This window comes from Novibacillus thermophilus (genome assembly GCF_002005165.1).
In the GTDB taxonomy this organism is placed as follows: Bacteria; Bacillota; Bacilli; order Thermoactinomycetales; family Novibacillaceae; genus Novibacillus; species Novibacillus thermophilus.
Map to the genome: position 1 here is coordinate 1,267,411 of NZ_CP019699.1, position 115,343 is coordinate 1,382,753.

Here is a 115,343-nt window from a genome sequence, read left to right on the forward strand (position 1 = left end):
ATAGTTGAGGATGAAATCTCACCGCACGGATGGATATTGCTTGAAGCGCAAAAGTGATTTTCGATTTTTAAAAAAGCTGATAAAATAGATAAAAAAGCTGACGGGGAGAGATGGGAGCGATGAAAAAGAACAACAAAGGGATGTGGATCGTCGTTGCACTATTTGTGCTGCTCGTTGCCGGACTCGTGATCAACTTCGTATATGGAAATTAAAAAAAGTTGTCATGACTTGTTTCATGCGCTGCCATTGTTTGTGATAAAATAAAAGTAGGTGTGAAACTAACCTAAAGATCGATCGTATACAAACATAAAAAGGTAGAAGGGGAGGACTGTTTTTCTGCGATGATGGGACTTTTGCTGTTGCTGACGTTTGCCTGCTTTGGGCTCACCATTTGGGCTCAATTTAAGGTCAAGGGAAATTACAACCAATGGTCGAAAGTAGCAGCTTCCTCTGGGTTGACCGGTGCGGAAGTAGCGCGGCAAATTTTGGACCAGAACGGGCTGTACGACGTGGCAGTTGAGCCGGTGCGCGGGGTTTTATCCGATCACTACGATCCGATTAAACGGGTGGTCAGACTCTCGGAAAACAACTACTACGGGAGTTCCATTGCTGCCGTTTCCGTCGCCGCTCACGAGGTCGGGCACGCCATTCAGCACAAGGAGCAGTACAGCATGCTCGTCCTGCGCCACCGCATGTTCCCCGTCGTGAACTTAACGTCCGGGATTGCCCCGTTCTTGCTTTTAGCCGGTCTCTTTTTGGGGTTTTTAGAACTGTTTGGACTTGGCGTACTGTTTTACGCCGGGGCCGTGGCGTTTCAGCTTGTGACACTGCCTGTCGAATTTAATGCCAGCAGTCGAGCGAAAGACATTCTGCTCAAAAACGGCTTTATCCGCAACCAGGAGGAGCGCGGGGTGAACAAAGTGTTGGGCGCTGCCGCCTTCACGTACGTCGCTTCTACACTGTTGGCACTTGTAGAACTGCTTCGGTTTGTGCTCTTGTTCGTCGCTGCCACAAGAGAATAATAGTCGATCGGTTCGTTCGGCTCCCGCTTCGGCGGGAGTTTTTGTGTATAATTCCTCCTTTTTCGCTCACACTATCAGTGTAACCCGTATAAAGGAGGAATTAGCATGCCAATGCGGCAAATCCGATGGCTTCGTTTGGCGATGGTATCCGTACTCGTGATCGCGCTCATGGCAGGGTGTGCGGCCCAAGAGCGGCCGGACGATGACAATCTCAACAACCCCGATCAGACAAGGGCCCCTGGCGACATCGGGAATAATATGGGGGACCGGAATAACGGTTGGATGGGCAACGGCAACCGAGACACGGGGGACAACGGTTTCGCGGACAATGACAGAAACCGAAACATTGGCGGCAACCGATCCGGGATGAATGATAACGGAACTCAGAATAATGCCGGCGGCGGAGTCGAAGGTAACATGCGCCTAGCTGATGACGTTGCAGACAGACTGACGAACATGCGTGAGATTGATGCCGCGACGGTTTTGTTGACGGACGACAATGCGTTTGTAGCCGTAGATCTTCCGGGAGACCAAGAAGGCCGGGTCACAAACGACTTGAAAGAACGCATTTCGGATGAAGTGCGCCATCTCGACCGGGATATTGCGAATGTGTACGTTTCCGCAGATCCAGACTTTTTTGACAGGGTGAACGGATACGCACGGGATATTCGCAACGGACAGCCGGTCGACGGCATGATGGATGAGATCAACGAGACGATTCGGCGTGTTTTCCCGACAGCTCATTGATTTAGGAAAAGCACACCAATACGGGGCTCGAAAGAGCTCCTTTTTTATTTGACTAGACAAAAATACAACCTTGTACGGTATAATAAAGTTTAAAAGGACAAGAGAGGTTAAGGGGGAGAAAATGGAACGATTAACACCACTGGATATATTTAACAAAGATTTTAAATATTCGTTTCGCGGTTACGATGTCGATGAAGTGAACGAGTTTCTGGATTTGGTGATTAAGAATTTTGAATACTTAATTGAAGAAAACCGTGAACTGAAAGAACAGTTAAAAACGTTGCGGGAATCTGTCTCTCAAGAGACCGGGCAAGAAGCGTTACTGCAGGATATGTTGCGCCGTATTGAACGGCTTGAAGAGAAAGTGCGAGGTTAACAGTGGGCTAGGGAGTGTGAACATGTCAGCGTTCAGGCGTTTTTTTACAGGTGTTACAGATACTGGTGAGCATGTAAAAGAAGAGCATTTGCGCACTCGGTATTACCGAGGTGAACAAAAGAAAGTGTGCCAAGAAGTTGTACAGTTTGCCAGGGAAGCGACAGATGTCCAGCTTGTACATGTAAACGAAAACCGCGGCGAAGTGATGATGGAATATCGCGATCCGCTCGGATTGAAACACGACATCGTCGTGACGGTCTACGCCATTACTCCAGTTCAGTCGGCAGTCGATCTGCATGTCGCTTTGCGCAGCCGCTTTGTAGACTTCGGTTTCAATCCGAAACTCGTTGCCCGCGTGTATCACTACTTGGATCGTAAACTGACCCCTTTAGAGCGTGCCTGATGAACAAACTGCGAAAGGGTCAAACCTGTTTTTTGTTCGATGACCATTGACGCGCCTTGTACGAGCGGTATCCAATATATCCGATCATGATGACGATGACGGTAACGATCGTAATCGGACCGAAATAATCGTGAATAAAATCTTGGGCTTGTTCCCCGAGATAGACAATGATGGCAACTTCCAACATAAATCTGGCTCCACGGGATAGGATGGACCACAAGATTACCTGCCTTAATGTGATATTGGCCATACCCGCTGTAATTGTAAACGCTTTGTACGGCAAAGGAGTGAACCCCCCGACCGCGATCGCGGCCCCTCCGTATCTTTCATAGTATTTTTCGACTCTTCTTATTTTGTCTTCAGGGAATAATTTGTAGAGGATCGGTCTGCCAGCTTTGAGGCCGATCCACCAACCAAACATAGCGCCTAGCACTGATGTGCCAGTCGTCAGCATGCCGTACCAAAACGCCAGCTCCGGCCGCGCAATCGCCAGCGGAATGAGCAAGAAATCAGGCGGAACTGGAAAAAAGGAGCTGTCGGCAAAGGAAACAAACATCAATCCCCACATGCCGTGTTCCAAAAAAAATGCCCCTAAGTCGTCCACGAGTTGGCTTAAGGCTTCCATTCGCAAGGCATCCCCTCAAATCCTCAATGTCTCCATGTTAGCACGATGAAACGTCTTGTACAATTATACATGGAAATCACCTTTTCATTCCTTATAACTTCCAATATACATTCGGCTTAAATCCTCCATACTAACGGTATACCTGAAAGGGAGGGTTGTGATGTGGCCGAAGAAAACGGAAAGGATACCCGAGACCGAAAGGTGATTCCGTACGAACAGGCATTCGGGGCGCAAAACAGCGGCCTGACCGAATCGGACGAAGGGAATCGAGTTCAGGACGAGCTTGATGAAAGTGCATATCTCAACGATTCATATCAGGGAGAACTGATGCGTGAAGATCCGGCTGAGGAAGAGGAAATCAGTTCACCATTGGGAGCCGCTGAACCCATCGGAAAAAATGACCGCGACCCGGAAGATATCCGGTCTGAGCGGGAAGACGTAGAGGCGGCTGAGGAAATTGCCGATCCGATGCTGCGTAGCGCTGAAGAACCTGCAGACGAAGGGCGCAGTGCTCAAGGGGATGAAGGGCGTGGATTAGGAATTGCCGGGATTATCCTTTCCTTGGTCAGCATTTTTATTTTGCCTGCCGTTTTAGCTCCGGCAGGGATCATCGTCGGATACCTTGCCTTCCGGCAAGGCTCACGTACGACGGGGATATGGGCGATGGTCATTGGCGCTTTTTCGTTGTTAATGGCCTTGTTGGTCTTACCCGCCTATTTCAGGTAGTCGATATGTACTGTGAAGGCTCCCGTACGCGGGAGCCTTCTGTATATAGCGCGTTTTTTTTATTTTCAGAATAAATCGTCTCGTGTTGGGGGGATTGTAAAGGGAGTGTGTTCTTGCTATAATGCAAGTAGTCCCACGTGCGGATGTAGTTCAATGGTAGAACACAAGCTTCCCAAGCTTGAAACGCGGGTTCGATTCCCGTCATCCGCTCCAATTTTTAATTTTTATCATGAGAAAACTTCGTTAAAAGAGGTCTCGCTCAAGAGATCTCTTTTTCCTTTTGTTTTAAGGCTTGTCATTGCATCCGTTTGCTGTCAATCACAGAAGGATCTAACCGATCCCGAGCTCTGGCCTATCGTTCCACGTCACCCGGCTTTCTTTCGCCTGCACGTACGTTGGCGCTACCGAGATAAACCGTTTGAGCGTGTCAGTACGTGATCGGGTCAATCGAACCCTGTGCTCCATGATTTCATTTTGTTGTATGACCGAGTTGGCGGATGGCTTCTACAGCTTGAGGGTTGTCGAGACTGGTTAGGTCCCCGGCACTTTCGCCGAGGTAGGCGGCGCGGATGGCGCGGCGCACGATTTTGGCATTCCGCGTTTTCGGCAGGTCAGCAACAAAGTGGACGGTTTTCGGACGCAACGCTTTCCCCATACGGTCTGTCACCCACTGGACGAGTTCCTCTCCCAAGTGTTGCGCCGGTTGACAATCTGGCTGTAAGACAACAAAACAGACGGCCACTTCTCCTTTAATGTCGTCTGGAATACCGACAGTAGCCGCTTCCAGTACCGCAGGGTGGTCGACGAGCACCGATTCCATTTCGGCTGGACCGAGGCGTTTGCCGGCGATGTTCAACGTGTCGTCAGAACGCCCGGTGATCACCCAGAAGTCGTTTTCGTCCCGCACGGCCCAATCTCCGTGCACCCACGTCCCTTTCCAGCGACTCCAGTACGTATTTTCGTACCGGGCCGGCTCTTGCCAAAAACCGTTCGTCATCCCCACCCATGGTTGTTTAATCACTAATTCGCCGACTTCTCCTCGCACAGGCTGGCCTTCAGCGTTGAATACATCAGCGTCCATGCCCGGTAAAGGGGCGTTAAAACTCGCGGGGGCAATCGGCTTGACGAGCACATTTCCCAAAATACCGCCTGAAATTTCCGTGCCGCCTGAGTAGTTGATGATCGGTATGCGGTTGTTCCCGACATCACGGAACAGCCAGTGCCACGGTTCGGAATTCCACGGTTCACCTGTCGAGGCGATCGCTTTAAGGGTGGAAAGATCGTGTTTGTGTGCAAGGTCGGCTCCATGAGGCATCAAGGAGCGGATCAGCGTCGGCGAAACGCCGAGATGTGTCAGGCTGTGGTCCGACGCGAGCTTCCATAGGCGATCGGGAGTGGGGAAGTTCGGCGTCCCTTCGTAAATGACCATCGTCGCACCGTTGAATAGAGTCGCAAACACGAGGAAAGGCCCCATCATCCATCCCATGTCGGTCAACCAGCACATGACGTCCCCCGGTTTGACATCCATACCGAATCCGGCATCGAATGCGGACTTGAGGGCGAAGCCGTTATGCGTGTGGACGGCGCCCTTCGGTTTCCCGGTTGTCCCGGATGTGTAAATAATCATAAAGGGGTCGTCGCCCGATGTCACTTCACATGGACAGTCCGGTTGGCCCGATTCGAGTTCGAGCCAATCTGTATCGCGTTCAGGGTGCCAGGGAATGTCAAGTTTCAGGTGGCGTACGACGATTAATTTTTGCACGCTGTCCACTCGGTCACACGCTTTTGACGCCTCCTCTTTCATTCGGACTGGCTTGCCGCGGCGTAGAAAACCGTCTGCCGTCATCAACATGCTCGTTTGGGCATGCTCTAACCGTTTTGCCACAGCGTCGGCGGGAAACCCGGAAAAGCACGGGATGAATATCGCGCCGATTCTGATGATCGCCAGGATGGCAATGACTGTTTCCGGAATCATCGGCATGTACAGAGCGATGCGGTCACCCTTTCGGATGCCGTGCTTTTTCAGTCCGTTTGCCACACGGTTGACGCGTACAGCGATTTCTTCGTACGTGAAGGAACGAACCTTTCCGTCTTCACCTTCCCACACGACAGCTGGGCGTGTGCGGACTCGCGGGTCTTCCAACCACTTGTCGACCGCGTTGTGGGTGACGTTGAGTTTCCCCCGGACGTACCATTTTGGCCACATGTTACCGCGGGAGAGATCGACAACTTTTTCGTACGGCTTGAACCAGCGAATGTCCAGCGCCTTTTCTGCCTCACCCCAAAACCAGGCGATGTTTTGGACCGACGCTTGAAAAAAGTCGTCGTAATCGTCAAAGCCGAGTTGTGTCATCCATCTGTGCAAACGCGTAGACTGTACGAAGGATTCAGTCGGGGTCCATACCGCCTTCACCGTGTACGACACCCTTTCATTCAATCGTAATCGCTTCCAAAAATATTGTACCACACCTCTAGAAAAAAATGGTCCTTTCGCGAACGTGAATTGTGAAAACGCCAAAACTCATGTATAATGGACGTCAGTTAGGAGTAAAGGGGTTGTCTTTTTGTCTACACGTATCGATATATGTGATTATTGTGACGAATTGAAAGAAGTAACCCCTGACGGAATTTCCGGTATTGACGAAAGTGAAGGCACGACCACATTGATTTGTCAAGACTGTCTTGAAAGAAAAATCGAAGAGTACAAAGCGATGCTTAGCGATTTTGACGAGTCTAAGTAAGACTGGTGGCCACTGTCGCGAATGTGGGGGTGTCTGCAGCTGAACTTTCGGCTGGCAGACAGCCCTTTTTTAGTTTTTAGGACTTTTTTCCGTCTGCTGCCGAGATGTGGAACAGCCGATAATAGGAGCAGGTCCTCAACGGTAAAAAAAAGAGGACGGAACGTCGATATCAATACGTAAGAAGGTTTATCGGTTTGCACACACCCGTTTGAGACGGTGAAGGTGGTAGAGCAGATAGGAGGATGGACATGGATTTAACGACATTCGTAGGACTTATTTTAGGCATTCTCGCACTCCTGATAGGGTTTTTGTTGGAAGGTGGACACATTAGTGCCTTGTTTCAAGTGACGGCGTTGTTGATTGTCATAGGCGGGACGTTCGGTGCTGTGATCGCGTCGTATCCGTTCAGCGAACTGAAGCGACTGCCAGCTATGACGATGATGGCTTTTCGCGAACCCGATCTCAATACAAAAGAGACGATTGAACAGCTGGTCGAAATGGCGACAATCGCTCGGCGCGAAGGGGTTCTCGCACTGGAAAGCCACTTGGACAATATGGAGGTCGATCCGATGATGAGAGAGGGATTGCAACTCGTGATAGACGGTAGCGACCCTGAACTCATCAAACAAATGCTGGAAATAGAGTTGGATTTTTTCGAGAAGCAACATGAGACGGGCGCCAAAATATACGAGACGGCTGGAGGATTCTCGCCCACGATGGGAATCATCGGGACGGTGATGGGGTTGGTCCACGTCCTCGGAAACTTGACAGATACCGAGGCGCTCGGTCCCGCCATTGCTGTTGCGTTTATGGCCACGCTGTACGGTGTCGCTTTCGCGAACGTCATTTACTTCCCTCTGGCTAATAAACTGAAGTTTCGCAACGCACAAATGGTCACAGTGCGAGAGATGATGGTAGAAGGTATTTTGTCTATTCAAGCGGGGGAGAACCCCAAAATGTTGGAAAAAAAGCTGCTGGCCTTTTTAACGCCAGAGGAAAAGGAAACGTTGCTCTCCGGAGAAGAGCGGCAGAGAGGAGTCGCCTATGAGGAGACGGCGTAGACGGAGTCATAAGGGAACAGAGAACGTTGACAGGTGGCTTGTCACCTATGCCGATCTGATTACGTTGTTGCTCGCGTTTTTCGTGATGATGTACGCCATCAGTCAAGTGGATGCGGCAAAGTTTGAGTCTATTGCCCGGTCGTTGGCGGTTCAATTCACCTCCGATCCATCGATTATCGAGCTGGGGGAGCGGGCACATATTGCGCCCCACCCTCCTGAAAAAGAGGGATTGGACCTAAGTCAGCTCGACCACAGGGAGTCTGAAGGGGAAAAAGGAGAAGGTGACGGCAGCAGTAAACGAGACGAGGAATTGGACGCCCTGTATGCTAAAATCAAGCGTTACGTGGTGGAGAATCAGCTTGAGTCGGATATTCAAGTGGTCAACGCACGCCGCGGTGTCGAAATTACGTTTGCGGAGCACATTTTATTCGATTTGGGAAGGGCGGAGTTGAAAAAATCGTCCGAACACGTGTTGGAACCGCTAGTCCCACTGTTAAATGAATTGACCAATACGATCAGCATCGAGGGACATACGGATGATTTGCCGATTGTGAGCGGTCGCTTTGAATCTAATTGGGAACTCTCGACAGCGCGTGCTCGCAGCGTATTAAATTTCTTGGAACGTACGGGAATAGATCCTGCCCGGATGGTCATCGTCGGTTACGGAGAGTACCGGCCGGTGAAGCCGAACGATTCGGCCGACAACAGGCAGTTGAACAGACGTGTCAATCTTGTCATCTTGAGATAAGGGAACAGATCTCCGTCGAGGGCTGTTCCCTATTTTTGTGCGGACGACGAGGAGGCGCAAGTTCACTGTGGAGCCACATCTGTCCACGGTAAAGTGGGAACCTGCCAGCCTGTGTGGCTGTCTTGGAGTGAAAGAGCTGTTCAGTTCCCCTGTGACACGATTGTGGGCCGGGACGGGAGGAGTCTCCCGATCCGGATTCCGTAAATTTACCGGTTGGTCCGATTGTGTTATGATAACGTAAGATTTTCCACACGATAAAGCAAAGGACTTTCTGGATATAAAGGGGTAGCTGGCAGTGATTTACTTGGACAACAGTGGAACGACTCAGCCGTTGCCGGAAGTAGTGCGCGTCGTTAGCGACGTCATGCTGAACGTATACGGCAACCCGTCCTCTCTGCACGGAATTGGATTAAAAGGCGAAAGGCTGCTGGAGGAAGCGAGACAGATTGCAGCCGGGCAGCTGGGTGTCGATCCGTCGGAAATTGTCTTTACGTCAGGCGGCACCGAAAGCAACAACCTGGCGATAAAAGGAGCGGCCATGCAGTACCGCGAACGGGGGCGCCACGTAATCACGACCGAAATTGAACACGCCTCCGTGTACCAAGCTTTTGAACAGCTAAGACGTGACGGGTTTGCCGTCACTTTTCTCAAGCCAGACCATTTGGGGCGCGTTTCAGCTGAACAAGTAGAGCACGCTTTGCGGGATGACACGGTTCTCGTTTCGGTTATGTCTGTCAACAATGAAATCGGGACTGTCCAGCCCATCGCCGACATAGCCCGGGTGTTGCACAGGCGGCGGAAAACGCTGTTTCACGTCGACGCCGTTCAAGCGTTCGGAAAAGTCCCTCTGCCCGATGGACTGGAAGGAATCGATATGCTGTCTTTATCCGGCCACAAATTTCACGGTCCAAAAGGAACAGGCGTCCTGTACGTCAGGAACGGAATTCAGTTGCACCCGTTGCTCGCGGGAGGAGGTCAAGAGAGCGGCAGGCGCTCCGGGACGGAAAACGTCCCCGGGATCGCTGGTTTGGCGAAAGCGATGCAAATGAGCCGCAAACGCCTCCACACCCACCGCCGCCAGTGGTCCGAGTGGAAACAGTTCATGTTAGAGCGCTTGGCGGACATACCGGGTGCCAAGCTGAACGGAGACACGACACGGGAAGGCGGCGCACCGCACATTGTCAGCGTGTCTTTTCCGGGATTGAAAGGGGAAGTGCTCCTGCACGCTTTAGAAGAACACGGGGTTTACGTCTCGACGAAGTCAGCTTGTTCATCCAAGCGGAACGTCCCGAGCCGCGTGCTCGCTGCTTGCAATCTTAGCGAGGCAGAAGCGGAAGGGACCTTGCGCATCAGTATGGGACAGAACACTTCCAGGGAAGACATAGAACAAGCCGTTAAAGCTATCGAGCAGACGGTACGACGTCTACGGCGAGAGGTAGGTGAAAACTAGTGAGACCCGATATGTTGCTCGTTCGTTACGGTGAGTTAGCGTTAAAGAAACGGAACCGGCGCATGTTTGAGGAACGGTTACTGCACAACATCCGACAAAAGCTCGACCCGTTTTCAGGTGTTACTGTTCAACAGACGTTCGGTCGGATGTTCGTTCACTTAAACGGCGCCGATGCCGTGTCGATTACCCAGGCGCTTCAACAGGTGTTCGGGATCGTCAGCGTCAGCCCCGTCGTACGGACCGAACTGGACATCGGAGAGGTGAAAGGGGCGGCTTTAGCCTTAATGGAGAAACACGACATGCCAAACGTCACGTTTAAAGTGGAAACGCAGCGGGCCAACAAGCAATTTCCCCTCACTTCCCAGGAGGTCAACCGAGAGGTCGGGGCCCACGTCCTCCGCAATACTCGACACCTCAAAGTCGACGTACACGAACCGGACTACCCGTTAACCGTTGAAATACGTCCGCAAGGGGTTTTCTTGTACACAGAACGCTTCCCGGGCCTGGGAGGGCTCCCGGTGGGCACCAGCGGTAAAGTGATGCTACTTCTGTCAGGAGGGATCGACAGCCCGGTAGCCGGATACTTCACAATGAAACGCGGCGTCGAAATAGAGGCCGTCCACTTTCACAGTTACCCGTACACGAGTGAACGCTCTTTAAAAAAAGTGGAAGATTTGACGCGTCAGCTGGCAGTGTATGGAGGCCCCATTCACTTGCACGTCGTGCCGTTTACAGAGATTCAGACAAACATTCGGGAACAGTGTGAAGAGAGTTTTACGATTACGGTGATGCGGCGATTCATGTTCCGGATCGCCCAGCAGCTGGCGGAAAAACGTGGCGCCCTTGCCCTCTCCACTGGCGAGAGTCTGGGGCAAGTTGCCAGTCAAACGTTGGAAAGCATGCGGGCCATCAACGAGGTTGTTCAACTGCCTGTGTTGCGGCCGCTTATTGGGATGGATAAACAAGAAATTATCGGGGTTTCCAAGGAAATCGGAACGTATGAGACGTCCATTCTCCCTTACGAAGACTGTTGCACTGTCTTTGTTCCTAAATCGCCGCAAACGCGCCCGAACTTGGAGCGGACGAGACAGAACGAAGCGAACTTGGACGTGGAGGAGTTAGTGAACGACGCGGTACAACACACTGAAATGAAGACGTTCACGTTAGACGACAAACGGGAATTTGCCTCTTACTTCGACTGAGCAGGCGTTGCGGGCCTCCCTCGGTCAGAGGGAGGCCTTTTTTATTTTCCTGAAACTGCGTGTGAACTCACCGTATGCATCAAAGAACTTCATTAAATAATAATGAACAGTTCTCGGATGTAAGAGGTGAGACCGCCCATGAACGGAGCGTTGCTGACGACGTGGCGCTTGTGGGACAAAATATACTACCGCTGCACTCGACTGTGTTATGTCGATCAGCAGAACAACAACATTTTTCGCGTCGTCATAAAAAAATATGGGGGGAAACCCTTAAGATCCGAACAAGAAGTCGTGGTCTCTCCCGGGGATTATTACGTTAAACTGCACATTCACAACTGTCAACTGGCCCATCGCCTTGCGGGGATGACAGGCGAAATGCGGCTTGGGTTAGCGGCCCTAAAAGAAGTGAAAACGTCCCTGCCCGCTTTGGCGAAATTCGTGGCGGAGCACCCGAATGCAGACAAAATAACGGGAGTTGTCGGGACGACAATTTTGTACCGCGGCGCTCAACCCCTCGGATTTTTCGTGCGGGATATCGACTCGCCGCTGGTGCGCTGGTACAAAACCTTCTTCTTTAAACTCATCTTGTCCCTTTGCCATCCAGAGGGAGTCGCTCGCATCTACCAGAAATCCGATAAACTGGTGGCAAAAAGGGTGTTTATGTCCAAGAGGGACCTGTTGGAACGGTACCTGGACGATCAGCCACAAACGTGACTGCGACTGAATGAGCGTCAACTGGAATGACGGGCTGACTCCAACGTGTGAACCGTTATTTCAGGGCGGGAACGCAACCGCATGTTGACGCCGGTTTGGCCGAGACCTTCGCTAATGTAAAAAGCTTTCTTGTCATGAAAATGAAGTCCTTTGATTACTTGCCTCTTTGGAAGTTCACTCATTTTGTACAAGTGGTACGCCTTTGGGTAAAGAATCTGTCCACCGTGAAAGTGGCCGGACAACAAGTAGTCGAAAGGGTACGCGTTCATCGTGAGAACGACCGTGGGGTCGTGGGTGAGAACTAAGTTAACTCCGTCTTCAGGCAGGTTGCTGTAAGCTTTGGCGACGTCGCTGTGGCCGCTGTAATAGTCGTCAATTCCAATAATGTTGAGCCGCTTGTTGCCGACTTCAACCGTTCTGTGTTCGTTGATCAGAACGTGGCATCCCCGTTTCTCCATCTCGTTTTTCAATTTCGGAAGAAACGGTTCAATGACATAATCGTGATTGCCAAATACAGCGTAAATGCCGTACTGCGGTTTTAGTTGAACGATGTGATCCAAGTAGGACAAAAACTTGTCCATGCTGTCCACCTGGTCGAGAAAGTCGCCGGTCAATGCGATGAGGTCGATCTGATACGCTCTACACCGTTGTACGAGATCTTCTGCTTTCACAGACAGGCGTTCTACATGCAGATCCGACAAGTGCAGGATGCGCAACCCTCTCTCGTTGAGTGGTTTATCTATATCGAGACGAATCTCGTTCAACACAGCGTGAAATGTGTTACGCCGGGCGACAGCCCAGATGACAACGAAGATGCCAAAGCAAGCAGCTACAATCCACCACATCGTTTTCACCCTTCAAATATCACAAGTACCTATAAGCGTAACGAATCGAAGGGGAAAAGTCTATGCTAAAATGTTGCCAGTCAGAGAGGGAGGTGAGGAGTCTGGAAAAAGGGGAAGTGGCTGGGGAGGCAGGATTCGAACCTACGCGTCACGGAGTCAAAGTCCGTTGCCTTACCGCTTGGCTACTCCCCAGCGCGTGTCACTTTCTACTCTATAGGATGGAATCGAAAGATACATAATATACACCGCTCGACATATTTTGAGTGAATTATTTCAGGCGAAGAAAGCTCCCACTCATTTTCACCGATTGTCACAATTTGAAACTAAAGAACTAGGAGGAATTTATCATTAAATGGAGAATAATAGAAATAAAAGAGTAAAATAGTATGATGAGGGATGCCAGGTGAGTTGGGCCACGTTTGTCCCGAATATGTTGGACGAAGCGGTGGAGGCGCGGGCGAGTGACATTCATATCGAACCGGGGAAAAAACATGTGCGTATTCGCTTTCGCATCGACGGGACATTGCGGTTGTACCGTTTACTGCCGATGGCACGATGCGCCTCTCTCCTATCCCAGTTAAAAATTATGGCCGACATGGATATCGGGGAAAAACGACTTCCGCAGGACGGCGGTTTCAGCCGGGAAAACATCGAGATACGAGCGGCAACAATTCCGACACTTTACGGTGAAAAAATGGTGTTGCGCCTGTTACAGCCGTACAATCCGTTTTCACGTGTGGAGGAACTCGGGATGGACGAAGGGCAGCTCGCACAAGTGCAAAAATGGATTGTACAGCCGAGCGGACTTCTCCTCGTCACAGGTCCTACTGGCTCGGGCAAGACGACGACTTTGTACACGATACTGCGTGAGTTGAACACGACAGAACGCAACATCGTAACCCTGGAAGATCCCGTCGAAATCCGCCTTGACGGAGTCAACCAAGTCCAGATCGACGAGAAGACCGGTTTGACATTCGCCCGCGGGCTGCGATCCATCTTGCGCCTCGATCCCGACGTTGTCATGATCGGGGAGATTAGAGACCGGGAAACAGTGGAAATTGCCGTCAGGACGGCGTTAACCGGGCACCTCGTCATGACGAGCTTGCACACAGCCGATGCTGCCAGCGCCATGACGCGCCTGATGGACATGGGAGTGCCGCCTTACCTAGTCGCTTCATCCGTAACTGGCGTCATTGCCCAGCGTCTGGTACGCAAAATCTGCAGTCACTGTACAGGAGAGGGCGAAGGGTGTCCGCGGTGCGGGGGAAGTGGGTATTACGGGCGGGTTGCAGCGTTTGAAGTGTTGTCAGTGGATGAAGAATTGCAAGAACTGGTTGTACAGTATCCATCCGCGAACCAAATTCGACATCACGTGTTGCAACGGGGGATGGTGCCGTTGCGCGAGCACTTGGTTTCCTTAATGAGCGCCGGTGAGACGTCGCGACTAGAACTGCAGCGGGTCGTGAACATCGATGTTTAACAGGCGAAGGGGGATGCGTGCCATCGAGATCGCCAGCTTTTGCCGACAACTGAACCAATTGTTACAGCAGGGGGTCGGACTGAGGACAGCGCTGTTGCTCGTCCGCGACTCTGGAACGGGGTTGATCGAAGAGGCGATCACGGCTATTGTGAACGAACTCGACCGAGGGATGCCTTTGGGAGAGGCGATGGAACAGAGGGAATTCCCCCCTTTGTTTGTCTCTTTTGTCAAGGCGGGAGAACATCACGGGAGTTTGGTCAGGGCGCTGCAAAAGGGCGAATGGTACTACCGGCGCAAGCACGACATACGGCAAACGCTCCTGAAAGGGCTGATGTATCCCCTCTTCGTCTTACTGTTAATGGCCATGTCGTTCGTCTTGCTGCAGACAACTGTCTTGCCCCGGTTCGCTACACTGTACGAGACCATCGGTCTCGATCTGCCCTGGTACACCGCATGGTTGCTCAGAGCGAATCAGGCAGGCGTTTACCTTGCCATTGCGGCGTTCATTTTGTTCGTTTTGCTCACCATGGTTTACAAGAAAGGCGTGATCCGAGCCCTCATGCGCATCGGTCTTGCGATACCGATGGTTCGGGAGGTCGTGCAATTGCGGGTGACGTCAGTCTTTTGCTGGCAGCTCGGGCTGTTGCTCCAAGCGGGGACGCCGCTTTTAAAAGCGTTTGAAACTGTGTTGGCAGGCTGGCCGTGGAACGGCAGCCGACGCGCGATTTTAAGAGTCCAAGAGCGGTTGAAGAGAGGTTTCAGTTTGCAAGATTCTTTTGTTCCGGAAGCGGACAAGTTTTTTCACCCTTTTTTGCCGAGACAGTTGGCCATTGGAGAGTCGTCGGGAACGGTAGCAGAGACGTTGCTCTACAGCGGGGAAATGGCAGACGAGCAGCTAGAAGAGCGAATTCAGTGGGTACTGCGCGTGTGGGAGCCGTTGCTCATACTCGTCATCGGGATTGCATTAGGCTTGATGGTGTTGGCACTGTTTGTCCCGATTTTGTCACTGGTGGAGGGATTGTAGATTGAAAAGGGGGATTCGCTGAAAATGAGGAAGGATGAGAGGGGCTTTACGCTCATCGAAATGTTGATCGTATTGTTCGTGATTGGGATCATTCTCGCCATTGCACTGCCCAATTTAGCGAAAACGGGAGACGTGGCCGAGAGTCAAGCAGACGAAGCGAACAGAAAAGTCCTGTTGGCCCAAGCGGAAAACTACCGTCTCGCCGAGGGATCGTATCCCGATACAGTACAACAGTTGGTGAACAAGGGCTATCTGGAGGAAGCGCCGAAATGCCCGAATAGTGGGGAGACGTACACATTCAACGTGTCTTCTTCCGGTTCCCTTACAGTGTCCTGCCAGTAGGTGACAAGCGTTGAACAATCGGTGGCTGTGTTCAGGTTTAACGCTGATGGAATTGTTACTTACGTTGTTTGTACTCAGTGTTCTGACGGCCGTCGTCATTCCCGCAGCGGGGAACGTCATTTCCACATGGGAAGCGCGCTCATTCGTGCTGCAACTGGAAGCCGACATCGCGTATGCCCAAAAACGGGCTATGGCGACAGAGCAACCCGTGCGGTTAAACGTCAACAGAGGGGGCCTTTACATGTTGAGTGAACCGGACGGGGTACTGCGGCGAACGATTAAATCGGTCCGCTTTCCCGATTCCCTGTCTGTTGTGAACAACCTGGAAGTGACATTTCAGCCGCATGCGACATTTGCAGGACAGTCCAACGGTGGTACGGTGTACGTCAAGTACAAGGGACAGGACTACGCTGAAATGAGAGTTTCACTCCTCTCGAACCGAACGCGGGTGATCTGGCATTGAATCAGAACAGGCGGGAAGGCGGTTGGACGTACGTCGAGTTGATCGTGGCCCTCTTGATCCTCTCCGTGCTGACAGCGTCGGTGTATCCGCTCATTACCACCTTTCACACATCGGACGTGGAGAGAGAAAGGCAGTTACAGGCGCTGTGGGTCGGACAAATGGCGATAGAGCGGCAACTTGCCATCACATCGACCAACCGGCAAACAGAAGGAAGGGAAACGTTTCGGCTTGACCGCCACGTCTACGATGTCGTCTGGAAAAGGCGGTCCGTCCGAGACGGACTCGATGCAGTGGAAGTGAAAGTAGCATGGAAGGTCCAGGACCAGTCGAGAGAATTGCGTTTAGAGCGCTACGTGACGTTGCAGTGAAGTCCTCTAATGGATTTACGTACATTGAGCTCCTCATCTCGTTCAGTTTGACGGTGTTAATCCTGGCTACCGTTGTACCTGTCATCGGCGCCATCACTCGAGAGGCCGAGCAAAATGTCGACCACGTGGTCCTGCAGCGGGAAGCGAGCGCTCTGCATTTTTTACTGCTGAATGAAATGAAGCAGGGGTATCATTTTCGTGTCATGGGGGGTGATTTATACTTTCAGTTAGACGATGCGCGAACGGTGCAATTGGAGCACAGGCAGGGTCAATTGGGGCGGCGTCTGAGCAAACGGGGGGCACAAGGGCCGTTTGAAGGTTACATCCTCCTCAGTCGCCATATCGACCACATCGACTATCACCTAGACGAAGACGGAAACGGTGTGACCATTCGCGTTTTGTACAAAAAAGGAGATGCTGCCATGACTCTTGAGACGCACTGGCGCAGCCGGATCGAACGGGAAGGGGGGTAAAGCATGTGGGGGTTTGCGCGAGAAGAGCGGGGAGTCGCCTACCTTTCCGTCATCCTGTTGACAACCCTCTTGTTCGCTTGGGTCACGTTCCAGTTGGAGAGAGTGGTGCAGCACCACCAGACAGTGCACGACGATACTGCCATGATACAGGCCCAGTACGCAGCAGAGAGCGGGATTGAATACATGCGCTCCATCCTCCGGGATCAAGGAGATGTCGATCCCCTGACCGTCACGCTTCAAACCGGCGAGGCAGCAGTAGAAGTGGTTCGCCGCGATCCCCTCCGCATCCGGGCTGTCGGTCGAGTCGGTCCCAACGTTCAGCAGACGGTGACCGTAGAACTCGACCCCGACACGTTCGAGGTGGTCAAGTGGATGAGACAGACAGAGTGAGAATAGGAAAAGTTTTTGGCAAAATTGGTTATAAGTGCGTAACGTGGGCCGCTACTCGTCCTGTAGGGAGAAGGAGCAATGACGTATGCATGCGGAACAGTGCGCCGTCATCATACTGGCTTTGAACCCTCCCATTCACTTGATCGATTACGTCAAAACTTTACAGGGTAAAGGGACTGCCCGCATTGTGGTGGTCAATGACGGCAGCAGGGCGGCATGTGGGGACGTATTTAAGGAAATAAGCAGCTATAACGGTTGTACCGTGTTGACGCACCAAACGAACAAGGGGAAAGGAAGGGCGCTCAAAACGGGCTTCGCCTACTGTTTGGAACAGTTCGATGACGTATTAGGTGTCATTACGGCAGACGCTGACGGACAGCACGCGGCAGAAGATGTCGGAAAAGTCACCGAGGCTTTGACAACTCACGACGGCATTGTCCTGGGAGTGAGGGATTTCAGTGAACCTCACGTGCCGGTGAAGAGCTACATCGGAAACAGAATGACCCGTTCCATATTCCAGCTCCTGTCCGGTCAGAAATTAAAGGACACACAGACAGGGTTGAGGGGCATTTCCATCAAGGAACTGCCGTGGATGCTCAAACTGAAAGGCGAGCGGTACGAATACGAAATGAACATGTTAATTCACGCCATCAGGACAAATGTAGAAATCGTTGAAGTTCCGATACAAACACTGTATTTCAACGGTAACAGCGAATCCCACTATAGGGCGGTACGGGACTCTCTCAAGATTTTGAAACAGCTCCTATTCGGATCGGCCAAGTCGGTCCATCTGGGCGATCACGATTGGCCAGGACCGTTTTCCCGCGCTACACGGTTCACATTCCAGACGACATTGAGGGAGAGGGGCCTTTTGTGTACGTTTCCCACCACCAAAATCTCTTTGGCCCTTTTGTCACGTTGCTGTGGTTCCCGTACAGCCTCCATGCATGGGTTCTGCACGTTTTCCTCGATCAAACAACGTGTTATCGACACTACGTCGAGTACACCTTCACGCGAAGGTTCGGCTGGCATAAATCGTGGGCCAAAATGTGGGCTTGGCCGCTGTCGCACGTCGTTTCAAAACTTTTGAACTCCGGAAGGAGTATCCCGGTGTTCAGAGGTTCCCGAAAAATCCAGCACACGTTAGACCTCAGTGTCGCAGCGTTGTGCAGAGGAGAGAGTATCATCATTTTTCCAGATATTGACTACCGCGACAACGCCGCCGACACAAAAGCGATGTACGACGGCTTTCTCTATTTGGAGAAATACTACGACCGAGAGACCGGGCGGCACCTTCGTTTCGTCCCGCTGTTTGCCAGCAAGAAAAAGCGCTTGCTCATCGCCGACCGGCCGGTCACTTTCAGGGACGGAGTACCGTTTCGGACAGAAAGGCGAGTCGTGCGCGACACCATTCACGCCCATCTCAACAAATGGGCCCAGTCGTGCGGAGATGTATGATGTATAGTGTACAATGGCCTTATTTTATCGGATAAAAGTACATCACTCGACCGTTAAACAAATGGAGTTCCGCTTGAAACTGCTTGGCCAAATACTTGCTGAACTCATTTCCTTTAGATTTGTCGCCGTGTTCGGCGTCGTCTGGCAAGACGATTTGAATGTAGTGGATTTCACTGTTCTCTCCACTTGGCGACGCACCGTGCGTGGTGTCGTCACCCGTTGCAGCCGGCTCCCTCCCGATGCCGACAATGAGGCCTTTATACCGGTTGGGGTCTTTACTCTTTAAGTAAAACCACTTCCCTCGCCCTTCCGGGGGTTCTTCAATCGTGTAAGGAAAAGCGGCATCGGTGTAACTCCAGTTCAATTGGCTCCCTGTATACCCCGTCTGTTCGATGTACCGTTCGAATTTCTGTTTGACTTCTTCGAGCGTAATCTCTTTTTGCGTTGAACCTTCGACTAATTTAATGTAGGCACTCTGCGGCAACGGTGTTCACTCCCCCATTTTCTCTAACGCCATATTAGCACGATGAAAAGGGTTTTACAACGGCTAGACGTACGGAAAAAGGAGTGGTAGGATGGGGAAAAAGGGGGAGTTTTCACTTTGACAGTGTTGCAAGTTAAGCAATTGACAGCCCGGGTGGCTGATCACATACAGTTTGTCGATGTCAATTTGTCTGTCGGTGCAGGTGAGATTTACGGGATTCTCGGAGACGCAAAGTCAGGCAAAACAGAATTCATACAGCTGCTGTCTGGCATGCGCACTCCAGACCGCGGATGGGTGAAAGTGGACGACTGCCGCGTACACGACAACATCCGCCGGGCGCAACGACATATCGGCGTCCTGTCCCGGAGACTGGCGTTGTTCCCGATGATGACAGTGGAGAACAATCTGCAGTACTGGGGACGGTTGAGCGAGAGATCGACCCACCGATTAGAATCTGACATAGATCGTGTGTTGCGCTACGTCCACTATCAAAAGAGGAAGGAGGAGGTTGTAGCCGCCCTAGGCGCGCTGGACCGAAAACGGGTTCACCTCGCGGCTGCGCTTTTGCATAAACCGAAAGTGCTGTTGCTGGACCAGCCGACAGAGCCCATGACCGAGAGGGAGAGAGAGGCGTTCCTCCAAATCGTGCAAAAGTTGCAGCGAGACGGGCAGGCGGTAGTGTACGCCACTGATAAAGTCCACGAGATCCAACACATCGCGACTCGTGTGGCGATCATGGATGAGGGAAAGATCCTCGTCGAAGGGACGGTGGAAGAACTGCGCAGTCTACTGGGGGGGCAGTCCCAGATCGTCATTCGCTGTCGTCCACTACACGCGTGGGTGAAACTGGTCGAAGAGACGGCCACAGTGCACACCGTCGACGAGGAAAAGAGGGAATTGCGCCTCTGGACGACAAAGCCGAAGGAACTCTTGTCCCGTATCTTTTCGGACTGGCAGGACAATGGACTCGTGGCCGAGTCCGTCAGAGTGGTCGAGCCGACGCTGGAAGGCGTTTACTTACACTTGACGGGAAAGTCACTCGAAAACGGGTAAACGTCCGGACGTGTTCCAGACGTTTTTGGCTTTACGTGAACGTCCTGAGCGGGCCAATGATCGCTTCCACCCCTTTGGCGTAATGCACGGAATCAGGGCTGCGAGGTAAAGCGATGTCGTACGATTGCAACATCGTATTGACGTCAATCCGGCCCCGCGCTGTTTGCAACGTCCACGGTTCGTGATAAATGTCTCCCCGGTAGATGTGGCGATGCCCGGAAGGCTGGCTGAAAAACGTGTACCGTTCCGTCAACCAGTGTTCGACGGTGCCCTGGGAAGGAGGAAAGCCGCTGGAAACGGTAGTGAACTCGCCGCGAAACCTTTCGACAGGTTCCCGTTTTCTCCTGCGGCTGTGAAACTGAAAGGTGTCTCCCTCGTGTTTAAAGTGGATGTCCGCCTGGTAGTAGGGGAGACGATACCAGCGTTTCGCCACGTGTACCACCCACGGGTCGGCAGCGTCCAGTGTCACAAAAAAAATGGCCGGGTATCCGTTTGCTCTTACGTAAGTGCGCAGATTGATTTCCGAAAAGGAAAAAGGGTACGGCATCGGGATGTACCTCAGTTTAAAGTGGTGCATTTTAAACAGAATAATTCCGATCCACGCCTTACCGCCAAACGTGTCAACCTCCAACGGTTCTGGCACGAGGGGACGTACGACGTCGCGTGGGACCATCCAGTGAAGAAAAAAGAGGTGCTCCCACTTTTGAGTCATCGTCCAGCGGTGTTGCGCTTTCCACTGTTGGATGCGCGCGACCTGTTCGTGCATACGACCCCCTCCCCCTCGTTACGGCTGTTCTGGCGCCCGGTTCGGCTTGATGACGAGCGGAACCTGGGTCACTTTACTCGTCCATTCATCCAACGCCACAAGGTCCTTTGGACCGACCTCTTCCAAAGACGTTTTCCCCAGTGCGCGAATGGCTAATTTCATCTCTTCAGAGTAGGAGACGAGGAAGCGTTCCAAATGTTTGGCGGCTTCTTTCTCGTCAAATTGCTCTTTTTGCGAACCTGAGTAATAAGTAATTTGAGTCGGCGGTTCCCACGGAATGGACTTTGTCACTTGTTCGTGAGTCATCGCCCACAGCAGTGCCGTTCCCATGTAAATCCCGTCTGCCCCGAGGGCCAGTGCCTTCAAGCACTGCCCAGGTTGGGAGTATCCGCCGCCTGACAACAAGGTGATGCGCTCTTTCACTCCGCGCTTTTTCAAATAATGGACAGCCCGGGACAGGGCGAACACGGTCGGCAACCCGAAATCGTCTTCTAAAATGGGAGCTCCACCTTTAGTTCCCGCCTGGCTGCCGTCCAAACTGATAAAATCGACCTTGGCCTTCACCGCCACTTCCAGGTCAGCTTCTAGCTGTGCGCTGGCGCATATTTTCACCCCGATGGGGACACCGCCCGTGATGCGCCGCAATTTGTCGACGAGGAGGGCCAAGTCCTGCTGGCGTTCAATTTCCGCGTGACGGGCAGGTATGATGACCACTTCTTCGTCTTCGACCCCCATCATCTGGCTCGCCCGCCCTTCTATAAACTCTTTCGGAATCATACTGGCTGTGCCCACCGTCGCACCTTGGCCGATGTGAATTTCGACGGCGTCGGCCTGTTTGAGCACCTCCAGGTCGCGTGACCAGTGTCCGGAGCTGTACTGGACGATCACATATTTGGCGTTCTCCCGCTCTTCGGGCAACAACGGCCCTTCCCCTGTATTCGTACACGTGCCGACGGCCGCCGTGCCTTGAGCGATAGCGATTTTCACCTTTTCGCTGACAGCGACGCCGAAACCCATCCCTCCGGCCATGATCGGTATGTCTAAGGTCAGCGGTTTTTTCGCTTTCGGACCGATGGTGATGGAGATGTCGACCTCTTCCTCTTCGTCGCGGGGAAATGTGGCCAACTGCGCCGGCGAGAATACGAGCCCATCGAAATGAAGAGTTTTTCGCGGACTGCCAAAAGGACGTTCGATGACAGCTCCCGACTGGGCGCGCAAGCTGTTTTCAATGGTCGTGATCGGGTCGGTCCGTGTGAGCGCCGTCACCATCTCCCATATGTTGACGGCGTAAAAATCGGACATGAGGCGTTTCATGAAGCGGGCGAGGAGCCACTGGACCAGCTTCCGGAAAGAGGCCATTCCCAGTAAGCCGATGACGACGAGGGCGAGCAGCGCTCCGACGAACGCGCTCGACAACCACAACAACCAGTTGCCGATCATGCGGTTATCATCCTGTTCGCGCCTGTTCTTAAACAGCTTATGTGGTGTACCATCGCGCTATTCTTCCTCTCTTTGGTCTTTAGGATTGACATTTCGTTTCGATGCTTGATCAGGTTGTCGCTTGACGTTTCGGAGCTGCATGATAGCGGGTCGCGTGTACATTTGCCACCACGGCACGCGGACGATGGTGTCCTTCTGGTCGCGTAAGTTAAACGGTGCGATCGGCGCCATGTAAGGTACGCCAAAAGACTGAAGGCGGCACATGTGCAGAACGAGGGCGATGATTCCGATCGTAATTCCGAAAAAGCCCAGAAGCCCTGCCAGAAACATAAAACCGAAGCGCAACATGCGAAAGGAGATCCCGATTTCAAAACTGGGAAAAATAAACCCGGCAATGGCCGTAATGGCGACGACGATGACCATGGCAGCCGAGACGAGGCCTGCCTGCACCGCCGCTTCGCCGAGGACGAGGGCGCCGACGATGGAGATGGCCGTGCCGACAGCGCGGGGCATGCGCACACTCGCTTCCCGTAGCAGTTCGAACACGGTTTCCATGATGAACGCTTCCACGAGAGTGGGAAACGGTACCCCTTCGCGCTGACCGGCGATAGTGACCAGCAGAACCGGCGGCATCATTTCCTGGTGGAACGTCAGAATCCCGATGTAAAAGGCCGGGGCCAGCACGGAGATGAACACCGAGAGGTAGCGCAATAACCGGAGCAAACCGTAGTCCGAATGGTGGTAGTAGTCTTCAGGGGACTGGAGAAACTCGGTCAACCCGGCGGGAACGATTAAAACGTGAGGCGTCCCGTCGATTAATATCGCCACCCTCCCTTCCAGTACGGCGGCAGCGACAACGTCGGGCCGCTCCGAGTTGTTGACGGTCGGGAATACGTACGACCGACTGTCCTGGATAAACTCTTCGATGTAGTTGCTCTCCAAAATGCTGTCGATGTCAATTTTATTCAGTCGGTTCTTAACTTCTTTCAGTACCTTTTCGTTCACGATGCCGTTAATGTACATGACAGCGATGGTTGTGCGCGTAATGCGGCCGATTCTCTTGCGCTCCACCCACAGGTTGGCGTTTTTGACCCGACGCCTGACGAGGGAGATGTTCGTCTGGATGTCTTCGTTAAACCCTTCATGTGGGCCGCGGATGACCGTCTGGGTCATGGGCTCTGACACCTGGCGCTGTTCCCACCCCTTCGTATCCGCAATCAGCGCTTCTTCGGAACCGTCGACGAGTAGCGCCGTATCTCCACTGACGATCGCTTGTACCACGTGTTCCAGTTCCGATTCGTACCGTTTGTCTCCGACGGTGATGATGAGCTCTTCTATGACATCAAGGTGGGGCTCCCATTTTCGCTCCCCAGTGTGTGACAAGAGGGATTCCATGAGGCGAAAGAGGGAGTCTTTGTCTGCGAGGCCGTCCAGATAGAGGAGGGCACACATCACTCCCTCTTTTCCACCGAGGGGGAGCTCCCTCACGACCAGGTCTGCGCTGTTTCCCAAACGGGATCTCAACATTTTCACGTTTTCGTGCAAAGACGGTTTCAGTTTAGACGATTTACGCACGGTGTGGATCACAACCCTTTCGACCGTTACTAGGATTGTTCGCCGTTTGCATCCGTTTTATTCCCTTTCCGTGCATACCTAGACGACGAGGAGGACATGTTATGGAATGGGCGAGGGAAGGAGATTGGAGACGGATGAAAAGAAGTTTCTACATAGCGTTGGTGGCTGTCGTCAGCTGTCTGTTGCTTCCTGGTTGCTGGAGTCAGCGCGAGCTGAGCGACCTTTCTATTGCGTTTGCCCTCGGGATCGACTTGAATGAAGAGGGTAAGTACGTCGTATCGGCTGAAATCGTAAACCCCAGTGCAATATCGCCGTCCAATACCGGCGGGAGCGGAGGAGAGGACCAAGCCTCGGTTTCTACCTATCATACGCAAGGGGAGACACTGTTTGAAGCTTTTCGCCGCATGACCAAACTGGTCCCGCGCAAAGTGTACTTTGCCTACGTCCGCGTCGTCGTCTTCGGAGAAGATGTGGCGAGGCGCGGGATCAAGGACACTTTAGACTTCCTCCTCCGGGAGAGCGAATTCAGAACAGACTTTTACTTGCTCGTGGCGAAGGGAACCTCTGCGAAGGACGTGTTGAGGGTCATGACCCCGATCATGCCGATACCGGCCGTCAAAATGTACGACTCGCTGGAAATGTCGGAGCAGTTTTGGGCCGCGACCGGCAAGATTACGATCGACGAACTGATTGATGACATTATCACGCCAGGGAAAGAGACGGTGTTAACGGCCGTGGAAGTGGCGGGCGACCTCGAGATGGCACAAAAGCCGGAAAATATTCAGACGATAGGGAACAACGCCAATGTGAGGCTGGCTGACATGGTCGCCTTCCGCGGCGACCAGATGATCGGGTGGCTCAGTGAGGAAGAGAGCAAGGGGTACAACTACTTTCAAGACAATGTGGAGGGTACGGTGACAGGCATCCGCTGCCCTGACGGGGGCAAAATGGCAATCGAAATTTTACACGTCGACTCCCAGATCCGTACCGAAGTTAAAAACGGCCAGCCGCGGGGACAGGTCGACATTCGCGCCAAAGGGATTATTGGGGATGTGGAGTGCGCAGTCCAATTGGCGAACAAGCAGACGATAAAGTCTTTGGAAAAGCGGTTGGAGGCAACCATTCGCACAACTTTAGAAAGGTCGCTCACAAGAGCGCAAAAAGATTTGCGAGCCGATATTTTCGGATTCGGCAGGGCGCTGTCTCGCTCGGACCCGCAAGCTTGGCAGGCATTGAAAAACGATTGGGTTGACGTTTTCGCAGACATGCCTGTGGATATCAAGGTTCATATCGAAGTGTTACACCAGGGATCGATGACGGAATCGATTGATCAACTGATGAAGGAGTGGTGAGGCGCTTTTGGCTGCTGTAGTCGGGATGCTTCTCTTTGCAGCACTCGTAGCGGCGAGAGAAATACCACTGTTACGCAAACAGGGGCTGAAACGAGAGATTGTCGTTTTTGTGGCCTTGCTGCTCTTGGGCACCGTCTTAAATATCTTGCATTTTTTAGGGTTGAGAATCAAAAGTCCGCTAGATTGGATTTACGTAGCGTACAAACCGCTCAGCGACTTTTTTTTCCACTTTCAGTAAAGGAAGGGCAAGTGGATGCAAAACGAAAGGGAAATCAACACATTACAGTTTGCGTCGTTAGCGTTTCACTTTACAACGGGGAGTTCGATTTTGATTATTCCTTCGCTACTCGCTGAAAGAGCCAAACAAGACGCCTGGCTCGCAGCTATCGTGGCAACCGCCTGCGGGCTGCTCCTCGTCTGCTTGTACAACGCCCTCGGCAGCCGCTACCCTGATTTGAATCTGGCCGAGTACAGTGAACGCGTTTTCGGCAAGTGGATCGGAAAGACGGTGTCGCTCTTGTTTGCTAGTTTTGCCTTGGTGTTGTCCGCCCTCGTCCTCGAAAATATCGGGGTTTTTATCACGATTGAGATGATGCCGGAAACGCCGATTGGGGTCATTCACGCCCTGATGCTGTGGGTCGTAGTGCTGGGCGTCTTTTTGGAGCTGAAGACCCTGGGGAGGGCGGCAGAAATCTTTTTTATACTGGTGACGGTTATTTACATTTTAACAGTCACCCTTATTCTGCCCCACGCTTCCATTGAAAACATCCAGCCCGTCCTCGCTGGCGGCATCAAACCGGTTCTGCTGGGGAGCCTCACGTTTATTGGTGTCCCGTTTCTCGAGCTTGTCGTATTCCTGATGCTCTATCCACACGTCAAGAAAACGGCGGATGGGAAAAAGGGATTTCTCATCGGGACTGCCCTTTCTAGTTTTTGGCTGTCCCTGGCAGTGTTGGTTACCATCCTCTCCCTGTCTGCCACGATAACGGAACTGCTAGTATTTCCGACCTATTACGTAGTAAAAAAGATTAATGTAGCGGAATTTATTCAGCGCGTGGAAGCCGGATTAGCGGTGCTCTGGTTTGTCAGCATTTTCTTCAAAACCACCATCTGTTTTTATGCGGGGGTTCACGCACTGGCCCGTTCTTTGAGCTTGAGGTCTCACCGTCCGCTGGTCATCCCGCTTGCGCTCATCGTTTTCTTTTTATCCACCAACGCCTTTAAAACGTACGCTTACTTTTACGAGGTTGTCGTTTACATTTGGCCGTTCTGCGCCGCCACTTTCGGCCTCGTGTTGCCGCTGCTTCTCTTGGGAGGAACGTTCATCCGGAGACGCATGGCCGGCGGCACCAGGGGGGAAAGGCCTTCCACGCGCTTCAAGTCATGACCTTGAAGTCAGCGTTCGCATCGAGCATCATAGATGTAGGAAACGTTACAACAACTTAGCTTGCAGGAACATTCCATCGATTTGTGTCGTGCCTCATTTTTTCGGTAAGTACAACCCCTTGAGGTGATGACAGAAATGTGGCGGAACACCAACTGGTTGGAATGGAAGCATGGGGGTGTAACCGTAAGCGGTTGTAGGGCACGTCTCGTGGTGACAGAGGCGACGTCGGGAGAGAAGCACGCACAGTGTTTCACTTTCTCGACTTTCAATTTTTTTTAGCGGGGGTGTCGTGGGGTGAACGATTGGCGTGAGGTCCCGGTGTCTTCAACTCTAAAGGCGAGCTTACTCATTGTGCACGGTGCGGGTGAACACTACAGTCGACATTTAGAACTGGCGCACACCTTCGCCCGAGCCGGCTATTACGTCGGGATGGGGGATTTGCCGGGGTACGGTCGTGCCAAAGGGCGACGCGGCCACATCGAAAACTTTCAGGAGTACGTGGACACGGTTCAGACGTGGGCGGAGAGGCTCGGCAAACAGTGTCCGAGTGTGCCGCGTTTTATTTTTGGGCACAGCTTAGGCGGACTGGTTACCGCGCGCTTGATAGAGCAACAGAAGGGAGACAGGTGGAACGGAGTGATTTTGTCTTCCCCGTGTTTCGGGCTGACACTTGCAGTACCCGGTTGGAAAAAGCGGTTGGCCAGAGTGCTGGAGTACGTGTGGCCGACCCTCAGGTTTAAGAGCGGTATTGACAGTGGCGCCCTCTGCCGCAATCCTGACGTGCGCAGACAGTACCAAACCGATCCCCTCGTCGTAAAGAAAGTGAGTGTCCAGTGGTACTGGGAACTGCAGAAAGCGTTAACCCTCGTCCACGAAGACGTCGACCGGTTTTGCTCACCCGTGTTAATCTTGCAAGGGGGTGAGGACCGGGTGGTCGATCCGGCGGCGACACGGCGCTGGTACGATCGTGTGCCAGTCGATGACAAGCACCTCATCTGGGTCGAGGACGGATACCACGAACTCCTTCAAGACTTTGGAAAAGAGGAGTTGATGAAAAAGTTAGTCGCTTGGGCAGATTTGCGCATACAGAATGACACATTGACAAATAAAGTATAACACATTAAACTTTAATGTAACGCAATATATTAACGGCTCACAAAACGGGGAGGGGAGTACGTGGGCATTATCATCTGCCAGTATTGCGGCCTCGTGATCGAATACGTCGAGCACGAGAAAGTTTCCAAATTGTACGCAGCTTGTCACCAATGCGATGCAACAGAAAACACGGCGGCAGAAGAAGATTGAGCAGAGCCGTCCCGCTTGCGGGACGGTTTTCTTAATCTCCATTTGTTATATATCAGTTTTTGATTAATATTGTTACAGTGGGAGCAAAGGCGATATTGAATAGGAAAATTACGGGGTTGTAGAGTATAACAATGAAAATAATCGAAAGGAACAGTTTTCTTTTGGCGCGGAAACTGATATGATAAACTTGAAATTAGTTTAATTAGCTCGACTCTGAAGGGATTGAAGTTTCACAAAACGATAAAGGCGAGGTGATGTCAAATGACGAGGGAATTGACGTGGAAAGTCGGAGGAGCACAGGGAGAAGGCATCGACAGCACGGGTGAAATATTTGCCATGACGTTAAACCGCCGCGGGCATTACATTTTTGCCTACCGGCACTTCATGTCGTTGATTAAAGGCGGACATACAAACTTTAAAGTGCGAGTCGCCTCCGACAAAGTGGGGTACCACGGGGATGGTCTGGATGTGCTCATCGCCTTTGACCAAAAGACGATTGACTACAACTGGCACGAATTAAATGAAAACGCTGTCCTCATCTACGACTCCAGCAGGATCAAGTCTCCGTCCATACCGGAAGATAAACCGGGCGTGTCGCTGTGTCCCGTACCGGTGACCGACATGGCGAAAGAAGTCGGGAGTGCGATCATGAAGAACATGGTGGCTTGCGGGGTGTCAGCTGCTGTCGTCGGACTGAAACCGGACATTTTTGACACCCTTATCCAAGACCGGTTCGGCAAGAAAGGTGAAAAAATTGTCGAAAGCAATAAGTCGGCGATCAAAGCCGGTTACGACTACGCGATGAAACAGTTCGGCGTGCTGAAGTCGGTCCCGGAAGCCACCCTGGAAAAAGACGGCGGAGGCCACGTGTTCTTGTCCGGCAACGAGGCGATCAGCATGGGGGCACTGTTTGCCGGCTGCCGTTTTCTTGCGGCTTACCCGATCACACCGGCGACGGAGATCTTGTACTGGGCACTGGCCCACTGGCCGAAATACGGGGGGAAAATTGTACAGGCTGAAGACGAAATTGCCGCCTGCATCATGGCCATTGGGGCGAATTACGCCGGCACGCGGGCGATGACGTCTACTTCCGGTCCCGGGTTGTCCCTCATGCAGGAAGCGATCGGACTGGCCGGTATTTCCGAAACCCCCCTCGTCATCGTCGACGTCATGCGGGGCGGTCCGGGAACGGGATTGCCGACGAAGACGGAACAGTCGGATCTGAATGAACTGATGTACGGGTCCCACGGCGAAATTCCGCGCATCGTGCTCACGCCGTCGACAGTGGAAGAGTGTTTTGACTTTACCATTCAGGCGTTTAATCTGGCAGAGAAATACCAATGTCCCGTCATTGTGGCCTCTGATCTCTTTTTAGGCATGTCCAAGCAGTCCTTAAGCGTCGATGACATCGATTTGGAACACATTGAAATTGACCGCGGGAACATCCTCACCGATGAACAGTTGGCCGCACTGGAGGAAAGGGCTTATCAGCGGTATAAAATCACTGAGTCGGGTATTTCACCGCGTACAATTCCCGGCCAGAAAAACGGGATGTTTACCGCCCTCTCCAACGAACACAGTGAAGGCAGTCCCGTTGAAATCGAAGACCCGGAAACGCGCAAACGGATGATGGACAAACGGATGAAAAAATTAAAGGACTTCGACTTCGGAGAGCGGGCTTATGAGTATGACGGCCCGGAAGAGACGGACATCACCCTGGCCGGGTTCGGATCGACTGTTTCGCAAATGAAAGAAGCGCAAGCGATCCTCGAAAGGGAAGGGCTCAAAGTGGGTCGGTTGACAGTGAAAGTCGTGAAGCCGTTCCCGGACGAAGCAGTGAAGCGCGTGTTGCAGGGAGCGGGCCACATCGTCGTCGTGGAAAATAACGCAACCGGCCAATTCGCAGATCTACTCAAGCAGCGAGTCGGGTTTCACGACAAAATCTCAAACTGTTTGAAATATGACGGTGATCCTTTTACGGTCAAGGAGATTTTGGATCATTGTGAACAGTTTAAAGGGGTGACAGTTTAATGGCGACGGTGAAGGACTTTCGCGTGAAAGAAAAGCCGACGTGGTGTCCGGGATGCGGGGATTTTGCCGTACTGTCTGCCTTACAGAAGGCGTGCGCCAATAACGGCCTGGAACCGGAGAACGTGGCGCTCATCACCGGGATCGGCTGCTCAGGTAAACTCGTCCAGCATTTCGGGTCTTACGGGTTTCACACCCTGCACGGCCGCTCCCTTCCGTCAGCCCAGGGGGTAAAACTCGGCAACCAAGACTTGACCGTCATTGCCGCCGGCGGGGACGGGGACGGTTACGGCATCGGGATGGGACACCTCATCCACAGTATCAGACGCAACATTGACTTAACCTACATTGTCATGGACAACCACATTTACGGTTTGACGACAGGTCAAATGTCTCCGACGAGTAAAAAAGGGTTCAAGACGAAGACGTCGCCGCAAGGTTCAACGGAAGAGCCTGTCCGCGCCGTCGAGACGGCTATTGCCAACGGCATCAGCTATGTGGCGCAAGCCTTTTCCGGCGACGTAAAACATATGACAAAAATTTTCCAAGACGCCATTACCCACAAAGGGTTTGCCCTCGTCAACACGTTCAGCCCGTGTGTGACTTTTAACAAAGTGAACACGTACGAGTGGTTTAAAGACAATCTGATCAATTTGGATGAAGAGGAAAGTTACGACCCGACAGACCGTGAAAAAGCTTTACACATCATGCACGAAAAAGCGGGAATGGTGTACGGCACCATTTACAAAAATCCGCGCCCTGTCTTTAATGAAGAAATGTTGGGGGCATCTGACATTGCGGCGGCTAAGCTGGATTTGAATATCCCACTTGCAGAAAAGAGAGAGCTGCTGGCCACGTTCCGTTAAACCGAATGATGTATATGACGTGATAAAAGGGCTGTTCCTTAAAGTCTTAACGACCGACTTTAGGGAACAGCTTTTTCATACTCAATCGTACGGATGTACATGTTCGTCGGAAATAGTTGCCATGTATTTATATCATCCGTTATACTGACGGTAACGTTTAGGTAAACGACAGTCAACCTGCATGAAGGAGCGAATATGGAAAAAATTTTAATGGTCGACGATGAAGCCGGTTGGATCCAAATGCTAAAACTTTGTTAAGACACCCTTCCAATGGTGTTGATTTTTTTGTTTATAATGCGGAAAACGATATGGCCTTGCCGTTGTCGAAATTAATGTTTATTGGGTTGACCTACCGCGTGTCCAAATGCTCCCCCTGGCAATGAAGGTGTCATTCAAACGACAAGTGGTATAGTGGCTTTACGACAGTGAATGTGTTGCCGATGAGCTCGAGCAATTCATCACGGTTACGAAGGCGATTGTCGTTCCGATTTAACGTGACCCCGCACAGAAACTCCGCTTTTTTTACGTTTTCCAAGCGGTCCAACAAGTTGATGACACCTTCCTTCCCCAATTGGGAAAGCGACGAGACCTCCGGTTGCGTGTGGTCGGGCGAGACAACGAAGTCCTTCGGCAAATTCGGCCATATTTCGTCGAGCTGTGCTTTCATCTGCCGAGCGAAGGTCGGCTTTTTTTCGCACTCGTAAATGAGCGCGAACCAGATGAACGCGTGTGTTTCCCACAGACCGACCTGAAAGTGGGGGAGAGACTTGTAGCCGCGCTTGCTCGTTGACCAAGCCACCCAAGTGCTGTCGGGCGGGTTAACGGTACGGCGGGCGTGTTTGGCCACGTGGGGGAAAAACGTATCACTGCATGAAGCTGTCAAAAAAGAGGATGTTTCTTCCCCGATTTTCGCTAGCTTAGGTTGAAGGCGCTCGCGTATAGCGCGCATGCGCGCATCCAGGCCTTCGATGGTAAACACGTCAAAGTCTTTGTCGGTAAACACGGTGATCCCTCCAATCTTTTCTTTTAATATACCACGCTGTCACCAATCTTACTTCTCGCAAACGGGTCATAGCCGTGACCGTTTGTGCGTGGCCGGAGTACGCTATATGGACGAAACCTTCATCATTTTAATAAATTCTGCCATGTAAGTCCATTCATTGGGTTTAATTGGATCAGGATGAGGGCATGCTGTAATTAAAACAATCTTTCGCAACGGACAGCGAAAGATGACGATTGGAAAGAGGTGCAGCGTGACCGTGGAAGACGTGATCAAGGCGTTTAAATCAAAGGATTCTGAGAAGCGAATACCTGTGTTGAAAATGGAGATTGACTACGAGTTAGCAGAGCTGTATGAGGCGATCCAGGAGAAAAACACTCACCGCGTCGACCAATGTAAAGCCCGTCTAGCCGAATTGCGGCGTGAAATGCTGCAATTGGAAGTGATATAACGCTGACAAAATCAGTCTTCAATCTTTTCTGTGCCGGTCAGAAAGTGTATCCTGTACTGTAGGGTACACTTTTTTCATGAAAAGGGGTTTCGTGCGATGGGTTTAAGAGCTGTCGGATTTATCGGTTTGGGTACGATGGGGTTGCCCATGACCCGTCATCTAATTGAAAAAGGTTACGACGTGCATGTGAAGAGCCGCAGCCGCGGCCCCGTTGAAAAGGCTTTGGCATGGGGCGCGAAAGAAGCAAGCAGTCCCTGCGAGTTGGCCCAGACCGTTGATGTCCTGATGATGTGTTTACCTTTGCCGGAGACGGTGGAGGATGTCGTTTTTGGTGAACAGGGCATTGTTCACGGGGCGCGGGAAGGTCTCATTGTGGCGGATCACAGCACTGTCAGCCCGGCGTTGAACAAGAAAGTGGCCGAATCTCTGGCGGAAAAAGGTGCCGGTTTCCTCGATGCGCCGATCAGCGGTGGCCCGATGGGGGCTGAAGCGGGTACGCTGACGGTGATGGTGGGCGGAGAGAAAGATCACTTCACGCGGGCGAAGCCTGTCTTCGACGCTTTCGGAAAAAACGTCGTCCACGTCGGTGATGTGGGCAGCGGCAGTGGGGTCAAGCTGGTGAACCAGCTGCTCGTCGGGGTTCATACGGCGGCCCTCTCGGAAGCTTTCGTGTTGGCGGTAAAAGCCGGCTTGGACCCGCAGCTCGTGACGGACGTCATTCGGAATTCCACGGGACACAGCTACATGATCGACCGGACGATCGACTTGATTCAAGATCGCGATTTTGCCCAAAGGTTCAGTATCGACTTACTTTTGAAAGACATGAAGTTAGCATCCCAATGGGCCGGTGAACTGAACAGCCCCCTCGACCTCGGTCGGCTGGCGGAAGAAATGGTGCACAATGCGCAGAGAGCCGGCTACGGAAAGCAAGACGTGGCCGCCGTGATCCGCCCGGTTGAGGAGAAAGCCGGGGTCAAAGTTCAACGTCTGTCGCCATGAACTGGCAACGTGTCTATGACGTACTGGCCCATCTGTTCCCCGCCTTGTCCGTCAGTCGCTGGTGGGGAATCGACGATCCGTACGAGAGAAGCTGGGGATGCGTCCTCGTGCAAAATACGACGTGGCACAATGCGTCGTTGGCGTTAAATCGCTTGCGGGAGCACGGCCTCACCAGCATTGTTTACATGTCGGAAGTGGAGGTTGACCGGTTGGCCCAAGTCATTCGGCCTGCCGGTTTTTACAGTCGAAAGGCAGAGACGTTAAAACGATTGGCCGCGTGGTGGGTGCGACACGGTGGCGTCGAAGGAGTGGAGAGCTTAAAGACTGGGCGCATACGCCGTGAGTTGTTGGGCATGAAAGGAATCGGTGAAGAAACAGCCGACACTTTGTTGCTGTACGTGTTGGACCGCAAGACGTTCATCGGGGATCAGTACTCGCGCCGGTTTGTCAACAGGGTGACGGGTGAGAAGAAAAGGACATATGACGCCATACGGCGGGAGGTTCTTGCGGCGGGGTTGAAAACGCACGATTTACAACTGCTGCACGCTTACATCGTAGAGTTCGGCAAGCAGTTTTGCCGCAAGCGAAACCCGGACTGCCCAGCGTGCCCGTTCGCCGAATATTGCCATTATAGTTTCAGGGGGTAGCCCACGTTGGACATCGTGTACGAAGTGTTTGACAATTTTTGGACGGCGTACATCGCCATTTTTGTGATGACCGCCATCATTTTTAGAGTCGCTTTTGTCAAGCGGTTGCCCGTCTTGAAGGCTGTCGCCGCTTATGTCGTGTTAGCCGTGGGGTGTTACATTTTTACGATCATGCACATTTTTCGCTTTCCGGTGATCCCTGCCTTGGCGATCACCCTCGTCATCGTGGCGGTGGCGCGTTTGCGCATGATCATTTCTGACCGTCAGCGCTCGGAGTAAACAGGTGAGGAGGGAAGTAAGGATGCGGATGGAGAACGCTCTGTTTAACTGGCTGCAAATACACGTGGCGTCGAAAGCGCGGCCTGACGACCGGGCCGCCAAAAAAACGGCCGACTTTTTTTATGAGATGTTAGTGGAAGATCACCATTTGCAAGATGTAGAAGCGGAAGCGGACGATACGACGTATACCGTCCGCTACACGTTAAACGGCGAAACGGAAACGAGGCGATACCCCCGCGAAGTGGTGGAGCAGTTGTTGCGGGACATTGAGTCAGAGCCGAGATACAATCAGTGACTCTGTCCAGGCGCACGTTTGTGTTCAGGTGCGTGTCCCCGGCGCCGTTTCGTTTTAGCTGTTATGCGCTCGTGACACGTGGGACACATGTACGTCTGTAATGGTTTGTTACGCAATCTTTTCGCTTCGAGGGAAGTGTCGTCTAACTCGTAGACGGCATCACACAAAATACATTGAACGCGCATAGTATGGCCCCTATCTCAATGAAGCATTAGCATAAAGATAAAAGACGACCCGACCGAAGTCAAGCACCGTGTCTAGTGTTGTGACGGCCGATCTTGGCGGGGCTGCTTCGGAGTTGGCGTCTGGTTTTGCCGTTGTTGTTCCGTTTGGGTCGGAGGCTGTTCTTCCCGCTCCACTTCCCGCGAAGGTTGCGGGCTGATGCGTCCGGCGATATCGGCCAGTTCTTCTACAATTCCTTGGATCGGCCGACCTTGCCTCAAATCTTCGTTCACCTCGCGAATGCGTTGCACGAGATCGGTGTCTGCTGTCACGATGGCGTTAGCGCCGTGTGGATCATCTTTTAACGCTTGAGCGACGGTGTATTTCAACGTCCCGACACGACTGCGGTCCAACGTCGGGTCAACGTCGATGCCGACAACGGCGTAAGGTCCTGCCACGACGGCAGTCGCTCCCTTCACGTTCGGAACGTCCGTGGCGAGCTTCGCCAGGCGGTCCGACTTTTCTTGTGCGGACAGTCGCTCTCGCTGTTCGGGGGCCGTTTGCTTCACCGCCTGCGGTCTCTCTTGGCTCACTTCCGGCGGAGGTGCCGCTTCATTGGCAGGCGGCTTGTTCTCTGTCTGACAGCCGATGAAAGCGAACAGGAAGAACGAAAAGGTCAAGATCACAATCGGATGGCGCATAGTTACCCTCCCTTTCTAATCAATCTCATAAGTAGTGTAACCACGAACGAGGTAATCATTCTTTTTAAGTTTAATCGCTCCAGTCGATAATGAATACGAATAGCGAAAAGGCGTGAATACTGTTGAAGTTTGGCGGTTAACGTGTCATGATTAAATTTAGACAACGGGGAATCGGGGAATGGAGGAGTGACAGTGAGGTCGAAGAAGATCGTCTCGGTTGTCGTCAGCGGGGCGCTGGCTCTGTCTTTGACAGCGCCGTACAGTACATACGCCAACGGCGAGATAGACAAAAAAATTTCAGAGATTGAAGAGAAAATTAACCAAAGCGAGCGCAAACAAAAAGAGATTGACCAAAAGCTGCAAGATAATAAAGCAAAGCAAGAGGAAGAACGGCGCACACTTTCTCAACTGGAAGCGGACTTGGAACAAACGAAGTCGGAAATTGAGTCGTTAAACCGTCAAATTGCTGACACGGAGAGGGAATTAGATCAGACGGAAGAAGAGCTGAAAGAAGCGGAGAAGCGCGTAGCTGAACGGGACAAGCTCCTCCGGGAACGGGTGCGGCTGCTTTACGAAAACGGGAAAGTGTCCTATCTGGAGGTGCTCTTCCAGGCGACGAGCTTCCAGGACTTTTTGTCGCGTTTCGAGGCGGTACGCTCAGTATCGGAACGTGATAAAGAATTGCTGGAGGAGAACCGCCGCGATCGGGAAATCATCGCATCGCACAAGAAAAAGATGGAGGAGCAGCTGGCAACACTGGACGACCTCAAGGAAAAGGCGAATGAGAAGCGCCGGATACTGGCGCAGCAGGAAAAGGAACACCAAACGAAATTGGCTGCCTTACAGAGGGAAGCCGGACATTTGGAGACTATAAGTGAGGAAGAGGAGAAGGCCGTCAACGACCTGATTGGACAACTGGCACAAGCAGAAGCGGAAAAGGAAGAGTGGCAGCGACAGGAGGCGCAGCGCAAGCAACAAGAAGAGAAAAAACAAAGGCAACAAAAGGAAGGACAGAAAAAACGGGAGGGGAAGTCAGGCAGTAGCCAAAGCGCATCCCCTCGAGCTAGAGTCTCGTCGACATCGTCTAGCGCTCCCCAGTCGTCTTCTTCCGGATTCGCATGGCCGGTTCCAGGGTACAAGGCGAACTCATTTTTTGGGATGCGCTGGGGAAGACCTCACAACGGTATAGACATTGCAGCGCCTATAGGTACGCCGATATTGGCGGCTGCAGATGGAAAGGTGATTGAAGCACGCCCCTCCAGTGGGTACGGGAACATCGTGGTGATTTACCACGGGAATGGCATATCCACGAAATACGCCCATATGACATTCAGTTCGATTACAGTCAAAGTAGGGCAACACGTCAAAAAAGGACAACAAATAGCCAGTGTCGGAAATGAAGGGCGTTCAACAGGCCCCCACCTTCACTTTGAAGTGCTGAAGTGGAACACGCCTGTCGATCCGATGCAGTACTATTGAGCTGTGCTTTTCTACTAGCCGGGACATCCTTTTCCCGGCTTTTTCTTCTGTGACGTTTTAGCCTTTCCACGCGATAGGTGCAATGCGCGATTTGGCAGTGAGTGATATAAACAGCGCAATCATGGCCATCGTAAACAGAAAGGCGGCGAAAAAAGGTGAGATGTATGTGCGCAGCGTGCCGGCAATCATCGGCCCTGCGACGTGCCCGCTGGAGAGGAGTGCCGCGTGGACGCCAAACACTTTTCCGTAATCGTGGGGGGAAGCGGCGGCGGTCAAGATGGTCGTTTTGGCCGGAAAGAGCATGCCGTGCGCGGCTCCTTTCACGAATAACAGCAGAGCCAGCGGTACTGCCAGCTGTAATGAGAGGATGTAAAACAGAATCGCTATGGTCAACAGAGCGACGAAGCATCGGGTATAAGGGGAAAAGCGGTTCAGCCATCCCTGACTCAACGTGATGAGTGACCCGAATCCCATGACGGTCAGCAAGAAGCCGGTAGTGGTTGAACTCTCTCCTGATTGGGCCATGACATAGGGAACCTCGTACATTAAAATTCCCTGTCCGAGGGACGTCGTCATCGCCGTTAAAAAAGCTGGGAGCAACATCGTGTCCGACGAGATGGCGAGGACAGATTTTCCGTGGGCGACTTGTTTGGGGGCGGCAGAAGGGGATTGCCGATCCTCTGTTATCGCAATCCACCCGGTCACCCCCCGAACATTAAAATTAAGCCGAACAGGACAAATGTGCGATCGAAACCCAATTGGTCGGCCAACCAGCCCCCGATGACCGGTGACACGATGGAAGCGAGGGTAATCATCATGCCGTTTTTGGCCATGATGCGTCCCTGTTCTTCCAAGCCGGTTCCCTGTTTTCCAAGAAAGGCGAAACAAGCCGGTGAAAGAAACGCAATGACAAACCCCGTCATGAGTCTGAGGTAGAACAGTTGCGAAGCACTGGATACCGTTCCTTGAAACAGTAGGAAGATACCCGCTAAACACAAACTTAAAACGATGAATACTTTGCTCCCGAAGCGGTCGATGAGTGGTCCGGCCATGATGTTCCCTGCCATGTTCGCGGCAGAGTAACCGGCTAATATAAACCCGAGCAGTGCAGCCGACGCACCCAAGCTGTAAGCGTAATGCGGCAGGATCGGATGTTGGGCGTGCAAATCAAAAAAGGCGAGAAACAGTAGCGCGTACAACCATATGGTCCGGTTCGTCACAGAAGTCGTCCTTTCGCGTCTTTTGTAATCAATATATGGGACAACGTCGGACATTAGAACGGAGCAGGGTGTCGGGTGTATTGACAGCCGGAGATCAGTCGTATATAGTATATACCTGTATAGGGTATATACACAGACTAGGGAGACATCGAACGTTGGGAATCCTCAGCTTTCACAGTTGTTTGTCCATCGCTGACACCTGTAGTATACTTCTTAAGTGACCCGTTTTGTCGGGAGATGTTCACACATTTCCCTTCGAAGTGGTCTATCCTTATCTTAAGGCGTATTGTTCAGTTTAACCCCAAATGAAGGACAGGTGCTGATGGGATGCATAAAAAAAAGAGAAGGTACTGGATACGCGTCAGCGTATTGACCTTATTCACGATGCTGCTCGGCTTTGCCATATATCAGACGGTTTTGAGCGACCAGTCAGAGGTGTTGGAAGAAGGGGATAAGGCGCCTGACTTTACTCTGCAGACGCTGGAAGGGGAAGATGTCGCGCTGTCGGATTACCGCGGGCAAGGCGTACTCATCAACTTCTGGGCATCGTGGTGTGAACCGTGTAAGGCAGAGATGCCTGCTATCGAGCGCCGTTACGAGAAGTTCAAAGAACACGGCTTTGAAGTGTTGGCGGTGAATGTAGGGGAATCAAAGCTTTCGGTCAAAGGGTTTGTTCGCGGATTTGACCTTAGTTTTCCCATTTTACTCGATCCGGATAAACATGTGACGACGGACCTGTACCATATCGGGCCGTTGCCGTCCTCCATCTTTGTCAAACCGGACGGAACGGTTAGCAAAATCGTCATCGGACAGATGAACGATTCGCTCATTGAGCAGAACGTACTGAACATACTGCCGGAAGAGTAGTGCGGTCACTTTGTCAGCCGTTTCACGACGTCCATTAATTCATCGATCGCGTCATCTTCATTGTTATTTTTAATCGCTTTACTGACACAGTGCCGCGTGTGATCTTCCATTAACTTCAAGGCCACTTGGTTCATCGCCGACTTGACGGCGGCTACTTGAAACAGTATGTCGATGCAGTAACGATCTTCTTCGATCATCCGTTGAATTCCTCTCACTTGGCCTTCAATGCGTTTTAAGCGGTTGAATAACTCTGTTTTGTGCGGTTGTACGACCGATTTGTCACGCATGCAGCGTCCCTCCGCTTGATACAGGGTATGCTGCTATTTTAGCAACGAGACACAGGGAAGTCAATTTCACAAACCTTGATAGTAAAGGATTTATTTAGGTTTTCTAGTTGAATGTTCAGTTGGAGCCATTTTACAATTTACGTATACCCCCAATACGTATATGAAGCAGGAGGGTAGGAGCTTCCATGTCAACAGATGAGGGAGCAACCCGGACAACAAACGAAACCAAAGTGAATCTTGCCGTTACAGGGATGACGTGCGCCGCCTGCGTCAACCGAGTAGAAAAGGCATTGAACCGCGTTGACGGGGTTGTGCAAGCCCATGTCAATCTGGCGAATGAGAAAGCGTCCGTGACCTACATTGAAGGGAGAGCGACTTCAGCAGATCTTATCGCGGCTATCGAAAAGGCAGGTTACGCCGCGGCCCCGTCAGACGAGGCGACAGCTGAGAAAGAGAAAGAAGAGCGGGAGATTCGATACAGGCGCCAGCGGACAGCGTTTTGGGTCGGAGCCATTGTATCCGTGCCGTTTCTCATACAGATGACAGGCGATTTCACTGGCAACGCGTCCCTTGCGATTCCGCCGATCGCGCAGTTTGCCTTGGCTACACTCGTTCAGTTCTCGATCGGCTGGCGCTTTATGCGCGGCGCGTACAACGCTTTGCGCGGCGGAAGTGCGAATATGGACGTGCTGGTTGCCATGGGGACGTTGGCCGCGTACTTGTACAGTACAGGGTTGTTGATTTTAGGGAAGACAGAAGGATTCTACTATGAGACGTCAGTCATTATTATAACGCTTATCATACTCGGAAAAATGTTGGAAACTCGCGCCAAGGGGAGGACGACGGAAGCGATCAAAAAATTGATGGAGCTTCAACCTCAAACGGCACACCTCGTACAACACGGCGAAACGGTTGACATTCCAGTGGAGAAGGTCCAAACGGGCGATGTGCTGCTGGTGAAGTCAGGTGAGAAAATTCCGGTGGACGGGGTCGTGGTGAAAGGCTATACGTCGGTTGACGAGTCGATGCTGACGGGAGAGAGTCTGCCGGTTCCCAAACAGGTGGGCGACCGCGTCGTCGGGGCAACCGTCAACACACACGGTTCGATCCACGTGAAAGCGACGAGGGTCGGCAAGGACACAGCCCTGTCACAAATCATTCGCCTCGTGGAAGAGGCGCAAGGGTCTAAAGCGCCGATACAGGGGCTGGCCGACAAAATATCCGGCGTGTTTGTCCCCTTGTTATCGGAATTGCAGCCCTGACTTTTGTCATGACGGCGTTTTTTGCCGGACTTACACCGGCGTTTGTCAGCGCCGTGGCCGTGTTGGTGATCGCGTGCCCGTGCGCTCTCGGCCTGGCCACACCGACGGCTGTCATGGTCGGAACGGGGAAAGGGGCCGAACACGGCATCTTGATCAAAGGAGCCGAACACTTGCAAGCGATGCGGGAGGTAGATACAGTCGTTCTGGACAAAACGGGAACCATTACAAAGGGTGAACCGCAAGTGACGGACGTCACCGCATTCAACACGATCCAAGGAAGCCTCCCCGTGGTCAAAGTAAACCGGGGCCGCCAAATAGGCGGCGGGGCAGAAGAAGAACTGATCCGCCTCATGGCCAGTGCGGAACAAGCGTCAGAACACCCCCTCGGTCAGGCCTTGATTAAAGAAGCGAAGAAACGCAACTTGCCGTTGTCCGAGGCGAGGGACTACAGTGCCGTTCCGGGGCACGGAATTCGGGCCGAAGTGGAAGGAAAGGTCGTTTACGTCGGGAGCAAGCAGTGGATAGAGCGGCAACAAGTTGACATCTCAGCCCACGTGGGGCAGATTGAAGCATTAGAAAAGGAAGGAAAATCGATTCTGTTGGCTGCAATTGACGGCCAGTTGGCTGGTTGCGCAGCAGTTGCCGACACGGTGAAAGAGACGTCCGCCCAAGCGGTACACGAGTTGCAAGCCATGGGGATAGAGGTCGTGATGATGACGGGAGATAACAGGCGGACGGCTGAAGCTATTGCGGCAAAAGTCGGGATTGAGCACGTCTTGGCTGAAGTGTTGCCCGAACGAAAAGCCGACGAAGTGGCGAATCTAAAACGTCAAAAGCAAAAGGTGGCGATGGTCGGGGACGGCATTAATGACGCACCCGCCCTTGCCACGGCAGATGTCGGGATTGCCATCGGCACCGGAACAGATGTGGCCATTGAAGCGGCCGATATTACGTTGATGCGGGGAGACTTGCTGTCCATCGTCGACAGCATCCAGCTGTCCCGGGCGACGATGCGGAAAATCAAACAAAATCTGGGTTGGGCGTTCATCTACAATGTAGCCCTCATTCCCGTTGCGGCTGTCGGTCTGTTAAGCCCCATTCTTGCGGGGGCCGCCATGGCTATGAGTTCGGTGTCGGTTGTGGCCAACACGTTACTCCTGAACCGCTGGAGGCCGCGACACGGGTCGTAAGCTCACAGCGACAAGGACACCCCCGGGGGTTGAAATGCACCCCGGGTTTTCGATTGCCACATAACCCCTCATGCCCCTTTGCGGCACCGACGATGGCATGAAAGTCGTGTAACTCGGGTGGGAAGGGGATGTGTTATGTGCGGGTGTTGAACACGGCAACACGTATTTTCAGCGTAGACCTGCTTGTGCAGTTGAGATAGTATAGGAATTAGGTGGTGGCAGTGCGACAAAACCTTTTCAAATTGGCTGTCCTGATTCTTATGTTGTCCATTGGCTTTATGACTGTGCGCAGTTTTGGCATCGATCGGTTGACGCCTGCTGCTTTTCGCGATTTTATACTGTCTTTCGGCACGTGGGCCCCGCTTTTGTACATATTTCTCTATACAGTGCGCCCGCTGTTTTTGTTTCCGGCTTCGCTGTTGTCTATTTCCGGCGGCATTACGTTTGGGCCGTGGTGGGGGACGTTGTACGACTTGATCGGCGCGTCCCTCGGGGCTTACTTGTCATTTGGGCTTTCCCGCGCTCTCGGGAGGGGGACGGTGGAAAAATGGTTCGGGCGGCGTATCCACAAGTTGGACAACTTTGTGGCTGAGAACGGCTTCCGTACCATTCTCTTTTTAAGGCTGATCCCGATGTTGTCGTTTGACGCCATCAGTTACGGAGGTGGCCTTTCTAAAATACGCTTCTGTCACTTTGCGCCGGCCACCACCATCGGCATGATACCCGGCGCGTTCACGTTTAATTTTTTAGGGCACTCTTTGCACGACGTGTTTTCTCCGACATTTTATGTAGCCGTTGGCCTTGTGCTGCTGCTCGTCTTACTCCCCGTCATTCACAAATCTTTCAAAGGAAGACGGCACAAGGATGTCGTCTAGACAACTCCTTCCCATAAGTACATGATGCGGACATGTCGTGCGATTCACTGTGGGAAGGGGATGTCTGAAGACAATTCCAAAAGTAGTGTCCTCTGATGCTCATTTTTCACTCTGCTCATCCGATAGGATCTCTGCCAATTCAAAGATGCTATCTTCTATTGTCTTCAGATATCCTCATGATGTACCGTTCACTGTTGGTGTCGCAAAGAGGGATGACAAAAGCCCCCTCGCATCCTTAGAGTGCGAGGGGGCTGTCGCGATCTGTTACGCTTCTTGCGAAGCGAGGAAGTTGCGCAAGACGAGTTGCAAGATCCCGCCGTTTCTGTAGTAGTCGATGTCGACTTGGCTGTCGAGACGTGCGATCACTTCGAACTCAAACGTCGATCCGTCCGGGCGCGTGCCGGTTACGGTCAGTGTTTGCTGCGGTTCCAGGTCATCGTTCAAACCCGTGATGTCGAACGTTTCGTCGCCTTTAATGCCGAGGGATTGCCAGCTTTGGCCATCTTTCAGCTGCAGCGGCAGTACTCCCATGCCGACGAGGTTGCTGCGGTGGATGCGCTCAAAGCTCTCAGCGATGACGGCTTTGACCCCGAGCAGGTTGGTGCCTTTTGCCGCCCAGTCGCGGGAGCTTCCGGTGCCGTACTCTTTACCGGCAAAGACGACGAGGGGCTCTCCTTCTTCTTTGTACTTCATCGCGGCGTCGTAAATAGGCATGATATCTCCCGTGTGCACGTATTTCGTCACGCCGCCTTCCGTCCCCGGCGCCATCTGGTTGCGGATGCGGATGTTGGCAAACGTGCCGCGCATCATCACTTCGTGGTTACCGCGGCGGGAGCCGTAGGAGTTGAAATCGCGCCGCTCCACTCCGCGACTGATCAAGTACTGTCCGGCCGGACTGTTGATGGCGATGGACCCGGCGGGGGAAATGTGGTCGGTCGTGACCGAATCCCCGAGCAGTGCCAGGACACGTGCCTTTCGGATCGGCTCGATGGACCCTGCTTCAGGGGAGAGGCCTTGGAAGAACGGCGGTTCTTGAATGTACGTGGATTCACTGTCCCATTCGTACAGCGTTCCTTCCGGCGCGTCCATCGCATTCCAGCGTTCGTTGTCGTCGAAGACGCGGGCGTACTCTTGGCGGAACATTTCCGGTGTCACCGCAAGGGAAATCGTGTCTTCGATTTCTTTGGACGTGGGCCAGATGTCTTTCAAGTAAACGGGCCGGTTGTCGCTGTCGTAGCCGATCGGGTCTTTTTGCAAGTCGATGTTCACCGTTCCGGCCAGCGCGTAAGCGACGACGAGCGGCGGAGAGGCCAAGTAGTTCGCCTTGACGAGGGGGTGAATCCGCCCTTCGAAGTTGCGGTTGCCGCTCAGCACGGAGGCGACGGTCAAGTCGTTGTCTACTATCGCTTTCTCGATTTCGGGTTTCAGAGGACCGCTGTTTCCGATACACGTCGTACAACCGTACCCGACGAGGTTAAAGCCGAGTTGTTCCAGGGACGGCATCAAACCGGCCTTTTTCAAATATTGGGTTACGACTTTCGAACCGGGAGCGAGGCTTGTCTTCACGTAAGGGGGTGTTTTCAACCCGCGTTCGACGGCTTTTTTGGCGACTAAGCCGGCTCCGATCATGACGGACGGGTTGGACGTGTTCGTACAGCTGGTGATGGCGGCAATGGCAATAGAGCCGGTGCCGATAGCTGTCTTCGTCCCGTCTTCGAGTGTGATCTCGACTTTTTGGTCCATGTCGTCTTCGGACAAACCAAATCCGCCTTGTTCGATCGGAGTTTGTGTCACTTCTTGGAATTTCTTTTGCATGTCACGCAGCTCGATCCGGTCTTGCGGCCGCTTCGGCCCGGCCAAGGACGGCGTAACCGTCGACAAGTCGAGCTCCAGCGTGTCGGTGTACTCTGCATCTGGCGTTTCATCGGTACGGAACAAGCCCTGTGCTTTAAGGTACGCTTTGACGAGCTCGATCTGTTCGTCATCACGTCCGGTCAGGTGCAAGTACTTCAGCGTTTCGTCGTCGACGGGGAAGAAGCCCATCGTCGCGCCGTATTCCGGCGACATGTTGGCGACGGTCGCCCGGTCGGCAACGCTTATGTTACTCAGGCCTGGGCCGTAAAACTCGACGAATTTGCCGACGACGCCCTTTTTCCGCAGCATGCTCGTCACGGTCAAGGCCAGGTCGGTGGCAGTGGCTCCTTCTGCCAGTTTCCCAGTCAGTTTGAACCCGATCACCTCAGGTTCCAACATGTACAGAGGTTGTCCCAGCATGCCGGCTTCGGCTTCAATACCGCCCACGCCCCAGCCGACGACTCCGATGCCGTTGATCATCGTCGTGTGTGAGTCGGTTCCGACGAGGGAGTCGGGGAAGAGAAACGTTTCGTCCCCAATTTGTTTTTTCTGTACGACTTTTGCGAGATACTCCAAGTTTACCTGATGGACGATCCCCGTTGCCGGAGGGACGACCTGGAAGTTCTCGAAAGATTTTTCTGCCCATTTCAGCAGGCGGTACCGTTCTTCGTTCCGTTCGAATTCCAGATTCATATTGTACTCGAGGGCGTCCTTCGTTGCGTAGCGGTCCACTTGCACCGAATGGTCGATGACCAGATCGACTGGCACAAGGGGGTTAATCCGTTCGGCGTCACCGTTCATCCGGGCCATGGCACTGCGCAGGGCTGCCAAATCGACGACAGCCGGAACACCTGTAAAGTCTTGCAGTACGATGCGCGCAGGCTTAAACGGGACTTCGCGCTTCGCCGGAGACTTAGCATTCCAGTTGGCCAGCTGCTCGACGTGCTCCGTTTTGACGGCGTGGCCGTCCCACTGTCGGAGCACGGCTTCCAGCAGCACTTTAATGGAAAAAGGCAGGCGGGATACGTTGCCTATGCCTTGTTCTTCCAGGGCCTGCAGTCGGTGGTACTGATACGTCTTGTTTCCAACAGTTAACGATGCCTTTGTTTTGAATGGAAACAGTTTGTCAGTCAATGATGTTCACCTCGCACATAATCTCCCATATATACCGTCTTTATCTTAACATTTCCGCGCAAGCTGTACCACCATAAGGATCTTTTGTATTTTTTATAAAAATCGATTCGTATTTTTTATCACATGCCCAAAAATAATCAAACAATCATTTTATTATGTGACTGAATATGATAATGTATACGGTAAGGCTGTCCTCACTTAGCGTTATTTTTCGGTATGAAAGGGTTGAAGTCTGTGCCCAACGATGTGTGCGAAGTTTTTTGTTACGACGAGGAAAAAGTTAAGCGTGTGCGCAAGACTGTGGATCGCGTAGAAGGCGTTGAGATGATGTTCAAGGCTTTAGCGGATCAGACGCGGCTCAAAGTGGCTTACGCCCTTTTACAGGAAGAGGAGTTGTGCGTGTGCGACATCGCCAACATCATCGGCACGTCCACCGCTAACGCTTCCCACCACTTGCGAACCCTTCGCAACATGGGTCTGGCGAAGTACCGCAAGGAAGGTAAACTCGTCTTTTACGCCTTAAAAGACGAGCACATTCGGACGCTGATCGAAACGGCGCTCATTCACCACGAGGAGCGGGAGTAACCGGTCGGGAAGGAAGGTTGATTGCCTTGACGAGGAGCGTTTATAGCGTAAGTGGATAAGTTTGTCCCTTTTGGCAACAAGAAGTATATCACATGTGGGGAGATGTCTGGATGTCCGATCATCACGCACACGGCCACCATCACACGAAGACCAACCGCAAAGCCCTGTTTATAGCGTTTCTCACGATATTTGGGTTCATGGTCGTCGAGGCCATTGGCGGGTGGCTGACCGGCAGTTTGGCATTGTTGTCAGACGCGGGACACATGTTCAGCGATGCGGCTGCGCTGTTTTTGAGCCTCACGGCGATGCGGATTGCCGCACGACCGCCTTCGGCGGCTAAAACGTACGGATACCATCGAGTTGAAATACTGGCGGCGTTCATCAACGGCCTGACGCTGGCTGTCATCTCTTTCGCTATTTTTTGGGAAGCGTACGAGCGGATTCAACAACCGCCGGTTGTTATGAGTTCCGGCATGCTTGTCGTTGCGGTTGTCGGCCTTATCGTCAATGTCATGGCGGCGTACGTGTTAATGAAAGGCGACACGAAAGGAAATTTAAATGTGAGAAGCGCCTTTTTGCACGTGGTCGGCGATCTGTTCGGTTCGTTAGGGGCGATCACAGCGGGAACCCTAATGTTACTGTTTGGTTGGTACTGGGCGGACCCCCTCGTGAGTGCACTCATTGCTGCATTCATATTGTGGAGCGGCTTGCGGGTCTTGCGCGATTCGGTGCACGTCTTGATGGAGGGGACACCGAAACACCTTTCTTTACAAAAACTGAGCGATTCGTTGATCAGCCTGTCCGGTGTAAAAGAAGTACACGATTTACACGTGTGGACCGTGACGTCTGGATTTACGGCGTTAAGTTGTCACCTCGTCGTGGATGAGGCGGTTAACAGCCAGCGTCTGTTGCGAACGGCCAAACAGGTGTTACACGATGAGTACGGTATTGAACACTGCACGCTACAGCTGGAAACTGGCAAGTTGTGTGATGAAGAGAACATATGTGAAGGGCGGCGCACACCGACGCGGACGTAAAAGTGGCAAACGGGTCTCCTTTTTGTGTAAACTGGTATATGACATGAGAAAACGTGAGAAGGTGTCACGATGAGACGGGGAATTTCAGTGTCTCTGATGATCGTGTGGTCCGTGTTTTTCCTTGCAGCCTGCCACACGGATACAGAATTGGCTAAAACCGGAGACGTTAGGGAGGCGACTCCGGCGGCTGACGTATTGCCGACATTTCTGTCCGGGAAGTCCGAGGATGTGCAGTCGGTTTACCGTATTGCCGCCGAACGCCGACAAATGTTGCAGCATATTCCGTGTTATTGCGGATGCGGAGATTCGGTCGGGCACCAAAGCAACGCCGACTGTTTCGTCTACACCGTTAAGGAAGACGGTGCGGTAGTATGGGACGATCACGGGACGAAATGCGGCGTGTGCTTGGAAATCGCCGTGAAGTCTGCCCAGATGGCAGCAGAAGGGGCGGATATCAAAACAGTGCGCCAAACGATCGACGCGCAATACGGAACGGGTTATGCCGATCCGACGCCGACTCCGCTACCGTAACAGCATGTGGACGGCAGGGGGCACACAATTTTGACAAACAGAGGAGGACAGGCAATGGCGCTTCACGTTCGCGCTTTTGTTTTGGGACCGATTATGACGAACGCGTACTTAATGTGGGACGACTCATCTAAAGGTGGTGTCGTAATCGACCCGGGCTCAAATCCGGAGCAGCTGCTCGATCTGATCCGTACTGAAAACCTGACGATTGAGGCAGTACTTCTCACTCACGCCCACTTTGACCACATCGGCGGTGTGGAAGACGTTCGCGCTGTGACGGGCGCTCCGGTGTACGTGCATCGTGAAGAAGCAGAGTGGTTGACGGACCCGGCCCAAAACGGTTCGGCGTTGTTTGGCGTGGGAGACGTCCGCGGAAAAGAGGCCGACGTGCTACTTTCCGGGGGAGAAGTGCTGACGTTTTTCGGCACAGATGTAAAAGTCCTGTTCACGCCTGGGCACTCTCCCGGAAGCGTGAGTTTTTATTGGGAAAAAGATCGTTTGCTCGCGAGCGGAGACGTCCTCTTTCAGGGGTCCGTCGGGCGGACTGATTTGCCCGGGGGGAATTACGAAACGTTAATGGGAAGCATCGAGAAAATTATGGACTTGCCAGAAGAGACGCGGGTCCTGCCCGGACACGGCCCTGAAACGACCGTCGAGCGGGAGCAGACGGGAAATCCGTTTATCAGCGGGCTGTCATAAGCAGGAAATCTAACTTAACCCTTCAACGCTCGTATGGATGTTGGGACCGTACTAAAGCCGACGCTTTCGGTCACTTTTTTTATCGCCCATTCTCGCCATTCGCAACAAGTGGGAAGCTGTCTCTGCCGGGTCTGCGGAGGCAAACGATCCGAATCATTTTCAGAATCATTTGTACGAGAATGTGCCGTTTGTTTTAAGGGAGGGGAGAGGTGTTTTGACACCGCTTGCGGAGTGGATTAAAGAACAGACGTTGAGGCGCGTGGGAAACCGTGTAACATTCAAGGAGTTTATGGAGTGGGCGCTGTACCATCCGACTCTCGGTTACTACCGCCGCGCGGGGACGAAAGTCGGGAAGGGTGGCGATTTTTATACGAGCGCTCACGTCGGGTCTGTGTTCGGCAAGGCTGTGGCGGAGTTTCTGAACAATCTCGCGAAAGCGTTCGAAGGCGAACAGTGGGCAATTGTTGAATTCGGCAGCGGAGACGGAAAACTGGCAGACGACATTTTGCGTTACTTGCGTGAAAAGCCGGCAGTTGAAACGTTGGAAGGTTATTATTTGGTCGAATCTAGCCCGTACCACCAACAGTTGTCTGACACAAGGTTCAAGGGCGATCCCCTCGTTCGCCGGGTGAACAGATTAGACCAAGCCGTCACTGGGCATCCCCTTGTAGTCATTTCCAACGAGTTGATCGATGCCATGCCGGTTCATCGGTTGCAATACGTCGATGGGCATTGGGGTGAACTGTACGTCACGTGGAATGAAGGAAAAGGCACCTTCGAAGAGGTGGTGGGGGAATGTTCGACACCTGACTTAGTCCGCTACGTCCAGGAAGAGCATCCGCCCGACAGGGACGGGCAAACGATTGAAGTGAATTTAGAAGCGTACAGGTGGTTGAAAGAACTGGCCTCGTCACTCTCAAAAGGGTTTGTCCTCACTATCGATTACGGGTACGAAAAAGATGAATTGTGGCGGGAAGAACGGCGTCGCGGAACACTCATGTGCTACTATCGCCATCGTGCCGTGACCAACCCTTACGTTCGCGTCGGTGAACAGGATATGACGTCGCACGTCAACTTTTCTTCCCTCAAGCGTTGGGGACGTACATTCGGATTAACGCCTCTCAAGTTTGTTTCGCAGCGGGAGTTTTTAGTCGAGGCAGGCATTTTGCAGTCATTGCGCGATCACGACAACCCGGACCCGTTCAGCGAAACGGCCAGGCGCAATCGGGCCATCCGCCAGCTCATCATCCCTGGAGGAATGGGGGATACCTTCAAAGTGCTCTTACAGGGAAAAGGGATATAAAAAAAAAAAAACAGGGGCAACCGTGACGGTACCCTCTGTCACGAGCTTCCCATCATAAAGAATGACCAAAAGACCATCCCGATGAAGGCGATGACCATATATCCGCCAAAAACAAACAAGTACGCGCGTTCAGACAAGCGAAAGTAGCTTAATACCAAAAAGACGAGTGCCTGGAATAAGAACAGTCCGGCTACTGTCGCCATATCTCCGGCAAAAAACATCAACGTGATCGCGAACAAAAAGAAGGCCAAGACGCGAAACATGCGATCCATACCCATATCATCCACTTCCTCCTCAAACAGACTCAAACCTTATTTTTGCCCATGTCATCATTTCCATACCCTATTATAAACGACGAGATGGAGAGTGTAAACGACGGAACGGTTCGTCCCTTGACAAAAATGAAAACTTTAAGGACGCAAAGTGTGGAACCGTGTCACGTTTTTTAGGTGAACGTATATTATAGATAAAAAATGGATATACAAGATTCTATGAAGTCTACCATTTGCATACAGATAGATCAGAACAAATTTTTAAGAACAGGAGGGTGACACGAATGCCGTCAACGCGTCAAGACGCATGGACCGAAGATGACGATCTCTTACTGGCAGAGGTTACACTTCGACACATAAGAGAGGGAAGTACTCAGTTAGCAGCTTTTGAGGAAGTAGCCGAAAAACTGGGCAGGACACCTGCAGCTTGTGGTTTTCGCTGGAACAGCTGTGTTCGCAAAAACTACGATGCCGCGATACAGATTGCCAAGTCTCAGCGTCAAGGGCTTAACAAACGACGACGTAAAAAGCAGGTGTCGGTATCACAGAGTGAATTGGAAAGGCAGAGCGACCCCGTCTCGTCCCTCGCGACCGTCATTCGATTTTTGCGGCAGCACAAACAGGAGTACGCCGAAACGAGTAAACGCGTTCGGCAGTTAGAAAAACAGTTGTCTGAGCGAGAGGCGGAATTGGAACAGCTACGCACTGAACACGAAGAATTAAAAAGAAAAGTGAACAACACGGAAGCCGATTATCAATCCATTAACGACGACTACAAGGCGCTCATCAAGATCATGGAGCGGGCTCGAAAATTAGCTCTACTTGACGAAGAAGACAGCAGTGAAGAAAAGCCGAAGTTTAAGATGGACGTCAACGGAAATCTTGAACGCGTCGACAAGTAACAAAACCCTCGGATCGAGGGTTTTTTACTTTAGATCAAGCATCTACGAGGGACACACTTTCTGGCGTCCAAACGTACGGGTTTTCTCCCCGGTCGCGAATCGGGTTGTATTTGACCGGCCGAAACCCCATTTTTAACCAGAATTCGTCTGCACGGCAGCGGGAATTCGTCTTGATGGGGAGCCCCATGTTTTTGGCGTGGTTGACCAGTGCGGTCCCATAATCTTGATTGCGATATTTCGGCAGCACTTCCAATTTCCACAATTCGAAATAGTCTTGGGGAGGATGGAAATACCGGTCGTACTTGCCGTCAATGCGGTAGAGACTCATTCGGGCGATGAGTTGATTGTCCGCGTAAATGCCGTAAAACGGGGAATCGCTGTCGTTTTCAATGATATTTTGCCGCAAGTCGTCAAGCATAGAGAGTTCTTCCAAGCCGTACTCGCGAAATTTCTGGAATTCCTCCAACGTTTTGTAGTTGATCTTCAACCGCTCCACTTTCACGTCACCCATGTGAGCTTCCCCCTTTAACACACTGTTCGGTCGTTATGTTTATTATACACTAAAAAAATGGGTTCAGGGATGATGATTGTTACACGGTTACCCATTGGGATTAAGGAGACAATACACAGGAACGGCTGCCCGAAGGAGACGGCGTGCGCCATTTTTTTCATCTGCTATACTATGGACATACACGTCTTTTAGACGTTCTCTCGACATTTTGCAGGAGGAAGATTTTTATCTCCTTCGCGTTGGGAAAGGGGCGGAATCGTTTGGGACGTTCTCCCAAAGTTATAACTGCTGCTCTCTTTGTCAGTGTACATCTCGCCTTGTTGGACGTCGGCCTTCTCGTACCCTCTTTGACTTCTATCGTTCAAGAGTGGAACGTATCGTACAGTTGGGTTATACAGGTCATCACGCTTTACGTCTTGATGCTCGTCGTCAGTGTGCCCTTCGTCACAGCGTTGTCTCGCCGTGTCGGTCGGCAGTTTACGTTGACGGCTTCGTTAGCGGTGTTCGGAATTGGCGCCATCATCTCTGGCATTTCTCCTAATTTTTTTACACTGCTTGTCGGTCGATTGTTACAAGGCGTTGGCGGCGGTGGTATGTTGGCGTTGGCGGCCCACTTGATCGAAAAGCGGGAAGGTGTGCGGCGTCTTGGGCCAGTTCGTATACCGCTGGCTGCTGGCGCGATATTGGCGTTCATGGTCGGCGGTTTAATTGCAACGACTTTCCATTGGCGCTACATCTTTATTCTTCAAATATGTCCGGCATTGTTGACGCTCGTCTTTATCGCGTGTAAACCGGGAAAAGGGCCTGCTGGCCGAAGGCCGCTTGATGCCGTCGGGCTGTTGCTATTTACTGCTGTCGTCGTGAGCTTGATGGCCGGGATTGCGTCCTTGCGACCGGAATCTTTTGGGGCGTCCGTGTTCAACAGAGACGTATTCCCGTTTCTCGTCGCTGCCGCCGGCCTCTTAGTCCCTTTTTTAATGGTAGAGCGGCTGCACGACGCCCCGATTTTGCCGTTCGATTTTTTTCGACGGCAGCGGAATGTGTTAGGGGCCCTCGTCAGCTTGTTTTCAGGCATGAGTTGGGGGCGTTGCTGTATATTCCGTCTTACGCAGAAAATGCGCTTCGCCTCAAAGGGGGAGCTGGTGGTTACTTGCTTGCCATTTTAGTCGTGGTCGTCGTCGGGGCCGCTGCCATTGCCCACCGGCCGGCTGAACAGTACGGTCAGGGGGAAACGGCGGCTGCCGGATTTATTTTGATGGCCTACGGCTATTTAATGTTGGGGACTGCGGTCACCGAGTTCTGGGGATTCGTGTTGTCCTTGATGATGACGGGACTTGGTATCGGAGTGACCGCAAATATGTTGTCCGAAGAATGGAACCAGCCTTCAGACAGTAGGGGGAAGCAGAACCGTACGATTTTGTCGGTCGTCCGCTATTTTCGCGTTTTCGGCATCACCATCGGTGCGGCGTTATTCTCTACATTTCTTTTACAGGCGACGGACAAAATTCCAGAGAGGGTCAGGGAATCGTTAGGTGTGACATCTCCAGGCGAAGCGGGCGTCTCCGGTGGAGTGTTTGCCGAACTGGTGACCGGCAGTGCCCAGGTGATCGTGCCCGATGCCGATAGGTTGAGGGAATATGTCCCCGATCACATCGCAGATTCAACACAAGAGTTGATCGTCCGACAAATTATGCGCGTCATCCGCGGAACGTTGACAGAAGGCTATCAAGACTTGTTCGTGGCCGCTGCTATTTTTTCTGTCGTCGGGTTCGTATGTGCGTTGGCCGTTGTCCGCATGGAGCGAGACAGTTATGGGAAATAAAGGGGGGGCGATTTAAAGCAGTGGCACATCGTGCTATACTTGAGAGAATGAATGGCTCGTTCCACTTTCAGGACAGATCCCCGTGCCGATTATGCCGCATCAGTAAAATGAAAATCGTGTGGCTCTTCACGCTGCACGCCTTGATGCTGGCGGCATGACAGCACATTATTTTGAGGGTAGAAAGGGATTGGAGTTCCGATGCATATACAGCCAGTACACCTGCCGCGGCGCCACTCGCTGTCGGATTTATACATACATGATTTTGAGCGCGTTTCGGCGTTATATGAATACCCTCCATACAGACAGGATAGTTTTGACAGGCGGTGGCAGAAGGTGACACGGGCAGAAAACCGCGCAGATCGCTCGGCGCTCGCAGAAGCCCTTCATGTTTACAATGAGCGCGTGAACCGGCACCAGGCGGTTCTCGACAATATTCGTCTGCTTGAACGGAGAGACAGCGTCGTCGTCATTGGAGGGCAGCAGGCAGGCGTGATGACTGGACCGCTCTACACGATCAGTAAGGCGGTTACGATCTTGCAATTGGCCCGCGAACAACAGGAAAAGTTAGGGGTTCCCGTCGTACCCGTGTTTTGGATTGCCGGAGAAGATCACGACTTGCTGGAAGTAAACCACGTCTGGGTGACGGGTGAAGACATGCGGCTACGAAAAGTGAGGATGGGTCAGGACGACGGCTTCAAGCGTTCGATCGGCCTTCGACCGTTGACTTTGTCAGAAGTTGACACATTTTTGAAGGCGGTAGCTGACGCCCACCCGGATTCTCACTATAAAAATACGTGGCTCCATAAGCTGCGTCAGTTGGCTGAACAGTCGAAAACGTGGAGCGACTGGTTTGCCCAAATCTTTCACTGGTTTTTCGCCCGTGCCGGGCTCGTCCTCTTCGACTCGGCCGCAGGGGAGTTCAAGCAGGTCGCAGCCCCGTTTTATGCGCGGTTGATTGAAGAAGCTGAACGGCTAAACGAAGCGGTCTTGGCCGGAACTCGCCACGTAGAGCAGCTAGGTTTTCGCCCGCAGGTCGAGGTGCTCCCGCAGCAGGCTAACCTGTTCGTGGAGGAAAACGGGGAACGTCAGCTGTTGCTCAAACAGGGGGACGCGTATACGAGTAAAGGCGAAGGTGCGCATTACACCGCCAGTCAATTGAAGGATCTCGCCTGTACACAGCCGGAAAAGTTCAGCACCAATGTCGTATCGCGCCCGCTGTTGCAAGATTATTTGTTTCCGACGCTGGCTTGCGTTCTCGGACCGGGAGAAATTGCTTACTGGGGCCAGTACAGGCAAGCTTTCACTTTATTCGGGCATCAGATGCCAGTCCTCCACCCCCGCGTAGGTTTCACCCTCGTTGAACGCCCGGTTGCCAAAACGATGCAATCGTTTGACTTGTCGCCGATTGACGCGATGTTTCGTCTGGACGACTTTCGCGAACAGTGGCTTCGCACACAGGAAGACATAGACGTTGAGGCGTTGTTCTCCCAATTAGCTGAAGGGATGGCACAATTGCACGAGACGACATTACAGCCGTTGCGATCGGTTAACCGCGGCGTAGAGGAACTTGCAGCGAAGAACCGTGAACGCATCTTGCGCGAATTGGAGTATTTGGAAGGACAGGTACAGAAAGCGATTCGTTTGAAACATCGCGCTGTTCTGCAACAGTTCGACCGCGTCCAGCTTAGTTTGATGCCGCACGGTAAACTTCAGGAGCGTGTGTACAATGTGTTTCGCTACGTCAACCTGTACGGACGGGACTGGCTAGATACGTTAATCGGAGAGCGCCTCGATTTAACGCATTCCCACTACATGGTATACTTGTGATGTTTCCGGTCACTTGTAAGTTTTGCCAACCGTTACAGTTCAAATGTGGAGGTAGTCGAGATGAACGCGAGAGAAAAAAGTCAGATTGAGAACATCGGACTAGCAAAAGACGGCCATTTGAAAATCGCATGGGTAAAGGAACACATGCCGGTGTTGAACCGCATACGGGCCCAATTTGAGGAAGAACAGCCGTTTGCCGGTCTTAAAGTCGCTATTTCACTCCATTTGGAGGCCAAGACGGCTTATTTGGCGAAAGTGATTCAAGCGGGGGGAGCCGATGTGACCATCACCGGGAGCAATCCGCTGTCCACTCAAGATGACGTCTGTGCCGCCCTCGTCGAGGACGGCATTACGGTGTTTGCCCGCTACAATCCGGAACCTGACGAATACAAAGAGCATTTAATCCGCACTCTGGAAACGGAGCCAGACTTGATTATTGACGACGGCGGAGACCTCGTCAGCATCTTGCACGACGAGCGCCAAGATCTGATTTCCCGTGTGCGCGGGGGCGCTGAAGAAACGACGACAGGCATTTTGCGCTTGAAATCGCTGGAAAAATCGGGAGAGTTAAAGTTCCCGATGATTGCCGTCAACGACGCCTACTGCAAGTACTTGTTCGACAACCGATACGGAACGGGACAGTCGGTCTGGGACGGGATTAACCGGACGACCAACCTCGTCGTCGCAGGCAAGACTGTTGTAGTGGTCGGTTATGGATGGTGCGGCCGCGGCGTGGCCATGCGAGCCAAAGGGCTTGGAGCAAAAGTCGTCGTCTGTGAAGTGGACGCCATTAAAGCAGTTGAAGCACACATGGACGGACACACTGTGCTGCCGATGACAGAGGCGGCCAAAGTCGGGGATTATTTCGTGACGGTTACTGGCAACTACGGTGCCATTAGTCGAGAGCATTTCACTGTGATGAAGGATGGTGCCGTACTGGCGAATGCCGGTCACTTTGACGTGGAAGTGGACAAGGCGGCTTTGGAAGAAATGGCGGCGGAGAAACGCGAAGTCCGCAAAAATATCGACGAGTATGTCATGCCGGACGGACGAAGGTTGTACTTATTGGCTGAAGGGCGGTTAGTTAACTTAGCTGCAGGGGACGGTCATCCGGCGGAAATTATGGACATGACGTTTGCCTTGCAGGCCTTGTCATTGAAATACGTCAGTGAAAGGTACGAGACACTAGGAAGCAAGGTACACACAGTTCCGTATGAGCTCGACGAAGCAGTCGCCCGCTTTAAACTGGAAGCACTCGGCATCCAGCTCGACACACTGAGCGATGAGCAAAAAAGGTACTTAGAAAGCTGGAAGTGGTGAGATCCTGTTCAGTGCGTTAACAACAATTTCCATAAAAAAATTCTCAATCCTGCACGGTTTGTGCAGGATTTTTTGTGCGATCTGTTGTATACTATAGTTGTGGTGGAAAGTGGGGAAAAGTGGGGACAAAGGGTGAATAAAGGAGGGATAGTGGTATGTTCATGGGTGAATACCGCCATACAATCGACGACAAAGGACGTATCATTATCCCTGCCAAATTTCGCGACGAGTTGGGAAAAACATTCGTCGTCACCCGCGGCTTGGACAATTGTCTGTTTGCCTACCCTTCCCCTGAGTGGCAACAGTTGGAACAAAAATTGAAAACATTGCCGTTTACGCGTTCTGACGCCCGGGCCTTCACACGCTTTTTCTTTTCTGGGGCGACTGAGGTCGAGTTAGACAAGCAAGGGCGAATTAATGTCCCTGGCAACTTGCGGCAGTATGCCAAGTTGGAAAAGGAGTGTGTCGTGCTCGGCGTTTCCAACCGCGTGGAGATTTGGAGTAAGCGCATATGGGAAGACTACTTTCAAGAATCTGAAGAATCGTTTAACGACATTGCTGAAAAGCTTGTGGACCTTGAGTTGTAACGGTTTAGCCGATCGTCGAGCCTCGCTGTCCATAGTGGAGTGACTTTACGATGTTTCGACACCGCCCCGTTTTGTTGCGAGAAACGATTGCCGGTTTAAACATTAAGCCGGACGGAACGTATGTGGACGCCACCCTCGGTGGGGCCGGACACAGTCAACGCATTGCGAGTCAACTGTCAGATGACGGGCGTTTGATTGGAATTGATCAGGATGAAGCGGCCCTGGATGCGGCTCGTCAACGCTTAGCAGACGCGCCGTGCCACGTTGAACTCGTAAAGGCAAACTTTCGTCATCTGTCAGATGTGTTGGATGACCTGCAACTCAAAACGGTAGACGGTGTGTTGTTTGACGTTGGCGTGTCTTCGTTCCAGTTAGAGACGGCTGAGCGCGGATTCAGTTACCACACCGAAGCGGTGTTGGACATGCGCATGGATTTGAACAACCCGCTTACGGCATACAAGGTGGTCAACGAGTGGGACGGGAACGAAATCGCCCGCATCTTGCGGCGATACGGGGAAGAGAAGTACGCGCGAAACATTGCCAGTGCCATCACAAGATACCGGGCGAAAAAAACGATTGAAACGACGACAGAACTGGCAGGAATCGTGAAGAGCGCGATACCGGCTGCTGCGAGGCGTCAAGGACCCCATCCGGCCAGGCGCACGTTTCAGGCGATCCGCATCGCGGTCAACGACGAATTGGGAGCATTGGGAGACGGACTGGACGCGGCCATTGAACGCACGGCAGTAGGCGGCCGCATTTGTGTCATTACGTTTCACTCTTTGGAAGACCGCCTGGTGAAAGAACGGTTTCGCAAAGGGAGTGAAGGGTGCACGTGTCCGCCTGATTTTCCAGTGTGTGTGTGTGGACATCGCCAGACACTTAAAATTGTCAACCGCAAGCCCATTATCCCATCAGAAGCTGAAGTAGAAGACAACCCGCGGGCGCGTTCGGCGAAGCTGAGGATTGCCGAGAAATGGAAGGAGGAAAGCAAGTGAAGACGTACGGAAATCTTGCAACTGTACCAAAACCGAAACCGAGGACACGGCGTGTCACGCGGAAAGTGATCCGCAAAAAAGGACTGCCTGTCAAGGAAAAACTGTTATACTTGTGCACCGTTATCGTGTTTGTCCTCATCACAAGCTGGGTGCTTTCTCAACAGGCGGAACTGGCAGAAATCAATTACGAGATTCAAAAGGTTGAAGAACAGGTAGTTCAAGTGGAAGACCACATCACGACACTGGAATCAAAAGAAAAAGAACTGCTTGAGCCAGAGCGGATTAAAAGGATGGCAAGGGAGAGGGGCCTCGTGTTTGATCCGTCCAGAATTCGGTCGGCCACAGGCGAAGAGGACCGCGAAAAAGAACATTCTGATAATGCCGTGAAAGACAACTTTTAAGTACGGGAGAGAGTGCTCGAAATGAAGCGAACCACCCTGGAAATGCGCCTGCGATTACTTGTGATCGGGCTGGTTCTGGTCGTGTTAATGACGACACTCGTCGGGCGCCTGTTTTACATTCAGGGGGTCAAGGCAGAGGAATACACCGAGCAGGCCAGACAATTTTGGGTCAAAGAAGAAGTGTTAAAACCGAAACGGGGATCGATTTTGGACCGGGGCGGCGATGTCCTGGCCCAAGAGACGCAAGCTTATACGATTGCCGTCTATTTGCCGTCGTTTCGAAAAGGAGACACATCGCCAGAAGAAGCGGCCCGGCAGTTAGCTCCGTTGCTGAGAATGAGTGAAGCAGACATCGCGCAACGCCTTTCACGGAAAGACGTTGACCAAGTGGAGTTAAAGACGTCAGGGTTTAGCTTTAAAGTGAGTAAAGACGTGAAAGACGACGTAATGGAACTCGGGTTAGAAGGAGTGCACGCGATCCCGACGACGGAAAGGTTTTATCTCAACCACTCCCTCGCTGCCCACGTCCTCGGTTTTTTGAACAACGAAGGCGATCCTGTCAAAGGGGCAGAGGCAGCGTACAACGAGCTGATGCAGGGGAAGCCGGGCAAAGCGTTTTTCAGTCAAGACCGAAACGGGATTGAAGTCGCCAGTCGGGAAAAACAGTTTGATCCACCGGTTAACGGGAACGACGTCGTCTTAACCATCGATCGGCGTGTGCAGGAAATCGTCGAAAAGGCGCTGGACGAAGCAGTGCAAGAATGGTCACCTGTCGGGGCGACTGCGATCGTCATGAATCCGAAAAACGGTGAGATTTTGGCGATGGCTAACAGGCCGACGTACAATCCGAACGAGTTTTACAACGCTGACGAAACAGAGTTACTTAACATCGCGACGGAAAGTGTGTTTGAACCCGGATCGACGTTTAAAATTATTACACTCGCTGCGGCACTGGAAGAGGGTAAATTTCATCCCGATGCCACCTACAGATCCGGCGCTATTGAGGTGGACAATGTCGAGCTTCACGACTGGCGCCCTGGGGGATGGGGCGAGATAACGTACGCTGAAGGTGTGCAGCTCTCGAGCAACGTCGCCTTTGTCCGCTTGCAGCAGATGTTAGGGAAATCGTTTGATACATACGTTGAGCGCTTCGGTTTTGGGCCGTACGGCGAAGCGCGCACTGGAACACCGACTGGCATCGACTTAAATGAAGAGAGCGGTTTGTTGCCGGACCCGAAACGCTTGCAGCAAAGCCGTTTGGAAAGGGCAACGTCATCGTACGGACACGGACTGTCGGCCACACCGATTCAGCTCGTCTCAGCCTATTCCGCTGCTATTAACGGTGGGACGCTGTATAAGCCGCAATTGTTGAAAGAAGTGCGGCATCCTGAAACAGGGGCTGTACTGGAAGAAACGAAGCCGTTGCCCATTCGGGACAACATCATTTCGGAGGAGACGTCACGTCACGTAAGAGAGCTGTTGTACAGTGTCGTCAACGGAGAAAAGGGGACTGGCAAAGGGGCCAGCGTTCCCGGTTACAGCATCGGAGGGAAAACGGGGACGGCCAACAAATACAAGTCCCCGTATTCGTACGTTTCCTTTGTCGGTTTTGCCCCCGCCGACGACCCTGAAGTCATCTTGTACGTCGCGTTGGATGAACCGAAGAGCCAAGACGCGACAGGAGGTAACACAGTCGCGCCCATTGCACGTACGATTTTTGAGCAAATGTTGCCCCTTTTGCGCATCGAACCGTCATCGGGTGATCAAGGGGCAGACGGCGGCGTTCCAAGTGAAGAAAAAGAAGTTGAAAGCGAGTTAGACCCATCCACCGTTGTGTTGCCGGATGTTCAAGGAAAACGTCTCGAGGAAGCGCAACAAGAACTTAAGTCCCTGTCCCTCGAAAGCGAAGTGCTAGGAGCGGGAGACGAGGTGTTGGACCAGGTGCCGGAATCCGGGACAGTCGATCGGTCGAGAACGGTTTACTTGCTCACTGAAGAGCCGTCTGCCGTGACAATGCCCGACTTGCGATTTAAATCGTTGCGTGAAGCAATGGCCATTTGTGACATGCTGGGACTCGAGGTCCGTGTGGACGGAGAAGGGTACGTGTACGCCCAGAGCATTGAACCGGGCGCACGCCTGCTGGATACTGACTCCATCAATCTCGTACTCAAATCGAATGCCGAAATATACGAGAGTTTGGCCGAAGAAGAGGAGGAAAGCGAAAATCGGGACCTAGACTGAGAGGAGGTCTCACGGACGTGTGAGACGAATGAGGCGGTAAAAAATTCGCCGTCCATGGCGTGGAAGGCTTTAAGCCGGTGTTGACCGACAGCATTCACAGCCAACCAGCTGCTCCTTCCGTCTTGTTCTATTTGCGGGACAAGGCGAATACAGATGTACAAATGTCAGCTCCGGGAGGAACACAGCCTTGCGCGTTTCAACGGTGACGGTACGAAAACGGCTCTTTTTCGCTTTATGTGCGGCTGTACTCATCTTCGGCGGATTACTCGGCCGCCTGGCTTACGTTCAATTGGTAAAAGGGGAGTGGCTGTCCAGCCAGGCAGAGGAACTGTGGACGCGGAACATCCCGTTTGAAGGGAAAAGGGGACAGATCCTCGACCGAAACGGCGAAGTGCTAGCTTACAATATTTCGGCTCCTTCCGTCCTCGCTATTCCGAGTCAAGTGAAAGACCCGTCCCAAACGGCGGAAACTCTGGCGCGGCTATTAAAAGCAGATGCGAAAAAAATTTACAAAACGTTGACAAAGAGAGAACTGATCGTTCGCATAACGCCGGAAGGGCGCAGGATTTCTGAAGATTTGGCGAAGGAAATCTACGCCCTCAACTTACCTGGCATCGTCATTGCCGAAGACAGTAAGCGCCACTATCCAAAGAAAAGTTTTGCCGCGCATGTCCTCGGTTTTACCGGCATTGACAATCAAGGCTTGAGCGGGTTAGAGAAGGTGTACGACGATAAATTAATGGGCAAACGCGGTTACGTCTCGTTCGAGTCCAAAGGAAGCGGTGAAGAAATTCCGGGAGGGGTTGACCGCTTCACCCCGCCGGAAGACGGGTTAAACCTCGTGACGACGATCGACGCATCGATCCAATCAATTATGGAACGGGAATTGGATCAAGCGATGGCCGAGTACAACCCTGACGGTGTACTCGGCATTGCCATGGACCCGAAAACGGGAGAAGTGCTGGCGATGGCGAGCCGCCCTACGTACGAACCCGAAAATTTCCAAGACGCTGACCCGGACGTGTACAACCGCAACACCCCGATATGGCGAACGTACGAGCCTGGCTCCACCTTTAAAATTATTACGCTAGCCGCTGCTCTGGAAGAAAACAAAATTAATTTAGATGATCACTTTCACGATCCAGGTTACATCGAGGTGGGAGGGGTTCACCTTCACTGTTGGAAAAAAGGAGGACACGGCTCCCAGACGTATCTGGAAGTCGTCGAAAATTCGTGTAACCCGGGCTTTGTCCGGATGGGACAATTAGTCGGGACAGACGATCTCTTTCAATACATCCGCAAGTTCGGCTTCGGGAAGAAAACGGGCATCGACTTACCGGGGGAAGCGTCAGGCATTTTGTTCAAACCGGAACAAGTCGGTCCGGTAGAACTCGGAACGACATCCTTCGGCCAAGGTGTGTCCGTGACGCCGATTCAACAGGTCGCCGCAGTGTCGGCAGCGATTAACGGCGGCACGACGGTCCAACCGCACGTGGCGAAAGAGTGGATAGACCCGGAAACCGGGGAGACCGTGGAACGGATGACACCAAAAGCGGGAGAACGCGTCATTTCGGAAGAGACGTCTGAGAAAGTGCGCCAGTCTCTGGAGAGTGTCGTGGCGAAAGGCACGGGCCGCCGCGCGTTTATTGACGGTTATCGGGTTGCCGGGAAGACTGGAACGGCCCAGAAAGTTGGACCTGACGGGACGTATTTAGAAAACAACCACATCGTGTCGTTTATCGGCATTGCGCCGGCAGACGATCCGGAAATCGTCATCTACGTAGCCGTTGACAATCCGGAGGGGATCCAGTTCGGGGGTGTCGTCACAGCGCCAATTGTCAAACGGATCATGGCGGACAGTTTGCAGAGTTTGGGAGTGGAACCGCGTCAAGAGCAAATCGAACCGGAAGTGGTGTACCCTGACAAGCCTTATGTGGAAGTGCCTGATTTACTTCAGTTAGAGCGGCGCGAGCTGCAAGCTAGTTTGTACGACTTGCAGTTGCAGGTCGTCGGAGAAGGCAGAACCGTCGTCGAACAGTCGCCTGCTCCCGGTACGCGGGTGAAACAAGGGTCGACGATTCGCGTTTATTTGGGTGGGGAATCGGGGAGAGAATAGGCCAATGTGTAGTAAACGTCTTAATGCCGATGTGGTAAAATAGGAAAGGTTTCATGTGCAAGTGCCAGGGAAACCTGGCTTTTCGATTTGGAATGTCTTTCGTGTCCGGAATTGGCAATACTGGAAGACACATCGTGTTGAACCGAGGAGGTGACCCCTTCTTTGCAACTGTCTGAATTGGCAGAGCAGCTCGTCCTGTCGCATGTAGAAGGGAACGGGAACATAGAGATAAAGGGAATTCAGATTGACTCCAGAAAGGTGGAGGCGGGGGATCTGTTTATCTGTTTGCGCGGGTTTACGGTGGACGGCCACACGTTTGCCCGGCAGGCGGTGGAACGGGGGGCTGTCGCGTTAGTCGTGGAAGAGCGGCAACGTGTGAACGTGCCGCAGTTGATCGTACCAGATACGAGAAGGGCCATGGCGATGTTGAGCAGCTATTTTTACGGCAACCCTTCCGAGTCGCTGCACTTAATCGGTGTGACGGGAACGAACGGCAAGACGACAACGACCCACCTTATTCACCACATACTGACAGAGTGGGGAAAGACAGCCGGTTTGATTGGCACGATTCACATGCGTGTCGGCAAACGAACGGTCGAGATGAACAATACGACGCCGGAAGCCCTTGAACTGCAGCGCTACTTGTATGAGATGGTGTCAGAAGGCGCCGAATACGCGGCTATGGAAGTGTCGTCACACGCCCTCGATTTGGGAAGGGTGCGCGGTTGCCGTTTCCGGACGGCCGTGTTTACCAACTTGACGCAGGACCACCTCGACTACCACGGGACGATGGACCGTTACCGCGAGGCCAAAAGTTTGCTGTTTAGCCAGCTGGGAAACAGTTATGCACCGGATGCCCCGTCTTTTGCCGTGTTAAATGCAGATGACGAAAACAGCGCCTATTTTGCTCGGCGGACGGCGGCACAAGTCGTTACATACGGCATCGACCGACCAGCGGATGTACAGGCGAAACACGTCGTCATCGACCAGCGCGGAACGTTTGTTGATGTCGAAACGTTTCGAGGAAATTTGCGTCTAACGTTGCAACTGGTCGGCAAGTTCAGTGTATACAACGCGCTGGCCGCTTTAACCGTCTGTTTGCTGGAAGGTGTTCCCCTCGATGTCATCCAGAAGAGTCTTGAGAGTGTAACGGGTGTCAGCGGGAGGTTTGAGCGAGTCGACGCAGGACAGGACTTCACGGTTTTGGTCGACTACGCGCACACCCCGGACAGTTTGGAAAATGTACTGCAAACTGTAAAAGAGTTTGCCGATGGTCGCATTTTTTGCGTGGTCGGCTGCGGCGGGGACCGAGACCGGACGAAGCGGCCGATCATGGCCCAGATTGCCGTGCAGTACAGCGACTTAGCCGTACTGACATCGGATAACCCGCGCACCGAAGATCCGGTACGCATCCTCAACGATATGGTCGACGGCATTCAAGACGCCAATCGGGATCGGTATATCGTTATTTCGGACCGGCGCGAGGCTATTCACTACGCCGTTGGAAAGGCGAAGGCCAAAGATATCGTGCTCATCGCAGGGAAAGGTCATGAGACGTACCAAGAGATCAACGGGAAACGGCACGACTTTGATGACCGCGAAGTGGCGCGGGAAGCGTTACAGTTACGGGAAAAAATTACCGATGCGTAACTTCCACGTCATGTAACACCAAGTTTCTGAAAGTAAATGTGGTCACGCTTATAGTATCGGCGCGCAATCCGTAGCGGGAGAGGGGTGTCTTGAGACAATGGAAGACAGCTTCCGTGATAAACGATGGCCCTATCGAAACAGCAGAGTGAAGAATCAGCTTCAGAGGCAGTGACCTCGATCGGTCACTTTTTTCTGGAATTGTTTTCAGACATCCCCTCCCCACAACACGTAGCATGATTTTCACTAATCTCGTAGGCATGAGAGTCTATTTTACTCGTCAGAAAGGATGGAGTGTCAACTGTGCAGACGACGCTTCAGCAATTGACCGATTGGCTTGGACTGGACAGTGCCGCAGTACGTCAAACAGAAAAAGGTGAGACCACATTGACCGGTGTTTCCACGGACACGCGTACGCTCGCAGCGGGGAATTTGTACATACCGCTGATCGGCGAACGATTTGACGGCCACGACTTTATCAGAGAGGCAGTGGAGGCCGGGGCAGGGGCCGTCATGTGTCAACAAGACAGGGAGGTGCCGGCAGTCGACTGTCCTGTCATCGTCGTGCGGGATACGCTCGAGGCGTTGCAATGTTTGGCGCGGGCTTACCGCCGTCATTTAGGTATACCGGTCATCGCTGTCACCGGGAGCAACGGTAAGACGACGACGAAAGATTTGACTGCCGCTCTACTGTCCGTCAAGTGGAAGGTGCACAAAACGAAAGGAAACTTAAACAACCACATCGGGTTACCGCTCTCCCTTTTGTCGATGGAAGAAGACACCGATATGGCCGTCGTCGAGATGGGGATGAACCATGCAGGGGAGATCGAACTTCTTTCCCGCATTGCAACTCCGGATATTGCCGTCATTACGAATGTAGGCGATGCGCACATGGAGTTCTTCTCCGACAGACGGGGGATCGCCCGGGCGAAACTGGAAATTGTCGCAGGGTTGAAACGTGACGGCGTACTGTTTTTGAACGGTGACGATCCCCTCTTGGGCGAAGAAGGGGCGCATTTCAAAGGGGACGTGAGAAAGGTCGGTTTTTCTCCCGGATGTGAAGAAGGAGCGACTGACATTCGCATGAAGGCGACAGGGACACAGTTTACGGCAACGCGGGACGGCTTACATTATCACATTCCGGCCCTCGGCAAGCACAATGTGTTGAACGCTTTGTTCGCCATTGCCGTCGGGCGGCATATGGGCTTAACAGGCCACGAGATGGCGGACGGCTTGAAGAGGGCGCTGTTAAGTGGACGTCGCTTGGAATTGAGAGAGACACCGGCCGGCATGTGGATCGTCGACGATTCGTACAACGCCAACCCCATTGCGGTCAAGGCCGGCATCGAGGCGTTGGTAGAACTGGAAGGCAAACCGCGAAAGTGGGTGTTGTTAGGCGATATTTTAGAGCTCGGAGAGCGCGAAGAATCGATGCACCGCGACGTTGGAGCGTTCGTGGGCGATAAGCCGGTTGAATACATTTTTACGGTCGGCCGTCGCGCCCGCTGGATTCACGAAGCGGCACTGGACGTGCGGCGAGACGAGGGGCATGTCATTCATTTTGAAACTGTAGAAGAGGCCATTCGGGAGTTGAAGCGCGTGGAAGATCCGAACGCCGCCTTGCTTGTTAAAGCGTCTCGCGGCAAGGCCCTTGATCGAGTGGTGGAAGCCCTGTGCACTTCCCGTTCTGAACTGTAGGATAGGAGGTTTGGTCCCTATGGACGTGCGCGAAATTTTGATACCGATTGTCGTCTCATTCCTCATAACAGTACTGGTCTCTCCCCTGTTTATTCCAGTTCTGCGGCGGCTGAAGTTTGGGCAGAGCATACGGGAAGAAGGGCCGAGAGCTCATTACAAAAAAGCGGGAACGCCGACAATGGGCGGAATTATTATTTTACTTTCCTTGACGTTGACATCTCTCGCATTTGTACAGCGCAACACCGAATGGTGGATCCTGCTGTTTGCTACGTTAGGTTACGGAGCGATCGGTTTTTTGGATGACTTTATCAAAATAGCGTTAAAACGTTCCCTCGGGTTGACGGCTAAACAAAAATTGGCCGCACAACTCATCGTCGCCGGCGGCTTGTACTGGATTCTCATCCGAAATGGGTTTTCGACTGATCTTTCGGTGCCGGGGACGGATTGGTCCATTGATTTAGGATGGCTGTATTTTCCCTTTCTTGCCCTCATCATGTTGGCGACGAGCAATGCCGTCAACTTGACGGACGGGTTAGACGGCCTGTTGGCCGGTACGGCTGCCATCGCCTTCGGGGCGTTTGCGGTCATTGGCCTGATGTTCAGTCAGTACACGGTGGCGCTGTTTTCTGTTGCCGTCGTCGGCGCATTGCTCGGTTTTCTCGTTTTCAACGCCCACCCGGCCCGTGTGTTTATGGGGGATACCGGCTCTCTCGCCCTGGGAGGAGGGCTTGCCGCGACGGCAGTGCTGACCAAATCTGAACTGTTGTTAATCGTGATCGGCGGTGTGTTCGTCATTGAAACGCTGTCGGTCATGTTGCAGGTGATGTCGTTTAAACTGCGGGGTAAACGCATTTTTCGCATGAGTCCCATTCACCATCATTTCGAGTTGGCCGGCTGGTCGGAGTGGCGCGTAGTGGCGACGTTCTGGGCGGTAGGGTTTCTGTTCGCCGCCGTCGGGTTGTTACTGGGGGTGAAGGGATGACGTTACAGCTAGACTGGTCGGGCAAACGAGTGCTCGTGCTCGGACTGGCCCGGAGCGGCGTCGCGGCTGCAAAGCTGCTGCACCAGGCTGGTGCCCATGTCACGGTGAACGACAGGAAAGAGCGCCGGGATGCACCGGAAGCGGCCGAACTGGAACAGTTGGGCGTGCGTGTCGTGTGCGGCGGTCACCCTCCTGACCTCATTCACGAAAAACTGGACTGCGTCGTCAAAAACCCGGGCATACCGTACAGCATCCCTCCCATCCAACAAGCGTTGCGACGACAGATTCCCGTCGTGACGGAAGTGGAGATCGCGTATTTGTTCACCCAGAGCCCGTTTGTCGGGATCACGGGGTCCAACGGCAAGACGACAACCACGACCCTCGTCGGCGAAATGTTAAAAGCGGGCGGGATTCGCCACGTCGTGACGGGAAACATCGGACAAGCTTTGACAGAAGTCGCCCATAAGACGCATGAACGGGAATGGATCGTGGCGGAGTTGAGCAGTTTTCAACTGAAAGGGACTGTTCGGTTCCAGCCGCGCGTGGCGGCCCTTTTAAATATCGTCCCCGCCCACCTCGATTACCACGTCACGATGGACGACTACATCGCATCGAAACAAAAGCTGTTTGCCAATCAAACGGGAGACGATATGGCCGTCATTAACGCTGACTGCCCAAGGAGCGCGGAACTGATTCCGGAAGTGAACGCCACCGTGTTTACTTTTTCACGGCGGCAACGCGTCGAACAAGGGGCTGATGTGCGCTCAGGGTGGATTTACTTTCACGACTCGAACGGGAAGAGCGAACGGATACTGCCTGTAGAAGAAGTGGCGTTGCCGGGCGGGCACAACTTGGAGAATGTCCTGGCGGCGGTCGTGATTGCTAAACAGTGCGGCTGTACGACAGCGGCCATTTCTGAGACACTGCGCCGCTTTAAAGGGGTGGAACACCGATTGGAGTTCGTCCGCGAACGGGACGGGGTACGCTATTACAACGATTCCAAGGCGACGAATCCTACGGCCACGATTCGCTCTTTGGAATCGTTCAGTGCCCCGGTTGTGCTCATTGCCGGAGGTTTAGATCGCGGCGTAGACTTTCGCGAACTGGTACCTGTGTTTCGGGAACGGCTTTACGGCCTCGTCGTTTACGGTCAAACGGGTGACATCTTGCTGCAGCGGGGTGTCGAGGCGCGTGTCCCCGTCGTCAAACGGGTTGACCGTTTGGAGGAGGCGGTTCGCGAGTCCAGTCACATTGCCCGACCCGGCGACACGGTCCTCTTGTCCCCCGGCTGTGCCAGCTGGGACCAGTTTACGTCGTTTGAAGAAAGGGGAGGCATGTTTAAACAAGCTGTGCATAGGCTTTAACAAGGACTAGCTTTATGGGCTGTTCCTTGCCGTTTTGAACAGTCTGTCGAAGGGTGGCCTTGTGATGCCTGAGGGACAAAAACCTCCCGACATGTGGCTGATGGCAGCCACGGGACTGTTGCTGTTGATCGGTGTTTTAATGGTGTACAGTGCCAGTGCCGTGATCGCTTATCACCATTTTGACGACTCCCTTTTTTACGCCAAGCGGCAGTCGTTGTTCGCCGTTCTGGGCGTTTTGGCTATGATGTGGGTGCTGCGCATCGACTACGGCGCATTCCGAAAGTGGTCTAAACCGGCTCTCATCGCATGTTTTATTTTGCTCGTCGTCGTCCTCATTCCCGGTGTAGGCATTTTGCGCAACGGAGCCCGCAGTTGGCTGGGAATCGGGGCATTTAGCATCCAGCCGTCGGAATTCACGAAGTTGGCCATGATCGTCTTTTTAGCCCACTGGCTCGCTGATCACCAGCGCAAATTAACGCGTTTTACTGCCGGACTGCTCCCGGCACTTGCCGTTCTCACTTTGGCTTTCGCCCTGATCATGCTGCAACCGGACCTGGGGACGGGAAGTGTCTTGTTCGCGTCGGGTTTATTGATGGTATTCGTGGCCGGCATGCGTGTGAAACACATGCTGGCACTGATCGGGTTAGGGGTGGTCGGTTTAGTCGCGTTAATTGTGTCGGCTCCTTACCGCATTCAGCGCATAACCGGGTTTATCGACCCGTGGCAAGACCCCCTCGGCTCAGGTTACCAGATTATCCAATCGCTGTACGCAATCGGTCCGGGAGGGCTGATGGGGTAGGCTACGGCATGAGTAAACAAAAGCACCTCTACCTGCCGGAGCCGCAGACCGACTTTATTTTTTCGGTTACAGCGGAAGAGTTGGGGTTTTTAGGAGGCGCGACCGTTATCATTCTCTTTGCGATTGTCGTCTGGCGCGGTTTGCACATCGCCTTTCGAGCTCCGGATTTGCCCGGCACGTTGATGGCAGTCGGCGTCACCGGACAAATTGGCATTCAAGCGATTATGAACATAGGGGTCGTGACGGGAGTCTTTCCCGTGACCGGGATTACGTTGCCCTTGTTAAGTTACGGCGGATCATCCCTCACGTTGACGATGCTCTCAATCGGGGTACTCTTAAACATATCCCGTCACACTCGCTAGCCATTTCGTTTACGGCCGCAAATTATGTATAATGAGGACATTGACTGTTCGCTTGGTGGTGCCCGTTCAGGCACTAGTGTCTAAGCGGAAAAGGGTGGTTAGTTTGCGCGTACTGTTAACCGGCGGCGGAACCGGCGGACACATATACCCCGCCCTTGCCATGGCCCGTGAACTGGAAAGGCGCTCACGGGATCATGAGATGTGTTACATAGGGACGGAGGAGGGGCTGGAAGCCGACATTGTGCCGAAAGCGGGAATTCCGTTTGAATGCGTGAATGTACAAGGGTTTCGGCGTCAACTGTCATGGGACAACGTGCGGACAGTGAAAAAGTTTGTGCAGGCGACACGTCGGTCTAAGCGATTGATCCAGTCCTTTGCGCCAGATGTGGTGATCGGGACAGGCGGATACGTGTGCGGGCCTGTCGTCTACGCGGCACACAAGTTGGGAATTCCCACTTTAATCCACGAACAAAATGTCATTCCCGGGTTGACGAACAAGTTTTTAGCTCGTTACGCCGATGTCGTCGCCGTCAGTTTTGAAGGTTCGGAACAATATTTTAAAAGGGCAGCCTGTCTCGTTCACACTGGCAATCCGCGGGCGTCGGAAGTGGCTGCCGCCAGTAAGGTGAACGGGCGTACGTCGCTCGGGATCGCGAAGGATGACACGAAACCGATCGTCCTTGTCGTCGGGGGAAGCAGAGGGGCTCGCCCCATCAATGAAGCGGTCGTTCACATGGCGCCGCGCATCCTGGAACAAGATGCGTTTTACGTCGTGTACGTCACGGGAAACGTTCACTATGAGGACGTATCCCGTCAATTGGGCGACGTGTCAAGCCGTCAGCTGATCGTCAAGCCGTACATTTACAACATGCCGGAAGTGTTGGCAGCCTCCAGTCTTGTCGTGAACCGGGCGGGGGCGTCGACGTTGGCCGAAATAACGGCACTCGGATTGCCTTCGATTTTGATCCCGTCACCCTATGTCACTAACAATCACCAGGAGGCCAACGCCCGCTGGCTGGAAAAACAAGGGGCCGCCAGAGTGATACTGGAGCGGGAACTTTCCGCAGACACGCTGTGGCGAGAGATTCGCGAGGTGATGGAGCACCAAAGCCGACGGGAGGCGATGCGCCAAGCGGCCGCTAAACTGGGGCAGCCGCAAGCTGCCGGCCGGATCGTAGAAGAGTTGGACAAGTTAGTGAACAAGCGAGGCGTTCACTAATCTGATCAGTCTCAAAGGGCTGCTGTCACGATTACGAAAAGCCAAGCATAAAATGCAGTATGCCTCGCTTGACGTTGCCGACCGTGTGAGCGGTGGACAAAGGAGGTTCGTACCCGTGCAAAAGATTGTGCAGCTGTTGCGCCAGGCAGGCGTCTCGCGTGTGACGGCCGATGAGCCCTTGGCTCACCACACAACGTGGCGGATCGGAGGGCCTGCCGATGTGTTTGTTTACCCCAAAAGTAAAGATGAGTTGCAAAAGGCGATGCACATCCTCTACCAGGAAGGGATTCCGTGGCGCGCCATAGGGCGGGGGTCTAATTTGTTAGTGAGGGATGCCGGCATTCGCGGTGCCGTCATCAAGTTAGGGGATGGACTGGACCACGTGACGATCGATGGCGTTCAAGTCACCGCGGGAGGCGGGTACTCTTTCGTGGGCCTGGCTGGCAAAACGGCGAAGGCCGGTTTGACCGGATTGGAATTCGGAGTCGGAATTCCTGGCACGGTAGGCGGTGCTGTCTACATGAACGCAGGAGCCCACGGGTCGGACGTCTCGAGAATCCTCGTCTCCGCCGAAGTGATGCTGGACACGGGGGAGTGGGAGATCATGACGGCGGAAGATTTGAAGTTTCGCTACCGCACGAGCGCCCTTCAAGAAGACAAACCCGGCATCGTAACAGAGGCAACCTTCCGCCTAACCCCCGGCAACGCCGAGGAAATTATGGCGAATGTACGAGCCTACAAACAGAGGCGGAGCCGCACACAGCCTATTCAATACCCTTGTGCCGGCAGTGTCTTTCGCAACCCACCGGGAGATTACGCCGGAAACTTAATCGAATCTGCAGGGTTAAAAGGGTATCGAATCGGGGATGCAGAAGTGTCTGAGCTTCACGCCAACTTCATCATCAATCGCGGAGAAGCGACGGCAGAGGACGTCCTGGCGTTAATTTCCCACATACAACAAATCGTAAAAGATAAATTCGGCGTCGAACTGCAAACGGAAGTTCAGGTGGCAGGCGAAGAGTAAACGAAAGTGTCAGTTTTATGAGGTGTTCTGCCTTTTGCACGACTGTGAGATCTGTTAAAATAATATCGTATCAAAGCGATGATATAAAGAGGAGCCGGTAAAAGTGCCTGCCTCCATTCCTCCCTTTCGAGAAAAAAAAGCAAAAGTGACCCATCCGAACCGTTGGGCGATTGGGTTTATCCTTTTCTTTTTTATATCCGCCCTCGTGTTGCTATTCTTTCAATCCCCGCTGAGCAAAATTCAACACATTGAGATAAAAGGTCAAGAGACGTTGGAAGAAAACGAGATTGCAGCACAAGTGTCATTAGCACCTGGCGTGCAGTTTTTCGAATGGGACCGGGAGAAAGCGGAGGAGAGACTTAGGAAATATCCGCAAGTAAAAGATGTGGCAGTCACAAAGATTTTTCCTGGGAAAGTGGTCATCACCCTCAGTGAGTGGCGGCGGGTTGCCTTGTGGCTTCATGCAGATGACGGTTCCGTCGACCGGTTGCACCCCGTTTTAGAGAACGGTTCTGTTTTAGACGAACCGTGGGATGGAAAAGTGGACAAGCCCCTGCTTCGCGGGTGGGAGGACGTGTCGAAGGTGAAAGCCCTCAGCCAGGAACTGGCAAAAGTTGAACCAGAAACGCTGCGTACGCTTTCGGAAATTCACCCACATGAGAGTGACTTGTACGATGACGAAGTGCGCGTTTTCACTGATGAAGGGAATGAAGTTATTACGCGTATCTCCACTTTCCGCGACAACATTGCCCAATACCGAAAGTTTATTCCTGACGATGCAAGAGGTATTGTGCACATGACGTACAGCGAAGACTTCGGGTGGTTTGAACCTTACGTTAAAGAAGACACGCGAGACGAGGAGCAGGGGAGTGAAGCAGACGATACGAGACAGCCGTAAAATGTGCCCAAAATTCTTGAAAAATGCCCCTTTTTCGTCGATACAGAGCAATAGGTGGCAGAAGGGGGAGAAATAGAAACTTGAACGTCGCGTTTTCCGTTTTCAAAAGGAGAGCCCGTGTAAAAGCGAGCCTTCTCCCAATAAACTCTTCCCAATCCGCTAAAGATACGGTAGAGTTAGAATAACGATCGACGTAATATTTTCCACTGCAAAATTTGCACAGAAAAAAGGAATTGCTCGATGATCTGTGGAAATAAACACATATCGGTCTTTAAAGTGGGATGCAGAGGAGGTGCCACCGGTTGAGCAGTGAGTTTATCGTGAGTTTGGACATGGGATCATCCAAAGTCCGCGCCATTATTGGAGAAATAAACGACGGAACGATCCAGATTGTCGGTGTAGGCACTGCCGAGTCCCGGGGAATCAAAAAAGGAGCCATTGTCGACATCGATCAAACCGTTCATTCCATTCGCGAAGCTGTCAATCAAGCGGAACAAATGGTCGGAATTGACATTGATGAAGTGTACGTGGGCATATCAGGGAATGACATCGAACTGCATGCCAGTCACGGGGTCGTCGCTGTCTCCAGTGACGACCGGGAAATTAGGCAAAAAGACATTGAACGGGTGTTGCAAGCATCCCGTGTCATTGCCATACCGCCCGAGCGAGAAATCATCGATGTCGTACCAAAACAATTTTTAGTAGACGGGCTTGGCGACATCCAAGACCCGCGCGGGATGATTGGCGTTCGTTTGGAAGTTGAGGCCACCGTCATTACAGGGTCTAAGACGATCTTGCACAACGTGATCCGCTGTATCGAGAAAGCGGAACTGGGCGTTGCCGGAATCTATTTGCTGCCGCTCGCCAGTAGTGAGGTGGCTCTGTCAAAAGACGAAAAACAGCTCGGTGTTGTACTGGCCGACATCGGGGCAGGGACGACGACGATCGCCGTTTTTGAACAGGGAAACTTGGTGGCTTCACGGGTTATACCGATCGGCGGGGAATACATAACGAATGACGTATCTATCGGCTTTCACACGCAGTTCGATATAGCTGAGAGAATTAAAGTCAAATACGGGTGTGCCTTGATCGAAGACGCCTCACGAGATATTCAGTTTAAAGTTTCCCGCATTGGAAGCAACGAAGAGCAGGAGTACAACCAAGTAGATCTCGCGGAAATTATTGAACCGCGGGTCGAGGAAATGTTTGTTTTGATCCGGCAGGAATTAGAGCAAATGGGTTACAGGGAGCCTCCTGCGGGAGGGTATGTCCTGACAGGAGGGGTGATGTCTTTAGCCGGGACGATTAAAGTCGCCCGGAATACGCTGGCGAATTCCGTCCGCGTCGCTGAACCGGACGATGTCGGAGTGCGGGACCCGTCTTACACGAGCGGGGTCGGTGTCATACGCTTCGCGCTCAAGCAACAGCCGGGATCCACGCGCTCGTCCACAGGCGGACAGAAGAAAAAAACAAGACGGACGGTTCGTCGGAAGGAACCGTTTTTGCAGCGGGTCAAGAGTTGGCTGAGCGAATTTATTTAATGGATTTTGGAGACTGACTGCGAGGGGGAACGACGATGTTAGAGTTCGAAATGGATGTTGAACAAGTCGCGCAAATAAAAGTCATCGGTGTCGGTGGCGGGGGCAGCAACGCCGTGAACCGAATGATTGACAGCGACGTGAAAGGTGTCGAGTTCATCGCCGTCAATACGGATGCTCAGGCGCTGAACCGTTCACTGGCTGAAACGAAACTGCAAATTGGAGACAAGTTGACCCGGGGACTGGGGGCTGGTGCCAATCCGGAAATCGGGAAGAAAGCGGCAGAAGAATCACGGGAGAGTATCGAGAACGCGTTAAAGGGTGCGGACATGGTATTCGTGACGGCCGGAATGGGCGGTGGAACGGGTACAGGAGCGGCACCGGTCATTGCAGAAGTCGCCCGGGAGGTGGGAGCGTTGACGGTGGGCGTCGTCACTCGACCGTTTACGTTTGAGGGACGTCGCCGTTCACAGCAAGCGGAAAACGGGATTGTGGCGTTGAAAGACAAAGTCGATACGCTCATCGTCATTCCGAACGACCGTCTTTTGGAAATTGTGGACAAAAATACGCCGATGTTGGAGGCTTTCCGTGAAGCTGACAATGTTCTCAGGCAAGGTGTACAAGGCATTTCTGACTTGATTGCCGTTCCTGGACTCATCAATCTCGACTTCGCCGACGTGAAGACGATCATGACCGAGCGCGGCTCGGCACTGATGGGAATCGGCATGGCCACGGGAGAGAACCGGGCGGCTGAAGCGGCCAAAAAAGCGATCTGCAGTCCCCTGTTGGAGACATCCATCGACGGGGCGCGCGGCGTGTTGATGAACATCACCGGGGGCACCAATCTCAGTTTGTACGAAGTCAACGAAGCGGCAGACATCGTCTCCTCGGCTTCGGACCCGGAGGTCAACATGATATTCGGTGCCGTCATTAACGAAGATTTAAAAGACGAAATACTCGTGACGGTCATCGCGACTGGTTTTGAACATCAAGAACAGGGGCAGGCAAAGCCGAGCAAGCCCCAGTTCCAACGCACCCGAAGTGTCAACGACAACCACGAACTGAATATCAGGCCGTTCAACAAGCCGGATGACAATCTGGACATTCCGACGTTTTTACGGAATCGGCGTAACAAATAATTCGGTACAAGGCCGCGTTGTGACTAAAAACAGCCTCATTTGGGCTGTTTTTACATGGGAGGAGTTTTTGGTGGGTGACGTACTGTTCACGGGGGGAAAAATTGCGACCCTGGATTCAAATGGAACGATCGCGGAAGCCCTCGTTGCGAGGGACGAGCGCATATTGGCCGTCGGGAGTGCGCACGAGTTAGAGCTTCAGTTTGGCCGTCACGGGGTGAAGCGAGTAGATTTGGGTGGAAAGACCGTCGTTCCGGGATGGATCGACAGCCACGCCCATCTCATCGGATACGGGATGAAGTTGCTGCGACTTTCGTTGGAAGACGTGACCGACCGGGCAGAACTCATTCGCCGGTTGAAAGAGAAAGTGGCACACACCCCTCCGGGTGAGTGGATCGTCGGAATGGGATGGGACGATAACCATCTCAGTGGCGGAGATATGCTCAACCGCTTTGACCTCGATGCGTTGTCGCAAGTGCATCCGATCGTGCTCATTCGCGTCTGTACCCATGTCGTCGTCGTCAATTCGTTGGCATTGAAAATGGCCGGAATGGATCGATTGAGGGCTGATCCCCCGGGTGGAAAAATTTTGCGCACGGAAGGCGGAGAACCGAACGGATTTTTGTTGGAAAAAGCGGCGGAAATGATGAAGCGGCACGTGCCGGAGATGACGAAGCACCAACTGGAAAAAGCGACACAGCTGGCGATCCTTGAAGCTCACAAGCTCGGCCTGACGAGTGTGCATACGGAAGATATCCGTTATGCCGGGGGAGTGGACCAGACGTGGTCGATTTATCGACGGCTGATAGGGCCCAGTGCTTATCGGCTGCGTTGCCATCTTCTCATCCACCACGACGGGTTGAACGAGTTGTGTAAACGCAACTGGTCGACGGGATACGGGGACGACTGGATAAAGGTTGGAGCGATGAAAATTTTTGCAGACGGTTCTTTGGGCGGAAGAGGGGCTTGGCTGTCTGAACCTTACGCTGATGCACCGGACCAGACGGGCGTACGCGTACACTGTCACGGCGTGATGCTTGAGCTGATTCAAAAAGCGCGCAGACAGGGCTTGGCCGTCGCTGTTCACGCCATCGGGGATGCGGCACTGGAACAGATCCTCTCCGCGTTGGAACGCGTCCCTTCGCTGTCGTTTCCTGACCGGCTCATCCACGTGCAAGTGATTCGTCCCGACCTTGTCACACGGATGAAAAAAAGCCATGTCGTCGCCGATATTCAACCGCGGTTTGTCGTCAGCGACTTGCCTTGGGTGAAAGAGAGACTGGGAGATTCTCGCCTGAAGTGGTCTTACGCGTGGAAGACGCTCATGGACGCTGGAATTCCGTTAGCGGGGGATCTGACGCTCCAGTTGAACCCCTCAACCCACTGTTAGGTGTTCACGCAGCGGAAACGAGGCGGGCGCCTGGAGTGGAACATGAAGGTTTTTTTAAGGAACAGCGCCTCAGCCGCATGGAGGCGATCCACCTTTATACGAGGGGAGGGGCTTACGCCAGCGGCGAACTGGATGTGAAGGGCACACTTGAACCAGGCAAACTGGCCGATTTTGTCGTCCTCTCCCACGATATTGTGGACGAACCAGATCCGGACGTCCTGTTAGACGCAAAAACTGAAATGACTGTAGTCGGAGGAGAGATCGTGTATTCGTGGTAAACCTTCCGCTGTCAGTGCACGCGTTAGTGGCTCCCTGCTGCCTTTTCCAAAATGCGCTCATGACCTTCAGGTATGCTACTTGATGCTTGCAGAACCAACCCCTTTCCGCGCACCGTCTCGTTTTTTTGACGAGTGCGTTTTCCCTCCAAGCGAACCGTTTTTCATAGATGGCGTCCATGGACGCCCCCTTCTTCCTAATCTCCCCTCACTGATGACACTTCAACACAAAAAGGTACACTGTTCGACGAAAAAAATTATCAGCCTACTAGCATGTTTTGACAGCCTTCGAAATAGAATTGGGTATATACTGTTTACACCTTCACTTTTTGAGAGGAGTTTGGACATGACGGTGTATGCGGACATGGTCTTTCTCCTCAATTTTTGCGTGGACTTTCTGCTCCTCTGGCTGACGATGGCCATTCGCAAGCAGAAAACCGCGTATTGGCGGTTAGCGGTAGCCGCCGTACTCGGGGCGTGCTATGCCGTCATGATGTTAGCTCCTGTCGCATCGTGGGTGTTTGCGTGGGGTGTCAAATTGTTATGGTCGTGCCTGATGGTGTTCGTCGCGTTCGGATACCGCAGTAGGCCTGCCTTTTTGCGCAACTGGGGCGTGTTTTATTTCACGTCGTTTGTGGTGGGAGGCGGCATGTTCGCGGCACACTATTTTTTGCTCGATCACCAAGAGGCTTTAAACGGTCTACTGGTAACCCAGTCCGGTGGGATGGGAACACCGGTGACGTGGACGTTCGTGGTCCTCGCTTTCCCGCTGGTGTGGTTCTACTCCCGACTCACCTTTAAATCTTTGGCCGAAAGGCAAGACATTCACCACTTTCTCGTACACGTGGAGATCCAGATCGGGAAACGAGGACTACGCACGGTAGGGTTTATCGACACGGGCAATCAACTCCGCGATCCGTTCACGCGGACGCCGGTGATGATAGCGGAACACAGATTAATCGCCCCTCTGTTGCCCCCACCCGTAAAAAAAGCCGTCAAAGAACGCGACGTGACCGCGGGTTTGTCACGGCTTCCGCCTGAATGGGGGACCCGGATGAAACTGATCCCTTACCGCAGTGTGAGGCGGGGAACTGACTTTCTCTTGGCGTTGAAGCCGGACAAGGTTCAGGTCGTGCGGGAAGGGCGCACGTTTAGTGTCAACGATGTGCTCATCGGGTTGGACAGTGGACCGCTGTCTTCTGACGGCACGTACCAAATGATTGTACACCCGGCGTGCGTGGATGAAGCGGTTTAAACGATTGGAGGAGGGAATAAAAGTGTTCTTAAAGTGGAAATGGTTTTTTTATTTGTGGTGGTACCGCTTCTTACTGTTAACGGGAATCAAAACGGAAGAGATTTACTACATTGGCGGCAGTGAAGCGCTGCCCCCTCCTTTAACGAGGCAAGAAGAGGAACATTTACTGCAAAAGCTCCCGTCAGGAGATGCCGCTGTTCGCGCGGTGTTAATTGAGCGCAATTTGCGCCTCGTCGTCTACATTGCTCGCAAGTTTGAAAACACCGGGATTAACATTGAAGACTTGATCTCTATCGGCACGATCGGTTTAATCAAAGCGGTGAACACGTTCGATCCGGAAAAAAAGATCAAGTTGGCGACGTACGCGTCGCGCTGCATTGAAAACGAAATTTTAATGTATTTGCGGCGCAACAACAAAATACGGACCGAAGTCTCTTTCGACGAGCCGCTAAACATCGACTTGGACGGAAATGAGCTACTGTTGTCCGACGTGATGGGAACAGAGAGCGATACGATTTACCGCGACATTGAAGACGAAGTAGACAAAAAAATTTTAAAGAAGGCGTTAGAGACGTTAAACGAACGCGAGCGGACGATCATGAAACTGCGTTTCGGCCTGGAAGGCGGGGAAGAAATGACACAAAAAGACGTCGCCGACCTGCTCGGTATTTCACAATCGTACATCTCGCGTTTAGAAAAACGGATTTTAAAACGGCTGCGCAGAGAATTCAACCGTATGGTGTGATTGCTAAAGTATATTTTCCTGCTGCAAGATCATTCGCCTTTTTTAAAAAAATCAATGACGTGTGATATTGGAGGCGAACTTATAATTTTCCTTCCCGAGGAGATACTGTTCAGTAATGCTGCTCCTTAGGAGGGAGAATCGTGACACGGAACAAAGTTGAGATCTGCGGGGTGGACACGTCCAAACTTCCCGTTTTGAAAAACGAGGAAATGCGGGAGCTTTTCCGCAAATTACAGTCAGGAGAAACATGGGCTCGCGAAAAACTCGTCAACGGAAACCTCCGTTTAGTGTTAAGTGTCATACAGCGATTCAACAACCGGGGCGAATATGTGGACGATCTGTTTCAGGTCGGGTGCATCGGCTTGATGAAAGCGATCGACAACTTTGACCTCAGTCAAAACGTGAAATTTTCTACATACGCCGTTCCGATGATTATTGGGGAGATCCGTCGCTATCTTCGGGACAACAATCCGATTCGGGTCTCGCGCTCTCTTCGGGACATCGCCTACAAAGCCTTGCAAGTGCGGGACACATTGACCAGCCAACATTCGCGGGAACCGACGGTACAGGAAATTGCCGAACAGTTGAATGTCCCGAAAGAAGATGTCGTGTTCGCACTAGATGCCATTCAAGATCCGGTGTCACTGTTTGAGCCGATATACCACGACGGGGGAGATCCCATTTACGTGATGGACCAAATTAGTGACGAACGCAACAAAGATGTGCAGTGGGTAGAAGAAATTGCCCTGAGGGAAGCGATGCACAAGTTGAACGACAGGGAAAAATTGATTTTATCGATGCGATTTTTTGACGGCAAAACGCAGATGGAGGTCGCAGACGAAATCGGCATTTCTCAGGCGCAAGTCTCCCGCCTCGAAAAAGCTGCCATCCAACAAATGCAAAAAAACATTAAGACATCTTAGCCGCCCTCTGGCGGTTTTTTAAGTACATCCCAGGCGTTTGTCTCATATACTCATACTAAAGCATATGAACGGGAATGGGGGAATCCGGTGATCAAAATTTCAGACTTGCAAACGAAAGACGTTGTTAACATTCACGACGGGAAAAAGTTGGGGCACGTGAACGATCTAGAGCTGGATCTCGAACGGGGACGCGTTGAAGCCATCGTAGTGCCCGCGTCTACGAAAGTATTCAGTCTGTTTGGAGGAGAGGAGTACGTCATTCCTTGGCGCAACATCGTAAAGATCGGCTCCGATGTCATCCTCGTGCGCTTACAGGGAATCCCTTCAAACCACGACGTCTACGACCCTGAAGAAAAACTTTACCAACGCTCCGTCATCACGGCGAAACATGGGCATAAAAACTGAAAGCCTCTGCACAAGAGGTTTTTTTGTTTGGACATTTGTCAACCGGGTGAGTTGTGGTAATATGAAATGAAGGAGGATGGGTTGTGGAGCCATTTCGTTACGAAAAGGTGCAGGGGATACCTGTGACAGTGATTTCGGATTGGCTTAAGGAATCCCCGACACTTGCCGCTGGCATGAGCGCAGGACAGCACTACGGGTTACATCGGGAGCAGGACGACCCCCGCGCCGTCGTCCCGAACCGCGACAGACTGGCACGGGCGCTAGGGTTTTCCCTCGACGCTTGGACGAGTGCAACGCAAGTTCACGGAAAAAACGTCGTGCGGGTGACCCGGGCTGAGCGCGGTGCCGGCAATCGCAAGCGCGAAACGGCTATTCCAGCCGCTGACGGGCTTGTGACGGACGAAAGGGATATCCTTTTGACTGCATTTTACGCAGACTGTGTCCCGCTCTTGTTTTGGGACTCCGATCGTGGCGCCGTCGGAGTCGCCCATGCCGGTTGGCGAGGGACTGTTCTCGGGATTGCCCGGGAAATGGTGGAACGGATGAAGCGGGAATTCGGGACCGACCCGGGGTCCGTTCGCGTGGCGATTGGCCCTTCCATCGGTTCCTGCTGTTACGAAGTGGACGATCGCGTAGTCGATGCGCTGAAGGAACAAATCCCTGACTTGGACGACGACATCGTGCACCCCAAAGACAATGGACGGTTCATGCTGGATTTAAAACGGGCGAATGCGGACATCTTGAGGCAAGCCGGCGTCGAAAACAGTCGAATGTCCGTGACAAACTTTTGTACGAGTTGTGAAGAATGGCTGTTTTTCTCCCACCGGCGAGACGGTGAAAAGGCAGGTCGCATGGTAGCCTGGATCGGAATCAGAAAGGATGAATCGTAAGACGTGGACAGTCAGACAATTGCTCGCAACATTGAACGCGTAAAGGCAACGATCGCCGACGCCTGCCGTAGAAGCGGTCGAAGACCGGAAGACGTCAGGCTCATCGCCGTGACGAAATACGTCGGGATCGACACGACACGCGCTGTCCTCGATTTGGGGATCGAACACATCGGCGAAAACCGCGTTCAGGAAGCTGTACCGAAATACGACAAGCTCGGGTCAAGGGGAACGTGGCATTTCATCGGCCATTTGCAAAGCAACAAAGTGAAGAACGTCTTAGGCCGATTTACATATATACACTCATTAGACCGCCATTCTCTGGCTAAAGAAATACAAAAACGTGCGGCAAAACGCGCCATGACCGTGAACTGTCTTTTGCAAGTCAACGTGTCGGGGGAGAAGAGCAAATTCGGTCTGGCCCCGTCAGAATTAGTGGAGTTTGCAAAAGAAGTGGCAGAAATGTCGAACATCCGAATCGTAGGGTTAATGACGATGGCTCCTTTTGTCGACAACCCAGAAGAGGTGCGCCCCGTGTTCAGGGAATTGCGGTCACTGCGGGATCAACTTTACCGTTTAGAACTTCCGCAGGTTGGAAAGCTGGAACTGTCGATGGGGATGTCCAACGATTACACGGTCGCCATTGAAGAAGGAGCGACGATGGTCAGGTTGGGGTCCGTGTTAGTCGGACGTGAAAGCTGAGGACTTTTTGAAGTGGGAAAGGAGAGTGACGGGATATGTTCAACCGCATTATGGGGTATTTCGGTCTTCAGGAAGAAGAAGAGATTTACGAGGAAATCGAGGAACCTGAACAGGAAGAACGTAGAGAAGACCGAAAACGGCGGCAAAGTGGAAACGTCGTGTCACTACACAGTCAAAAAAACGTAAAATTGGTGTTGTTTGAACCGCGAACGTATGAAGAAGCACAAGAAATTGCCGATCATTTGCGTAACCGCAAGCCGGTCGTCGTCAACTTACAGCGGATGCGCAAAGAGCAGGCAGTCCGCATGGTCGACTTTTTGAGTGGAACCGTGTACGCCGTAAACGGAAATATACAGAAATTGGGGCACGACATTTTTTTGTGTACCCCGGATAACGTAGAAGTGCACGGAACGATCACGGATATGGTCAAGGATGACGTTGACAGGGCTTGAGGTGATGGAATGTTTTTCAACTGGTTAATTGACACTGTTCAAATGTTATTTACCATCTATTTTTACGTCGTGTTTGCGTACATCATTATGTCTTGGGTGGGAGGACGCGATTCTGCCATCGGGGAGGTTATCGGACGTGTGGTGGAACCGTACCTGGCTCCGTTTCGAAGAGTGATCCCGCCTATCGGCATTTTCGACTTTTCACCTATCGTCGCCATGATTGCTTTGCGATTTCTCGAACTCGGTGTCATCACAGTCATACGGTGGATTGCGGGGTTGATCGGTTCATGAAGGCTGAGCCTTCCATTTTGCAGCACTTTCGCGAAGACGAAAGGCCATTTATCGAACGTGTGGAAGAGTTGATCGAACGTGTCACTGTCCGCCAACGACCTGAACTGACGAATTTCTTAAATCCTCGACAGCGTTCGATTCTTCGTACGCTCGTACAGCGTTCCGCAGACGTCCGCTGCGTTTTCGACGGCGGGTACGAGCAGGCAGAGTACAAGCGGTGTTTCATAGCGCCGGATTACTGGCAAGCGCGGCCGGATGAGATGGACTTAAGGTTTTTGCAGATTCACGGGAAAAGTCCATTTCACACGCTTCACCACCGAGATTATTTGGGGGCCCTTTTACATTTAGGCATTGAACGTGACAAAATCGGAGATTTGCTCACTGTTGAAGACGGATGTCAGGTTGTGACGACGCGCGAGATGGGGATGTATATTCGACTCAACTTAAAGCAGGTGCACCGTGTCCGCGTGACTGTAGAAGACATAGAACGCGAACAGCTTACCGTGCCGGAAGAATCGTTAAAAGAGCGTACGGTTTCGGTTGCCTCCCGACGGTTAGACGCGGTTCTCAGTGCGGCATATCCCCTTTCCCGCAGCAAAACCGTGCCTCTCATCCAGTCGGGCAAGTGCAAGTTAAACTGGAAGGTGGAACAAAATCCGGCGGCCACGGTCAGTCCAGGGGATACACTGTCCTTGCGCGGTTACGGAAGAGTGCGTGTCTTGGCAGTGGAAGGTGAAACAAAGCGGGGACGCACGCGCTTGAGAATCGGAAGCCCAACTCGTTAATGGAATGGTCCAGCTTAGCAGGAATTTGTCTCATTCGTGTCGAAATCGTTAAAACGGCAACAATACTTGGAGGTGTCCAGTCCATGCCCTTAACGCCTTTGGATATACATAATAAGCAATTTAGTCGCAGTTTTCGCGGTTATAACGAAGAAGAAGTGAACGAGTTTTTGGATCAAATTATTAAAGACTTAGAGCTTATCATAAAGGAAAAAAAGAAAGTAGAAGAGGAAAACGAAGAATTGCGGGAAAAGCTGAGCCACTTCTCCAATATAGAAGAGAGTTTGAGCAAATCGATTTTAGTGGCACAAGAGACAGCCGAAGAAGTGAAGGCCAACGCTAAAAAAGAAGCGCAACTCATCGTAAAAGAGGCAGAAAAAAATGCCGATCGCATTATCAACGACGCCTTGGCTAAAGCGAGGAAAATCTCCATCGAAATCGACGAGCTCAAACGCAGGGCGGCGACATACCAGTCGCGCTTTCGCAGCTTGGTGGAAGCCCAACTGGAGATGTTGGAACATAACAGCGATTGGGACGTATTGAAAGAGCTGGAAGAGGAAATAGAAGAAGTAAAGGAAGAGGTCTCTTAAGACAAGGGTTTTGGGAGACCGTTTTGTACTTGACGATGGCTGTCGCCATTCAGTATACTTCTTTACAAACATTGAACGCTTTAAAGACGATGACCGGGGCAGTAGGTGACGGCCCTCTTCTTGAAGCGAGCTGGGGACGGTGAAAGCCCAGTGTATGGCCATCTCCGAACATCTCCCGCAAGTTGTCGCCTGAACGTTTCTGAGTTTAGCGTAAACGCTCTGAATCAGTAAGGTAGAACGTCTTTCCTCCACGTTACGGAGGGCGAAAGAGGTACTTCTGTTTTGATGACGGCAGAAGTGCTATCTAGGGTGGTACCGCGGGATTCCCTTCTCGTCCCTAAAGGACAGAAGGGTTTTTTAGTTGTTGGCCCCCGTCCTTTGCGCGGGAAAGGCGGTACCGGATGAGCGGAGAGTGGAGTTGTAGTAAGGATTGAATACGACAGATTACACGTTTAAGGAGTCATGAGGAATGGATTACGGCAAAACGTTGAACTTACCGAAAACAGACTTTCCGATGCGCGGCCAATTGCCGAAGCGGGAGCCGGACATACAAAAGTGGTGGGACGATATCGACATTTACCGTCAGGTGCAAGAGCGGCAGAAGGGCAAACCGAAGTTCGTCCTCCACGACGGGCCGCCGTATGCCAACGGCGACATTCACATCGGCCACGCGTTGAACAAAATTTTGAAGGACATGATCGTCCGCTTCCGGACGATGCAAGGGTATGACGCACCGTACGTGCCGGGGTGGGACACACACGGCTTGCCGATTGAGCAGGCGATCATCAAAAAGGAAAAACTCGACCGCAAAAACATACCCGTCAACGAGTTCCGGAAGATGTGCGCCGAGTACGCTATGAAGTATTTGGACATTCAGCGGCAACAGTTTAAACGGCTCGGGGTGCGCGGCGATTGGGAGGACCCGTACATCTCGTTAAAGCCGGAATACGAGGCGGCGCAAATTCGCGTCTTCGGAGAGATGGCGAAGAAAGGGTACATTTACCGCGGCATGAAGTCCGTCTACTGGTCGCCTTCGTCGGAAACAGCGCTGGCCGAGGCGGAGATTGAGTACAAAGACAAGCGGTCCCCCTCGATTTACGTGAAGTTCCCGGTCAAAAACGGAAACGGCGTCGTACCGGAACGGGATGCGTTTGTCGTCATTTGGACGACGACGCCGTGGACGATCCCGGCGAACCTCGCCATCGCCTTGCACGAAGATTTTACGTACGCTTTAGTGCGCGCCGGCGGAGAGCAGCTGGTGATGGCCCGTGAGCTGGTAGAACAGGTGATGGCGAAAGCGGAAATAACCGACTACGACATCGTCCGGACGTGGAAGGGCAGCGAATTGGCCGGTGTCGTTTGCCGCCACCCACTGTACGACCGCGAAAGTCCAATTATTTTCGGCGATCACGTCACCCTCGATTCGGGGACCGGATGCGTGCACACGGCGCCCGGACACGGGGAGGAAGACTTTGAACTGGGGAAGAAGTACAATCTCGGCGTCCTGTGTCCGGTCAATGAGAAAGGCGTGTTTACAGAGGGCGCGCCTGGTTTTGAAGGGTTGTTTTACGATAAAGCGAACAAACCGATCACGGCGAAACTGGATGAGAAAGGTTATGTCTTAAAGCTGGAATTCATTACCCACCAGTACCCCCACGATTGGCGCACGAAACAACCGGTCATCTTCCGGGCGACCGAGCAGTGGTTTGCCTCCATCGACGGGTTTCGTCACAAGATGTTGGAGGAAATCAAGAACGTGAAGTGGATTCCGCACTGGGGAGAAGTGCGCTTGCACAACATGATTGCCGAGCGCAGCGACTGGTGCATTTCCCGTCAGCGGGTATGGGGGGTCCCGCTCCCGATTTTTTACTGCAATCAGTGCGGGCACGAGCTCATCACCGACGAGACGATCGACCGCATTGCCGAACTGTTCGCCCGGGAAGGGTCTTCCGCCTGGTACGAAAAGACAGAGGAAGAACTGCTCCCCGACGGTGCCGCTTGTACAAAGTGCGGACACGACTCGTTCACGAAAGAAACGGACACGATGGACGTCTGGTTTGACTCGGGCTCCAGTCACGTTGCCGTTCTGCAACAGAGGGAAGATTTGAAGTGGCCGGCAGACTTGTACCTGGAAGGGTCCGATCAGTACCGCGGCTGGTTTAACTCGTCCCTGTCCACGTCAGTGGCGGTGTACGGCCAGGCACCGTACAAACAAGTGTTGAGTCACGGGTTTACCCTTGACGGCGAGGGGCAGAAAATGTCCAAGTCCCTCGGGAACACTGTCGCCCCGCAAGACATTATGAAGCAGTACGGAGCCGACATTTTGCGGTTGTGGGTGTCCTCCACTGATTACCAGGCAGATGTGCGCATCTCCGACGACATTCTCAAGCAGATTTCGGAGGTGTACCGCAAAATTCGCAACACGATGCGTTTCTTGCTCGGAAACTTAAACGACTTTGACCCTGCCCGGCACCGGGTGCCGTACGCCGAGTTAGAGGAACTGGAACGCTACGTGTTGGCGAAGACACAACGGTTGATCGGTCACGTGAGGGAAGCGTACGACACGTACGCATTCAACAATGTGTATCAGGCTGTGCACAACTACTGCACCGTATTTTTGAGTCAATTTTACTTCGACATTCGCAAAGACCGCCTATACACGGAATACCGTGACGCAGCCGTAAGACGGGCGACACAGACGGTGCTGTACGATGTGCTCACGGCCCTCGTCCGCTTGATTGCACCAGTGCTTGCCCACACCGCAGACGAAGTGTGGCAGTACGTTCCGGGGACGGACGTCGTAAGCGTTCAGCTCACAGACTTCCCGCAAGTGGACGAGGCGCGGTTGGATGAGGATCTGGAGCGAAAGTGGGACAAATTGTCCGAGTTGCGCGACAACGTGTTGAAAGCACTGGAAGAAGCGCGACAGGCGAAATTAATCGGAAACTCCCTCGGCGCATCCGTCGAACTGTTTCCGAATGAGTCGTCTTACCCGTTGCTCAAACAAGTGGACCGCCTGGACCACTGGTTGATCGTCTCAGACGTGACGTTACACGAACCTGGAGTGGCCTCCCCTGAAGGGGCCGTTCAGTTCGACGATTTACACGTGAAAGTGCACAAAGCGGAAGGGAGTAAGTGCGAGCGGTGCTGGACGATTTCACCGCAAGTGGGGCAAGACAAAGAGTACCCGGACTTGTGCCGGCGCTGCGCCACGACGGTGAGGGAACATTATGCTGACGCGATGGCGAACGACTGAATGCCGTAAGACTCACGACTTTCTCTCTGCGTTTCTTAAGCCCCTTACCTGTCTAACGTGGACAGGTAAGGGGCTTTTTGATTGAATGGCGGGCAATTCGGACAGATTAATAGACGTGTAGGAACGTCAGACAAAAAAGTCACGAAAGGATGTAGACACGGTGAAGCGCGAACAATTAGAACAACTCCGGGAAGAGCTGTTGCGAGAACGGCAGGAATTAGAGGCCCGCTTGCAGGAGAGTGAACATGGCGGATTGGCGGTCAGCATGAACGATGCCATCGGGGAGCTCTCGGGATACGACAACCATCCGGCCGACGTGGGAACGGAGCTGTACGAACGGGGGAAAGACATCGCGCTAAGCGAGCAAAGAGAAAAACGTCTTCGCGAGATCGATGAAGCGTTAGACAGAATGGCTGACGGAACTTACGGGGTTTGTGCTGAATGCGGCCGGGAAGTGCCGTATGAGCGGTTGAAAGCCAATCCGGCAGCCAAATACTGTGCAGAACACCAACCGCGGAGCGATGAGATCGACCGCCGGCCTGCCGAAGAAGACGTGCTCGCTCCTCCGTTTGAGAAGCACCAATTCGATACGGGCGATTTTACCGGTTTTGATGCTGAGGACGCGTGGCAAGCGGTGGAACAGTACGGCACCTCCAATCCGCCGGATTTTTACCGGGAAGGGGAACACTACAACGAGTTGGGCAACGAAGCGGACGAACGCCGCGGCGCGGTAGAAGACATTGAGGAGGTGGCGACGACGGACACATCCGGCAGGTCGCTCAAAGACGGTTGGGCGGACGTGACGCGGAATGCGGCCTACCGTCGCCTACAGGCCGAAGAAGACGCGGAACGGTCTTAAGTTGTCCCCCTTTTGGCGCTGTGCTACAATGCTGTGGAAGCGAAGCGCAAGGTGTGTTTAAGGGGGAAATCGTTTGATAATTTACTACGTTGTCGCTCTCATCGTCGTCGTCATCGACCAGGTCACGAAATACATGATCGTCAAAACGATGGAGCTGTCAGAGACGATTCCGCTCATCGAAGGAGTCTTTCACATCACGTCGCACCGCAACCGGGGAGCGGCCTTTGGAATTCTCCAGGATGCACGTTGGTTTTTTATTGTCATAACAGTGATCGTCGTGGCGGCGATCGTCTGGTACATGCCGCGCATTCGAGGCCAAAAGGTATCATTGTGGGGTTTTACTCTCATCTTGGGGGGAGCTGTCGGCAATTTTATCGACCGACTGCTTAAGGGAGAAGTCGTCGACTTTTTAGATTTTCGCCTCATCCATTTCCCCATTTTCAACGTGGCAGATTCGTGCATCGTGATCGGGGTCGGGCTGCTGTTGTTGGACACACTGCGCGAGGCGAAACAGGCAAAATCGGTCGAGCGGCTAAAAGTCGAGGTTGAGGACGAACCGTGAGTGTGTCTGAACGAGAAAAGTCGTACGAGTGGCAGGTGGAAGATGCAAGGGCCGGTCAACGGGTGGACAAATTCGTAACGGCGCAGGGAGAATGGTCCCGTTCCCTCGTCCAGTCGTGGATAGCGGAAAAGCGGGTGACGGTCAATGCACGGGCCGTCAAGGCCAATTACCGTCTGCAACGGGGGGACCGCGTCGCCTTGCGCGTCCCCCCGCCGGAACATTTGGCGGTGACACCGGAGGAGATACCTTTAGACATCGTCTACGAAGACGCAGATATCGTTGTGGTGAACAAGCCCCGCGGCATGGTCGTTCACCCGGCTCCGGGGCACCACACCGGAACCCTCGTCCACGCTTTGTTGGCCCACTGCGGCAATCTGTCGACCATAAACGGGGTGTACCGGCCGGGGATCGTGCACCGCATTGACAAAGACACGTCGGGACTGCTCGTGGCTGCAAAAAACGATTCTGCCCACGCGTCCCTCGCCTCACAACTGTCTGCCCATACTGTGGAACGGTCTTACACGGCGATCGTCCACGGAGATATGGGCCACGAGCGGGGAACGGTGGATGCCCCGATTGGGCGAAATCCGAATCAACGTCAAGAAATGGCGGTCGTCCGCAAAAACGGAAAACGAGCCGTCACCCACTTCGTCGTCAGAGAGAAATTTAAAGGATACACACTTGTGGACTGCCGATTGGAAACGGGGCGGACCCACCAAATTCGCGTTCACATGGCCTTCATTGGGCACCCTTTAGTCGGCGACCCGAAATACGGTCCGAAGAAAAACCGCTTTTCGATTCAAGGACAAGCCTTGCACGCCCGGACCCTCGGATTTACCCACCCCCGCACTGGAGAAGAGATGACTTTTGAAGCGCCGCTCCCGCAAGACATGGTGGACATTTTAAACCGCTTGCGCCGGGAATCGGGTCTTTAGTCATTCATCGTGTCAAAGAGACAGTCCATGAAAGGCTGGATTTTGTACAGTCATGCAGCGAATCCGGAGCCGGAATGGTATGAAATTACCCGGCTGGTCGACGTCGCGAGAGAAAGACAGAAGCGTCCGCTTAGGGAAACCCGGGAACCGTTGGAGCGCTGTTGGGTCCATCGGCCGTGAAAAAAAGTGGTTGACTTCCTCTCCCGCATCTCGCATAATAAGGTCAGTAAACGACATAAGGCACCTTTAAAGGACAGTCCCGTGAGGCTGGCAAGGGTTTATAGTACGGAGCAAGTGGACGAGTGTGAGCTCCTTGCCTGTCTGTGGGCAAGGGGCTTTTTTTGCAGAGAATCACTGAAGGGAGGGAACCCTTGTGCAAAAGAAAAACGTCATTTTAGACGAGGCGGCCATGCGGCGGGCACTGACGCGCATCGCCCACGAAGTGTTGGAGAAAAATAAAGGCATTCGAGATTGTGTCCTGGTGGGCATCAGGACGAGGGGTGTCCCCCTGGCCAACCGCCTCGCGGAACGCATCCGCCAAATTGAACACGAACCGGTGTCCGTGGGCGAGTTGGACATTACGCTGTACCGGGACGACTTGTCCCTTAAATCAGAAGACCCTGTCGTGAAGGGGACGGACATTCCGTTCGACATCACCGGGAAAAAAGTCGTTCTCGTCGATGACGTGCTGTACACAGGGAGAACAGTACGGGCGGCGATGGACGCCTTGGTCGACTTAGGTCGGCCCCGCGCCATCCAGCTGGCGATTTTGGTCGATCGAGGGCACCGCGAGTTGCCCATCCGGGCCGACTACGTCGGCAAGAACGTGCCGACGTCTAAAGCAGAAGTCATCAAAGTGGCTGTCAGGGAAACGGACGGCCGAGACGAAGTTTTAATCCAACGCCTTTAATTCAGTCCCGTGAGGCTGACAAGGGGAATGCCCTTTCCGGTGGGAAGGTGGAAACCTCTTGTGCCTGTGGCAGAAGAGGTTTTTTTTGAGGAAACATTCCCTTGAGGCATTGGGACAACATGCTACACCAAGGGAGGAATGAAGATGAACAACCAGCATATTGTGATGGATGTACATGAACGGCCAAAACTGGTCAAATGGGTGGCTTTAAGTGTACAGCATTTGTTTGCGATGTTCGGAGCGACGATTCTCGTGCCCATTTTAACGGGGCTCAGCGTATCGGTGGCCTTACTTGCCAGCGGAATTGGAACGCTCACCTTCCTGATCGTCACGAAGGGAAAACTGCCGGCTTACTTGGGGTCGTCTTTCGCCTTCATCGTTCCGATTATTTCCGTGTCCCAAACCCAGGGGGTCGGTGCGGCACTGTTCGGATGTTTTTTGGCCGGTGTCGTGTACGGCGTCGTATCGCTGCTCATTTTCCGCTTTGGCGTCAACTGGCTGAACCGACTGCTCCCTCCCGTGGTCATCGGTTCCATCGTCATCGTCATCGGCCTCGCGTTAGCGGGAACAGCTGTAGACATGGCCAGCACGACCCAAACTGTCGTGGAAAAACCGGAGACGGTGGAAGAATTTCACGCGTTGCCCGGTACAGTTGAAAACATTGATGAAGAAAACAACACGGTCACGCTCAAACAGTACTCGTTGAAACATTTTCTTGTGGCGTTGGCCACTCTCGCCATCGCCATCGCAGCCAACATGTTTTTCCGCGGGTTTTTCGGCCTGATTCCGATCTTGATTGGCATTGTCGGGGGATACATCGTCGCTTTGTTTGCCGGGATGGTCGACTTGACGCCGGTGCGCAAAGCCAAATGGTTCGTCATCCCCCAGTTGACGACACCGGAACTGTCGTGGCACGCGGCGGTCGTCATTGTCCCGGTGGCCCTCGTCACGCTGGCTGAACACATCGGACACCTCATCGTCACCAGCGGGATCATGAAACGCGATTTGATGCAAGACCCCGGTTTGCACCGCTCGATTTTGGGGGACGGGTTGGCGACGTCCATCGCGGCCCTCATCGGAGCTCCGCCGAACACGACTTACGGAGAAAACATCGGGGTGATGGCCCTTACCCGCGTGTTCAGTGTGTTCGTCATCGGAGGCGCCGCCGTCTTTGCCGTACTGTTCGCCTTTATCGGCAAACTGGAAGCCCTCATCGCCTCCATCCCTACTGCGGTGATGGGTGGCGTCTCCATTCTGTTGTTCGGCATTATCGCGTCGGCAGGCTTGAGGATGCTGGTGGAGAGCGAAGTGGACTTCGGCGAGAAGCGGAATCTCGTCATCGCCTCGGTCATCCTTGTAATCGGAATCGGCGGTGCCGCGCTGAAGTTTGTCGGTATTCACCTGGAGATCGAAGGGATGGCGCTGGCGACATTCGTCGGCATTTTACTCAACTGGGTGCTGCCCGGTAAAGAACACGCCGGCAAACCTGGAAATCTCGAATTCGGCAAAGTTTCATAAACGGTGTCTGAAACGACGCAAGCCTTTAAACACAGTCCCGTGAGACTGGCAAGGCGAGTTGAGATCTTGACTGGTAAGCGCACCTTTGTGCGCACCAGAATGACGTAGTTTGTCGACACTCCTTGCCGTGATCGCGGCAGGGAGTTTTTTTGCGAGAACTGAAAGCTGGAAGGAGATGCCGAATGGAAGGCGGACACGTAATCACGATTGACGCATTGGGGACAGGAACTATCGAACGGCTGTTGGAACGTGCCGAACAGTTTGCCCACTCTGACAGGGACGAATTTCGTCACGTGCTGCGAGGAAACGTGATGGCGCCCCTCTTTTACGAACCGAGCACGAGAACGCGCTGTTCGTTCGAGATTGCAGCGAGGCGTCTAGGGATGGACGTCATTTACTTTGACGCTGACGTCTCCAGTGTCACGAAAGGTGAAAGTTTGTGGGACACGTTGCAAACGTTGGAAGCGATGGGCGTCAATGTGGCGGTTCTGAGACATCCCCGCAACGATGTGTACGCGACACTGCCGGGAAAGCTTGAGATGCGTTTAGTGAACGCCGGCAACGGGACGCTGGCCCACCCGACCCAGGCGCTCGTCGATTGGCTAACGATGCGTCAAACATTTGGGACGCTCTACGGTTTGACGGTGGCCATTGTGGGTGACGTCCGGCACAGCCGCGTCGCCCGCTCCAACATTGCCGGCCTCGTCCGTCTAGGAGCGAACCCCATCGTGAGCGGACCCGATGTGTTCCGCGACGCTGAAGTGGAGTGTGTCGCCCCTTACGTCCCGTTTGAAGAGGCACTGCGCGACGCTGACGTGGTGATGATGTTGCGCATCCAGCGTGAACGGTTGGAGGAGAACTTGGCGTGGGAGATGGACGACTACTTGCATCAGTACGGGTTGACGGAAAAGCGGTTGGAACTGTTGAAATCCCGGGCAATCGTGATGCATCCCGGACCAGTCAACCGGGGAATCGAACTTGACGAGGCGGTGATCGAACACGACCGTTCGCGCATTCGACAGCAAGTCGCAAACGGCGTGTACGTGCGGATGGCCGTGTTAGAGTACGTTTTGGGAAGGGGAATGGATCGTGAGGCTCATGATCAGGCAGGCGAAGTGTTACCGCTCAGGTGAGTGGATACTGACGGATGTCCGCGTAGACGATGGGATCATCACCAGCGTCGGCGACAGGCTGCCCACAGGGGATGAAGATGAAATCGTGGAGGCAAACGGGAAGACGCTCCTCCCCGGTTTGATCGACGTGCACGTCCACTTGCGCGAACCGGGTTTTGAGGAGAAGGAGACGATTGCGTCGGGGAGCCGTGCCGCGGCGCGCGGCGGCTTTACCACCATTGCCGCGATGCCGAACACAGAGCCGGTAACGGACACGGCCGATCTGGTGAGGGAACAGTACAGAAAAGCTGGAAAAGAGGCGGTCGTGAATGTCCACTTTTACGGGGCGATAACAGAAGGTTTAAGAGGCGAGGAGTTGACCGATTTTCAAGCACTGAAAGAAGCCGGCGCCTTCGCTCTGACAGACGACGGCGTGGGTATCCAAAGTGCGGGGCAAATGCTTGCTGCGATGGAGAGGGCGAAAGAGGTGGGATTAACCGTCGTCGCCCACTGTGAAGACAATTCCCTCGCCGACCGCGGAGTGATGCACGACGGGGAGAAGGCCAGCCGGTTGGGGCTCCCGGGTATTCCCGCTGAAGCGGAAGCGGCACACATCGTGCGGGATGCGCTGCTGGCCGAGCGGACGGGGGTCCACTACCACGTTTGCCACGTAAGCAGTGCCGCTTCGGTTCAAGCCATTCGCGAAGCGAAGCAGCGGGGCGTCCACATGACGGCCGAAGTGACACCGCACCACCTCGTTTTAACGGAAGACGATATTCCAGGAGACAATGCACTGTACAAAATGAACCCGCCGCTGCGCTCGGCCCGCGACCGATCCGCCTTGATGGCCGGACTGCTGGATGGCACGATAGACTTTATTGCCACAGATCACGCGCCCCATGAAACGGCGGCAAAACGGCGCGGATTTCGCGGCGCGCCGTTTGGCGTCATAGGGCTTGAAACCGCGTTTCCCCTTTTGTACACCCGCCTCGTATTAACCGGTTTTCTGACATTGGAGCAACTTGTAAAACGGATGAGCACTGCTCCGGCGGCTTGTTTTGGCTTGCCTGGAGGCGTTATTTGCGAAGGGGCACAGGCGGACCTGACGTTGGTCGATCTGGAACGGGAGGAGACTGTCGATCCGGCTGCGTTTTACAGCAAAAGTGAAAATACGCCGTTTTGCGGCTGGCGGCTGACGGGCTGGCCGGTGTGGACGATGGTGGGCGGGCAGGTCGTGTACGACGAGGCGCAAGGGGGAATCACTGGGTGAAAGCACAGCTTATTTTACAAGACGGGACGCGGTTTACAGGGGTCTCGTTCGGTAAGGAAGGGACCGTTTTGACGGAGGTCGTGTTTAACACGAGCCTGAGCGGTTACGAAGGAGTGTGGACCGATCCTTCCTATGCCGGACAATGCATCGTCATGACACATCCGCTCACCGGCAACATCGGGATCAACCGGAAAGACATGGAGGCGATCCGGCCTTACTGCGACGGAGTGGTGGCGCGCTACGTCAGTCAGTCTCCGTCCCACTGGCGGTCCACTGGCCGCGTGGCAGACTGGTTTCGCCAAAACGGCCTGTTCCTGATCGGGGAGGTCGACACGCGCATGCTGACACGCCACATCCGCCGCCACGGCTCGATGAAGGGACTGGTGACGACTGAAGAACTGTCGGAAGAGGAAATAGCTGCGGAGTTGACCAAACCTTTAAACCGCGAACGGGTGGCACGCGTTTCTCGCAGGGAGGCGACGGTCATACCCGGCCGTGGCCCGCGTATCGCCATCGTCGATTTCGGCGTCAAGTCCGGTATCGTGCGGGAATTGGTAGAACGAAACTGTGAGGTGGTGATCGTCCCTTACGACACGACGGGAGAGGACTTAATGTCGCTCTGTCCAGACGGCGTCGTGCTGTCCAACGGCCCGGGAAATCCGGAAGACGTGCAGAGCGTCGTCCCGACGGTTCAAGGGCTGATGTCCCGAGGTGTGCCGCTGTTCGGAATTTGCCTCGGGCATCAGCTGATGGCATTGGCCTGTGGAGCGAGAACGGAAAGAATGTTGTTCGGTCATCGCGGCGGCAATCACCCAGTACAGGAAGTCGAGAGCAAGCGGGGGTGGATGACGGCACAAAACCACAGTTACACCGTTACGAGGGACAGTGTGATAGGCACAGATCTCGAAGTGACCTACGTGTCACTCCACGACGGTACGATCGAAGGTTTGCGCCACGTGTACCAACCGGCTTTTTCCGTTCAGTTTCATCCCGAAGCATCCCCTGGTCCCCGTGATACCGTGCACCTGTTTGACCGTTTCCTGGCGCTAGTCGCAGCAGACAACATTCACTAGCGACGTGTGACTTGTGAGCGTGCACCTTGCCGTAAAATTTCGGTGAGGATACGGTGGATACGGAGAAACTGAAATACTCGCTTCTTCACGACAGGTCACTGAGTCAGGGAAATGGGAAGCAAAGCGGGTCACGTCGTGTCGTCGACGACTTGCCAAGGGAAGTGGCCGAAAGGGCATTACGATACGTTAAAGGAGGACGTTGAGTTGCCGAAACACGCACACATACGCAAGGTGATCGTCATCGGTTCCGGTCCTATCGTCATTGGGCAGGCGGCCGAGTTTGACTACGCTGGGACACAGGCGTGCCGAGCTTTAAAACGACAAGGTGTCGAAGTTGTTCTGGTAAACAGCAACCCGGCGACGATTATGACCGATCCGGAGACGGCAGATGCGGTGTACGTCGAACCGTTGACGAAAGAGTGCCTCACTCGCGTGATACGAAAAGAACGTCCGGACGGGCTGTTGGCGACGTTAGGCGGACAGACGGGTCTCAATCTCGCTGTGGAGTTGGTCGAGGACGGTGTGTTGGAACGAGAGGGCGTCCGCCTGATGGGAACGGACATTCACGCCATTAAAGGGGCGGAAGACCGGGATTTGTTCCGCGAACTGATGAAAGAAATCGGGCAGCCGGTACCGGAAAGTGACATTGTGCACTCTGTGGAAGAGGCCGTTCACTTCGCTCTCGGGATCGGCTATCCCGTCATCGTCCGTCCCGCCTATACACTGGGTGGGACTGGCGGCGGCATCGCCCACTCGGAAGAAGAGCTACGCCAGGTGACAGAACGGGCTTTAAGGTACAGCCCCATCCGGCAGGCCCTCGTCGAAAAAAGTGTCGCTGGGTTTAAAGAGATCGAGTTTGAAGTGTTGCGCGATTCAAGCGATCACTGCATCGCCGTGTGCCACATGGAAAATGTCGATCCCGTCGGGGTTCACACCGGTGATAGCATTGTCGTCGCCCCCGTCCAAACACTGGCGGACCGCGAACTGAACATGCTCCGCACTGCCTCCCTTGACATCATCCGAAAGCTCGGCATTGAAGGCGGGTGCAACGTACAGTTCGCCCTCGATCCACACAGTGACGCGTACTACGTCATCGAAGTGAACCCGCGGCTGAGCCGTTCCAGTGCCCTCGCATCTAAAGCGACAGGTTATCCGATTGCGAAAGTCGCGACGCTCATCGCGTTGGGGTACACCTTAAACGAAATCGTCAACCCGGTGACAGGTCGGACGACTGCTCTGTTTGAACCGAGCTTGGACTACATTGTGACCAAAATTCCCCGTTGGCCGTTTGACAAATTTCCAGGGGCTGAACGGCGGCTCGGAACGCAAATGAAGGCCACTGGTGAAGTGATGGCTATCGGGCGGACATTTGCAGAATCGTTGCAAAAAGCGGTACGCTCCCTCGAACTGGAGACGGCGGATTTCTTGTTTCCGCCTTACTCGGAACTGGACGCACACACATTGGATTCCCTCGTGCAACGCCCCCACGATATGCGGCTATTTGCCCTTGCAGAAGCGTTGCGGCGCGGCAAAACAGTTGACGAATTGCATCAACAAACGGGGATTGACCGCTTCTTCCTTGCCGAGCTGGAACAGCTAGTGAAAATGGAGCGGGAACTTCAGGCAAAACCGTTGACCGAAGCGCGGCTGTATACGGCGAAGCGTTATGGATTCAGCGACGAAACGATTGCCCGTTTAAGCGGGCGACAGACAGAAGACGTGCGAGCGCTGCGCCGTACGTGGCGCATCCAACCGGTTTATAAATGCGTCGATACGTGCGCTGGGGAGTTCGCCGTTGAGAGCCCGTACTACTACAGCACGTACGAAAGGGAAGATGAAGTGGAGACAGGTGTTTCGCCGTCCGTCATCGTCGTCGGCAGCGGCCCGATACGCATCGGGCAGGGGATTGAGTTCGATTATGCAACGGTCCATGCGGTACAAGCGATTCGCGAGGCTGGCTACGAAGCAGTTATTGTGAACAACAACCCGGAGACAGTTTCGACTGATTTCGACATGTCCGACCGGCTGTACTTTGAACCGCTGCACGTCGAGGACGTCCTCCACGTCGTCGAACGGGAAAAACCGCTCGGCGTCGTCGTGCAGTTCGGCGGACAGACATCACTCAACTTAGCCCGGGAACTGGACCGGCGGGGTGTTCCCCTCCTGGGGACGTCCATGGAGAGTCTCCACCGGGCCGAAGACCGCGAGCAGTTTGAGCGCTTGTTGAAACAATTAGGCATCCGGCGTCCCCCCGGCGTGACTGTCGCATCAGGGGACTCTGCGCTGAGTAAAGCGAGCGCCCTCGGTTATCCCGTTCTCGTCAGGCCTTCGTACGTCCTCGGCGGGCGGGCGATGCAAATTGTACACAGCGAACAGGAGCTGGAAGCGTATCTCAAAGAAGCGGTGAAGCTCAATCCGGAAAGTCCTGTCTTAATCGACCGCTACCTGCAGGGAAAAGAAATTGAAGTCGACGCCGTTTGCGACGGGGAACACGTCCTCGTGCCGGGTATTATGGAACACGTGGAGCAAGCAGGTGTTCATTCGGGAGACTCCATCGCCGTTTACCCTTCCCCGTCGCTCAGTGGGAGTCAAAAAGCGCAAGTCGTCGAGATTACGGCGAGAATAGCCCGGGAATTAAACGTACGGGGACTGTTGAACATTCAATTCGTCCTTTTTGGCGGCGAGCTGTACGTGCTGGAAGTGAACCCCGGGCGTCGCGGACGGTCCCGTTCATGAGCAAAGTGACCGGGTTGCCCATAGCTCGGCTGGCAACGCGGGTGATGCTGGGAGAGTCGTTAGAAGACCTTGGACTGCCATCGGGTTTGTGGCCGGAAAAATCACAAGTAGCAGTGAAAGTGCCTGTGTTTTCCTTCGCCAAACTGTCCGAAGCAGAAGTGACTCTCGGTCCGGAGATGAAATCGACAGGAGAGGTGATGGGACGGGATGTCTGTTTTACCCGCGCCCTGTATAAAGGCTTTCGTGCCGCCAACATGTCTATTCCCCAGAGGGAACCGTGCTCGTCACCGTCTCGGACAAAGATAAGGCTGACGTCGTGCCCCTCGCTCGACGATTGGACGCCCTCGGGTACCGGCTGTTGGCGACGAAAGGAACCGCGAAAAGCCTGCGGCACGCCGGTTTTCGCGTGACGGTCGTCCCGAAGTTGAGCGAAGGTTCCGAAGACATTTTACAGTTGATCCAGAGAGGAGAAGTAGACTTAGTGGTGAACACGTGGACACAGGGACGAGAACCGAAGCGCGACGGGTTCCGCATTCGTCGCACTGCGGTGGAAAACGGCGTCCCCTGCTTAACATCCCTTGACACACTTGACGTTTTACTTATGACATTGGAAGGCATGGCGTCTACACCAACGCCGTTGTCCGGAGAATTGCAAGTGAGGGAGAGCGCGATGCGACATGCATAAGGCAGACCTTACAGTACTCGCAAACGAGCCCATTGCCCGTCACATTTACCGGATCGTGCTGCGCGGCGAAACGGCGCATCACGTTCAACGACCGGGACAGTTCGTCCACATTCGCTGCGGGGACGGGTGGGATATGCCCCTCCGTCGCCCCTCAGCCTCGCGTCGTGGGATGAGTCACGTGAGACGGTGTCTCTCATTTACCGCACAGGTGGCAAAGGGACCAACTGGCTAGCCAAACGGAAAACCGGTGAATCGATTGACGTTCTCGGTCCCCTCGGCAACGGGTTTCCCGTCCCGCGGGGGCAGGGAAAAAGGTGCTCCTCGTCGGCGGGGGGTCGGCGTTCCGCCCCTTTACGGTTTGGCAGAAGAGTTGCTTCGCCACGATGCCGACATTTGCGCCTGTCTCGGCTTTGCCTCTCAGGCCGACGTTTTTCTGGAAGAGGACTTCCGGAGACTGGGAGACGTTCGCGTGGCGACGGAGGATGGATCGTACGGGGACAAAGGGCTGGTGACCGACTTGTTACAGGAGCCGCTTAGTTGGGACGTCGTCTACGCTTGCGGTCCTCTGCCGCTCCTTCGCGCTGTCAAACAGCGTTTGGCTGGAACAGGCATTGAAGGCTACGTGTCGCTGGAAGCACGCATGGGATGCGGCGTCGGCGCATGTCTCGCGTGTGTGTGTGAAACGCCGGAGGCGAACCGAGTTGTGAAAATATGTTGCGACGGTCCAGTGTTCCACTACCAGGAGGTGGCGCTGTGAGGAATCGGCTGCAAGTGCAACTGGGGCCCGTGAGGTTAAAAAATCCGGTCATGCCCGCTTCTGGCTGTTTCGGTTTCGGCCGGGAGTACAGTCAGTTTTACGACTTAAGTAAACTGGGAGCCATTGCCGTTAAAGCGATTACGCCGGAGAAGAGGAGGGGAAACGACACCCCCGGGTGGCCGAAACCCCATCGGGGATGTTGAATGCCATCGGTTTGCAGAACCCTGGGATGGAGCAAGTGCTGTCCACTGAGTTGCCGTGGGTGGCACAGTTCGGCGTTCCCGTTTTTGCTAATATCGCTGGCGTGAGCGTGGCCGATTACGTTCAGGTGGCAGAAGCCGTCAGCCGCAGCGGGTACGTGCAAGCGTTGGAGTTAAACATTTCGTGTCCCAACGTCGATTGCGGCGGGGTGACATTCGGCACTGACCCGAGTCTTGCGGCTGAAGTGACACGAGCAGTCAAACAAGTGAGCACTGTGCCGGTTTTTGTGAAATTGACGCCTCACGCCGGAAACATCGTGGCGGTGGCCGCTGCAGTGGCGGCGGCGGGAGCAGACGGGCTGAGCATGATTAACACCCTCCTCGGCATGCGGTTTGACTTGAAAACGAGACGGCCGGTCTTAGCCAACGGAAAGGGCGGTTTATCCGGTCCGGCCATTAAACCGGTCGCCCTGCGGATGATATGGGAAGTGAGTCAGGAGGTGAACCTTCCCATTGTCGGCATGGGCGGCATTACGTCGGCCGAGGACGTCGTCGAATTTTTCCTGGCCGGTGCGTCTGCCGTGGCCGTTGGGACGGCAAACTTTACGAATCCGTTCGCGTGCCCGGACATTATCGAAAACTTGGAGCCGTTGTTAGACGAGATGGGTGTGGAACACATATCTGAGCTGACAGGAGCGGGGTGGAAAACACGTGTACGATGAACGACTCATAGTCGCGCTGGACGTCTCCGATCCAGTTGCTGCTGAAAACATGTTACAGTCCTTCGGGAGCGTCAAGCCGTTTGTCAAAGTAGGGATGCAGCTGTATTACGCCGCCGGACCGGATTGGGTGCGCAAGTTAAAGTCGCGCGGGCACCAGGTCTTTCTCGACTTGAAACTGCACGACATTCCCCGGACAGTCTACCTGGCTGCGCAAAACTTAGGAAGGTTAAACGTGGACCTGCTCACCGTCCACATTGCAGGGGGAGTGGAAATGTTGCAGGCTGCCGTCGCCGGTGTCGGAAGCGTTCAGACAGAGGTTACCACGAAAATTGTCGGCATTACGCAGTTGACGAGCACCGACCGGCAGATACTGAACGAGCAAATCGGCATCCCCGGTACCGTCGCCCAATGCGTGATTCACTACGCCCGGTTGGGACGAGAGGCCGGCCTCGACGGCGTCGTTTGTTCCGGGTGGGAAGCTGCAGACATCAAACAGCGTTTCGGCAGGGACTTTCTCGCCGTCACCCCCGGCATCCGACTGCCTGTTGACGAAAGCGGCGACCAAAAAAGGGTGATGACTCCGGAGCAGGCGATTCGCGAAGGGGCCGACTACCTCGTCGTCGGACGCCCGATCACCCGGGCCAAGCGACCCGCCGACGCATACGACCAATTGTGCAGCTTACTGCCCTGACATACGTGCCATCAACACCTGTCACGTCACATGCCTTTACGTCAAAGTCGTGACATGGAACAGTCATTTTTTGGAAGTGTCTTCCGGCGCTCCCTCCTCACTGTCACACACGATTTTCTTTCCATTGTTCGTGCGGCAAAGGGGTACAGGGATTTAGCTCTTTCTGCGGCAAAACGAGAGGAGGAATGGTTAAGAGAAATGGAGGAAAGACGTATGACAACCGATAAAAATGATTGGCTCGACCTACTGCAGAAACGTCACGTGTTGCAGGAAGGACATTTTTTGCTGACGTCGGGTCGCCACAGCGGCCAGTATTTACAGTGTGCTCGGCTGTTTCAACACCCGGAAGACGCGGAAAGAGTCGGGCGGGCCTTGGCAGTGCCGTTCTGGGACATGGGTGTGGATGCTGTAGTCGGACCGGCGGTAGGCGGCATTATCGCCGCCCACGAAGCGGCGCGGGCTCTCGGCTGCCGCGCTGTCTTCGCTGAGCGGGAAAACGGACAGATGACATTGCGCCGCGGCTTCCAGTTGGAACAGGGAGAGCGGGTCGTCGTCGTAGAAGACGTGGTGACGACAGGGGGCTCGGTGAAGGAAGTGCTGAGAGTTGTCGAATCGAACGGGGCGGACGTCCTCGGCATTGCCAGTGTCGTAAACCGCACAGGGGAAGGGACGCCGTTTCAGTACCCGTACCACGCCCTGCTGTCGCTGCACATAGAGACGTACGAACCGGACACCTGTCCTTTATGCAGAGCAGGGGCACGTCCTCCTATTAAACCCGGTAGCCGAAGACAGTAGGAGGCATCGCCTCGGTATACGGCAGAAGAGCAATCGGGTCCCGCGTCACGCGGGAACGAATGCTCTTCTGTGTATAAACGCGCTCGTTTATTCGAAAGATATATAGGACGGATACTCATTGGAGGTAGAAAAGTGGATTCATCCAGTGAACTGTACACCCGCGCTCTCAATGTCGTACAGGAAGCACGACATACCATCCAGCAGGCACAAGCGAGCGGCAACGTCCAACAAGTATATGAGGCTCAAAGAAGACTGTACCTCGCGCAACAAGAAATTGAACATGTCCAGTCTCTGCTGAAAGAGAAGGCGGGAGCTCGCGAGTCGCATCAAGGGCATCAGTCTAGGGATTTGGAAGAATGACCGCAAGGCGGGCAACGTGCGGGAGGTGTTTGCATGGGATTAAATGTCACCCAAAAGTTGATTAAAAACCACCTCGTATCCGGCGATATGACCCCCGGGTCGGAAATCGGGTTAAAGATAGACCAAACGTTGACCCAGGATGCGACGGGAACGATGGTCATGTTGGAACTGGAAGCGATGGGGTTGAAACGGGCGAAAACAGACGTGTCGGTCCAGTACGTCGATCACAATTTGATTCAACTGGACAGCAAAAACCCTGACGACCACATTTTCCTCCGCAGTGCGGCACAGCGCTTCGGCCTTTGGTACAGCCAGCCGGGGAACGGGGTCAGTCACCCGGTCCACATGCAGTATTTCGGAAAGCCTGGCAAAACGTTGCTCGGATCGGACAGCCACACGTGTGCCAGCGGGTCACTGGGCATGCTGGCCATTGGCGCAGGCGGATTGGAAGTGGCGATGGCCATCGCCGGTGAACCTTACTACGTGAGAATGCCGGAGGTGTGGGGCATCCGATTGACGGGAAAGCTGTCCGACTGGGTCAGTGCGAAAGACGTCATTCTGGAAATGCTCCGCCGGTACGGTGTAAGGGGCGGGTTCGGCCGCATTATCGAATACTACGGTCCCGGCCTCGAATGCTTAAGTGCCATGGACCGGCACGTCATCGCCAATATGGGGGCGGAACTGGGAGCGACGACGACTGTTTTTCCTTCGGACGGCGAAGTGCGGAATTTCCTCAAAGGGGAGGGGCGAGAAGAAGATTGGGTAGAGATCAAGGCGGATGACGATGCGACGTACGACTTGGAAGGCGAAATCGATCTCTCCTCACTAGAACCGCTCATCGCCAAACCTTCCAGTCCGGGGAACGTCGTTCCAGTGAAAGAAATCGAGGGGGAGCCGATTTACCAGGCGTATATCGGATCATCCGCGAACCCAGGATACCGCGATTTTGCTATCGCGGCGAAAATGGTGGAAGGAAGGCGCATTGCAGACGGCGTTTCGTTCGACATTAACCCGACCTCCCGGGACCTGTTAGAGGACTTGACGAAAGAAGGGCTGCTATTTCACTTGATCAAAGCTGGGGGGAGAATCCATCAAGCGGGTTGTAACGGATGTATCGGGATGGGGCAGGCTCCAGCAACCGGACGCAACAGTTTGCGTACGACACCGCGCAACTTCCCCGGCAGATCCGGCACGAGGGAGGACAGCGTTTATTTGTGCAGTCCGGAAACAGCCACTGCCTCGGCTCTCAATGGACGCATTACCGACCCCCGAGAACTCGATATGGCGTATCCAGAGATCGAACTGCCGGAAAGGGAGAAAAACATGAGCATGTTTCTGGCTCCTTTGCCTGAAGAAGAAGCAGAAAAAGTGGAACTGATCAAGGGGCCAAACATCGCGACAATTCCGGCCATGGAAGAGTTGCCAGATCACATGGAAATCGAAGTGTTGTTGAAAGTGGGAGACAACATTTCTACCGATGAGATTCTGGCCGGGGGAGGAAAGGTGCTTCCGTTTAGGAGTAATTTGCCCGAGATCAGTAAATTTGCCTTTGAAATTATCGATGACACATATTACACCCGCGCCATCGACGCCCGGGACCGAGGTGGTAGTGCCATCGTCGGCGGAAGCAACTACGGCCAAGGGTCAAGCCGGGAACATGCCGCTTTGGCACCCCGCTACCTCGGCCTGCGAGTCGTCATCGTGAAAGATTTCGCCCGCATACACTGGCAAAACCTCGTCAACTTCGGCGTGTTGCCGTTGACGTTTAAAAATCCGGACGATTACCGACAGCTAGATCGAGGAGATGTCATCGTTCTCTCCAATTTGCGCGAAACGATACAGAAACGTCACGAGTTGACTGTAAGGGTCAGGGGAACGGACAAAGAAATTCCCGTCCGACACGATCTCTCCCCGCGACAGGTGGACGTTCTGTTGAAGGGTGGGCTCATTAACTGGGTCAATCGGTGACACCTTGATACTTTACCTCCCCAACGTGTGTGAGAGCTCTATCGACTTCCCCTTAGGGATTTTGTGATAGAGCTCTCTTTTTTAGCAACTGTATCGTATAGACCTTGTTACAATTTGTCCCTACTAGATAATTCACTTTTGTAGTAATATAGTTGGTATATTCCATCGCACACAACTGGACTTTTTCTATAGGAGTGGAGAACGTATGGCACTGAGTGTAATCTTGCGGTTGGAGATGGACAAGAACAAGGTGTCATTTGGACAGTTGGCGACGACGATCAGTGAAGCGGAAGGAGATATTGTTGCCATCGACGTCATCCACCAAGGGCGGGAAACGACGACTCGTGACGTTACGGTCAATGTCCGCAACCAGGACCACAGTGAGCACATGATCGACGAAGTGAAAAAGCTGGACGGTGTGAAACTGATTAACGTGTCGGATCGCACGTTTCTCATGCACATCGGCGGGAAACTGGAGATGAAACCGAGATTGCCGATCAAAAACCGCGACGATCTCTCACACGTGTACACGCCCGGTGTCGCCCGTGTGTGCACGGCGATTCACGAAGACGAAAGCAAGGCCTTTTCCCTCACGATCAAGCGCAACACCGTCGCTGTCGTGTCAGATGGCACTGCCGTTCTCGGTTTAGGGGACATCGGTCCTCGCGCGGCCATGCCAGTGATGGAGGGGAAGGCCGTCCTGTTTAAACAAATGGCCGAAATTGACGCCTATCCCATCTGTCTCGATACGACGGACACGGAGGAAATTATCCGTACGATCAAGGCCATTGCTCCAGGTTTCGGTGGCATTAACCTCGAAGACATTTCATCTCCCCGCTGTTTTGAAATCGAAGATCGGTTGAAAGAAGAGCTGGACATCCCCGTCTTCCACGACGACCAGCACGGGACGGCGGTCGTGTTGTTGGCCGGATTGTTGAACGCTTTAAAAATTGTGGAGAAGAAGCTCTCCGATGTGAAAGTCGTGGTCACGGGGATCGGGGCTGCAGGTGTGGCGTGCACGAAAATGCTGCTTTCCGCCGGGATCGAGAACGTCATTTGCGTGGACCGGCACGGCACATTAGTGGACACCGAAACGTACGACAACCCGATGTGGAATTGGTGCGCGAGCCGCACAAATCCGGACAGAGTGAAAGGGACGTTACATGAGATCATCGAGGGGGCCGATGTGTTTATCGGCATATCCGGTCCCGGGGTCTTAACAGTAGAAGATGTGAAACGAATGGCGGAGAACCCGATCGTGTTCGCCCTCGCTAACCCGACTCCCGAGATCGATCCCGAAGAAGCGGAACCCCATGTGCGCGTCATGGCGACGGGACGGTCCGATTATCCAAACCAAATTAACAACGTCCTCTGTTTCCCTGGCATTTTCCGCGGAGCGCTGGACTGCCGTGCCACGACGATCAACGAGGAAATGAAACTGGCCGCGGCTCAGGCCATCGCATCCACCGTCACCGACGATGAGTTGAACGAGTCTTATATCGTGCCTAGCGTGTTTAACGAGGAAGTGGCGCCGCGCATTCGCGAGGCCGTCATCCGCGCCGCCATCGAAACGAAGGTCGCGCGCAGGATCCCGAAAGAATTTCGATAGGTTTATGCGTTTAGAAAGGCAGGTGGAGGGAAACAGTTCGTTTTTCTCCACCTGATTTCTTATTTTTGGGCAGGTGAACGCTTTCCACCTTGACGGAAAGTAAATGTCACAAAACGGTCCGCCTCTTCGTCTCAGTCTATAAACGAAGCAAAGAGGTGGAGTTTGTCGTGCAAAATGTCGATGTTGCGATTATTGGCGGTGGGATTTCCGGTTTGACAGCAGCCAATTATTTAGCCAAGGCTGGTTTGTCTGTCTTGTTGATCGAAAAATCCAACCGGTTAGGGGGCCGCGCCAGAACGGTTAAAAAGAACGGAGTCTTTTTCAACCTAGGGCTTCATGCGTTTTACCAGGACGGTGAGGGAGAAAGAGTGTTGCGGGAGCTCGACATACCGTTATCAGGAGGCAATCCACCGGCAAAAGCTGTTGCGGTATGGCGAAACAAGATGTTTCCTGTCCCGACCGGACCGCTCCAACTGCTTTCTTCCAAGCTTTTGACTTTGTCCGGAAAAATCGAGCTTGCGCGCTTCATGGCGAAAATCGGTAAAATCGAATCGGCCAGAATAGGGTCCATCAGTCTGCAAGATTGGGCGGAGAGAGAAATACGCGATCCGATCATTCGGCATTTAGTTTACGCCATATGCAGAACCAATTCATACGTGCCTTACCCCGACCTCCAGCCCGCTGGACCATCTGTTCGGCAGCTGCAGCGCACTTTCAGCGGGAAGGCGATGTACGTTGACAAAGGATGGGGATCGATCGTAGACAGCTTGCAGGAGCGGGCGACGCGCACGGGAGTCACGATTTTAAGCAACAAAAGAGTGATTGAAATTGAACATGACGAAAAAGTTCGCCACATCCGTTTTGACAATGGTGACAGAGTGGCTGTACCGTTTGTGATTGCCTCGGTTGAACCGGAAGAAATAAGTCGCCTTGTAAAAAGAGGTGGATCTGCAACCATTTCCCAGTGGGTGAATCGAACCCGACCGATCAATGTTGCATGTCTGGACATCGCGTTACGAAAACTGCCCAAACTCTCCCCAGATTATGCCGTTGCTTTTTGGATCGACCAGCCTCTCTTTTACAGCAACCAATCCAGTGCAGCCAAAATGAGCGAAGACGGTTCAATTGTTGTAAGTTTAGCTAAATACCTTGGCAGTGAACCTGGCGACTGGAAACAGGACAAATGGCAGTTAGAACGAGCGATGGATGTGTTGCAACCGGGTTGGCAAAACGAAGTTGTAGCGAGACAATTTTTACCACGCATGACGGCCATTCACGATTTTATCTCCATTGACAAAAATGGCACGTTTGTAGGTCCTGCCGTTCCGGAAATCAAAGGGTTGTACGTGACCGGTGATTGGACGGGGAGAGGTGAGATGCTGGTGGATGCCGCCCTCGCCAGTGCCAAAAGGGCAGCGATGCAGGTCGTGAAAGAGTTTGATAAACTGAAAAAAAGGGGGGAGGTCCCGAGTGGAGACAGAGGAGTTGTACACGACGTATAAACCTTTGCTGTTCGCCCTCGCGTACCGCATGCTGGGGAGCGTGATGGACGCCGAGGACATAGTACAGGAAGCGTTCGTGTCGTTAGAAAAAAAGCCCCTTGATCACGTTCAACATGTTAAAGCGTATTTGTGTAAAATCGTCACCAACCGCTGTATCGATCAGTTGAAGTCCGCAAGACAGCGGCGTGAAACGTACGTCGGACCGTGGTTGCCAGAGCCGTTCGTGACTGACGGGGACATTCTCGGTTCTGGGGAAGATCCTGTTCGACAATACGAGGTGAAAGAGTCGCTCTCGACGGCTTATTTGCTTTTACTGCAGCAGCTGTCGTGGACTGAGCGCGCTGTATTTCTGCTGCGGGAGGCACTCCAGTTCGACTACAGTGAGATCGCGGAAATCGTCGGGAAGAGCAGTGCCAATTGTCGGCAAATTTTTCACCGTGCCAAACGGAGTATTAGTGGTAACGCGAATCAAAAGGTGGCCGCACGAGGAAAAACGACGGCACTTGTCGAGCAATTCATTACTGCCATTCTGAACGGCAATGTCGATAAACTGATGCATGTGTTGTCAGAGGACGCCACATTGTACACAGATGGTGGAGGAAAAGTGAGGGCCGCTCGCCGTCCGATCTTCGGTTCGGAACGTATTTGTCGCTTTTTCACCGGAATTGTCTCAACGATTCCCGCAAATTTCTCCTACCGCTTGTGCCTGGTGAACGGTGGGCCCGGAATTGCGGCATACGTAGGCGGAGACCCTTTCGCTTGCCTGTCCTTTCGCTTTGGGAACGGGACGATTTCCGACATTTACATCGTAGTGAACCCGGAGAAATTGCAACACCTGAACGACACGATGGGGATACGGTCAGTAGAGCGGGAAACATAAAAAAACGTTTTGTTGTCTGTTTGGGTGAAGGGAGCACGCATCGGTGGAGCAAAGCGGTTCGTTTTTTCTCCGCCGATTTTTCTTAAGGGACGCCCTAGACGGCCCCATTTTTTGAGTAACGTTCTGTCAACCACTGTCGGGTAAAATCAACGACTTTACGTTGATCGAACAGTTTCGCAGTGGCCGATCCGACAGGACCGGTCGTGAATTATTTTGCTCTTCAAACGCCCTTCCGATTTGCTCAAATTCTTCTTCGTTTAGTTCAATGTCTTCATATCGCTTTCCAATATCCGCTGTCCGTTTTCCAGGACAGGTGCGCCGGTCGTCACTGTTGGTCTCACTCGAGCGCGGTATTCGGCGAGGTGAAAGGACGTGTTGCTGTCGTGGCCGACACCGAGCCGTAACACAGACCCGTTTAGGTCGTATAATCGGGCTAAGGGAGATAAACCGGCATCGAGGGCATGGTGAAGAATTATAGCTGCGCATTACACCTGGAAAAGAGCGAAACGTTTCAGCTACGGCCCCCATCGTTTGACATACAGGGAGATGGCGTCTATCATTCGCATCAAAGCCATTCAAAGGAGATAGCCAAGACTTCAGCTCACATTGAGACTACAGTTCCGTTTCCTTTTTCGCTCGGAATGCGAGACCGCACGAAGTTTGGCAAAAATAAACTGTAAGGTGATCACATGTTACAACCGCATGAACGCCGTCTCGTATTAGCGTCCTCTTCACCGCGCCGTAAGCAGCTGATGGGTTTGTTGGGATTGCCTTACGATGTTGTCGTCAAGCCCGTCGATGAGCAGATTGCGCCTGGCGTGAGTCCGGAGGAAGCTGTGCGGGAACTTGCGCTACGTAAAGCCCGGGCGGCGGTCAAGGACGTCCGTGAATCGAATCAGGACGCTGTCGTGATAGGTGCGGATACCGTTGTTGTGTTGGACGGGCACATACTGGGAAAGCCGCGAGACGAACAGGACGCTTTCCACATGCTTTGCGCCCTGCAAGGGAAGACGCACCAAGTTTACAGCGGCGTTACGTGCATCGATGCCGTAACGGGGAAGACAGTCGTCGATCACTGCGCGACTGCCGTCACTTTTAAGCCGTTGACTGAAAGTCAGATAATGCGCTACATCCAAACCGGTGAGCCTAAGGACAAAGCAGGAGCGTACGGCATCCAGGGCCGGGGGGCGGTCATCGTCGAAAAAATGGAAGGAGACTACTTCAACGTGGTGGGCTTGCCGTTGTCACGGTTGAACGACATGTTACGCGATTTCGGGTTTGATGTGATCTGACGATCAGTTGCGGTTTAACTCACGCCATAAATCAAAGGGATTCATTTCTGGATGTTCGTTCGCCACTTTTTCCATCGCAATGGCGCGCTCGTTTGCCGGGAGAGCCAGCTGCTTGTAGATGTAGGCAGACCCGAGTTCACTTTCGGAAGGGTCTTTCGGATAAGCGTAGTAGACCGTTTGACACTGCGCCCAGTATATAGCGGCCAAGCACATCGGGCACGGCTCGCCGCTCGCATATATGTCACAGTCCGACAGATCAGTCCGGTTTAACCGTCTGCAGGCCTCGCGAATGGCCTGTATTTCGGCATGGGCTGTCGGATCGTTCGCGGCCTTCACGTCATTAACGCCAGTGCCGACGATCTCGCCGTCTTTCACGACAACAGCTCCGTAAGGCTCTCCTTTTTTCTGTACGTTCTCGTAAGCTAACGCAATCGCCTTTTGCATGAACTCCTGCTTCACCATGTATCACCTCATCCGTTCAAGTTTACATCGAGTGCAAAAGTTAAGAAAAGGAGTGGATTTTCGATCTTTATCAGTGAAGTTGAGGCACTCTGTACGAAAACGTATTTAGCAACATGAACAAGCATAGCTGCCAACTGTGTCATCATGAGTCATGGTAAGTTATGCGATGTCATTAGTTTTCTGTGAGATTAAAAGTCCGCCCATGCGTTCTGGGCGGAAATGGATTTAAGCACCGACAGACGTTTTGACAGTATCGGTTTCTCCTTTTTCTTTCAAGAACAGTTTTATCAGTGGAGGCGTGACAAGTGTAGACGCGATGACCACAATCAAGGCTGCACTAAACAAGTCGTTGCTAATAATGCCGCGCTCAATGCCAATCATGGCAATGATCAACCCCACTTCACCGCGGGCGACCATGCCGGCCCCTACCACTAACGAGCTCTTCGTGTTAAATTTGGCGACTTTCCCTCCCAGCGCACAACCGATTACTTTACAGAGGATCGCGACAATAGCTAACAGTACGCTAAACCAGATAATCTCTGGATTGATCTCCCTAAAGTTGGCGACAAGCCCGATATTGGCAAAGAAGAGGGGGACAAAAAAGGGATAGCTGAAGGCCTCCACTTTGTGAGTCATCTCTTCCCGGTGGGGGGTTAAACTTAACATTAACCCGCACACGTAAGAGCCCACAATGCCTGCCACCCCAAACAGTTCACCCATGTAGGCGAACAGTAAAGCCACGATGACCGCAAAGGCCAGCAGCGTTTGAGAGACTTGAAAACGTTGGACAAATTTAAGTAAAGCGGGCAAAACGTAGTAGCCGATCAACACGGCGACGACAAAGAAAACTGCGATTTTGGCGACGAGAACGCCTAAATCGCCTATTCCGCCGGCTCCGGCTGAACCGCCTGCCGTTAAACCGAGTACGGCAGACAGAATAATGATGCCTAGGACATCGTCTAAAACGGCGGCTCCCAAAATTGTTGTTCCCTCTCTAGACTTTAATTTCCCAAGTTCGCGCAACGTCTGAACAGAGATGCTGACGCTTGTGGCCACTAACAGAGTCCCGACGTAGACGGCAACTGTCGTTTCAAATCCAAATAACATGGATAACCCCAACCCTCCGAGGAAGGGAAGGACGACGCCGCCGATCGCCACTGTCGTTGCGGCAAAGGCGTTTTTCTTAAATTCTTGCAGATCTGTTTCTAAACCCGCTAGAAACATGAGGAGAATAACCCCGATTTCTGCCAACTCACTGATTAACGGGTTAGGGTGAATCAGGTTTAAAACTGTGGGACCTAGTAAAATCCCGACCAGCAACTTTCCAAATACAGAAGGCTGTCCAATTTTAGTACTCAAGTGTCCCAGCAGTTTCACCGCAAAGACGATAAGTGCGAGCTCAAACAGAAAGTAAAAACTGCTTGCCTCTTCTACTGAGTTGACAATTGATTCCCAAAAATTCATAAAATTGCGCGTTAAGGCAAAACCCTAACGTCCTCCTCTCTACGATTTCTCCGATTGACAACAAGACCCTTGCTAAAAAATGGTGGTTGGAAAATGCGGCGTGGGGCGATGACGCGACACTACCGTGGATTCCCAATTCGAAGGAAGGGCGTACCTTCGTGAAACGGGGAGGTACACTCCTCATTTAGTCATGCGGCGAGAGCCGTTGAAAACGCCGCCAGGTGCTAGCGAAAAAACGACGGTACCGGCGTCAATGACAAAGTGATCCATCCGTTTAAACGGGCAAGGGCCTAGATCTTTGCCACATTTATTCTAACATATGGTCTAAAAGATTTACTAGTAGGCTTTGAGGGTCGAGCTGTTTTTCACTTTCTTTCAAACCGCAGTTTGCGAATGAACGATTCATCCGGCGTTACGTACAACGTTTTGTGGTTGTCGTAAATGACGTAGCCTGGCTTCGCTCCTTTCGGTTTCCGCACGTGTTTGATCAGCGTGTAGTCGACTGGGACTTGGGCGGATGTGCGCCCTTTACTGAAGTAGGCGGCGATTTGCGCTGCTTCACGAAGCGTTCTCTCCCCAAAGTCACGGCCCCGAATGACGACGTGAGAACCGGGAATGTCTTTCGTATGCAGCCACGTGTCGTGGCTGTTGGCCAAGCGGCTGGTCAAATAGTCGTTTTGCCGGTTGTTGCGCCCGATGTAAATCGGCACTCCTTCACTCGACGTCGTTACTGTCAATTGGGGCTTTGCCTGACGCGTTTCCCTGCGAGCCTTGGCCGTTTTTTGTTTGCGGACGTAACCTTCTCGCTCTAACTCTTCGCGGATGTCTGCCACATCTTCCAGATCGGCGTCTTCCAACTGCTGCAATACGGTGGCCAAATATCTGTTTTCTTCCGCAGTTTTACGCGATTGTTCTTGGATGTGGAGACGGCTCGCTTTTGCTTTTTGGTACTTTTTGAAATAGCGTTGCGCGTTTTCTGCCGGTGAACGATTTGGGTCCAGCGGTATGGTCACCACTTCGCCTTGCGCGTCATAGTAGTTCACGACCTCAATTTTTTTGTCTCCCGGCTTTACTTGATGCATGTAGGCGGTTAACAGCTCCCCGTACAGCCGGTAACGGTCAGCTTTTTCTGTATCGCGCCACTCCCTCTCGAGCTTCTTCATTTTTTTCTCGTTTTTTTTGAGGGCGGTCTGTACAAGGCGCGTCAAATCGTGAACGCGGTTGCGCACGGCGTCGCGTTCGGCCTTTCCTTCGTAAAACGCGGCGACGCAGTCGTGCATGCGTCGGAATGAGTGCCTTTCCCCCTCTACGTAGGTTAGAGGAAAGGCGGCGAAACGTTCCTTTTCAGCCCCGTAGACGATAGTCGGTTCAAAACGGTAGTTTCGCACGCACTCCATGATGGAGTGAAACGCCTGCCAGTAAGCGGAACGGGAGCCGATTCCCGCTCGGTGGACAATTTCTTTGGCGAGGGTGGGGCCTATGCCGTCAAAAAGCTGAACTAATTGTTTGTCTAAACGCCCTTGGTTGAAATTGAGCAAAGCGAGAAACATGTCCTCATCTACGGAGAGAGGGTTCCGCTTTCCTTGTTCTGGCGGCCGTTTGTACGTTGCGCCTGGCACAATCTGCCGGAAGCGGCTGACGGCTGGCGTGACTCGGCGGATGCCGTCGAAGACGCGTCTGTCTTCCGGGTTGATTAACACGATGTTACTGTGGCGCCCCATCAATTCCACGACAATGCGGCGAGTGACGATATCACCCAATTCATCACGCGTTTCGACGTCGATGAACAGGATGCGTTCCAAACCGACTTGTCCGAAGTTGCGAATAAATCCCCTTCCACGTGTTTGCGCAACAACATGCAAAACATCGGCGGCTCGAGCGGGTTTTGGTACGTCTGCTGTGTCAGGTGCACTCTGGCGTAAACCGGGTGCGCTGAGAGCAGCAGCCGCCAGTTGTGTCCGTTCGCGCGAATGTGCAGAACGATGTCCGTCTCGCTCGGTTGATAAATTTTCGTAATGCGTCCCCCGCTGAGGAGCTGGTCACTTTCTCGCGTCAACGCTCGGGTTACAATCCCGTCGATAGCCATCGGAATCACCTCAAATTCATTTCCCAGTATACCACATCCCCCTTTTAGAATAGGCCATTGAGCCGTTTGCGTCACTGGCGGCGGAACGGAATGTCGTATCACGCGGTACGAGGCAGGGGATGTCTTAAAACTCTCCTCTTCCGCTACGAAGGACGCCTTCATCTGCTGAGACCTGAGGTTGGCGGCAGCATAGCCGTAGAGGGGCAACACTGACCTTGTATTGATCTCTTTTTCAGCAACGAAGTGGGATATTTACTGGCTTGTCTGAATATGGTTAGGATGAACACTTTATTGGACAAAGGAGGGGACAGTTTGTCGGTTTCACATGAGTGGCACCGTCTGACGAAAGACGATATAACACAACTGTTAAACGTGGACCCAGGAAAGGGATTGAGTGAGGCGGAAGCTCGTCACCGCAAGGGAAAGATCGGTGAAAACCGGCTGATGGAAGGAAAACGCATTTCCCCGTACGTTTTGTTCTTAAACCAGTTTAAAGACTTTATGGTTCTCGTATTGCTCGTCGCGACACTTATTTCCGGTTTGCTCGGCGAGTATCTGGACGCGATTACGATTATCGCCATTGTGGTGATGAATGCGATTCTCGGCTTCGTTCAAGAGTACAGAGCCGAGAAGTCCCTCACGGCGTTAAAAGAGTTGGCTTCTCCTGAGGCGACGGTGCTGAGAGACGGGAAGTGGCGGCGAATTCGTGCCGTCGATCTCGTTCCCGGCGACATTGTCTCCCTTGAGAGCGGCGACCGCATCCCGGCGGATGTTCGATTTTTGGAGACATACAATTTTCAGGCGGAAGAATCGGCCCTCACCGGAGAATCCGTTCCCGTAGAGAAACACTGTAAAACGATCGACAGTGATGAGATCTCGCTGGGAGACAAACACAACATGGGATTCATGGGCACGATGGCCGTCGGGGGAAAAGCGGTTGCCGCCGTCGTGGCGACAGGCATGCAGACAGAAATGGGGAAGATCGCCGACCTCATCGATTCGGCCGAACAGATGCAAACGCCATTGCAGCTGAAACTGGAACAGTTAGGGAAAGTGCTCATCGGTGTTGCGCTGTTCTTGACGGCCGTCGTCGTCGTGACCGGGATTATGCACGGACACGACGCGTACAAAATGTTCTTGGCCGGTGTCAGTTTGGCCGTGGCAGCGATACCGGAAGGTCTGCCAGCCATTGTCACCATTGCGTTAGCCCTCGGCGTCCAACGCATGATTAAGCGCAAAGCGATCGTCCGCAAGCTCCCGTCTGTGGAGACCCTCGGGTGTGCGACTGTGATCTGTTCGGACAAAACGGGAACGCTGACACAGAACAAAATGACCGTCAAACAGCTGTGGACAGGCGGCACAGCGTTAACCGTGAGCGGCGAAGGGTATCAACCGGAAGGACGGTTTATGCTGAATGAGCAAACGGTGGACTTGCGCCGTTATGCCGACGTTCGCCGCATGTTGCAGATCGGCGTCCTGTGCAACAACGCCCGTCTGGTCAAACAGAGGA

110 protein-coding genes, 2 tRNA genes, 7 pseudogenes and 1 other annotated feature (2 of these 120 only partly in view) are annotated in these 115,343 nt (G+C 53.2%); of the genes and pseudogenes, 98 read left to right on the top strand and 21 right to left on the bottom strand.

Annotated elements, in window-relative coordinates:
- From B0W44_RS06305 to B0W44_RS06325, 5 genes are all read left to right on the top strand, one after another.
- Window positions 1-57: the 3' portion of a hypothetical protein gene (locus B0W44_RS06305; RefSeq protein ID WP_077719313.1), read on the top strand. It extends 399 nt beyond the left edge of the window; only the last 57 of its 456 coding nucleotides appear in the window; its start codon lies off the left edge, out of view; it ends in the stop codon at window positions 55-57.
- 284 nt (window positions 58-341) lie between these two features.
- Complete coding sequence (locus B0W44_RS06310) at window positions 342-1,022, top strand: zinc metallopeptidase (RefSeq protein ID WP_077719314.1); 681 nt, start codon at window positions 342-344, stop codon at window positions 1,020-1,022.
- 105 nt (window positions 1,023-1,127) lie between these two features.
- Window positions 1,128-1,769, top strand: a complete 642-nt coding sequence (locus B0W44_RS06315) for a YhcN/YlaJ family sporulation lipoprotein (protein WP_077719315.1) — start codon at window positions 1,128-1,130, stop codon at window positions 1,767-1,769.
- A 121-nt stretch (window positions 1,770-1,890) separates the two neighbouring features.
- Window positions 1,891-2,145, top strand: coding sequence for a DivIVA domain-containing protein (locus B0W44_RS06320; protein WP_077719316.1), 255 nt, complete (start codon window positions 1,891-1,893; stop codon window positions 2,143-2,145).
- A gap of 22 nt (window positions 2,146-2,167) precedes the next feature.
- A complete protein-coding gene (locus B0W44_RS06325; RefSeq protein ID WP_077719317.1) occupies window positions 2,168-2,548 on the top strand; it encodes a DUF1499 domain-containing protein in 381 nt (126 codons plus the stop codon).
- A gap of 19 nt (window positions 2,549-2,567) precedes the next feature.
- Here the strand turns inward: B0W44_RS06325 and B0W44_RS06330 are convergent, their stop codons facing one another.
- Window positions 2,568-3,173, bottom strand: a complete 606-nt coding sequence (locus tag B0W44_RS06330; protein ID WP_077719318.1) for a YqaA family protein — start codon at window positions 3,171-3,173, stop codon at window positions 2,568-2,570.
- A gap of 162 nt (window positions 3,174-3,335) precedes the next feature.
- On the opposite strand from B0W44_RS06330, the gene B0W44_RS06335 reads away from it, so the two are divergent.
- Together B0W44_RS06335 and B0W44_RS06340 are read left to right on the top strand one after the other, a co-directional pair.
- Window positions 3,336-3,899, top strand: a complete 564-nt coding sequence (locus tag B0W44_RS06335; protein ID WP_077719319.1) for an MFS transporter — start codon at window positions 3,336-3,338, stop codon at window positions 3,897-3,899.
- Window positions 3,900-4,038: 139 nt separating this feature from the next.
- Window positions 4,039-4,112 (top strand) — tRNA-Gly (locus B0W44_RS06340).
- Window positions 4,113-4,368: 256 nt separating this feature from the next.
- Here B0W44_RS06340 and B0W44_RS06345 read toward each other — a convergent pair.
- A complete protein-coding gene (locus B0W44_RS06345; RefSeq protein ID WP_228441572.1) occupies window positions 4,369-6,366 on the bottom strand; it encodes an AMP-binding protein in 1,998 nt (665 codons plus the stop codon).
- A gap of 97 nt (window positions 6,367-6,463) precedes the next feature.
- Here B0W44_RS06345 and B0W44_RS18040 point away from each other — a divergent pair, with 97 nt between their 5' ends.
- From B0W44_RS18040 to B0W44_RS06370, 6 genes are all read left to right on the top strand, one after another.
- Window positions 6,464-6,640 (top strand): hypothetical protein, encoded by a 177-nt coding sequence (locus B0W44_RS18040; RefSeq protein WP_169835448.1) that lies wholly within the window; start codon window positions 6,464-6,466, stop codon window positions 6,638-6,640.
- A 248-nt stretch (window positions 6,641-6,888) separates the two neighbouring features.
- Window positions 6,889-7,701, top strand: coding sequence for a flagellar motor protein (locus B0W44_RS06350; protein WP_077719320.1), 813 nt, complete (start codon window positions 6,889-6,891; stop codon window positions 7,699-7,701).
- On the top strand, window positions 7,685-8,449 hold the full coding sequence (locus tag B0W44_RS06355; protein WP_077719321.1) for a flagellar motor protein MotB: 765 nt from the start codon (window positions 7,685-7,687) through the stop codon (window positions 8,447-8,449). Before B0W44_RS06350 ends, B0W44_RS06355 begins: the two co-directional genes overlap by 17 nt.
- Before the next feature lie 295 nt (window positions 8,450-8,744).
- The gene (locus B0W44_RS06360; protein ID WP_077719322.1) at window positions 8,745-9,899 is read left to right on the top strand and encodes a cysteine desulfurase family protein; all 1,155 of its coding nucleotides are present in this window, start codon (window positions 8,745-8,747) and stop codon (window positions 9,897-9,899) included.
- Window positions 9,899-11,101: a tRNA uracil 4-sulfurtransferase ThiI gene (gene thiI / locus B0W44_RS06365; RefSeq protein ID WP_149026943.1), complete on the top strand. Its 1,203-nt coding sequence runs from the start codon at window positions 9,899-9,901 to the stop codon at window positions 11,099-11,101. Before B0W44_RS06360 ends, thiI begins: the two co-directional genes overlap by 1 nt.
- A 138-nt stretch (window positions 11,102-11,239) precedes the next feature.
- Complete coding sequence (locus B0W44_RS06370; protein ID WP_077719323.1) at window positions 11,240-11,815, top strand: YkoP family protein; 576 nt, start codon at window positions 11,240-11,242, stop codon at window positions 11,813-11,815.
- Between the two features lie 17 nt (window positions 11,816-11,832).
- Here the strand turns inward: B0W44_RS06370 and B0W44_RS06375 are convergent, their stop codons facing one another.
- Together B0W44_RS06375 and B0W44_RS06380 are read right to left on the bottom strand one after the other, a co-directional pair.
- Window positions 11,833-12,660, bottom strand: coding sequence for a metallophosphoesterase (locus tag B0W44_RS06375; RefSeq protein ID WP_077719324.1), 828 nt, complete (start codon window positions 12,658-12,660; stop codon window positions 11,833-11,835).
- Between the two features lie 117 nt (window positions 12,661-12,777).
- Window positions 12,778-12,852 (bottom strand) — tRNA-Gln (locus B0W44_RS06380).
- 211 nt (window positions 12,853-13,063) lie between these two features.
- On the opposite strand from B0W44_RS06380, the gene B0W44_RS06385 reads away from it, so the two are divergent.
- The 9 genes from B0W44_RS06385 to B0W44_RS18480 all read left to right on the top strand — a co-directional run bounded on the left by B0W44_RS06385 (window position 13,064) and on the right by B0W44_RS18480 (window position 18,658).
- Window positions 13,064-14,140, top strand: a complete 1,077-nt coding sequence (locus tag B0W44_RS06385) for a GspE/PulE family protein (protein WP_077719325.1) — start codon at window positions 13,064-13,066, stop codon at window positions 14,138-14,140.
- Between the two features lie 13 nt (window positions 14,141-14,153).
- Window positions 14,154-15,164 carry a type II secretion system F family protein gene (locus B0W44_RS06390; RefSeq protein WP_169835449.1) on the top strand — a complete coding sequence of 337 codons (1,011 nt, stop codon included), beginning with the start codon at window positions 14,154-14,156 and terminating at the stop codon, window positions 15,162-15,164.
- A 24-nt stretch (window positions 15,165-15,188) separates the two neighbouring features.
- Entirely contained in the window at window positions 15,189-15,506 is a 318-nt protein-coding gene (comGC, locus tag B0W44_RS06395; protein ID WP_077719327.1) for a competence type IV pilus major pilin ComGC, read from the top strand.
- 46 nt (window positions 15,507-15,552) lie between these two features.
- A complete protein-coding gene (locus B0W44_RS06400; RefSeq protein ID WP_169835450.1) occupies window positions 15,553-15,969 on the top strand; it encodes a hypothetical protein in 417 nt (138 codons plus the stop codon).
- Window positions 15,966-16,337: a type II secretion system protein gene (locus tag B0W44_RS06405; protein WP_077719329.1), complete on the top strand. Its 372-nt coding sequence runs from the start codon at window positions 15,966-15,968 to the stop codon at window positions 16,335-16,337. The genes B0W44_RS06400 and B0W44_RS06405 overlap by 4 nt, the downstream gene beginning before the upstream one ends.
- The gene (locus tag B0W44_RS06410) at window positions 16,334-16,810 is read left to right on the top strand and encodes a type II secretion system protein (RefSeq protein ID WP_077719330.1); all 477 of its coding nucleotides are present in this window, start codon (window positions 16,334-16,336) and stop codon (window positions 16,808-16,810) included. Before B0W44_RS06405 ends, B0W44_RS06410 begins: the two co-directional genes overlap by 4 nt.
- A 3-nt stretch (window positions 16,811-16,813) precedes the next feature.
- Window positions 16,814-17,200, top strand: a complete 387-nt coding sequence (locus B0W44_RS06415) for a hypothetical protein (RefSeq protein WP_077719331.1) — start codon at window positions 16,814-16,816, stop codon at window positions 17,198-17,200.
- Between the two features lie 85 nt (window positions 17,201-17,285).
- Entirely contained in the window at window positions 17,286-18,290 is a 1,005-nt protein-coding gene (locus B0W44_RS18475) for a glycosyltransferase family 2 protein (protein ID WP_077719332.1), read from the top strand.
- Between the two features lie 20 nt (window positions 18,291-18,310).
- The gene (locus B0W44_RS18480; protein WP_228441574.1) at window positions 18,311-18,658 is read left to right on the top strand and encodes a hypothetical protein; all 348 of its coding nucleotides are present in this window, start codon (window positions 18,311-18,313) and stop codon (window positions 18,656-18,658) included.
- A gap of 19 nt (window positions 18,659-18,677) precedes the next feature.
- Here B0W44_RS18480 and B0W44_RS06430 read toward each other — a convergent pair whose 3' ends face one another.
- Complete coding sequence (locus B0W44_RS06430) at window positions 18,678-19,142, bottom strand: DUF1885 family protein (RefSeq protein ID WP_077719334.1); 465 nt, start codon at window positions 19,140-19,142, stop codon at window positions 18,678-18,680.
- A gap of 123 nt (window positions 19,143-19,265) precedes the next feature.
- On the opposite strand from B0W44_RS06430, the gene B0W44_RS06435 reads away from it, so the two are divergent.
- Complete coding sequence (locus B0W44_RS06435; protein WP_228441644.1) at window positions 19,266-20,195, top strand: ATP-binding cassette domain-containing protein; 930 nt, start codon at window positions 19,266-19,268, stop codon at window positions 20,193-20,195.
- 31 nt (window positions 20,196-20,226) lie between these two features.
- Here B0W44_RS06435 and B0W44_RS06440 read toward each other — a convergent pair whose 3' ends face one another.
- From B0W44_RS06440 to B0W44_RS06450, 3 genes are read right to left on the bottom strand one after another with little or no spacing between them, the layout of a single operon-like run.
- Entirely contained in the window at window positions 20,227-20,961 is a 735-nt protein-coding gene (locus B0W44_RS06440; protein WP_077719336.1) for a YqjF family protein, read from the bottom strand.
- A gap of 18 nt (window positions 20,962-20,979) precedes the next feature.
- Window positions 20,980-22,401 (bottom strand): FMN-binding glutamate synthase family protein, encoded by a 1,422-nt coding sequence (locus B0W44_RS06445; protein ID WP_077719337.1) that lies wholly within the window; start codon window positions 22,399-22,401, stop codon window positions 20,980-20,982.
- A 57-nt stretch (window positions 22,402-22,458) separates the two neighbouring features.
- A complete protein-coding gene (locus B0W44_RS06450) occupies window positions 22,459-23,928 on the bottom strand; it encodes a spore germination protein (protein WP_228441645.1) in 1,470 nt (489 codons plus the stop codon).
- 149 nt (window positions 23,929-24,077) lie between these two features.
- Here B0W44_RS06450 and B0W44_RS06455 point away from each other — a divergent pair, with 149 nt between their 5' ends.
- The 7 genes from B0W44_RS06455 (at window position 24,078) to B0W44_RS06485 (ending at window position 30,914) form a co-directional block, all read left to right on the top strand.
- Window positions 24,078-25,328, top strand: a complete 1,251-nt coding sequence (locus B0W44_RS06455) for a Ger(x)C family spore germination protein (RefSeq protein WP_077719339.1) — start codon at window positions 24,078-24,080, stop codon at window positions 25,326-25,328.
- Between the two features lie 7 nt (window positions 25,329-25,335).
- Window positions 25,336-25,566: a hypothetical protein gene (locus B0W44_RS06460; RefSeq protein WP_077719340.1), complete on the top strand. Its 231-nt coding sequence runs from the start codon at window positions 25,336-25,338 to the stop codon at window positions 25,564-25,566.
- A 15-nt stretch (window positions 25,567-25,581) separates the two neighbouring features.
- On the top strand, window positions 25,582-26,715 hold the full coding sequence (locus B0W44_RS06465) for a GerAB/ArcD/ProY family transporter (protein ID WP_077719341.1): 1,134 nt from the start codon (window positions 25,582-25,584) through the stop codon (window positions 26,713-26,715).
- A 294-nt stretch (window positions 26,716-27,009) separates the two neighbouring features.
- Window positions 27,010-27,831, top strand: coding sequence for an alpha/beta hydrolase (locus B0W44_RS06470; protein WP_077719342.1), 822 nt, complete (start codon window positions 27,010-27,012; stop codon window positions 27,829-27,831).
- Window positions 27,832-27,891: 60 nt separating this feature from the next.
- Window positions 27,892-28,020, top strand: a complete 129-nt coding sequence (locus B0W44_RS06475) for a GapA-binding peptide SR1P (RefSeq protein WP_077719343.1) — start codon at window positions 27,892-27,894, stop codon at window positions 28,018-28,020.
- A 261-nt stretch (window positions 28,021-28,281) separates the two neighbouring features.
- Entirely contained in the window at window positions 28,282-30,051 is a 1,770-nt protein-coding gene (locus B0W44_RS06480; protein ID WP_077719344.1) for a 2-oxoacid:acceptor oxidoreductase subunit alpha, read from the top strand.
- Window positions 30,051-30,914, top strand: coding sequence for a 2-oxoacid:ferredoxin oxidoreductase subunit beta (locus B0W44_RS06485; RefSeq protein ID WP_077719345.1), 864 nt, complete (start codon window positions 30,051-30,053; stop codon window positions 30,912-30,914). Before B0W44_RS06480 ends, B0W44_RS06485 begins: the two co-directional genes overlap by 1 nt.
- Window positions 30,915-31,302: 388 nt before the next feature.
- Here the strand turns inward: B0W44_RS06485 and B0W44_RS06490 are convergent, their stop codons facing one another.
- A complete protein-coding gene (locus B0W44_RS06490; protein WP_335582659.1) occupies window positions 31,303-31,917 on the bottom strand; it encodes a YktB family protein in 615 nt (204 codons plus the stop codon).
- A 250-nt stretch (window positions 31,918-32,167) separates the two neighbouring features.
- Here B0W44_RS06490 and B0W44_RS06495 point away from each other — a divergent pair, with 250 nt between their 5' ends.
- The 5 genes from B0W44_RS06495 to B0W44_RS06515 all read left to right on the top strand — a co-directional run bounded on the left by B0W44_RS06495 (window position 32,168) and on the right by B0W44_RS06515 (window position 34,585).
- Entirely contained in the window at window positions 32,168-32,365 is a 198-nt protein-coding gene (locus B0W44_RS06495; RefSeq protein WP_228441576.1) for a hypothetical protein, read from the top strand.
- Window positions 32,366-32,461: 96 nt separating this feature from the next.
- Complete coding sequence (locus tag B0W44_RS06500; RefSeq protein WP_077719348.1) at window positions 32,462-33,364, top strand: NAD(P)-dependent oxidoreductase; 903 nt, start codon at window positions 32,462-32,464, stop codon at window positions 33,362-33,364.
- The gene (locus B0W44_RS06505; protein WP_077719349.1) at window positions 33,361-34,011 is read left to right on the top strand and encodes an endonuclease III domain-containing protein; all 651 of its coding nucleotides are present in this window, start codon (window positions 33,361-33,363) and stop codon (window positions 34,009-34,011) included. Before B0W44_RS06500 ends, B0W44_RS06505 begins: the two co-directional genes overlap by 4 nt.
- A gap of 15 nt (window positions 34,012-34,026) precedes the next feature.
- A complete protein-coding gene (locus B0W44_RS06510; RefSeq protein WP_228441646.1) occupies window positions 34,027-34,290 on the top strand; it encodes a YlaH-like family protein in 264 nt (87 codons plus the stop codon).
- Between the two features lie 22 nt (window positions 34,291-34,312).
- Window positions 34,313-34,585, top strand: a complete 273-nt coding sequence (locus tag B0W44_RS06515) for a hypothetical protein (RefSeq protein WP_077719351.1) — start codon at window positions 34,313-34,315, stop codon at window positions 34,583-34,585.
- Here the strand turns inward: B0W44_RS06515 and B0W44_RS06520 are convergent.
- Both B0W44_RS06520 and B0W44_RS06525 read right to left on the bottom strand, forming a co-directional pair.
- Window positions 34,579-34,770: a YlaI family protein gene (locus tag B0W44_RS06520; RefSeq protein ID WP_077719352.1), complete on the bottom strand. Its 192-nt coding sequence runs from the start codon at window positions 34,768-34,770 to the stop codon at window positions 34,579-34,581. The two genes, B0W44_RS06515 and B0W44_RS06520, sit on opposite strands and share 7 nt — an antisense overlap.
- Before the next feature lie 72 nt (window positions 34,771-34,842).
- Window positions 34,843-35,448, bottom strand: coding sequence for a YhcN/YlaJ family sporulation lipoprotein (locus B0W44_RS06525; protein ID WP_077719353.1), 606 nt, complete (start codon window positions 35,446-35,448; stop codon window positions 34,843-34,845).
- A gap of 192 nt (window positions 35,449-35,640) precedes the next feature.
- Here B0W44_RS06525 and B0W44_RS06530 point away from each other — a divergent pair, with 192 nt between their 5' ends.
- On the top strand, window positions 35,641-36,927 hold the full coding sequence (locus B0W44_RS06530) for a murein hydrolase activator EnvC family protein (protein ID WP_077719354.1): 1,287 nt from the start codon (window positions 35,641-35,643) through the stop codon (window positions 36,925-36,927).
- Between the two features lie 57 nt (window positions 36,928-36,984).
- Here the strand turns inward: B0W44_RS06530 and B0W44_RS06535 are convergent, their stop codons facing one another.
- Together B0W44_RS06535 and B0W44_RS06540 are read right to left on the bottom strand one after the other, a co-directional pair.
- The gene (locus B0W44_RS06535) at window positions 36,985-37,632 is read right to left on the bottom strand and encodes an MFS transporter (protein WP_077719355.1); all 648 of its coding nucleotides are present in this window, start codon (window positions 37,630-37,632) and stop codon (window positions 36,985-36,987) included.
- Window positions 37,629-38,147 carry an MFS transporter gene (locus B0W44_RS06540; RefSeq protein ID WP_169835451.1) on the bottom strand — a complete coding sequence of 173 codons (519 nt, stop codon included), beginning with the start codon at window positions 38,145-38,147 and terminating at the stop codon, window positions 37,629-37,631. The genes B0W44_RS06535 and B0W44_RS06540 overlap by 4 nt, the downstream gene beginning before the upstream one ends.
- Before the next feature lie 327 nt (window positions 38,148-38,474).
- On the opposite strand from B0W44_RS06540, the gene resA reads away from it, so the two are divergent.
- Window positions 38,475-39,014, top strand: a complete 540-nt coding sequence (gene resA, locus B0W44_RS06545) for a thiol-disulfide oxidoreductase ResA (RefSeq protein WP_077719357.1) — start codon at window positions 38,475-38,477, stop codon at window positions 39,012-39,014.
- A 5-nt stretch (window positions 39,015-39,019) separates the two neighbouring features.
- Here resA and B0W44_RS06550 read toward each other — a convergent pair whose 3' ends face one another.
- Window positions 39,020-39,301, bottom strand: coding sequence for a metal-sensitive transcriptional regulator (locus B0W44_RS06550; RefSeq protein ID WP_077719358.1), 282 nt, complete (start codon window positions 39,299-39,301; stop codon window positions 39,020-39,022).
- A gap of 185 nt (window positions 39,302-39,486) precedes the next feature.
- Here B0W44_RS06550 and B0W44_RS19315 point away from each other — a divergent pair, with 185 nt between their 5' ends.
- The 3 genes from B0W44_RS19315 to B0W44_RS06560 all read left to right on the top strand — a co-directional run bounded on the left by B0W44_RS19315 (window position 39,487) and on the right by B0W44_RS06560 (window position 42,628).
- A complete protein-coding gene (locus B0W44_RS19315) occupies window positions 39,487-40,563 on the top strand; it encodes a heavy metal translocating P-type ATPase (protein ID WP_472462584.1) in 1,077 nt (358 codons plus the stop codon).
- An 8-nt stretch (window positions 40,564-40,571) separates the two neighbouring features.
- Window positions 40,572-41,753: a heavy metal translocating P-type ATPase gene (locus tag B0W44_RS19320; RefSeq protein WP_472462585.1), complete on the top strand. Its 1,182-nt coding sequence runs from the start codon at window positions 40,572-40,574 to the stop codon at window positions 41,751-41,753.
- A gap of 242 nt (window positions 41,754-41,995) precedes the next feature.
- A complete protein-coding gene (locus B0W44_RS06560; protein ID WP_169835452.1) occupies window positions 41,996-42,628 on the top strand; it encodes a TVP38/TMEM64 family protein in 633 nt (210 codons plus the stop codon).
- A 264-nt stretch (window positions 42,629-42,892) separates the two neighbouring features.
- Here the strand turns inward: B0W44_RS06560 and acnA are convergent, their stop codons facing one another.
- Window positions 42,893-45,616 carry an aconitate hydratase AcnA gene (gene acnA / locus B0W44_RS06565; RefSeq protein ID WP_077719360.1) on the bottom strand — a complete coding sequence of 908 codons (2,724 nt, stop codon included), beginning with the start codon at window positions 45,614-45,616 and terminating at the stop codon, window positions 42,893-42,895.
- 216 nt (window positions 45,617-45,832) lie between these two features.
- Between acnA and B0W44_RS06570 the strand changes: the two genes are divergently transcribed.
- The 5 genes from B0W44_RS06570 to B0W44_RS06590 all read left to right on the top strand — a co-directional run bounded on the left by B0W44_RS06570 (window position 45,833) and on the right by B0W44_RS06590 (window position 49,768).
- The gene (locus B0W44_RS06570; protein WP_077719361.1) at window positions 45,833-46,201 is read left to right on the top strand and encodes an ArsR/SmtB family transcription factor; all 369 of its coding nucleotides are present in this window, start codon (window positions 45,833-45,835) and stop codon (window positions 46,199-46,201) included.
- 110 nt (window positions 46,202-46,311) lie between these two features.
- The gene (locus tag B0W44_RS06575) at window positions 46,312-47,238 is read left to right on the top strand and encodes a cation diffusion facilitator family transporter (RefSeq protein WP_077719362.1); all 927 of its coding nucleotides are present in this window, start codon (window positions 46,312-46,314) and stop codon (window positions 47,236-47,238) included.
- A 69-nt stretch (window positions 47,239-47,307) separates the two neighbouring features.
- Window positions 47,308-47,769, top strand: a complete 462-nt coding sequence (locus tag B0W44_RS06580; protein WP_077719363.1) for a PCYCGC motif-containing (lipo)protein — start codon at window positions 47,308-47,310, stop codon at window positions 47,767-47,769.
- Window positions 47,770-47,823: 54 nt separating this feature from the next.
- Entirely contained in the window at window positions 47,824-48,465 is a 642-nt protein-coding gene (locus B0W44_RS06585) for an MBL fold metallo-hydrolase (RefSeq protein WP_077719364.1), read from the top strand.
- A 214-nt stretch (window positions 48,466-48,679) separates the two neighbouring features.
- Window positions 48,680-49,768 (top strand): class I SAM-dependent methyltransferase, encoded by a 1,089-nt coding sequence (locus B0W44_RS06590; protein ID WP_077719365.1) that lies wholly within the window; start codon window positions 48,680-48,682, stop codon window positions 49,766-49,768.
- Between the two features lie 38 nt (window positions 49,769-49,806).
- On the opposite strand, the gene B0W44_RS06595 is transcribed toward B0W44_RS06590, so the two are convergent.
- Window positions 49,807-50,046: a DUF2626 family protein gene (locus B0W44_RS06595; protein ID WP_335582660.1), complete on the bottom strand. Its 240-nt coding sequence runs from the start codon at window positions 50,044-50,046 to the stop codon at window positions 49,807-49,809.
- A 278-nt stretch (window positions 50,047-50,324) separates the two neighbouring features.
- Here B0W44_RS06595 and B0W44_RS06600 point away from each other — a divergent pair, with 278 nt between their 5' ends.
- Window positions 50,325-50,942 carry an RsfA family transcriptional regulator gene (locus B0W44_RS06600; protein WP_077719366.1) on the top strand — a complete coding sequence of 206 codons (618 nt, stop codon included), beginning with the start codon at window positions 50,325-50,327 and terminating at the stop codon, window positions 50,940-50,942.
- A 34-nt stretch (window positions 50,943-50,976) separates the two neighbouring features.
- On the opposite strand, the gene B0W44_RS06605 is transcribed toward B0W44_RS06600, so the two are convergent.
- On the bottom strand, window positions 50,977-51,453 hold the full coding sequence (locus B0W44_RS06605) for an N-acetyltransferase (RefSeq protein WP_077719367.1): 477 nt from the start codon (window positions 51,451-51,453) through the stop codon (window positions 50,977-50,979).
- Window positions 51,454-51,692: 239 nt separating this feature from the next.
- Here B0W44_RS06605 and B0W44_RS06610 point away from each other — a divergent pair, with 239 nt between their 5' ends.
- The 50 genes and pseudogenes from B0W44_RS06610 to B0W44_RS06855 all read left to right on the top strand — a co-directional run bounded on the left by B0W44_RS06610 (window position 51,693) and on the right by B0W44_RS06855 (window position 108,529).
- Complete coding sequence (locus B0W44_RS06610) at window positions 51,693-52,619, top strand: MFS transporter (protein ID WP_169835453.1); 927 nt, start codon at window positions 51,693-51,695, stop codon at window positions 52,617-52,619.
- Window positions 52,604-53,275 carry a hypothetical protein gene (locus B0W44_RS06615; protein ID WP_077719369.1) on the top strand — a complete coding sequence of 224 codons (672 nt, stop codon included), beginning with the start codon at window positions 52,604-52,606 and terminating at the stop codon, window positions 53,273-53,275. Before B0W44_RS06610 ends, B0W44_RS06615 begins: the two co-directional genes overlap by 16 nt.
- A 198-nt stretch (window positions 53,276-53,473) precedes the next feature.
- On the top strand, window positions 53,474-55,102 hold the full coding sequence (gene bshC / locus B0W44_RS06620) for a bacillithiol biosynthesis cysteine-adding enzyme BshC (RefSeq protein WP_077719370.1): 1,629 nt from the start codon (window positions 53,474-53,476) through the stop codon (window positions 55,100-55,102).
- A 60-nt stretch (window positions 55,103-55,162) separates the two neighbouring features.
- Complete coding sequence (locus B0W44_RS06625) at window positions 55,163-56,422, top strand: adenosylhomocysteinase (RefSeq protein ID WP_077719371.1); 1,260 nt, start codon at window positions 55,163-55,165, stop codon at window positions 56,420-56,422.
- 155 nt (window positions 56,423-56,577) lie between these two features.
- A complete protein-coding gene (gene mraZ / locus B0W44_RS06630; RefSeq protein ID WP_077719372.1) occupies window positions 56,578-57,009 on the top strand; it encodes a division/cell wall cluster transcriptional repressor MraZ in 432 nt (143 codons plus the stop codon).
- A gap of 50 nt (window positions 57,010-57,059) precedes the next feature.
- On the top strand, window positions 57,060-58,007 hold the full coding sequence (rsmH, locus tag B0W44_RS06635) for a 16S rRNA (cytosine(1402)-N(4))-methyltransferase RsmH (protein WP_077719373.1): 948 nt from the start codon (window positions 57,060-57,062) through the stop codon (window positions 58,005-58,007).
- Complete coding sequence (gene ftsL2, locus B0W44_RS06640; protein WP_077719374.1) at window positions 58,004-58,408, top strand: cell division protein FtsL; 405 nt, start codon at window positions 58,004-58,006, stop codon at window positions 58,406-58,408. The genes rsmH and ftsL2 overlap by 4 nt, the downstream gene beginning before the upstream one ends.
- Window positions 58,409-58,429: 21 nt before the next feature.
- Window positions 58,430-60,649: a PASTA domain-containing penicillin-binding protein gene (locus tag B0W44_RS06645; RefSeq protein WP_077719375.1), complete on the top strand. Its 2,220-nt coding sequence runs from the start codon at window positions 58,430-58,432 to the stop codon at window positions 60,647-60,649.
- A 187-nt stretch (window positions 60,650-60,836) separates the two neighbouring features.
- On the top strand, window positions 60,837-62,765 hold the full coding sequence (locus B0W44_RS06650; protein WP_077719376.1) for a stage V sporulation protein D: 1,929 nt from the start codon (window positions 60,837-60,839) through the stop codon (window positions 62,763-62,765).
- Between the two features lie 162 nt (window positions 62,766-62,927).
- On the top strand, window positions 62,928-64,415 hold the full coding sequence (locus B0W44_RS06655) for a UDP-N-acetylmuramoyl-L-alanyl-D-glutamate--2,6-diaminopimelate ligase (protein ID WP_077719377.1): 1,488 nt from the start codon (window positions 62,928-62,930) through the stop codon (window positions 64,413-64,415).
- Between the two features lie 300 nt (window positions 64,416-64,715).
- The gene (locus B0W44_RS06660) at window positions 64,716-66,110 is read left to right on the top strand and encodes a UDP-N-acetylmuramoyl-tripeptide--D-alanyl-D-alanine ligase (RefSeq protein ID WP_169835454.1); all 1,395 of its coding nucleotides are present in this window, start codon (window positions 64,716-64,718) and stop codon (window positions 66,108-66,110) included.
- 19 nt (window positions 66,111-66,129) lie between these two features.
- Window positions 66,130-67,092: a phospho-N-acetylmuramoyl-pentapeptide-transferase gene (mraY, locus tag B0W44_RS06665; protein WP_077719379.1), complete on the top strand. Its 963-nt coding sequence runs from the start codon at window positions 66,130-66,132 to the stop codon at window positions 67,090-67,092.
- Window positions 67,089-68,456 carry a UDP-N-acetylmuramoyl-L-alanine--D-glutamate ligase gene (gene murD / locus B0W44_RS06670; protein ID WP_077719380.1) on the top strand — a complete coding sequence of 456 codons (1,368 nt, stop codon included), beginning with the start codon at window positions 67,089-67,091 and terminating at the stop codon, window positions 68,454-68,456. The genes mraY and murD overlap by 4 nt, the downstream gene beginning before the upstream one ends.
- 64 nt (window positions 68,457-68,520) lie before the next feature.
- A pseudogene (gene spoVE, locus B0W44_RS06675) lies at window positions 68,521-69,617 on the top strand (stage V sporulation protein E).
- Window positions 69,618-69,720: 103 nt separating this feature from the next.
- On the top strand, window positions 69,721-70,836 hold the full coding sequence (murG, locus tag B0W44_RS06680) for an undecaprenyldiphospho-muramoylpentapeptide beta-N-acetylglucosaminyltransferase (protein WP_077719381.1): 1,116 nt from the start codon (window positions 69,721-69,723) through the stop codon (window positions 70,834-70,836).
- A gap of 115 nt (window positions 70,837-70,951) precedes the next feature.
- Window positions 70,952-71,860: a UDP-N-acetylmuramate dehydrogenase gene (gene murB / locus B0W44_RS06685; RefSeq protein WP_077719382.1), complete on the top strand. Its 909-nt coding sequence runs from the start codon at window positions 70,952-70,954 to the stop codon at window positions 71,858-71,860.
- Window positions 71,861-71,963: 103 nt separating this feature from the next.
- On the top strand, window positions 71,964-72,758 hold the full coding sequence (locus B0W44_RS06690; protein ID WP_077719383.1) for a cell division protein FtsQ/DivIB: 795 nt from the start codon (window positions 71,964-71,966) through the stop codon (window positions 72,756-72,758).
- Window positions 72,759-73,039: 281 nt separating this feature from the next.
- Complete coding sequence (gene ftsA, locus B0W44_RS06695) at window positions 73,040-74,299, top strand: cell division protein FtsA (RefSeq protein WP_077719384.1); 1,260 nt, start codon at window positions 73,040-73,042, stop codon at window positions 74,297-74,299.
- A gap of 35 nt (window positions 74,300-74,334) precedes the next feature.
- Window positions 74,335-75,435, top strand: coding sequence for a cell division protein FtsZ (gene ftsZ / locus B0W44_RS06700; protein ID WP_077719385.1), 1,101 nt, complete (start codon window positions 74,335-74,337; stop codon window positions 75,433-75,435).
- Window positions 75,386-77,100: pseudogene (locus tag B0W44_RS06705) on the top strand (amidohydrolase). The gene ftsZ and the pseudogene B0W44_RS06705 overlap by 50 nt, the downstream one beginning before the upstream one ends.
- Window positions 77,101-77,443: 343 nt before the next feature.
- Window positions 77,444-78,352: a sigma-E processing peptidase SpoIIGA gene (spoIIGA, locus tag B0W44_RS06715; protein ID WP_169835457.1), complete on the top strand. Its 909-nt coding sequence runs from the start codon at window positions 77,444-77,446 to the stop codon at window positions 78,350-78,352.
- A 22-nt stretch (window positions 78,353-78,374) separates the two neighbouring features.
- A complete protein-coding gene (sigE, locus tag B0W44_RS06720; RefSeq protein WP_077719389.1) occupies window positions 78,375-79,097 on the top strand; it encodes an RNA polymerase sporulation sigma factor SigE in 723 nt (240 codons plus the stop codon).
- 140 nt (window positions 79,098-79,237) lie between these two features.
- Window positions 79,238-80,020 carry an RNA polymerase sporulation sigma factor SigG gene (sigG, locus tag B0W44_RS06725; RefSeq protein WP_077719390.1) on the top strand — a complete coding sequence of 261 codons (783 nt, stop codon included), beginning with the start codon at window positions 79,238-79,240 and terminating at the stop codon, window positions 80,018-80,020.
- Window positions 80,021-80,110: 90 nt separating this feature from the next.
- Complete coding sequence (locus tag B0W44_RS06730) at window positions 80,111-80,425, top strand: YlmC/YmxH family sporulation protein (RefSeq protein WP_077721279.1); 315 nt, start codon at window positions 80,111-80,113, stop codon at window positions 80,423-80,425.
- Window positions 80,426-80,508: 83 nt separating this feature from the next.
- Window positions 80,509-81,315: a peptidoglycan editing factor PgeF gene (gene pgeF / locus B0W44_RS06735; RefSeq protein ID WP_077719391.1), complete on the top strand. Its 807-nt coding sequence runs from the start codon at window positions 80,509-80,511 to the stop codon at window positions 81,313-81,315.
- A gap of 3 nt (window positions 81,316-81,318) precedes the next feature.
- The gene (locus B0W44_RS06740) at window positions 81,319-82,014 is read left to right on the top strand and encodes a YggS family pyridoxal phosphate-dependent enzyme (RefSeq protein WP_077719392.1); all 696 of its coding nucleotides are present in this window, start codon (window positions 81,319-81,321) and stop codon (window positions 82,012-82,014) included.
- Between the two features lie 35 nt (window positions 82,015-82,049).
- On the top strand, window positions 82,050-82,466 hold the full coding sequence (locus B0W44_RS06745) for a cell division protein SepF (protein ID WP_077719393.1): 417 nt from the start codon (window positions 82,050-82,052) through the stop codon (window positions 82,464-82,466).
- Window positions 82,467-82,475: 9 nt separating this feature from the next.
- Window positions 82,476-82,757 (top strand): YggT family protein, encoded by a 282-nt coding sequence (locus B0W44_RS06750; RefSeq protein WP_077719394.1) that lies wholly within the window; start codon window positions 82,476-82,478, stop codon window positions 82,755-82,757.
- Window positions 82,754-83,542, top strand: a complete 789-nt coding sequence (locus B0W44_RS06755) for a YlmH family RNA-binding protein (RefSeq protein ID WP_077719395.1) — start codon at window positions 82,754-82,756, stop codon at window positions 83,540-83,542. Before B0W44_RS06750 ends, B0W44_RS06755 begins: the two co-directional genes overlap by 4 nt.
- Window positions 83,543-83,625: 83 nt before the next feature.
- Window positions 83,626-84,129: a DivIVA domain-containing protein gene (locus B0W44_RS06760; protein ID WP_077719396.1), complete on the top strand. Its 504-nt coding sequence runs from the start codon at window positions 83,626-83,628 to the stop codon at window positions 84,127-84,129.
- Between the two features lie 80 nt (window positions 84,130-84,209).
- Window positions 84,210-84,471: a binding site (T-box leader), on the top strand.
- A 127-nt stretch (window positions 84,472-84,598) separates the two neighbouring features.
- The gene (ileS, locus tag B0W44_RS06765; protein WP_077719397.1) at window positions 84,599-87,385 is read left to right on the top strand and encodes an isoleucine--tRNA ligase; all 2,787 of its coding nucleotides are present in this window, start codon (window positions 84,599-84,601) and stop codon (window positions 87,383-87,385) included.
- Between the two features lie 160 nt (window positions 87,386-87,545).
- Complete coding sequence (locus B0W44_RS06770; protein WP_077719398.1) at window positions 87,546-88,244, top strand: TraR/DksA C4-type zinc finger protein; 699 nt, start codon at window positions 87,546-87,548, stop codon at window positions 88,242-88,244.
- A gap of 76 nt (window positions 88,245-88,320) precedes the next feature.
- Window positions 88,321-88,806 (top strand): signal peptidase II, encoded by a 486-nt coding sequence (gene lspA / locus B0W44_RS06775; RefSeq protein WP_077721280.1) that lies wholly within the window; start codon window positions 88,321-88,323, stop codon window positions 88,804-88,806.
- On the top strand, window positions 88,803-89,741 hold the full coding sequence (locus tag B0W44_RS06780) for an RluA family pseudouridine synthase (RefSeq protein WP_077719399.1): 939 nt from the start codon (window positions 88,803-88,805) through the stop codon (window positions 89,739-89,741). The genes lspA and B0W44_RS06780 overlap by 4 nt, the downstream gene beginning before the upstream one ends.
- A 27-nt stretch (window positions 89,742-89,768) precedes the next feature.
- Window positions 89,769-89,921, top strand: a complete 153-nt coding sequence (locus B0W44_RS18045) for a hypothetical protein (protein WP_169835458.1) — start codon at window positions 89,769-89,771, stop codon at window positions 89,919-89,921.
- 193 nt (window positions 89,922-90,114) lie between these two features.
- The gene (gene pyrR, locus B0W44_RS06785) at window positions 90,115-90,651 is read left to right on the top strand and encodes a bifunctional pyr operon transcriptional regulator/uracil phosphoribosyltransferase PyrR (RefSeq protein ID WP_077719400.1); all 537 of its coding nucleotides are present in this window, start codon (window positions 90,115-90,117) and stop codon (window positions 90,649-90,651) included.
- Window positions 90,652-90,795: 144 nt separating this feature from the next.
- Window positions 90,796-92,169 (top strand): uracil permease, encoded by a 1,374-nt coding sequence (uraA, locus tag B0W44_RS06790; RefSeq protein ID WP_077719401.1) that lies wholly within the window; start codon window positions 90,796-90,798, stop codon window positions 92,167-92,169.
- A 182-nt stretch (window positions 92,170-92,351) separates the two neighbouring features.
- Window positions 92,352-93,302 (top strand): aspartate carbamoyltransferase catalytic subunit, encoded by a 951-nt coding sequence (locus B0W44_RS06795; RefSeq protein WP_077719402.1) that lies wholly within the window; start codon window positions 92,352-92,354, stop codon window positions 93,300-93,302.
- A complete protein-coding gene (locus tag B0W44_RS06800; protein WP_077719403.1) occupies window positions 93,259-94,551 on the top strand; it encodes a dihydroorotase in 1,293 nt (430 codons plus the stop codon). Before B0W44_RS06795 ends, B0W44_RS06800 begins: the two co-directional genes overlap by 44 nt.
- The gene (locus tag B0W44_RS06805) at window positions 94,548-95,624 is read left to right on the top strand and encodes a carbamoyl phosphate synthase small subunit (protein ID WP_077719404.1); all 1,077 of its coding nucleotides are present in this window, start codon (window positions 94,548-94,550) and stop codon (window positions 95,622-95,624) included. Before B0W44_RS06800 ends, B0W44_RS06805 begins: the two co-directional genes overlap by 4 nt.
- A gap of 204 nt (window positions 95,625-95,828) precedes the next feature.
- Window positions 95,829-99,045, top strand: a pseudogene (gene carB / locus B0W44_RS06810) (carbamoyl-phosphate synthase large subunit).
- Window positions 99,038-99,802, top strand: a pseudogene (locus B0W44_RS06815) (dihydroorotate dehydrogenase electron transfer subunit). Before carB ends, B0W44_RS06815 begins: the two co-directional pseudogenes overlap by 8 nt.
- Window positions 99,803-99,852: 50 nt before the next feature.
- Window positions 99,853-100,724, top strand: a pseudogene (locus tag B0W44_RS06820) (dihydroorotate dehydrogenase).
- The gene (pyrF, locus tag B0W44_RS06825) at window positions 100,714-101,415 is read left to right on the top strand and encodes an orotidine-5'-phosphate decarboxylase (protein WP_077719405.1); all 702 of its coding nucleotides are present in this window, start codon (window positions 100,714-100,716) and stop codon (window positions 101,413-101,415) included. Before B0W44_RS06820 ends, pyrF begins: the two are co-directional and overlap by 11 nt.
- A gap of 213 nt (window positions 101,416-101,628) precedes the next feature.
- Complete coding sequence (gene pyrE, locus B0W44_RS06830; RefSeq protein WP_077719406.1) at window positions 101,629-102,210, top strand: orotate phosphoribosyltransferase; 582 nt, start codon at window positions 101,629-101,631, stop codon at window positions 102,208-102,210.
- 132 nt (window positions 102,211-102,342) lie between these two features.
- Entirely contained in the window at window positions 102,343-102,570 is a 228-nt protein-coding gene (locus tag B0W44_RS06835) for a hypothetical protein (RefSeq protein WP_077719407.1), read from the top strand.
- 33 nt (window positions 102,571-102,603) lie between these two features.
- Window positions 102,604-104,538 (top strand): aconitate hydratase, encoded by a 1,935-nt coding sequence (locus B0W44_RS06840; protein ID WP_077719408.1) that lies wholly within the window; start codon window positions 102,604-102,606, stop codon window positions 104,536-104,538.
- 205 nt (window positions 104,539-104,743) lie between these two features.
- On the top strand, window positions 104,744-106,147 hold the full coding sequence (locus tag B0W44_RS06845; protein ID WP_077719409.1) for an NAD-dependent malic enzyme: 1,404 nt from the start codon (window positions 104,744-104,746) through the stop codon (window positions 106,145-106,147).
- A gap of 155 nt (window positions 106,148-106,302) precedes the next feature.
- Window positions 106,303-107,649 carry a phytoene desaturase family protein gene (locus tag B0W44_RS06850; protein WP_169835459.1) on the top strand — a complete coding sequence of 449 codons (1,347 nt, stop codon included), beginning with the start codon at window positions 106,303-106,305 and terminating at the stop codon, window positions 107,647-107,649.
- Complete coding sequence (locus tag B0W44_RS06855; protein ID WP_077719411.1) at window positions 107,618-108,529, top strand: RNA polymerase sigma-70 factor; 912 nt, start codon at window positions 107,618-107,620, stop codon at window positions 108,527-108,529. Before B0W44_RS06850 ends, B0W44_RS06855 begins: the two co-directional genes overlap by 32 nt.
- Before the next feature lie 257 nt (window positions 108,530-108,786).
- Here the strand turns inward: B0W44_RS06855 and B0W44_RS06860 are convergent, their stop codons facing one another.
- Window positions 108,787-109,005 (bottom strand): AAC(3) family N-acetyltransferase, encoded by a 219-nt coding sequence (locus tag B0W44_RS06860; RefSeq protein WP_077719412.1) that lies wholly within the window; start codon window positions 109,003-109,005, stop codon window positions 108,787-108,789.
- Window positions 109,006-109,218: 213 nt separating this feature from the next.
- On the opposite strand from B0W44_RS06860, the gene B0W44_RS06870 reads away from it, so the two are divergent.
- Complete coding sequence (locus tag B0W44_RS06870; RefSeq protein ID WP_077719414.1) at window positions 109,219-109,821, top strand: Maf family protein; 603 nt, start codon at window positions 109,219-109,221, stop codon at window positions 109,819-109,821.
- Window positions 109,822-109,824: 3 nt separating this feature from the next.
- Here the strand turns inward: B0W44_RS06870 and B0W44_RS06875 are convergent, their stop codons facing one another.
- From B0W44_RS06875 to B0W44_RS06885, 3 genes and pseudogenes are all read right to left on the bottom strand, one after another.
- A complete protein-coding gene (locus B0W44_RS06875; protein WP_077719415.1) occupies window positions 109,825-110,283 on the bottom strand; it encodes a nucleoside deaminase in 459 nt (152 codons plus the stop codon).
- 225 nt (window positions 110,284-110,508) lie between these two features.
- Entirely contained in the window at window positions 110,509-111,747 is a 1,239-nt protein-coding gene (locus B0W44_RS06880; RefSeq protein ID WP_077719416.1) for a cation:proton antiporter, read from the bottom strand.
- A gap of 365 nt (window positions 111,748-112,112) precedes the next feature.
- Window positions 112,113-113,833, bottom strand: a pseudogene (locus B0W44_RS06885) (Rqc2 family fibronectin-binding protein).
- A gap of 270 nt (window positions 113,834-114,103) precedes the next feature.
- On the opposite strand from B0W44_RS06885, the pseudogene B0W44_RS06890 reads away from it, so the two are divergent.
- Window positions 114,104-115,343: pseudogene (locus B0W44_RS06890) on the top strand (calcium-translocating P-type ATPase, SERCA-type) (it continues 1,537 nt past the right edge of the window).

Coding starts and splice junctions, on each gene's coding strand:
- B0W44_RS06310 (WP_077719314.1), top strand. CDS start 342: ATGATGGGACTTTTGCTGTTGCTGACGTTTGCCTGCTTTGGGCTCACC.
- B0W44_RS06315 (WP_077719315.1), top strand. CDS start 1,128: ATGCCAATGCGGCAAATCCGATGGCTTCGTTTGGCGATGGTATCCGTA.
- B0W44_RS06320 (WP_077719316.1), top strand. CDS start 1,891: ATGGAACGATTAACACCACTGGATATATTTAACAAAGATTTTAAATAT.
- B0W44_RS06325 (WP_077719317.1), top strand. CDS start 2,168: ATGTCAGCGTTCAGGCGTTTTTTTACAGGTGTTACAGATACTGGTGAG.
- B0W44_RS06330 (WP_077719318.1), bottom strand. CDS start 3,173: ATGGAAGCCTTAAGCCAACTCGTGGACGACTTAGGGGCATTTTTTTTG.
- B0W44_RS06350 (WP_077719320.1), top strand. CDS start 6,889: ATGGATTTAACGACATTCGTAGGACTTATTTTAGGCATTCTCGCACTC.
- B0W44_RS06355 (WP_077719321.1), top strand. CDS start 7,685: ATGAGGAGACGGCGTAGACGGAGTCATAAGGGAACAGAGAACGTTGAC.
- B0W44_RS06370 (WP_077719323.1), top strand. CDS start 11,240: ATGAACGGAGCGTTGCTGACGACGTGGCGCTTGTGGGACAAAATATAC.
- B0W44_RS06375 (WP_077719324.1), bottom strand. CDS start 12,660: ATGTGGTGGATTGTAGCTGCTTGCTTTGGCATCTTCGTTGTCATCTGG.
- B0W44_RS06390 (WP_169835449.1), top strand. CDS start 14,154: ATGCGTGCCATCGAGATCGCCAGCTTTTGCCGACAACTGAACCAATTG.
- comGC (WP_077719327.1), top strand. CDS start 15,189: ATGAGGAAGGATGAGAGGGGCTTTACGCTCATCGAAATGTTGATCGTA.
- B0W44_RS06400 (WP_169835450.1), top strand. CDS start 15,553: ATGGAATTGTTACTTACGTTGTTTGTACTCAGTGTTCTGACGGCCGTC.
- B0W44_RS06415 (WP_077719331.1), top strand. CDS start 16,814: ATGTGGGGGTTTGCGCGAGAAGAGCGGGGAGTCGCCTACCTTTCCGTC.
- B0W44_RS18475 (WP_077719332.1), top strand. CDS start 17,286: ATGCATGCGGAACAGTGCGCCGTCATCATACTGGCTTTGAACCCTCCC.
- B0W44_RS06440 (WP_077719336.1), bottom strand. CDS start 20,961: ATGCACGAACAGGTCGCGCGCATCCAACAGTGGAAAGCGCAACACCGC.
- B0W44_RS06445 (WP_077719337.1), bottom strand. CDS start 22,401: ATGATCGGCAACTGGTTGTTGTGGTTGTCGAGCGCGTTCGTCGGAGCG.
- B0W44_RS06450 (WP_228441645.1), bottom strand. CDS start 23,928: ATGTTGAGATCCCGTTTGGGAAACAGCGCAGACCTGGTCGTGAGGGAG.
- B0W44_RS06455 (WP_077719339.1), top strand. CDS start 24,078: ATGGAATGGGCGAGGGAAGGAGATTGGAGACGGATGAAAAGAAGTTTC.
- B0W44_RS06465 (WP_077719341.1), top strand. CDS start 25,582: ATGCAAAACGAAAGGGAAATCAACACATTACAGTTTGCGTCGTTAGCG.
- B0W44_RS06480 (WP_077719344.1), top strand. CDS start 28,282: ATGACGAGGGAATTGACGTGGAAAGTCGGAGGAGCACAGGGAGAAGGC.
- B0W44_RS06485 (WP_077719345.1), top strand. CDS start 30,051: ATGGCGACGGTGAAGGACTTTCGCGTGAAAGAAAAGCCGACGTGGTGT.
- B0W44_RS06500 (WP_077719348.1), top strand. CDS start 32,462: ATGGGTTTAAGAGCTGTCGGATTTATCGGTTTGGGTACGATGGGGTTG.
- B0W44_RS06505 (WP_077719349.1), top strand. CDS start 33,361: ATGAACTGGCAACGTGTCTATGACGTACTGGCCCATCTGTTCCCCGCC.
- B0W44_RS06515 (WP_077719351.1), top strand. CDS start 34,313: ATGCGGATGGAGAACGCTCTGTTTAACTGGCTGCAAATACACGTGGCG.
- B0W44_RS06520 (WP_077719352.1), bottom strand. CDS start 34,770: ATGCGCGTTCAATGTATTTTGTGTGATGCCGTCTACGAGTTAGACGAC.
- B0W44_RS06525 (WP_077719353.1), bottom strand. CDS start 35,448: ATGCGCCATCCGATTGTGATCTTGACCTTTTCGTTCTTCCTGTTCGCT.
- resA (WP_077719357.1), top strand. CDS start 38,475: ATGCATAAAAAAAAGAGAAGGTACTGGATACGCGTCAGCGTATTGACC.
- B0W44_RS06550 (WP_077719358.1), bottom strand. CDS start 39,301: ATGCGTGACAAATCGGTCGTACAACCGCACAAAACAGAGTTATTCAAC.
- B0W44_RS19315 (WP_472462584.1), top strand. CDS start 39,487: ATGTCAACAGATGAGGGAGCAACCCGGACAACAAACGAAACCAAAGTG.
- B0W44_RS19320 (WP_472462585.1), top strand. CDS start 40,572: ATGACGGCGTTTTTTGCCGGACTTACACCGGCGTTTGTCAGCGCCGTG.
- B0W44_RS06570 (WP_077719361.1), top strand. CDS start 45,833: ATGAAAGGGTTGAAGTCTGTGCCCAACGATGTGTGCGAAGTTTTTTGT.
- B0W44_RS06575 (WP_077719362.1), top strand. CDS start 46,312: ATGTCCGATCATCACGCACACGGCCACCATCACACGAAGACCAACCGC.
- B0W44_RS06580 (WP_077719363.1), top strand. CDS start 47,308: ATGAGACGGGGAATTTCAGTGTCTCTGATGATCGTGTGGTCCGTGTTT.
- B0W44_RS06585 (WP_077719364.1), top strand. CDS start 47,824: ATGGCGCTTCACGTTCGCGCTTTTGTTTTGGGACCGATTATGACGAAC.
- B0W44_RS06595 (WP_335582660.1), bottom strand. CDS start 50,046: ATGGGTATGGATCGCATGTTTCGCGTCTTGGCCTTCTTTTTGTTCGCG.
- B0W44_RS06600 (WP_077719366.1), top strand. CDS start 50,325: ATGCCGTCAACGCGTCAAGACGCATGGACCGAAGATGACGATCTCTTA.
- B0W44_RS06605 (WP_077719367.1), bottom strand. CDS start 51,453: ATGGGTGACGTGAAAGTGGAGCGGTTGAAGATCAACTACAAAACGTTG.
- bshC (WP_077719370.1), top strand. CDS start 53,474: ATGCATATACAGCCAGTACACCTGCCGCGGCGCCACTCGCTGTCGGAT.
- B0W44_RS06625 (WP_077719371.1), top strand. CDS start 55,163: ATGAACGCGAGAGAAAAAAGTCAGATTGAGAACATCGGACTAGCAAAA.
- mraZ (WP_077719372.1), top strand. CDS start 56,578: ATGTTCATGGGTGAATACCGCCATACAATCGACGACAAAGGACGTATC.
- rsmH (WP_077719373.1), top strand. CDS start 57,060: ATGTTTCGACACCGCCCCGTTTTGTTGCGAGAAACGATTGCCGGTTTA.
- B0W44_RS06645 (WP_077719375.1), top strand. CDS start 58,430: ATGAAGCGAACCACCCTGGAAATGCGCCTGCGATTACTTGTGATCGGG.
- mraY (WP_077719379.1), top strand. CDS start 66,130: ATGGACGTGCGCGAAATTTTGATACCGATTGTCGTCTCATTCCTCATA.
- murD (WP_077719380.1), top strand. CDS start 67,089: ATGACGTTACAGCTAGACTGGTCGGGCAAACGAGTGCTCGTGCTCGGA.
- ftsA (WP_077719384.1), top strand. CDS start 73,040: ATGCAGAGGAGGTGCCACCGGTTGAGCAGTGAGTTTATCGTGAGTTTG.
- ftsZ (WP_077719385.1), top strand. CDS start 74,335: ATGTTAGAGTTCGAAATGGATGTTGAACAAGTCGCGCAAATAAAAGTC.
- spoIIGA (WP_169835457.1), top strand. CDS start 77,444: ATGACGGTGTATGCGGACATGGTCTTTCTCCTCAATTTTTGCGTGGAC.
- B0W44_RS06745 (WP_077719393.1), top strand. CDS start 82,050: ATGTTCAACCGCATTATGGGGTATTTCGGTCTTCAGGAAGAAGAAGAG.
- B0W44_RS06750 (WP_077719394.1), top strand. CDS start 82,476: ATGTTTTTCAACTGGTTAATTGACACTGTTCAAATGTTATTTACCATC.
- B0W44_RS06755 (WP_077719395.1), top strand. CDS start 82,754: ATGAAGGCTGAGCCTTCCATTTTGCAGCACTTTCGCGAAGACGAAAGG.
- B0W44_RS06760 (WP_077719396.1), top strand. CDS start 83,626: ATGCCCTTAACGCCTTTGGATATACATAATAAGCAATTTAGTCGCAGT.
- ileS (WP_077719397.1), top strand. CDS start 84,599: ATGGATTACGGCAAAACGTTGAACTTACCGAAAACAGACTTTCCGATG.
- B0W44_RS18045 (WP_169835458.1), top strand. CDS start 89,769: ATGAAAGGCTGGATTTTGTACAGTCATGCAGCGAATCCGGAGCCGGAA.
- uraA (WP_077719401.1), top strand. CDS start 90,796: ATGAACAACCAGCATATTGTGATGGATGTACATGAACGGCCAAAACTG.
- B0W44_RS06795 (WP_077719402.1), top strand. CDS start 92,352: ATGGAAGGCGGACACGTAATCACGATTGACGCATTGGGGACAGGAACT.
- pyrE (WP_077719406.1), top strand. CDS start 101,629: ATGACAACCGATAAAAATGATTGGCTCGACCTACTGCAGAAACGTCAC.
- B0W44_RS06840 (WP_077719408.1), top strand. CDS start 102,604: ATGGGATTAAATGTCACCCAAAAGTTGATTAAAAACCACCTCGTATCC.
- B0W44_RS06845 (WP_077719409.1), top strand. CDS start 104,744: ATGGCACTGAGTGTAATCTTGCGGTTGGAGATGGACAAGAACAAGGTG.
- B0W44_RS06870 (WP_077719414.1), top strand. CDS start 109,219: ATGTTACAACCGCATGAACGCCGTCTCGTATTAGCGTCCTCTTCACCG.
- B0W44_RS06875 (WP_077719415.1), bottom strand. CDS start 110,283: ATGGTGAAGCAGGAGTTCATGCAAAAGGCGATTGCGTTAGCTTACGAG.
- B0W44_RS06880 (WP_077719416.1), bottom strand. CDS start 111,747: ATGAATTTTTGGGAATCAATTGTCAACTCAGTAGAAGAGGCAAGCAGT.